Origin of the sequence: Micromonospora sp. CPCC 206061 (assembly GCF_036906915.1) — a bacterium.
GTDB lineage: Bacteria > Actinomycetota > Actinomycetes > Mycobacteriales > Micromonosporaceae > Phytohabitans.
In genome coordinates this window covers 110,251-211,877 of record NZ_JBAKHX010000002.1, presented here as the reverse complement: position 1 = coordinate 211,877, position 101,627 = coordinate 110,251, and the positions used below count along the sequence as shown (strand labels likewise).

Below are 101,627 nucleotides of genomic sequence, written 5' to 3'. Positions count from 1 at the left end.
CGGCCCGGACCCGGTCCTGCACCTCGGGAAACGCGTCCAGGCAAAGGACGGTGTTGCCGAGCATCATGAAGGTATTGAGGTGTCCGGCAATCAACAGGGCAGATGCGAAGTTGACCGCCTGATCGTCGGTCAGTGGCGATTCGACCAGCGCGGTAAGCAGATCCTCGCGCGGCCTCTTGCGGCGCTCTGCAGCATGTTCAGCGACATAGGCCCGGAATTGCAGCAAGCTGTCCGCGTGCTTTTCGACCTCCTGCTCCCGCTCCGCACTTTGTTCGAGTTGCGAGGGCTCATGGTCACGCTCGAACATCCCAGCGCCCCACTTCTGGAACAGATCGCGGTCCTCCCTGGGGATGCCGAGCATGTCACAGACCACGATGGACGGCAGCGGGAATGCCAAGACCTCGACAAAATCCATCCAGTCCGTGTCGACCTGATCGAGCAGTTCGTTGGTAAGAGCCGCGATCTGGGGTTCAAGACCGGCCACGACCTTAGGGGCGAACGCACCACTAATCAACTTCCGTAGTTTGGTGTGCTCGGGAGGGTCCATCAGGGTGATCATCCCGTCCATGGACACGTCCTTGCCCTCGATCCTGGGCCGGCGATGTTCGGGAGTGATCCGCAGAACATCGGAGGAGAACGTTCCGGGATCAGCCAGGATCGCCTGCACCTCCGGATAGCCGTAGACATGCCAGAGGCCCGCCGACTCGTCAAAACGGACCGGCTTCTCAGGCCGCTCTCCGCGCAGCCAAAACTGCGTCTTGTGACTCTTCCACATAGGACTCTCCTCCCTCAGCTTTCCAGTTCCAGGATGGTCCAGTCGCCCACCACGAGGAGTGACTCCAACGACAGGCCGACGTCCGCCGCCACATCACGGACATGTGCAGCGGTGCGCTCCCTGCCACCGAAGTAGACCAACATGCGAAGGTCACTTTCCGTTGCCACGGCGACATCGGCAACCAACTCGTCGATGACTATGACTTTCCCGCCAGCCCCCGACGCCTCGGCGCACCGGCTCAGGATGGTCCGCAGGTCCGCATCGCTCCAGTTGCTTTGAATCCGTGACAGGACGTATCCGCCGGCGCCGCGCGGCAGCGGTTCGAAGAAGCTCCCGGCGACCACGTTCGCTCGTTCGCTCAGTCCGGCTTCCTGGAGGGTGCGCTTCGCGGGTTCGGGTGAACGATCCACCACTGTGCCCCGTAGCGCGGGGTGCGCTCGCAGCAAAGCCACGAGAAGTGTTCCGTCGCCGCCACCGATGTCGACCACCTCGCCGAGCGCCGCCCAGTCATATGCCTGCGCGACTTCACGCGCCCTTCGCTCCATTCCACGGGCCAACGCGGCATCGAACTGGGCACTCCACGATGGATTCCCGTCGAGATCCTCCCAGAAGGTCCTGCCGTACTGAGCGGTGTAAGCGACTTCGCCGGTCATCACCGTTTCAAGAAGCCGGGTGAACGACATTTCGGCCCGCCCCAGCGCGCTACCCAGGTCCAACCATGGCGGCGTGGCACCGGGGCCACTCTCGACGAGCATCTGTTCGCCCAGCGGCGTCAAACTGAATGCACCGAGATCATCTCGGTGGAACAGCCCGACAGATACCAGGTGGAGAAGCACTCGCTCCAACAGGTCGGCCTTGGCGTCCACATCATCGGCCAGTTCCTTGATCAACCGCCGCCCCGCCGCTATCCGGTGGGCGATGCGCAGAGTGACGGCAACTCTGACGGCCATCGGTGTTGCTAAATCGGCCAGGTCCTTCAACGTGATATCGGAATTGGACATTCGGCCCCTTTGAAGCGTCACCGTACGACTGGCCATCGAGTGATACGAGCGGGCATCCACCACAAGAGTTCATTGATTCGGTGAACCAGGCCTGCCTGGATGAACGCCTCGATCTCCGCCGTTCCGAAGTCCGAACGGGTGGCGCCTCTGAGCAGCGAAGCCAACTTCTCCTCCTGCGTTTTACGCATGAGGATGCGTCGTTGCGTTCCGCGCCGCGAGTCGACGATTTCGATGAACCCCGCGCCACGCCGGTAGCCGCATTTGTTCATGTGCCAGGAGCGGCGCCACTGATCGAGAATGGCAGCACCGTCGTCTCCGGCCAGGGAACGCGGAGGATACAGATGACTGAACAGCTGCCATTGCCCGGCTTCGGGGCCGAGATCCAACTCCCAGTCGACCGAGATCCCGCGACCGGTGAACTCCCTCACATGCGTAAGCATGCGGACGTTCTCGCGTTCGCGGGTCTGGTCCGCCTGGCCGATGACGACCGGACCGGGCAGAGCGACATGGAGCGCACCTTTTGCGAACAGGTCCGACGCGATCTGGACGGGATCATCCGCATACCGCACCTCGCCTAGATACATGTCGTCGTCCGCCAGGGCCCCGTCGTCCCGCCCCCGCCAGCACCGCAGCGTCGTCCGTACGTCGGTCTCGGGTGCTCGTCCCGTGCGCTGGAGTAGGGCGGGCACCAAGGCCGGGGCGTCGTCGCCGACCACGCAACGCATCAGGTCCTGGTTGGCGTCGTGCGGCACGACATGAACGACCTGATCGGCGTCCTCGAAAAGCAGGCCCAACATGCGCCACTCGTGAAGGAGTGTCGACACCTCGGCTGCGGTGACGCGATGGACCCCGGCGAGAAGCTTGCTCGTCAGCGCCGCTCGCGTATGTGGTTGGTCCAGCAGCCGAAAAGCCGCAATCTCCCAGGGCTCGTCGATCCGCAAGGTACGCCAGGCGAAACCGGGCCGAGTATTGCTCAGAACGATGGAGCCACCCAGGTCACATTGGGTCAACCGGCCTTGAGCGAACTCGTGTTGCCAGGTATCCACCGCCTTCTCCAGTCGTTTTCCATGCTCGACTGATATGCCCCGGTGCGCGGTGTCGAAGACATAGGCCAGGTCGCGCAGCTCTGCCTCCGGAAGATCGTAGATCACCGCGTAATGAGCCGCGGGTCGCAAGTTGTCGAAGCCGAGATCCGGACGGTTGAAGTAAGGGCTGAAGCGTTCGATGGCTATGCGGGTGGCCGCGTCCGGCGGCTGGAGGTGTTGAAGAGCTGGAAACTGACCTATCGCTTCGTCGTAATCCTGTTCTGTCTCGCCCGGAAAACCGTAGAGGTAGTTCCAGGCGACGCTGAGGCCGACTGATTCGGCATCTCGCAACATGCGGACGTTGTGGCAGCCCGATACGCCTTTGTCCATGAGCCGCAGAACATGGCTGCTGAGATTTTCGATGCCGGGTTGCACGTAGTAAATGCCGGCGGCGACGAGAGCTGCCAGCTGTTCCCGGCGCATGTTTGATTTGATCTCGTAGCTGATCCGGAAGTCGTATCCGGTCGCCGCCAGCTTTGGTACGGCCGACCGCAGATAACTCATATCCATGATGTTGTCGGCAACTGCGACATTGAGCACCTGGTGCCGTTCGGCCATCGCGCAGATTTCGGTGACGAACTCGTCCGGGCCTTTGCTGCGGAATTCCATGAAGGAGCCGTTGAGTCCGCAGAAGGTGCAATGGTGCTTCTGCCCCCACCAGCAGCCGCGCGAGCTCTCGGCCACCAGGTGGGGTTCGGCCCAGGAGCCCGCGCGGGACTTCGCGTGTTGCTCGAAGTAGTCGGTGTAGTCGGGCGTCACCAGGGCTGAAGCCGGCAGGGGCGCCGCCAGCATGGCGTTGGCATGTGATGTTCCCGCTGCGTCGCGCCAGCAGAGACCGGGAATGTCGATGGGCTCCGACTTGTCGGCGAGGCAGGTGAGGAGCCGGGTGAAGGACACCTCACCTTCGCCACGGTTGACATAGTCGACGAACGGGAAGCAGCGGTGAAGCGCGGCGCCCTGCGGGCCATCGCAATTGCCTCCGCCGAGCACCGTTACGACCTCCGGTGCCATCTGCTTGATGAGCTTGGCGGCGGCGAGCACGGCACTGTTCTGCGCGAACGTCGTAGAGAATCCGACGACGTCGGGCCGGTCGTGGAGGATGCGGCCGACAAGTTCGGCGACATACTCGGGAGCCAGGGCATGCAACTGTCGCCCCAATGCGAGCATTTCCTCGCTGACCGACCCGGCGACGAGATCGGCGAACTCTTCGTTTCGCCATTGCTGATCCCCGTACAGTGCCGAGGAGAAGATCCATTCGCTGAAGCCGGTGAAGTAGGAGGTCCAGCAGAAATTGTGCTGCTCCGGCGTCACGCCAACCCGTTCCGTAATCCAGTCCAGAAAGTCCAGATTGGCGTGCACGGTCTCGATCCGACTGGCCGGGAACTCGTCAGTGACGCGTTGCCTCAGGATCCCCAGAGCCAAGGACGGGAATTGAATGGAGGCCCAAGGCATATTGATCAATTTTACGTACACCAAGCGACTCCTTCACACTGAAGACCGACGTTCGGAATTTGTTCGTCCGCCACGACGCCGAGGTCCGCAGCAAGAAGTTGACCGAGCAGCGACCTGCCCGGCTCGGTGTTGGCAATCAGAACTCCGCCCCGCTCGACGGCCTGCGACACATGCCGTTTCGGCAGCTGATATACCTTCTCCCGGATCGGATCTGCCACCAGGAGGACCGTGGCGTCCGGACTCAGTCGATTCGGCGCGGATCGGATCCAAGGGTGCGGACGCAGCGCAGCGAGGGGTTCCGCAGCGGATTCGGCCGGCGCGCCGATGATGGTGGAGATGCGACTCACCGTGGCCTTCACCCGTTGCAGGGCGTCGGTACGTCGAAGTCCGCCAATCACCGCGTGGCGTACCCCGACCCGGCCGCTCAGATAATTAAGCTCCCGGTTATCGGCAAAGCGCGCGGAGGCGTCCAGAACCACCCCGAAGTCTCGCGGATCGGCGCTGAGTCGGGTGCCGGGCTCGGCTATCAGCAGTTCGACCACGTCGACGCCGAAACGGCCGCGGTTCCGTTCAAGAAAACGGACGGACGCTTCATGCTCGTCCTCAGTCTCGTCCAAGAGCCCGCCCATTATGGAAAAATTGATGCGAATATTCACCGCCGCAAGGTTGTCCATAATCGTCTGGAAGTCAGCAGCCTCGACACCTTTGTCCAGCTTGTCGAGCAGTCGCTGCGAAACCCCTTCGTAGCCGATCGCCATTCCGTCGCAACCCAGTTCGGCCAGTTCCTTGCAGAAGTTCGGGTCGAGCAGCACCGGTTCCAGCCGGTTCCGGGTGTTGAAGTGAACCTCCAGGCCTCTTCCCCGCACCAGTCGCATGGCCTTGACGACCAGTCGCAGATTCGAATTCTCGTCGACGATGGTGACGAATCTGATTCCGGTACTTCGGACGGTTTCGCAGATCGCGTCCGCGAGTTGCCCCGGGGAGGCCTGTTGATATGCGCCGTGGTCAAGTGACCGGTTGCCATAGGAGCAGAAGATGCAGCGGCCCCAGTAACACCCGACGCAGGAGACCACGGACACGGCTGCGCTCTCCGTCAGGTAGGACAGCACCTTCAGTCCGTCGTAGTCGGGCGCACCCAGGTCCTTGAAATGCAGAGTGGGCGCTCGGCCGGGGGCGGTCGCCCCTCCGGTGCTCACCCACCTCATTCCCGGCACGTCATGCCGTACTGCCGTTCCCGTGAGATGAGCGAGCCAGCGTTCGAGCGGTTCTTCGCCCGCCGTGATGCACAGGGCATCCACCGCGGTGCGGACCGAAGCCATCCCCGCCAGGTCGTCATGTCGCAGCATGACCTGTTGTCCGCCGAGGCAGATGCGCACGCCGGGGCTCAGCCGACGGACCCACAGCGCAATCAGCAGTGCGGGCAGCAACTGGCTGAAGAAGGGGACGGAAATGCCGACGGCCCGCGGAACAGACTGGTCAAGTGCATCCGTCAGCAGGTCGCGCAGTGTTCGAGTGGCGACATCGAGCGATCCGACCTCGGCTTCGGACAGCCGCAGCGCCTCCTCGTCAAGCGCATCAAAGGCGTCCCACACGCGTGACAGCGCCGAGCGTTGCAGGATGAGCCGGGTCGACCGCCGGGCCAACTCCACCGCCCGCGTGGCGCCGAGGGTATGGGCCGGGTGCTTCCTGAGGACGAAGTCACGAAGCTCCCCGCGAAACTGAAGCGCGGCGTCGGCAACGGCCGCCTGATACCAGCTGTGCACGTCGTGCGCCTCATCAAGGCCGCGCACCTCGTGCGTGAGAGCCGGACCGTCGAGCAGCCGATGAATCATCTCGATGCCCAGGTCGACCTGGTGCGCGCTGTAGCCGGACCGGCGAACATGACCGGCGAGGTACGGCAGGCTGAGATACGGAAAGAAGGTCGCTTCCGACATTGGCGGGAGTAGCAGCAGAAGATCCACGCCATCCGTCCAGGTCTGGGTCGTATCCCTATTCCCGCGCTCCGGCGCCTCCGTTCTTTCTTGGCGGCGCCGGAGCTTACGGCTGGATTCTGAGTTCTCGCCGGCTGGTTAATCAGCGAGAGCCGGGGGCAGCCTCCCGGGCAGCGGAGCGCTCCGCACTGCGAACTTCACCAATTGCATTGTCCGCGTTCTGGGTGAGGTAGTTGTACTTGACCGCAGTGGCGCCGTTGACCTGCGATTCACCCATCTCCGTTACGTGCAGTTCGCCGAGCGTGTCGTTGTTTTTCATGAGACCTCCTTGCGATAGGTTACCCGAAGTCCGACGTGGACTCGAGATTGCTGCAAATGGCAGGAAGGATCCGACGAAATATCAAACTCTCATTGATCACGTTGACGGATAGGGTGACCGGCAAGCCGCAATCGGCGCTGTCAGTAGTCGCTTCATACGGACTCGTTCCCTGACGCCTACCGGATAGTCAAGACCACCGTCGGTCAGAAGAACAGGAGATTGACCGGCAACTAACCTGCAACTCACTGGCAGTTTGATCGGCAACTTCAGCAGCACGTCCTCCTCCCGCCGGCCCGGATGCGCGGCGAACCACCACATGAGGGGCCAGGTCCGCATGGCACAGTTGCCTCGGTCGACTTCGTCGACACCCATAGCCGCCCGCGACCTGCGTTGCCGGCACTCGACGGCGAACATCCACGCCGCCCGCATCCGTACCTGTTCCCGCTTGACCCGCCCGGCTGCGGACAGACCACCACTACCGGCGTGCCTCATACCGCCGGCACTGAACCACCCTCATCGACGCTCACGCCGACACGCCGCATGTGACCAGCCAGACCCGGACCCAGCCCTTCAACCGCTGTACGACGGGGCGCTCCGCGGCGCCAGTCCGACGGTAGTGCGCGTTTGCCCAGTCAACCCGCGAGCAGTAGTGCCTCGTCGAAGTCCGGGACGTCGATCGTCCAGACGCCGTCGCAGAGCGCGAGTCGGCGCGGTGTGATCACGATCAGCGCGCACATACCGATCGCCGGAAGGATCGGCCGAAGGCAGGCGCCGTCCGCGACGTTGTCCAGCACCAGCAGGGCGCGATGGGTGTGCAGGGCGTAGCGTAGTCGGCTAGTCCAGTCGCGAGCTGTCTCAGCACCGGCGGGGGTCGCGTTGTTGATCGAACAGGTCGCCCTGGTCTCAGCGGTGATACCGAGTACCCGCGCCAACCGCAGCAGGAAGCTGGTGGGGTCGTTCGAACAGGCATCGACGTAGAACTGTCCGTCGGGGAAGTGCTGCCGCAGCAGGGAAGCGACATGCACGGCGACGGCCGTCGTGCCACTTCCTGGCGCACCGACCAGTTCGACGACCCGGGATGGGCGGCGAGTGGGCCCGGCCGCCTGTTCCAGCCTGGCCGGCTCCTCAACGAAGATCTGTGCCATCACCTCGCCCAACCGCTCCAACACGTGTTGTGACGGTGGGGCCGATGGCGGCGGGGCCAGCGACCGCACGCCGCCGCCGGATGGGACGACTCGTAGCGGCTCGGTGCGGACCCGGCGCCTCGCCAACCGGCGGAACCTCTCCAGCTGGTCGCCCTCGATCCGCAGCGCCTCGGCCAGCAGCGCGACCGAGCGGTGACGCGGTCGTTTGGTCCGGCCACGTTCGAGGTCGGAAATCGCCCGGATGCTCACGTCAGAGCGCTCCGCCAACTGCTCCTGGGTCAAGCAGGCCCGTTCCCGCAGCGACCGCAGCAGCTGTGCGAATCCGGCCTCCTCCGTGACGTCTCCGACGCCGAAATCACCCGGCCCGAAACCTGTCGTATTCAAGTTTCCCCCCGTGAAAGTTCGAGGTATCCGCCGATGTCACCACGAGGGCATCCGGCCGGCAGATCCAGCCGCGACCGGTAGCCCCGCGATATCGCTAGGAAGCCGCGCCGGAACGCACAGACCCCGCCCACCTCCCCCGGCAAGCCCATCCCCGACGCCTGATGGTCGAACCGGGCCTAGCCCACCTGTCGGCGATGCTCAGCGTGGTGTCGTCGTTGCCGAGGTCAGCAACGACCTCGGACTCGTCGATAGGTGGCTCAACCTCGGCGCGAAGGTAGGCCAACCGCTCGAACGCCCGGTCTAGCTGGCCGGTTCTGTCCTTCTGATTCATGGCGATGTGTCCCCGCGAGTGCTCCACGCCACCGTCAATGTGACGTGTCCGTATTTTCGGCGGACTAATCACGAAAAAGCAACCTCGTCGGATGGTCAGTTTGTCCCCGGGTCGTCTAGACCGTGCCCGCCCGGCGAATGCACGCGGAAGCGTGGCTTCCCGGCGTGCCGCACTCGGCCAACGGCCAACTGGATTCCGCAGCTAATGGGGGTTCTGGGCGACGGATCAGGGCGAACCTGCTGGTCGGCGGTGTGGAACCTGGTGGGATCGGTGTCTCGCCTAACACGCTTGCGAACAAGCTCCTTTGCCTGCCTGGGCAGGTCACTGCGTTCTCGGGTAGTCGCTGGTCACGGCGGTGATGAGGTCGTGCGGCGGCGGTTGGCGCGTCGGGTGGCGCGGGCGATGTTGTGTCGCCGTTGGTTCGGTAGATGTGCACATTTTGGCTGATCGACAGGTTCGCGGATTTTGAAGTTAGCGATGAAAGCCGCCGAGTAAGCCGGATCAGTGACGATCAGGGGCATGGCGTCTCGCTGACCGAGCTTATCGATCAGGCTGACGGCGAAATGAAGCTGCGAACCACCTCCGGTATCCCTCATGCCGGTGGCGCTAAGCCCCACCCGCCGTCGTATGGGCGACCAGCTCCGGTAGCCGTAGCCGTTTCAGCACCACGCGGACAAGTCCGAGGCAACGTCACATTGGCATCTTCGTATTGAAGCTGATGGTACCTGCCGACGCTTTCGCATCGCTCACGCGACACTTACGGATACTGACTGCCTCGCCGGCGCGGCGCGGCCATTGCCTGTTCAAGCTGTGTGCCGGTGAGCCCCGGCGACGACCCGAACGCGCGGGCTCGTCCACAGTGGATGGCACATCGAATGTGGTGCGGGCCACCGTCACCAGATGTCAAGGGTGGACGAGCCCATCCCTCGGGTTCCGCGTAATTCTGGGGTGGGATAGAGCACGGATCAGGGTCTGAGGGTCGCGGCACCTGTTCATCACCGGGGGTGGAAGGTTTCGTCACGGGGATGGGGTCACGGAACTGTTGAAGGCGAAGGCCTAGCTCGGCGGGCCTGTTACGACGACTCATGGCGCCCACCGTCGGTCATGGGATGTAGCCGGACGACAGGGATGTCGCGGGCCGTACGCTGCTGATATTGATCCCACTGGCCGAACACCTCGACCAGGTACGGCCATACCCGCGCCTTCTCTTCCGGCGACAGCGCCTCCGCCCGGGCCGGGAAACGTGCCGTCCCCACGCGGAGCCGTACGTCCGGATCCGCCACGATGCTGTGGTACCACAGCGGATGTTTGTCTGCGCCGCCGTTGGACCCAACGATCAGATATGACCCGGCGTCCCGCGCGTAGATCAGGACGGTACGGTGCCAGCCGCCGCTTCGGCGGCCGCGATAGTCCAGCAGCAGGCACGGCGCACCGCTTGCGATGGTCCCTTCCGTCCCTCCGGACTCCTCGTACAGCCGGGCCTGCTCGGCCACCCACCCGACCGGGCTGATCCTCACCATCTCGTCGGACGCCTTCGACCCGCCCATGTTCCCCCACTTCAACGATCGACGCCGATGCCTCCTGGAGATCGACAGTAGTCCGACTCGCCGATATCGCAAGTCTTGTTCGCATTCGCATGGCGGCCGGGGTGTTGTTCTTCGTACTCCCAGCGCCGCCGTGGGACGGTGGGTTGATGCTCCTGTCGACGGTGGAACGTTGAGCGAGGAGCAGATCGCCCGGGTCGAGGGCGCCGACGGCACCGCGCGGATCGCGTCGGGCCCTGTCCAATGTGGACGGCGTGGTGCGCGCGGCGCGGGCCGCAGCGAAGGCGCGGGCCGGCGCTGGGACGATCGAGCTGCCGCCCGGCCGGTACGAGGTGGTGATGGAGCCGGCCGCCGTGGTCGACGTGCTACAGAACCTGTCGCTCTACGGATTCAACGGCAAGGCGTGCCTCGGGATGACCCGCTGGCCCGACGGTGGTTGACTTAGCCTCGTGACGGACGACGCGCCCACCCCCGCGCCCGCTTCCGAGCCCACAACCGGCGCGGACCGCCGGCGACGGCGGTTCCTAATCATCGCGGGCTCGGTGCTGGCCGTGCTCGTCGTCGCGGTCTGCGTGGGCGGCATCGCGTTCGTCAACGCGATCAGCCGGGTCGCCGACCGGATCGACGAGAGCGAACGGGGCGTGGAGCGCACCGACGCGGCATGCCTGGAACTGGAGCGGCGGCTCAACCGGCTGAGCCCGCCCGGAGCAGCCGCCGACTCGCGGCAGCGCGCCGCGGCCGTACGGGGGGAGAACGCCGCGATCCGCCCGTTCCTGACCGAGCTGGAGCAGATCCGCGAAGACCGGGACGCGCACTGGCGTGACTGGATCGAGTCATGGCGCCAGCTCGTCGATGCCCGGGTCACCTACGCCGACGCGCTCGACCGGGAGGCTGGCGGCGGCGAGCCGGCGTTCTTCGTAGCGCCGCAGGGCCGGCACGGCACACCGGTCGTCGAGCGCCTCACAGACGACTCGCCGGACTCGTGCGGTGGCGCGATCCGGCGTCTGGCCGGCCCCGACCTGTGACCGGACGGCAGTAGGTAGGACTCCCTTGCAGGCCACCCGCACGGCCCGGCGTAACGTGTAGCCGAAAATCGACGCGGTTGCGCCGTTAGGGAGACGTAAAGGATGACCACTACGGCAACGAGGCCGGGAGGGGCGCGCGCTCGCGCCGCTATTGCGGCGAAGACGTTGCGCACCGACAACTGGCGGTTGGCCCCGTTAATCACGGTGGTCGGGCTCGGCGGGTGGGTCGCGTACGCCACCGTCCGGGTCTTCATGCACAAGTGGTACTGGGTCGACGAGTACCACTACCTGACGCCGTTCTACTCGCCCTGCATCACCGACCGGTGCGTGCCCGAGGCGGCGCATTTCGGCACCTACCTGCCCGGCTGGTGGGTGGTGCCAGAGGCGGCGTTCAGCCTGCCGTTCCTGCTGCTGTTCCGGCTGACCTGCTACTACTACCGGAAGGCCTACTACCGGTCCTTCTGGGCGTCGCCGCCGGCCTGTGCGGTGCCGGACGGCCACAAGACCTACAGCGGCGAGACGCGTTTCCCGCTAATCTTCCAGAACGCCCACCGCTATGCGTTCTACGCCGCCGGCATCATCTCGGTGATCAACACGTACGACGCGATCCTGGCGTTCCACAGCCCTGAGGGCTTCGGCTTCGGGCTCGGCAACGTGATCCTCGTCCTCAACGTGGTGATGCTGTGGGCATACACGCTGTCGTGCCACTCCTGCCGCCACATCGCCGGCGGGCGGCTCAAGCACTTCTCCAGGCACCCGGTGCGCTACCGGTTCTGGACGTTCGTGTCGAAGCTGAACGTCCGGCACATGCAGCTCGCCTGGATCACGCTGGGCACGCTCGCGCTGACCGACTTCTACATCATGGCACTCGCCGCCGGCTGGTTCGGCGACCTGCGGTTCATCAACTGAGGGCACTGATATGGCTACCCGAATTGAACGACACCACTACGACGTCGTCGTCATCGGCGCCGGCGGTGCCGGCCTGCGCGCCGCGATCGAAGCTCGGCTCGCCGGCAAGAAGACCGCGATCATCTCCAAGTCGCTGTTCGGCAAGGCGCACACCGTCATGGCCGAGGGCGGCGCGGCTGCCGCGATGGGCAACGTCAACAGCAAAGACAACTGGATGGTGCACTTCCGCGACACCATGCGTGGAGGGAAGTTCCTCAACAACTTCCGGATGGCCGAGCTGCACGCCAAGGAGTCGCCCAGCCGGATCTGGGAGCTGGAGACCTACGGCGCGCTGTTCGACCGCACCAATGACGGCAAGATCTCGCAGCGCAACTTCGGCGGCCACGAGTACCCGCGGCTGGCGCACGTCGGCGACCGCACGGGCCTGGAGCTGATCCGCACGCTGCAGCAGAAGATCGTCTCGCTGCAGCAGGAGGACAAGCGCGAGTTCGGCGACTACGACGCCCGCATCCGGGTCTTCGCCGAGACCACGATCACCGAGCTGCTGCTGGACGGCAACAAGGTCGCCGGCGCGTTCGGGTACTACCGGGAGTCCGGCGAGTTCGTGCTCTTCGAGGCGCCGGCGATCGTGCTCGCCACCGGCGGCGTCGGCAAGTCGTACAAGGTGACCTCGAACTCCTGGGAGTACACCGGCGACGGGCACGCGCTCGCGCTGCGGTCCGGCGCCACGCTCATCAACATGGAGTTCCTCCAGTTCCACCCGACCGGCATGGTGTGGCCGCCCTCGGTCAAGGGCATCCTGGTCACCGAGTCGGTGCGCGGTGACGGTGGCGTGCTGAAGAACTCGGACGGCAAGCGGTTCATGTTCGACTACGTCCCCGACGTCTTCCGCAAGCAGTACGCGGAGACCGAGGAGGAGGCGGACCGCTGGTACACCGATCCGGACAACAACCGGCGCCCACCGGAGCTGCTGCCTCGCGACGAGGTGGCCCGAGCCATCAACTCCGAGGTCAAGGCGGGCCGCGGCTCCCCCGCCGGCGGCGTCTTCCTCGACGTCTCCACCCGCATGCCCGCCGAGGTCATCCGCAAGCGGCTGCCGTCGATGTACCACCAGTTCAAGGAACTGGCCGACGTCGACATCACGAAGCAGGCGATGGAGGTCGGGCCGACCTGCCACTACGTGATGGGCGGTGTCGAAGTCGACCCCGACACGGCCGCCGCGGCGGGCACCGTGCAAGGCCTGTTCGCGGCCGGCGAGGTGTCCGGCGGTATGCACGGCTCCAACCGGCTGGGCGGCAACTCGCTGAGTGACCTGCTGGTGTTCGGCAAGCGGGCGGGCGAGCACGCGTCGGCGTACGCCGACGCGCTGACCGCACGGCCGAAGGTGTCGACGCACGACCTCGAGACCGCCGTGGAGACCGCCCTGGCCCCGCTGGAGCGCGACGGCGGGGAAAACCCGTACACGCTCCAGCAGGACCTGCAGGCGGTCATGGGCGACCTGGTGGGCATCATCCGCCGCAAGGCCGAGCTCGAAGACTCGCTGGTCCGTCTCGCCGAGCTGCGCGACCGCGTGGCAAAGGTGAGCGCGGCGGGCGGCCGCAAGTACAACCCGGGCTGGCACCTGGCGCTCGACCTGCGCAACATGCTCGTGGTGTCGGAGTGCACGGCCAAGGCGGCGCTGGAGCGCGAGGAGTCGCGCGGCGGCCACACCCGCGAAGACTTCCCCTCGATGCGCCCCGACTGGCGCCGGGTAAACCTGGTCTGCTCGCTCGACGGCGAGAAGGTGCGGCTGGAGCACAAGCCGGTGCCGCGGATGCGTGCCGAGCTGATCCAGCTCTTCGACCGGGCTGAGCTGGCCAAGTACCTGACCGACGAAGAGCTCGCCGAGTTCGACGCGCTGGCTGAGGAGGCTAAGTAGATGGGCGCGAAGCGTCACTTCCGGGTCTGGCGGGGCGACGAGACCGGCGGGGACCTGCAGGACTACCAGGTGGAGGTCAACGAGGGCGAGGTCGTCCTCGACATCATCCACCGGCTCCAGGCCACGCAGACGCCCGACCTCGCCTGCCGGTGGAACTGCAAGGCGGGCAAGTGCGGCTCCTGCTCGATGGAGATCAACGGCATGCCGCGGCTGGGTTGCATGACGCGGATGTCCACGTTCGAGGAGAACGAGACGGTCACCGTCACGCCGCTGCGCACGTTCCCGGTCATCCGTGACCTGGTCACCGACGTGACCTTCAACTACCAGAAGGCGCGCGAGACGCCCGCGTTCGTACCGCCGGAAGGCGTCGCCCCGGGCGAATACCGGATGCAGCAGGTCGACGTGGAGCGCTCGCAGGAATTCCGCAAGTGCATCGAGTGCTTCCTGTGCCAGAACGTGTGCCACGTGGTCCGTGACCACGAGGAGAACAAGAGGGCGTTCTCCGGTCCGCGGTACTTCATCCGCGCCGCCGAGCTCGACATGCACCCGCTGGACGCCAACGCCGACCGCAAGGAGTACGCGCAGGCGTCCATGGGCCTCGGGTACTGCAACATCACCAAGTGCTGCACCGAGGTCTGCCCCGAGCACATCACGATCACAGACAACGCGATCATCCCCATGAAGGAGCGCGTCGTCGACCGCCGGTACGATCCGATCGTGTGGTTGGGACGCAAGATCTTCCGTCGTGATCAGCTGGACGAGACGGGCGCCGTGCCGGCGACCGTGCGTGGCGAGCTGGGTGAGAGTGGTCTGCCGCCGCGCGGCGACCACAGCGACGCGGCGGAGGTGAAGCGCGGCGTCAACTGGCACCGCGAGATCCCACATCCGCAAACCGCGCCGGTGGGCGAGGACGGCAAGCTGCCGATCTCCGAAATCGCGTTCGACCGTGCGGGTGGCCCGTCGCCGTTCGGTGAGGACGTGACGTTCCCGTTGCCGCCCGGCAGCCTGAACTACGCCCACCCCGACCGGGACAAGTAACCACGTATTCGCAGCGCGCGCCCCCTACCAGGGGGCGCGCGTTTATTTTATCGACGCGTATCATCGCCCGGGAGCCGATTCCGGGCGGGTCGCCGAGTGGCAGCGCACCCGCGTCCCGGTGCGTCGCCGCATGCGTCGCACCCGCGCTAGGGAGCTTCGCCAATGAAGCGCGCTCGTCTGCTCACGTTCCTCAGCGTGCTCGTCGCACTCGGCGGGCTCGCTGCCACGTACGGCGTCACCGCCGCCCCTTCCGACACCGCCGAGTCCACACAGCTGTGCCAGGGCACGGTGCGGGCCGACGACAACCGGTACGTCGTGATGTCGAACGTCTGGGGCGCCGAGTCCACGCAGTGCCTTCACGTCGACCCGGGCACCGGGGCGTTCCAGGTGGTCCGCTCGGACCACGACAACGGTGAGAACGTCGCGGCGTACCCAGCCGTCTACTCCGGCTGCCACTGGGGCGACTGCACCGCCAAGAGCGAGCTGCCGGCGCAGGTGTCCAACCTGCGCACCGCGACCAGCAGCTGGAGCTTCAGCCGCAACAACGCGCCCGGCGAGTGGAACGCGGCGTACGACCTCTGGTTCCACACCACCGAAGACGCCAACCGCAGCCCGGACGGCGCCGAGCTGATGATCTGGCTGGACCACACGGCAGGCGCCCGCCCGAAGGGCACGGTGGTCGCACGCGACGTGCCGATCGCCGGCGCAACCTGGGACGTCTCCTACGCCAACTGGGACTGGAACCACGTCGTGTACGTGCGCACCAGCCCCACCACGTGGGTGCGCGACCTCGACCTGCGGGCGTTCACCAGCGACGCGGTGAGCCGCGGGTACATCCGGGACTGGTGGTATCTGAGTGGCGTGGAGGCTGGCTTCGAGCTGTGGCGGGACGGCGACGGGCTGGCCTCACACGGCTTCTCGACGAGGATCCAGTCGGTTTCAGGCCGAGCGTGACAGGTCAAGCAACATAGGGTGCAGTGCTTTGACGATCGGCGCGTCGGCCGGCAGCCAGGCCACGGAGTCCAGCTCGTCCGGGCCGAGCCAGCGCAACTCGGCGTGTTCGAGTGCCTGTGGCTGGGCGTCGCCGAGCAGCCGCGCGGCGTACACACGCAGCACGGCTCGACCGTGCGCGAGGAGAACGTCTTGGCCGACCCGCTCGCCGACGGCGACGAGAATGCCGAGTTCTTCCTCACATTCACGTACGAGCGCCTCGATGTCCGACTCGCCGGGCTCGACCTTGCCGCCTGGAAACTCCCACATTCCGGCTACTTCGGGCGGATCGGAGCGAGCACAGCCCAGTACGCGGCCATTTACGATGATCGCGGCGCCGACGATGATCCTTTGGTTCGCCCGTTCGGTGTGCACGGCCGACCAGCCTTCCAGATCAAATCGAAATTTGGGTACCGGAGCCGTCCTGTAGGACACCAGAAGACGGAATTGTGGGCGTGGACACACCAGCCGGTTAGCGGCAAGACTGGTGGACACCGAACGATGACGAGATGGCGACGATTTGGCCACAAGCCGGCAACGACGCCTGGGAGGTGTGGCGTATGCGTGCTCTGTGGGGCAGCAGGGCGGACCGCGACTATCTCAGCGACGCTCTGACCCTACTGGGCGGCTGGGCTCGCGAGGGTTGCCAGATCAAGCGCACCTTGGTCCTCGATGACGCCCAACACGCTGCGCTCACCGAGCGTATCAAGGTCGTCGCTGATGCGTTGCACATCCGTCCGGAGATCCGGCGCCTCGACGGGCGCACCCAGATCCGGGTGAGCGCCTGCGAGGGCGATGTGATCACCGAGGGCGAGGTCACGCTCGCCGCACGCATCGAAGACGCCTATCGCAAGGTCACCGGCACCGAGTAGCCAGCCCGTCAGACGTTGAAGCGGAACTCCACTACATCGCCGTCCTTCATGACGTAGTCCTTGCCCTCCATGCGCACCTTGCCGGCCGCCTTCGCCGCGGCCATCGAGCCCGCCGCGATCAGGTCGTCGTACGAAACGGTCTCGGCCTTGATGAAGCCGCGCTGGAAGTCCGAGTGGATGACCCCGGCAGCCTCGGGTGCCGTCGCGCCGACCGGGATCGTCCAGGCCCGCGCCTCCTTCGGGCCAGCCGTCAGGTACGTCTGGAGCCCCAGGGTGCGGAAGCCGACGCGGATGAGCTGGTGCAGGCCCGGCTCCGGCTGGCCGATCGACTCCAGCAGCTCGCGGGCCTCCTCCTCGGGCAGGTCGATCAGCTCCGACTCGATTTTGGCGTCCATGAAGACCGCCTCGGCCGGGGCGACCAGGGCCCGCATCTCGTCGAGGAATTCGGCGTTGGCCAGCTCTTCCTCGTCGACGTTGAAGACGTAGAGGAACGGCTTCCCGGTCAGCAGGTGCAGCTCGCGCAGCTCCTCGACGTCAATGCCGGCGGCGGCCGCGCCCGCGTACAGCGTCGTGCCCCCATTGAGCAGGTTGGCGGCAGCGGATGCCGCGGCGACGATCCCGGCCCGGTCCTTGCGGGCGCGCGCCTCCTTTTCGAGGCGGGGCAGCGCCTTGTCCAGCGTCTGGAGGTCGGCCAGGATCAGCTCGGTGTTGATCGTCTCGATGTCGTCGGCCGGCGAGACCTTGCCGTCGACGTGCACCACGTTGGGGTCGGAGAACGCGCGCACGACCTGGCAGATCGCCGACGCGTCGCGGATGTTGGCCAGGAAGGCGTTGCCCCGGCCCTGCCCCTTGGAAGCGCCGCGCACCAGGCCCGCGATGTCGACGAACGACACCGGGGCCGGGATCACCTTCTGCGATTCGAAGATCTCGGCGAGCTTTTCCAGCCGCGCATCGGGCAGCCCGACGACGCCGACGTTCGGCTCGATCGTGGCGAACGGGTAGTTCGCCGCCAGCACGTCGTTTTTTGTCAGGGCGTTGAAGAGCGTGCTCTTGCCGACGTTCGGCAGGCCGACGATCCCGATGGTGAGACTCACGGACCGCGAGTCTACGCGCCTGAGTCCGATGCCCTCGCTCCGCTCGGGTGGCTCGCGCGCTCGCCATCACGGCCACGTCCGAAATCCGCCAGCCATACCCCTCGTCCTGGGGCAGGATCGATGGCGTGGAACTCGATTTCGAGCGGTGCTACCGGGCCGTCGACAGCCGCGACCAGCGGTTCGACGGGTGGTTCTACACCGCGGTGACCTCGACGGGGATTTATTGCAAACCGTCCTGCCCGGCGGTGACGCCGAAGCGGCCGAACGTCCAGTTCTACCCGTCGGCCGCGGCGGCGCAGCGCGCGGGCTTCCGGGCGTGTCGCAGGTGCCGCCCGGACGCGGCACCGGGCTCGCCGGAGTGGGACGCGCGGGCCGACCTGGTCGGGCGCGCGATGCGGCTGATCGGCGACGGCGTGGTCGACCGGGACGGCGTGCCGGGGCTGGCGAGCCGGCTCGGGTACACCGAGCGGCACCTGCACCGGATGCTGACGGCCGAGTTGGGCGCCGGCCCGCTGGCGCTGGCCCGGGCGCAACGGGCGCAGACGGCCCGCATCCTGATAGAGACGACCGACCTGGGGCTGGCCGAGATCGCGTTCGCGGCCGGGTTCGGCAGCGTGCGGCAGTTCAACGAGACGATCCGGGAGGTGTACGGCGCCGCACCTTCACAGCTGCGCAAGCCCGGTGCCCGCCGGGCCGTCGAGGCGGGCACCGTCGCGCTCCGGCTGGCGTACCGGCCGCCGCTGCACGCCGCGTCGCTGCTGGAGTTCCTCGCGTTGCGGGCGATCCCGGGCGTCGAGGAGGTCGACGCGACCACGTACCAGCGGGCGCTGCGGCTGCCGCACGGCACCGCCACGGTCACGCTCACGCCGCAGCCGGAGTACGTCGCCGCGCGGCTGCGCCTGACGGACGTGCGCGACCTGGCGCCCGCGGTGGCGCGCTGCCGCCGGCTCCTCGACCTGGACGCCGACCCCGTCGCCGTGGACGCGACGCTCGCGGCGGACGAGGCGCTGGCGCCGGCTATCGCGAAGGAGCCGGGCGTTCGCGTGCCGCGGTCAGTGGACGGCTGGGAGATGGCGGTCCGGGCCGTCGTCGGCCAGCAGATTTCGGTACCGGCCGCGCGCCGCATCCTGACCAGCCTGGTGCCCACCAGACCTGATGAGCTCACGCCGTTCCCGTCGCCCGAGCAGGTGCTGGAGTTGCCGGACGAGGCGTTCCGGATGCCGGCGGCCAGGCGAGCGACGATCCGCGCGCTCGCCGAGGCGGTGGCGGGCGGCCTGCACCTGGACCCGGGGGCCGACCGGGAGTCGGCGGTCGCCGGGCTTACCGCCCTACCCGGCATCGGAGCGTGGACCGCCGGCTACGTGGCCATGCGCGGCATCGGCGACCCGGACACATTCCTCCCGACCGACCTGGGGATCCGCCGGGGCGCGGAGGCGCTCGGCATCCCCGACGACCCGAAGGCGCTCGACGCGTACGCGACCCGCTGGCGGCCGTGGCGCTCGTACGCCCTGATCAGACTGTGGAGGTCATGAAATATGGAGAAGAAAATGCACATGACGACCGCAGATACACCTGCCGGCCCATTCACGATCCTGGCGAGCGACGACAACGCGGTCCGCGCGGCGGGCTTCACCACCGACGTGCCGGAGCTGCTCCGGCTGGTACATCCGAGCCTTCGCGCACAGCCACGCGCCCGCCCGCACCTGGGACCGGTGACCGTTGCTCTCAGGTCCTATCTAGACGGTGACGTGGCGGCGATCGACGAGGTGCGAGTGGAGCAGCACACCGGTGGGGCGTTCCTCGGGCATTCCTGGGCCACGCTACGGACCGTCAAGCCGGGGCAGCCGGTGACGTACACCGAGCTCGCCGAGCTGGCGGGCCGGCCGGGTGCGATCCGGGCAGCCGCGAGCGCCTGCGCCCGCAACGCCATCGCGCTGTTCGTGCCGTGCCACCGGGTCGTCGGCACCGACGGCACCCTGCGCGGGTACCGGTGGGGCCTCGACGTGAAGAAGTGGCTTCTGGCACACGAGACCACAACTAACTCGTAAACGTCAGACGTAACAGATAACGTCACTCTGTGCACTACCACGGTGACAGACGACACCCGGTGCACAATCTGTGGCGAATCCGTCGTTATGTCCGCCCTTATCTGGGCCAGATGGTGTGGCTGGTGCTCGCCGCGTTCGCCGCGACGGGCGCCAGCATCGCCGTCCCGCTGGTCGTCGCGCAGGTCGTCGACGGCCCGATCGCCCACCGCGACCCGGTCGGCCTGTGGCAGCTCGGCGCGCTCGCGGCGGTCTTCGGCCTCATCGAGGCCGGCCTCATCTTCATCCGGCGATGGACCCAGGCGGCGTCCGCGCTCGGCATGGAGACCGCGATCCGCAACGAGCTCTACGCCCACCTCCAGCGGCTGCAGATCTCGTTCCACGACCAGTGGCAGACCGGACAGCTCCTCTCGCGCATCACCGCCGACCTGTCGGTGATCCGGCGGTTCCTGTCGTTCGGGCTGGTGTTCCTGATCGTCAACACCGCCACGTACGTCACTGTCGTGGCGCTGCTGATCCACCTGCGCTGGCCGCTCGGGCTGCTGGTGGCCGCCAGCGGCGTGCCGCTCTTCCTGCTCAGCAGGCACTTCTCCCGGCACTACATCGCGGCTTCCCGACGGATGCAGGACGAGCTCGGCGACGTCGCCACGCTCGTCGAGGAGTCGGCGCAGGGCCTACGCACGATCAAGTCGTTCGGTCGTCGACCGCACATGGCCAACCGGTTCGGTCGCGAGGCGCGCCGCCTGCACGACACCGCGATCGGTAAGGGCCGGCTGCTGGCGCTCAGCTCGGCGCGGTTCGACCTGGTGCCCAACCTGACGCTTGCGATCGTGCTGGTCGCGGGCTCGGTCTCGGTCGCACGCGGCGCGATGACGCTCGGCGAGCTGGTCGCGTTCGTGTCGCTCCAGCTCATGCTGATCTGGCCGATCGAGTCGCTGGGCTGGATCATCGCGAACGCGCAGGAGGCGATGACCGCCGCCGACCGCATCCACGACGTGCTCGACACCGCACCGTCCATCGTGGATCGGCCGGGTGCGGTCGCGGTCCAGGAGGCCGAGGGGCACCTGAGGTTCGAGGGCGTGTCGTTCACGTACCCGGGCACCAGCGCGCCCGTGCTGCGCCGCATCGACCTCGACGTGCGGCCGGGCGAGACGCTCGCCATCGTCGGCGCCACCGGCTCGGGCAAGACCAGCCTGGTATCGCTCGCGCCCCGCCTGTACGACGTCAGTGGCGGTCGCATCACGCTCGACGGCCGCGACATCCGCGACATCAAGCTCACCTCGCTGCGCCGGCTGGTCGGCATGGCCTTCGAGGAGCCGACGCTCTTCTCCATGTCGGTGCGGGAAAACCTCACGCTCGGGCGCCACGAGGCCGCCGACGACGAGATCGCCGAGGCGCTCGCGGTGGCGCAGGCGGGCTTCGTGTACGACCTGCCGTGGGGGCTCGACACCCGGATCGGCGAGCAGGGCCTGTCGCTGTCCGGCGGCCAGCGCCAGCGGCTCGCGCTCGCCCGGGCGGTGGTCAGCCGGCCCCGGGTACTCGTGCTCGACGACCCGCTCTCGGCGCTCGACGTGCACACCGAGGCGCTGGTCGAAGACGCGCTCGCCCGGGTGCTCCACGGCACCACCGCGCTCCTGGTGGTGCACCGGCCGTCCACCGTGGCGCTCGCCGACCGGGTCGCACTGCTGGCCGGTGGCGAGATCGTCGCGATCGGCACCCACTCCGAGCTGCTCAGCGACGTTCCCGCGTACCGCGCGGCGCTCTCCGCCTCCGCCGAGGTCGACGATGTCGTCAGCCGATAGCTGGCGGGGCATCGCGCCCGACCAGGTAGCCGAGCAGACGGTTGCGGAGACCGGTTCGGTGGTCCGCCTGCGCGCCCGCAGCCGGACGCTGCTCGCCTCACTGATCCGGCCACACCGCAGGCTGCTCACGGTCGCCGTCGGGCTGCTGCTGTTGCAGAACGCCGCCGGCATGGCCGGCCCGTACCTGGTCATGCTCGGCATCGACAGCGCCATCCCGCCGCTGCGCGACGACGGCAACGCCGCCCCGCTCATCGCGATCGCGTCCGCGTTCCTCGCCGCGACCATCGCCGAGTACATCGGCAAGCGGGGTTTCCTGGTGCTCTCCGCGCGTATCGGCCAGGCCGTCCTGCTCGACCTGCGCCAGCGGGTGTACGACCACTTCCAGCACCTATCGATCAGCTTCCACGAGCGATACACGTCGGGCCGCGTCGTGGCGCGGCTCACGAGCGACATGGACTCGATTGCCGAACTGGCCGACGGCGGCATCGACGACCTCGTGCTCGCCGGGCTGTCGGTGCTGTCGGTGGCCGGCATCCTGCTGTGGCTCGACGCGCCACTCGCGGCGGTCACGCTGCTGGCGTTCCCGTTCCTGCTGTGGCTCTCGCGATGGTTCGCCCGCGCCTCGGCCCGCGCCTACCGCCGCACCCGCGAGGCGGTCGCCCTGGTGATCGTCCACTTCGTCGAGTCGCTCGGCGGCATCCGGGCCGTCCAGGCGTTCCGCCGCGAGCCGCGCAACCAGCAGATCTTCGAGAAGGTCAACGACGACTACCGCCGGGCCAACCTGCGCGCGTTCCGCCTCATCGCCACGTACTCGCCGGGCATCAAGGTGATCGGCAACATCACGATCGCGGTCATCCTCACGTACGGCGGCTGGCTGGTCATGCACGGCCGCACCGAGATCGGCGTGCTGGCAGCCTTCCTGCTGTACCTGCGGCGGTTCTTCGAGCCGATGCAGGAGCTGAGCCAGTTCTACAACTCGCTCCAGTCGGCCACCGCCGCCCTGGAGAAGCTCTCGGGAGTACTCGACGAGAAGCCGGCGGTGCCGGAGCCCGCGCGGCCCGTGGCGCTGCCGCCCGGCGGAGGCGGCGCCCTGGAGTTCCGGGCGGTGACCTTTCACTACCGGCCCGACCAGCCGATCCTGCCCACCCTCGACCTGCACATCCCCGCGGGCCAGACGGTGGCGCTCGTCGGCGCGACCGGCGCCGGCAAGTCCACGATCGCCAAGCTGGTGGCCCGGTTCTACGACCCGGTGACGGGATCGGTCGCGCTCGACGGCGTCGACCTGCGCGACGTGGCCGACGCCGACCTGCGCCGCGCGGTCGTGATGGTCACCCAGGAAAACCACCTCTTCTCCGGGAGCATCGCCGACAACATCCGGTTCGGGCGACCGACCGCCACCGACGACGAGGTTGCCGCCGCGGCGCGGGCGATCGGCGCGCACGGCTTCATCGCGGCGCTACCCGACGGGTACGACACCGACGTGCACCGCCGCGGCGGGCGGCTCTCGGCGGGGCAGCGGCAGCTCGTGGCTTTCGCGCGGGCGTTCCTCGCCGACCCGACCGTGCTGATCCTCGACGAGGCCACATCGTCACTCGACGTGCCCAGCGAGCGGTTGGTGCAGCGCGCGCTGCGCACGATCCTGAGCGAGCGCACGGCGATCGTCATCGCGCACCGGCTGTCTACTGTGGAGATCGCCGACCGGGTGCTGGTGCTCGACGCCGGTCGGATCGTCGAGGACGGCCCACCCGAGGAGCTGATCGCGACCGGCGGCCGCTACGCCCTCCTACACACTCAGTGGCGCGACAGCCTCGTATAACGACGTGCCGCCGGGGGTGATCTCTCCGTAGCATCGACGCATGATTGGGCTACCCGAGCGCCCCACCCTCGACGGAGTCGAGGAGAAGTGGGCACAGCGTTGGCAAGAGGAGGGCACGTACACATTTCCGCGCGACAAGTCCCGCGGCGATGTGTTTTCGATCGACACTCCGCCGCCGACGGTATCGGGCGAGCTGCACGTCGGGCACGTTTTCTCATATACGCACACCGATACCGTCGCGCGCTTCCAGCGGATGCGCGGCAAGGCGGTCTTCTACCCGATGGGCTGGGACGACAACGGCCTGCCCACCGAGCGGCGGGTGCAGAACGTGTACGGGGTCCGCTGCGACCCGTCGCTGCCGTACGACCCGTCGTGGGAGCCCACGCGCGGGTCTGGGGCGCAGCCCATCTCGCGGCGCAACTTCGTCGAGCTGTGCGAGCGGCTGACCGCCGAAGACGAGCGCGCCTTTGAAGCGCTCTGGCGGCGGCTGGGCCTGTCGGTGGACTGGTCCATGACGTACACGACCATCGGCGCGCGTGCGCGGGCCGCGTCGCAGCGGGCGTTCCTGCGCAACCTGGCGCGCGGCGAGGCGTACACGGCTGAGGCGCCGACGCTGTGGGATGTCGGGTTTCGCACCGCCGTGGCGCAGGCGGAGCTGGAAGACCGGGAGCGCCCGGGCGCCTACCACCGGCTGCGGTTCCACGGCCCGTCCGGCGACGTGCACATCGAGACCACCCGGCCCGAGCTGCTGCCCGCGTGCGTGGCGCTGGTGTGTCACCCGTCCGACGAGCGGTACGCCGATCTCGTCGGACGCACGGCCCGCACGCCTGTCTTCGGCGTCGAGGTGCCGGTGCACGCCCACCCGCTCGCTGACCCGGACAAGGGCACCGGCATCGCGATGGTGTGTACGTTCGGCGACCTCGCCGACGTGACGTGGTGGCGGGAGCTGCGGCTCGACACCCGCGTGGTGATCGGGCGCGACGGGCGGCTGGTGGCCGAGGCGCCCGCTGGCGTGCCGCCCGCCGCGTACGCGCCGCTGGCCGGCCTGACGGCCAATCAGGCCAGGCGAGCGATCGTCGAAGTTCTCGGCGACGACCTGGTCGGCGAGCCCCGCCCGGTGACCCATCCGGTGAAGTTCTACGAGCGCGGCGACCAGCCGCTGGAGATCGTAGCCTCGCGGCAGTGGTACATCGGGAACGGCGGCCGCGACCTCGACCTGCGGGAGGCGCTACTGGCCCGCGGGCGGGAGCTGCGGTGGGTGCCGGAGCACATGCGCCACCGGTACGAGCATTGGGTGGGCGGCCTCACCGGCGACTGGCTGATCAGCCGGCAGCGTTTCTTCGGGGTGCCGATCCCGGTCTGGTACCGGCTCGACGACGCTGGCGAGCCGGACCACTCCCACCCTCTCACACCCGATGAGTCACGGCTACCAATCGACCCATCTTCGGACATACCGGATGGATTTACCGAGCCCGACCGTGGACGTCCGGGCGGGTTCATCGGCGACCCCGACGTCATGGACACCTGGGCCACCTCGTCACTCACCCCGCAGATCGTGAGCGGGTGGGAGGCCGATCCGGACCTGTTCGAGCGGGTCTTCCCGATGGACCTGCGGCCACAGGGGCAGGAAATCATCCGCACCTGGCTCTTCTCGTCCGTGGTGCGGGCGCACCTGGAGCACGCCACACTGCCGTGGCGCGACGCCGTGCTGTCGGGCTGGATCCTCGACCCCGACCGCAAGAAGATGTCGAAGTCCAAGGGCAACGTCGTCACCCCGATGGGCCTGCTGGAACAGCACGGCTCGGACGCGGTCCGGTACTGGGCGGCCAGCGGGCGCCCGGGCACCGACCTGGCCTACGACCCGGGCCAGATCAAGGTCGGCCGGCGGCTCGCGACCAAGCTGCTCAACGCGTCCCGCTTCGCGCTGGGCCTGGGCGCCGCCGACGCGCTGCGGGCACCCGTCACCGAACCACTCGACCAGTCGATGCTCGCGGTCCTGTCCAGCGTCGTCACAAGCGCCACCGCCGCATTCGACGGGTACGACCACACGGGCGCCCTGCAGGCGACGGAGTCGTTCTTCTGGACGTTCTGCGACGACTACATCGAGCTGGTGAAGGAGCGCGCGTACGGCACCGGCGCCGCCGCCGACTCCGCCCGTGCGGCGCTCGCCACCGCGCTCTCGGTGCAGTTGCGGCTGTTCGCACCGGTCCTGCCGTACGTGACCGAGGAGGTGTGGTCGTGGTGGCGGTACGGGTCGGTGCACCGCTCGCCGTGGCCGTCGGTGTACGAGGTGCCCAGCGGCGGTGACCCGGAGCTGCTTCGGGTGGCCGGCGAGGCGCTGACCCAGGTGCGGCGGGCCAAGTCCGAGCGCCGGCTCTCGATGCGCGCGGACGTGCCGCTCGCCGAGGCGCTGGGGCCGGCCGAGCTGCTCGACAAGCTGGCGCTGGTCGCGGGCGACTTCCGCTCGGCGGGCCGGATCGGCAAGCTCGACATGCTCCCCGACCGCACGCCGACCCTGGTCGTCGCCTGCGCGTTCTAGCCCGTGGTCAAGGCGTCGCTCAAGTTGCGGGAGCGACTTGGACGACGCCTTGATCGCGGTTAGTAGGGCCAGTCGCCCCTTGCCATGCGCAGGCCCAAGAGGAAGACGAATGCCGCCGGGCCGATGGCGAGAGTCACGGCCTGTAGGCGGTACTCGATCCGGTGCCGCAGAAGTTCCAGGCCGTTCAGGGCCACCAGCACCGCCCCGAGCATCATGAACCAGCCCCACCAGTCGCCTTCAAGGTCGATCGCGTCGGCGTTCATCAGCAGGAACGTGGCACCGAGCACGGCGCCGGCAACTGCCAGCGAGGCGATCATGCGGTGGAAGGCGCGTACCAGCGGGTGCTCCGGGCGCCACGCGTACGTGCCGGCGACCGCCAGCGCCGGCAGGCTGATCATCAACGGCCAGCCGTCGCTCATCTTGCCGACCATCAGCAGCGCCCCGACGGTGAAGACGAGCGCACCGACGCAGGCGGTCACGTACCCGAGCAGGCCCTTGCCGGTGCCTCGCCCCTGCGCGAGCAGCACCGCGCCGGACGCCGCGATCAGCGCCCCCGGCACCACGATGAAGTTGGCCCACCAGTGGAAGTGCCCGGCGGCCTGGGCGGTGCTGGTCAACCCCGCGACGCCGACCGCCGCACCCACCGCGCCGGCGAGCCATGCCCGCCCCGGTCGCCTTATCGTCATCGCCTCGGTCTCAACGCTCACGCTGACGAATATGCCGCCGCGGCGGGCGCGCGGCCATCCGGTTAGCCCTACTCTTCCTACGCCGGCAGGCTAGAAGTCGCCGCCACCGAAGTCGCCGCCGCCGTAATCGGCGCCGCCCATGTCGCCGCCGTAATCGCCGCCGTCGCCCTGGGCCGCGCCATCCTGGAAGCCCTCCGAGTACCCGGCGTCGAACCCATACCCCGGGTCGGCGAACGCGGGCGAGAACAGCGCGTCGAAGATCAAGAGACCACCGACCACACCCACGGCACCGGCCAGCGCCGGCTTCCACAGAGGCTGCGAATACCAGCCCGCGGGCACGGGCCGGCCCTGCACCCGGCCGCCCGGGTAGTAGTACGGCGTGTCGGAGCCCGGCTGCGGGCCCGCCTTGTAGTGCTGGCCCTGCACGGCGACCTCGCGCTCCTTGGTGAGGTGGCCGACGCCCTGCGCCGCGGCGAGCGGCGGCAGGTCGGGTCCAGGGTCGATGCCCAGGGCGATCCGGGCGGCGCGGGCATAGGCGAGCCCCTCCAGCGCCGTCTCCCGTGCCAGCGCGTACTGCCGCACGGTGCGCGCCTGCTCGAGCTGACTGCCGGCGGCCGTGTACCGCTCACCCGCGTCGACGAGCGCCTGCCGCACCGCCGGCTCGCTGCCCTGGAGGTTCATCACCTGCCCACCGAGCCGCTCGTACCACCGCTGGGCCTCGGCGCGAGCGTCTGCCAGGTCGCGCTCCCGGCGCGCCGCGCTCATCCGGCTCCACCACAGGCCCCCGCCGATGACCAGGACAATCAGGAGAACCAGCAGGATCAGTTCCATGACTCCGACGGTACCCGCGGCTGTCTGTCGTAATTGTTTGGCAAGCTACCTGACGTGGACCTTTCGACGCTGGCCGTGGTGATTGTCTGCCTTCTCGCCGGTGGGGCGGTGGGTTGGCTCGCCGCCCGCGCCCGGTCCGGTGCCGAGTTGGCCCGGCTCGACGCGACGCTCCGCGCCACCCGCGAGGGTGAGGGGCGGCTGGAGCAGTCGATGCGCGCCCTGTCGTACGAGTCCACCGCGCAGTCGCAGGAGGCGGTCGCGCGGGCGATCGCACCGCTGCACGAGACGCTGCGGCGATACGAGCAGCGGGTCGCCGAGCTGGAACGGGAACGCGTCGACGCGTACGCGGAACTGCGCGAGCAGGTGCGCTCGATGTCGGTGGTCTCCGGTGAGCTGCGCACCGAGACCAAGCAGCTCGTGGCGGCTCTGCGCGCGCCGCAGGTACGGGGGCGGTGGGGCGAGCACCAGCTCCGGCGGATCGTCGAGGCGGCGGGGATGCTGGAGCACTGCGACTTCGGCGAGCAGGTGACCGCCTCGACCGACCACCAGGTGGTGCGCCCGGACCTGGTGGTGCGGCTGCACGGCGGGCGGTCCGTCGTGGTGGACGCCAAGGCGCCGTTCGAGGCGTACCTGGCCGCGATGGAGGCGCGCGACGAGCGCGGGCGCGACACGCACCTCGACGCCCACGCCCGGCACCTGCGCGGGCACGTCGACGCGCTGGCCGCGAAGTCCTACTGGACCGCGTTCGACCAGTCCCCAGAGTTCGTGGTCCTCTTCGTGCCGGCCGACCCGTTCCTCGACGCGGCACTACAGCGCGATCCGGCGCTGCTGGAGCACGCGTTCGCCCGCAACGTGGTGCTGGCGACCCCGGCAACGCTGATAGCGCTGCTGCGCACGGTCGCGTACGCGTGGCGGCAGGAGGCGCTGGCCCGCAACGCGCTGGCGGTGCACACGCTGGCACGCGAGCTGTATGGGCGACTGTCCACACTGGGCGATCACGTGTCGAAGCTCGGCAGCTCGCTGGGCGGGGCGGTAACGGCGTACAACAAGGCGGTCGGCTCGCTGGAGGCACGGGTGCTGGTCAGCGCCCGCAAGCTCGCCGAGCTGGGCGTGTCCGGCGACGAGCTGGTCACACCACCGCAGCTCGAGGTGGCGCCCCGCCAGCCGCAGGCGCCCGAGCTAGTCGACTGACGCGCGCAGCGCCGCGTTCTTCTCCTCCACCAGACGCACCAGGCTCAGCTGAAATTCGTCGATCTTGGCGCGCAGCCCCTCGTCGGACGCCGCGAGGATGCGCACGGCGAGCAGGCCGGCGTTGCGAGCACCGCCGATCGACACCGTGGCGACCGGCACGCCGGCCGGCATCTGCACGATCGACAGCAGCGAGTCCATGCCGTCGAGGTACTTGAGCGGCACCGGCACGCCGATCACCGGCAGCGAGGTGACCGAGGCGACCATCCCCGGCAGGTGAGCCGCTCCCCCGGCGCCCGCGATGATCACCTTGAGGCCCCGCGCGGCGGCTTCCTGGCCGTACTCGATCATCGCGACCGGGGTCCGGTGGGCCGAGACCACCTTGGCCTCATAGGGCACCCCGAACTCGTCGAGCGCCTCGGCGGCCGCCTTCATCGTCGACCAGTCCGAGTCGCTTCCCATGATCACACCGACAGTCATGCGCAGCCCACTAGCATGGTCACTGACCCTCCTGAAGCCAACGGGCGGCCCGCCGGGCGCGGGCGCGTACCTCGTCCAGATCGTCGCCGAGCGCCGTCACGTGCCCGATCTTCCGGCCGGGGCGCACCTGCTTGCCGTACATGTGCACCTTGACGCCCGGGTCGGCGGCGAAGAGATGGTGCAGCCGCTCGTCGATGCCGATGCCGCCCGGCTCGCCGCCGAGCACGTTGGCCATCACGACAGCCGGTGCGGTGAGCGTGGTGTCGCCCATCGGGTAGTCGAGGACCGCGCGCAGATGCTGCTCGAACTGCGACGTGCGGGCGCCCTCGATCGTCCAGTGGCCCGAGTTGTGCGGGCGCATCGCGAGCTCGTTGACGACCAGACCACCGTCGACCTCGAAGAGCTCCACGGCGAGCATGCCCACCACACCGAGCGCCGTCGCGATGTCGATCGCAAGCTGCTGGGCGGCCACGGCCAGCTCCTCGGGCAGCCCAGGCGCCGGCGCCAGCACCTCGACGCAGATACCGTCCTGCTGCACCGTCTCGACCACCGGATACGCGGCGACCTGGCCGAACGGCGAGCGAGCCACCTGTACCGCCAGCTCGCGGCGCAGCGGCACGCGCTCTTCGAGGATCAGCTCGACCCCATCAGGCGGAGGCGCGCCGGCGTCGAGCATCCACACGCCTCGGCCGTCGTACCCGCCGCGTACCGCCTTCGCGACGACCGGCCAGCCGACCTCGTCGCCAAAGGAGGCAAGGTCGGTGGCGTCGGGACGCCAGCGCGGCACCGGGGCACCGAGCGCGCTCAGCCGCTCCCGCATCGCCCGCTTGTCCTGCGCGTACAGCAGCGCGTCGGCGCCCGGGTACAGCGTGACGCCCTCGGCGGCGAGCGCCCGGATATGGGCGGTGGGGACGTGCTCGTGGTCGAACGTGACGACGTCGCAGCCCTTCGCGAACGTGCGCAGCGCCGCCAGGTCGGTGTGGTCGCCGAACTGCACGTCGGCGGCCACCAGGGCGGCACCGTCGTCTGGCGCGGCGGCGAGGAGGCGCAGGGACTGGCCAAGGGCGATCGCGGCCTGGTGCGTCATCCGGGCAAGCTGCCCGGCGCCCACCATGCCGACAACAGGCAGACCGGTACGGGTATCCATTTCGGCCGCCAGCCTAGTCTGCGTCTGCCCTGGCTCCGCTCGGGAGGCTCGCGCACTGAAAGCCACCCGCGCGCTCACTTTTTGCCCCTCGTACGAGGACGGCCTCCCTTTCGCGCTGGTGGGGCGCTGAACGCCAGGACGATCGGCCCGCCCACGGGGAACGGATCGTCCGCGCACAGCGCCTCGGCGGTCTCGCGGTCGAGGTCGCCCGCGACGGCCAGCACGCCGGCCGAACCCGCGATCGCGCAACCCGCCAGGGTGGCGTACGCCTCCTCGGGCAGCGTCGTGCGCAGAGCCGCCAGGATGTCGGCGGCCACCCGATCGGGGTACTCGGGAGGCAGTATCACCGCCACGGCGTCGACGGCGGGTCCGCGTACGCCATGCGAAGCGGCTGGACCGAACGCGGCCCGCAGCGGGCCGACCTGCTCAACCGCCACCTGCGCCGTCCATGGGCTGTCGAGCCCGGCCGACGGCCGGGCGAAGCGGTGCAGCGCCCGCGCCAGAGGGCCGGGCCGGATGTCCCAGACCGGGCGCGCACGACCCTGCACGACCGCGACCGGCCGGGCCGCGACCAGCACGCACCACTTTTCCCGGTACGCCTTGCGGCCCGCCTCGGCCAGCCGCTCGCCGACGTACCAGGCGATCTTCTCGGGCAGCTTGTCGCCGCTGGCGAAAGCCTCCGTGGTCACCGCCGAACGGGTCCAGGTCGCGCCACCGGCACGCTTCTCGGCCTTGGGCGCGGGACGGGGCGGCTCGGTGGGCGCGACCGAACGAAGCCAGCGCTCCACCATGTACCGGCGAAAGAGCGCGCCGGTGTCGACCTGGCCGTCAGCGAAGAGCGCGGCGAGCGCGGTCCGGGCGGCGCGCTGCGAGGCCGGCAGGCGCGGATGGAGCACCGCGGCGGCCAGTTCGGCGCGCATGCGCAGGAGCAGGTCACGCATCGGCGGTTGGAGGCTGTGCGCGGCGTTGCCGGTGGCGAACCGTGCCGCCGCGGTCGGGAGCGTGCCCTCGACGATCGCCGCGAGTTCGGCGCGCAGGACCGGGCCGGTCGAGGCGAGCGCGCGCAGCGGGAAGCGCACGGTGACGCCGTAGCGGCTCTCCAAGCGGTCCGCGATACGGGCCAGGTGCGCGCCGCCGCCGGCTGTGTCGATCAGCGTGTCGACCTCGCCAGCGGTCGCGCGGGCGGTCGCCCAGATGAGGTAACTGTCGAGGTCGGGGACCGGTTCGCCCAGGTCGGCGAGGAGCGCGTCGAGGTCCAGCTCGTCGGCGAAGAACGGCTGGGCGCGGTGCCGCGCGCCGCTGATCGCGACCGGTCCGAGGACCGCCGCGGCGTAGTCGGCCGCCGCCGTCGTGAGCCCGGGGAACGTCGCTGAGTAGATCGTCAGCTGCCGGGGTATGCCCGCGCCGGCGAGCGCCGCGCCCACGGTGGCCGCGCCAGCAAGGCCGTGCCCGAAGCGCACGCCGATCCGGCCACGGCCGAGCGCCGCGTCCAGCACGGGCCGCGCGAAGCGTCCGCCGCCGTCGCGCGCCGTCGCTGTCTTTCGGGTACGCACACCGCCGGTGATCTCGACGATCTCCCCGGGGAGCACCCGCCGGATGCCCGCGTAGAACGTGGCGGCGGTGTCGTCGCAGGCGCCCGTGGCGATGAACCGCGACACCACGCCCTCGTCCGGCTCGGCGGCCACCCCGGCGGCCAGCAGCCCCGCCGGCTCCGACGCGGCGAACACCCCGGTCGCGGTCTCCGCGTAGTAGAGCGGCGGACCCTCCCCGTTGCGCGCCAGCACCAGCCCGCCGCGGGCCGGGTCGGCGAGGATCAGCGCGTACGGCTCGGCGCCGCCCAGCAGCGCGGCCGGGCCTCGCGCGGTGTACCCGGCGGCGAGGGCGCTGACCTCGGCGATCCCGTCGACCACGACGGCGATGCCGTCCTGCTCGTGCACCGCCGGCATGGCGGCGCGCACCAGCAGCCGGGCGCCACCGGCGTGCCAGGTCGCCGCGTCGGGCCCGCGGCGGGCGAGCGCGGCGGAGAGTGCTTTCAGAGGACTTTCGGGCGTACCAAAGGTGCCAGCAATTCCGGCCATTGGCCGATATTAGGCGTATATGTCCATTATTTACTGAAGCTGTGCGACGAGTTCCCCGCTAGTGGTGACCGGGCGGTCGCAAACGAACCCCCGGCAGACGTACGCCGTCGGGCGGCCGGCGAGCAGCGGGCGGCCGGCGAGCAGCGGCACACCGGGCTGGTCGGGCGCCCCGACCACCACGACCGCGCCGGGCGGTGCGTGCTTGTACGCGGCACGGGCCAGCTCGTCAGCCACCGGCTCGCCGGTCACCACCGCGATCTCGTACGGGCCGGACAGCAGCGCCTCGCCGACCGCCGCCGCGTACCCAGTGAACCGCGCGTGCCGGGCCGCGATCGGCGCAACGGTTGCCAGGGCGGACTCGGCCGCCTCCCGATAGCGCGGCTCCCCCCGCAGCGCCGAGTACGCCGTCAACGCCGCCGCCATCGCCGACAGCCCCGAAGGAGTCGCGTTGTCGGTCGGATCGGCCGGACGGGTCACCAGCTGCTCGGCATCGTCGGCCGTGTCGTAGAAACCGCCGTTGTCCGCCGCGAACCGCGCCAACGCCGTGTCGAGCAGCTCCCCCGCCAGGTCCAGCCAACGCCCGTCACCGGTCAACTGGTGCACCGCGCAGAAGCCCTCGGCAACCGCGCCATAGTCCTCCAGCACGCCCGCCGGCTCACCCACGACGCCGTCGCGCGACACCCGCCGCAACCGCCCGTCGACGATGTGCCGCTCGGCCAGCACCTCGGCGATCTTCGTCGCGGCGGCGGCCGTCACCTCGTCGCCGGTGACCATGGCGTGCTCCGCGAGCGCGGTCACGGCCAGCCCATTCCACGCGGCGACCACCTTGTCATCGCGGCTCGGCTGGGGACGCTCGTCGCGTGCCGCACGCAGCCGCGCCCGCACCCGCTCCCAGCGCTCCACGATCGCCGGGTCGGCGTCATCGATGTCGCGCGCCAAGCGCAGGACGCTCGTGCCGTGCTCGAAGCTGCCCTTGGCGGTCACCGCGAACAGGTCGGCCGCCCACGCGCCGTCCTCGTCTCCGAGCTGTTCTCGTAGTTGGGCCGGCGTCCAGGCGTACGTGGCGCCCTCGACACCGTCCGTGTCCGCGTCCAGCGCCGACGCCAAGCCGCCCTCCGGCGTGCCCAGCCCGTCCAGCAGGAACGCGGCCGTCTCGGCGGCCACCCGCGCGGCCAGCACGTCGCCGGTCAGCCGCCACAGGTGCGTGTACACCCGCAGCAGCAGCGCGTTGTCGTACAGCATCTTCTCGAAGTGCGGCACCGTCCAGGTGGCGTCGACCGAGTACCGCGCGAACCCGCCCGCGAGCTGGTCGTAGATGCCGCCCCGAGCCATCGCCTCGGCGGTGTGCCGCACGGTCTCCAAGCTATTTGGGGACTTGGTGCGCTGATGGTGCCTCAGGAGGAACAGCAGGTTCATGTGCGGCGGAAACTTCGGCGCCCCGCCGAAACCGCCGTACGACTCGTCCTGCTCCTTCGCCAGCTGGTCGGCGGCGCCGTCCAGGATCTCCGCCGTCAACGGCGTCGTCGGCCCGCCCACCGCCTGCGCCCCGCCGACCGCCTCCACCACGGCGGCGCCCTGCCTCAGGACGCCTTCCCGCTGGTCACGCCACGCCGTGGTGACGCTCTCCAGGAGGCGGACGAAGTTGGCCTTCGGAAAGTAGGTGCCGCAGAAGAACGGCTCGCCGTCCGGGGTGGCGAATACCGTCATCGGCCAGCCGCCCTGGCCGGTCATCGCCTGCGTGGCCGTCATGTAGACCGCGTCGACGTCGGGGCGCTCCTCACGATCCACCTTGATCGACACGAAGTTCTCGTTCATGAGCCGGCCGACGGCTTCGTCTTCAAACGACTCGTGCGCCATGACATGGCACCAGTGGCAGGCCGCATACCCCACTGAGATCAGCACCGGCACGTCCCGCCGTTTGGCCTCCGCGAAGGCCTCGGCACTCCACTGCCACCAGTCCACCGGATTGTCGGCGTGCTGCAGCAGGTAGGGGCTCGTCGCGTCAGCCAGTCTGTTGCCCATACCGCGAAGCTATCCCGCCCACCCCCCTCGAGCACCACACCCTCCACCCCGCGATTCCCCCGCCGGCACCCACCGCCTCCCCACCACGCCCGTCCGCGCTGGTGCCCGCCCCGCGCCCGCCCGGCGCTGTACCGCGCCCGCCCCGCGCCCGCCCCGCGCTCGTGCCGCGCTCGTGCCGCGCCCGCCCCCGGGCCGCGCGCCAGCGCGGCCCCGCCCCGTCGATCAAGGGCAAATGCACGTGGTTGGATCTCTTTTCCACGTGCGTTTGCCCTTGATCCATGCGGATCTCCTTGATCGACGACGCGGGGCCGGGCGGGCGAACGCACGGCACGGCGCCCAACGGACGCCACGGAGGCACGCGGCACGGAGCCCGACGGACGCCACGGAGGCACGCGACACGGACGCATGCGCAACAACGGGAAAGCGCGGCCTCAACGCGCGCTCGATGCCGCACTTTCGGGATGTCGCCCGACCCTCCGGCGACCCGACCAGGCCGATGGTCCTGCCGCCGGGCGCGCGCGCAGCGTGCGCCGGCCCCCGCAGCGCGTACGCCGGGCGAACCGGGGCCATCCGCCACGTCGATCAGGGAGATCCGCATGGATCAAGGGCAAACGCACGTGGAAAAGAGATCCAATCACGTGCATTTGCCCTTGATCGGCGGGATCGGGGTGGCGGTGCTAGGACGCGCCGTCTGCGCGGAGCGGGAAGACCTGGGCCTGCGCGGAGTCGAGCAGCGAGCGCAGCACCGCCACGATCTTGTCGGCCGGCATCGGCTTGAAGAAGTGGTATCCCTGGGCGGCGCTGCACCCGAGTGCGGCCAAGGCGGCGCGCTGGTCGGCGGTCTCGACGCCCTCGGCGACCACGCGGAGGCCGAGCTCGCGCCCGAGTCCGACGGTGGTGCGGACGATCGCGGCGGCTTCTGGCGAGTCGGCCATCTTGCGCACGAACGACCGGTCGACCTTGAGCTCGTCCACCGGGATCCGGGTCAGGAATGTCAGCGACGAGAACCCGGTGCCGAAGTCGTCGACCGAGATCTGCACGCCCAGGTCGCGCAGGGCGCCGAGCACCTCGTCGATGATCTCCAGCTCGCTGAGCACCACCGTCTCGGTGATCTCCAGTACCAGCCGGTGTGCCGGCACGCGGTGCCGGCGCAGCAGTTCGGCGATGTCGGCGGGCAGGCGGGGGTCGAGGAGGCTGCGGGCGGACAGGTTGACCGAGATCGGCACGTCCATGCCGTGCTCGGCCCACTCGGCGGCCACGGCGAGCGCCTTGTCGACGACGTACCGGGTGAACGGCCCCAGCAGATCGCTGCCTTCGATCACCCGGACGAAGTCGACCGGGCTGAGCGCGCCCCGGCGCGGGTGCCGCCAGCGGATCAGCGCCTCGACGCCGGTGGGCGCGCCGGTGCTCAGGTTGACGGCGGGCTGGAGCGCGAGGACGAGCTGGTCGTCGAACTCGAGCGCCTCGCGCAGCTCTGCCAGCAGCGCCAGCCTGTCGGTGCTCGCCTCGTCCTTGGCGCTGTCGTACCAGGCGACGCTGTCGCCGCCGGTCTTGGCCTGGTACATGGCGTTTTCGGCGCGGCGTACCAGCTCAGCCATGTCGGCGGTGCCCGCAGCGGCCACGACCACGCCGACCGACACCTCGACCGACATCGTCACGCCGGCGACCTCGGTGGGCGCGGCCAGCTCCTCGACGATCCTGCGGGCCCGGCGCAGCGCCTGCGGCATCGACGACTCGCTGTCGTCCAGCCCAGTCACTAGCAGGGCGAACTCGTCACCGTCGAGACGGGCGAGCAGCTCGCCGGAGTGGGTCAGGGCGCCCAGCCGCGCGGCGGTGGCGCGTAGCAGGTCGTCACCGGCGGCGTGCCCCAGCGTGTCGTTGACCTCTTTGAAGTGGTCGAGGTCGAGCAGGAGCAGGGCGACCGGCGTGTCGCGGTCGAGCCGCCGCAGCGCCGCGTCGCCCTTCAAGAGCAGGGCCGCGCGGTTGGCCAGCTTGGTGAGCTGGTCATGCACGGCCTCGTACCGTGCCCGGTCGGTCAGGACCTGGAGCTGGCGGTGCGTCGCGGCGTCGTGCAGCGCGGACGCCAGCGCGTCGCTGAACGCGGACAGCGCCATCTGGTCACGTGCGTCCGGCTCGATCGGTCGGGTGAAGCGGACCCGCAGGTCGCCGACCGGCACGCCGCCGACGGCGAGTGGCCGCACCTCGACCTCGTCACCCTCTTCGACGTCGCCGGAGCCGGCGCCCTGCCGGTCGGCGCTCGCTTCGCTCGCGCGGGCGGCGGTGCGGGCCGGCAGGTCGGTCTCTTCGAGGGCTGAGACGCCGTCGCCCCGGTATCGGCGGCGGCCACCGTCGGGCCGCAGCACCTCGACGACGACCCGCTCGGCACCGAAGAGGGTCAACGCGCCGGCCACGCCCGCGGTCGCGACGGCCCGCTCGTCGAGCTGGTTGAGCTCCCTGGTGGCGCCGGCGAACGCCTGCCAGAGGCGGCGCTCCTCTTCGGCGCGGAGCCGGTGGCCGTACATCTGCTGGAGCAGCCACAGCGCGGGTGGCAGGAGCAGGAGCCACCGCGGGTCGCGGTCGAGCATCGCGATCACGACGAGACCGACGAGCACGTTGCCGACGAACATCAGCAGCTTGCCGCGCAGCGCGCGGAGCAGCAGCGGCCCGATCGGGCGGCCGTGCCGCAGTGACAGCGTCAGCGCGGCCAGCCAGCCGGTGACCAGCAGGTATGTCAGCGCACCGAGTGCCAGGGCACCGGCGAGCGCGGGGCTGAGCGGCTGCCTGAACGGATCGCCGAACGCTGTGGTGATCGTGGTGGCCAGCGCGACCGCGACGGTCAGCGAGGCGGTCACGTGGACGATCTCGATGGGCGTGCGGCGGTCGGAGAAGAACGAGAGCAGCAGCCAGGCGAGCCCAGCGCCCACGAAGGTGGCGGCCGGAAGCCAGCCGGCGGGCGCGAGGTATAGGCCGATGATGAGCGCGGCCTCGCCCCACGTGACGCTGACCAGGCCCGAAGCCACCCGGAGGCGCAGCCGGCCTAGTTGGGCGAGCGCCATCACGCCGGCTGCGATGCCGAGGCGGCTAAGCGGCGAAAGCGGACCGGCCGGCGGGGCGTCCGCCGGGGTGACCAGGCCGACCACGGCGGCGGAGAGTGCCGCGACGAGCACGATCAGGGTGAGCACGAAGGTACGGCCCGCTCCGGCCGTTCCCTCGCGGGCGGCCGTCACGAGTCGCTCCGAACCGCCGGTCCCCAACCGGCGTTCCTCCGCGCGCGTTTCCGGACAGAAGGAGGGAATCCGCGACGAATCATCTTCGGCGTCCCCTCCCAACCCGCAGCTCCGGGGACAATGCCCCCGGCGGAAGGCTAAGCCAAACGGGATTGGCGCAACAGGGGTCGCCGGGTCGGTTTACCAAGAAGGTCGCCGATCCGGGCGCTGGGAGCGCTCTATCCCCTAGAACACGGTCAGGTGCTGGACTCGCGATCTGTCGGATCAAGGACAGTGCCCGTGGATTCGGCCGCCCGCTTCTCTTGATCTTGCTGCTGCGGAAACTGGCCGGGGAGCCGCCGCAGGCGACCGTTCATGTTCCGGATCAACAGCACGGTCGCGATCGCCAGCAGCACGATGATGAACAACCCCATGGGCCCCGCCAGGCCACCGGAGCGCGTGTCGCCGAAGTTGTTCTCCGCGAGCACTTGTGCAGCCGTCAGCATCACTCCACGGTACGCGCAGGCGGGCGCAACCCCGCAAACAGGTCGGTCTCCGGCACCGCGTTGTCGACATGCGACTTGACCAACTCGAAGTCTTCGGTCGGCCAGAGCCGCTGCTGGACGTCCAGTGGCGCCCGGAAGAAGAACCCGTCCGGGTCGACCTGGGTCGCGTGCGCACGCAGGGCGTCGTCGCGCAGATGGAAGTAGGCCCCGCACTCGACACGGGTGGTGATCCGGTCGCTCTTGTCGCGCCCGTCGTCCTCCCAGCCCTCCAGCATCTCGGCGTAGGGCGATTCGAGCCCGGCCTCGATCATGCCCTCGTGCAGCGCGACGAACTTCGCCCGCGTGAACGTGTGCTGGTAGTACAGCTTGGCCGGCTGCCACGCCTCACCCATCTCGGGGAACTGCTCGACGTCACCTGCGGCGTCGAACGCCACCATGCTGATCTTGTGGCACATGATGTGGTCGGGGTGCGGGTAGCCACCCTCCTCGTCGTACGTCAGGACCACGTGCGGGCGGAACTCGCGCATCAACCGCACCAGCGGTGCAGCCGCGGCCTGCACGTCCTGGAGCGCGAAGCAGCCGTCGGGCAGCGGCGGCAGCGGGTCGCCCTCGGGCAGGCCGGAGTCGACGAAGCCGAGCCACGCCTGGTCGACACCCAGGATCGCGCGGGCGGCGTCCATCTCCGCGCGGCGGATCTCCGCGATGTTTTCCCACACGTCGGGCCGATCCATCTTCGGGTTGAGCACACTGCCCCGCTCGCCCCCCGTACACGTCACGACCAGCACGGACACGCCCTCGGCGACGTATTTCGCCATAGTGGCGGCACCCTTGCTGGACTCGTCGTCCGGATGTGCGTGCACAGCCATCAGACGCAGTTGCTCAGACAACGAAAAACTCCCTCACGACCTGCCGGATCCCCCTCGATCACGTGCTGTCACTATGGAACAGCAGCGCACCTCCGCCATTCTGGCCGATGCCTCCGACAACAATCGCAGGAGATCCACCCCGGTGACCAAGACGCAGGCAACAACTACCTCCGGTGCCCCGGTGTTCCCGCCCGGCCGGTACGGCCGCCGGCGGGAGCCGCGCAAGCAGCGCCGGTGGGTGGTCGCGTTGCTGGTCGCGGCGGTGGTCGCGGCGGGCGTCGGGCTCGCGGTCAAGCTGTACCAGCAGTACGGCGACCCGTCTTACAACGCCCAGGTGACCAGCTACTCCGGAGTCACCGACACCGGGATCGATGTCGAGTTCCGGGTCAACGTGCCGGATGGCGGCAAGGCGATCTGCGTGTTGAGAGCCCGGTCGCGCGACGGCGCCGAGGTCGGCAAGGCGGAGGTAGCGGTGGCCGCGGCACCCGGTGAAACCCGTCCACTGACCCGATACCGGCTTGTGACCAGCGCACGTCCCGTGATCGGCGAAGTGGTGCGCTGCCGGGCAGCCGAGTAGCGAATTGACCGGCACGACTGACCCGGTTCAGCCGCCGAAGAAAAACGCGTAATTACGGTGGTGTCAGTCGCTGGTAAGTTGGTAGTTCTGATTTGTTTGCCCGTTAGCCCACCCGAGGAGATCGTCTGTGTCCACCACCGACCCCCAGGCGCAGGCCACCTGGCTGTCCCAGGACGCGCACGACCGTCTGAAGGCCGAGCTCGACGAGCTGATCGCGGCCCGTCCGGCGATGGCCGCTGAGATCAACGCGCGACGCGAGGAAGGCGACCTGCGCGAGAACGGCGGTTACCACGCTGCCAGGGAAGAGCAGGGCAAGGCCGAGATGCGGATCCGCCAGCTGCAGGAGCTGTTGCGCACCGCTCGCGTCGGCGACGCCCCCAAGGCCGACAAGGTCGCGCCCGGCACCGTCGTGACCATCCATTTCGACGACGACACCGACGATACCGAGACATTCCTGCTCGGGTCCCGGGAGATCGCGGCCACGACTGATCTGACCGTGTACAGCCCGGAATCCGCCCTAGGACAGGCCATTCTCGGCGCTCGGCCCGGCCAGACCGTGACCTACACCGCACCGAGCGGCGCAGACATCAAGGTCACGGTCGTCGAGTTCAAGCCGTTCGGCGGCTAGGACGTTCGACGGATAGCGCGACACACCCTTCCCTTGCGAGGATCGCCGTCGGCTCACGAAAAGTGAGCCTTCCTTCATGGGGAGGTAACTCGAATGGCAGAGTCCGAAAAGTCCACCGTGGACCGCCGCCGGCTCCTGCGCCGCGCCGGCACGGTCGCGGCGGGCGTCGCGGGTGCCGGCGTTGCGGGTGCGGTGGCCGCAACGCCCGCCCAGGCTGCCCCGGGCCAGCCGGTCCTCCAGGGCCAGAACAACAACGTCGGCACCAATGTCCCGAGCACGGGTATCCAGGCGAGCAGCCCGGAGCTCCCGACCCTGGCGCTGTACAACCCGAACGAGACGCCCGTCGAGGGTGGCACGGCGGCCGGCCCGGCGCTCCAGCTCGTACCGCACGGCGACTGGCTGAACGACGACGCTCCGGCCGGCTCGCTCGCCGCCGACGGACTGGGCCTGCCGTGGGTGTCGGTGCAGTACCCCGGCTTCACGTTCTCGCACGCGGTGCACTCGACGTTCAACTCGAACACCACGGTGCCCGTGACGCCGACCCGGGCGATTGACACCCGCAACACCGCTGGACGCGCGCGCATCCTCAACGCGGCGGGCAACCTCGACAGCGCCGGTCGCCTGATCGCGGGCCGGTCGGTCAACATCGACCTGAGCGACCTGGCGTTCTTCCCGAACGCCGTGCTGCTCAACGCGACCGTCACCGGGCAGGGGGCCGCTGGCTTCCTGACCGTGTGGGCCTACAACACGACCCGGCCGGGCGTCTCCAGCGTCAACTACTCGCCGGGCCAGAACCTGTCCAACTTCGTATTCAGCGCGTCCGGCTGGGACGACACCTCGGTCGCCTCCGGCCTGTCCGTCTTCACCAGCCAGACCACGCACTTCCTCCTCGACATCGTGGCGTTCGTGGTCAGCGACGGAGCGGTCAACCCCAACATCACGTCGGCCGACGCGACCGCCGGCCTGCGGGGGGCCGCGAGCAGCGCGGCCGCGACTCGGGCCCAGGCTGTCAAGAAGTCGAAGCCGAGCTGGCAGTAAGACCCGTACGAGCACATTGGTGCCCGTCGCCTTCTGGCGGCGGGCACCGCCGTATCAAGAGGCTACGCGGAGCGGAACGTCACCTCGTATCCGCTGGCGCGCAGCAGACCGATGAGCTTTTCGGCGTGTTCGGGGCCGCGCGTCTCGACGGAAAGCGCCACCTCGACCTCGCCCAGCCGCAGCCGCGGGCTCACCCGCTGATGCTGCACGTCCACCACGTTGGCCCGGTGCTCGGCGATCAGGGCGAGCAGAGAAGCCAACTGTCCCGGCTGGTCTCCACAATGCACGGTGAACCGCAGGTGCCGGCCGGCCGCCGTCAGCCCGTGCTCGATCACTCGCAGCAGCAGGAGCGGGTCGATGTTGCCGCCCGACAACACCGCCACCGCGGGCGTCTCGACGGTCACCGCGCCGGCCATCATGGCCGCCACGCCCACGGCGCCCGCCGGCTCGACAACCAGTTTGCCGCGCTCCAGCAGCATCAGCAGCGCCCGGGAAATATCCTCCTCGGTCACCGTCACGACCTCGTCGACGAGCTTGCTGACGTGCGCGAACGTGTGCTCGCCCGGGCAACCCACCGCGATGCCGTCGGCGATCGTGTCCAATGTTGCCAGCCGGACGGGCGTGCCGGCCCGCAGTGACGGCGGGTACGCGGCAGCGCCTTCGGCCTGCACACCGATCACCCGTACGTCCGGGCGGAGCGCCTTGGCGGCGACCGCGATGCCGGAGAGCAGCCCGCCACCGCCCAACCCGGCAACGATTGTCTTGACGTCCGGGCACTGTTCGAGGATCTCCAGCGCCACCGTGCCCTGCCCGGCGATCACGTCCGGGTGGTCGAACGGGTGGATCAGCACCGCCCCCGTACGTTCGGCGAACTCGCGGGCGGCCACCAGGGCGTCGTCGACTGTGGTGCCCGCGTACTCGATCCGGGCCCCGTACCCCTTGGTGGCCAACACCTTCGGGATGGGCGCGCCCACCGGCATGAAGACCGTGGAGACGGCGCCGAGCAGCCCGGCGGCGAGCGCCACGCCCTGGGCGTGGTTACCGGCGCTGGCGGCGACCACGCCACGGGCCCGCTCCTCCGGCGACAGCCGGGAGATGCGCACGTACGCGCCACGCACCTTGTACGAGCCGGCACGCTGCAGGTTTTCACACTTGAGCCAGGCCGGACCGCCGATGGCCGCGGACAGCGGGCGGGACGGTTCAAGTGGCGTAGTCCGGACGACCCCGCTCAGCAGGTCTCGGGCGGCCTCGACGTCGCCCAAGGTCAGGAGCTCCCTCATGACCGTCCTCGCTTCGCCGCGGGCGGCCATGAGGCTCCAAGCGCACTGAGCCCAATGATCCGCTCGCTTCGCTCGCTCATTGCCCGATCGTCGCACCACCGGCTGACCTGCCCACACGCGGCCAGGTCGACGCGTGCCGCTGCCACGGCGCGATCATCTCGAACTGGCCCGCCACCGCCAGCAGCGACAGCTCCGAACCGGGCGGTCCGACGATCTGCACGGCCACGGGCAACCCGTCGGGCCGCATGCCGACGGGCACGACCAGGGCGGGCAGCCCGGCGATGTTCCAGGGTGCGGCGTAGGGCGCGTACCGGATGTTGGCGACCATGTTGGCCCGCCATGACCGCCGTGACCAGCCATCGGCGGCGATGGGCGCACCGGCCAGCGCGGGCGTGATCATCAGGTCGACGCCGTGGTCGGAGAAGAAGCCGATCGACCGGTCGCGCCAGCCCGCGCGGTCCGACTCTCGGACGTACCCCTTGCGTAGTGCCCACGCGCCGAGCGCGACGTGCCGGCGGGTCCGTGGCTGGAGGGTCTTGCGGTCGAGCCCGGCCGACTCGGCGTCGCGGCACGCGGCGCCGAACCAGGTCGCGATGCCGCGTAGGCCAAGCGACGTCGGATATACCGGGTCGGCGGTGACCGCGTCGTGCCCGGCGGCGACCAGCAGGCGGGTCGCCTCGGCGACCGCGTCGCGGTTGGGCTTGTCCGGTCGTACCCCGCGGACCGGCGAACGCAGCGACACGGCGACCTTGAGCCGCTGCGGCTCGACCAGCTTCTCCGGGCGGCGGCCGGCGAGCACCGCAAACCCGACCGCCGCGTCGGCGACGGTCGTGGCGAGGATGCCGTGCTCGGTGAGGCCGTACCAGTCGTCGGCGCCCAGGTTGCACGGCACCACGCCGCGACCCGGCTTGAGCCCGATCAGGCCGCAGCAGGCGGCGGGGATCCGGATCGAGCCGAGCCCGTCGTTGCCGTGCGCGAAAGGCACCAGGCCGGCCGCGACCGCGGCCGCCGCACCGCCCGACGAGCCGCCGGGGGTGCGGTCGGTGCGCCACGGGTTGCGGGTCGTGCCCGTCTCGTCGTCCGTCGTCGCCCACAGGCCCAGCTCGGGCATCCGGGTCACACCGACCACGACCGCGCCCGCACCCCGCAGCCTGCGAACCACCTCGTGGTCGTCCTCGGCCACCGGCCCGCGCGCCGCCGCCGAGCCATTCCACGTGGGCAGGCCCGCGACGGCGGTGTTCTCCTTGACCGCTACCGGCACCCCGGCCAGCGGCAGGTTGGCGAGGTCGTCCTGCTCGTCGACCTTTTCCGCCTCGACGATCGCCTCACCGCCCCGCACCACCCGAAACGCGGACAGCACCGGATCGGCGGTCGCGATGTGATCGAGATGGTCGGCGACCACTTGCGTCGCGGAAGCGTCGCCGCGCCGCACCGCACGGGCGATCTGCTTCGCAGTCGCGCCGACCCACGTCTCCTGCACGGCCCCTCCCCTTGGGCTAGCCGAGTGCCTGCTCCAGATCCGCGAGTAGATCGTCGGCGGTCTCGATGCCGACCGACAGTCGCACGAGATCCGAGGGAACTTCAAGCGGCGAGCCGGCAGCGCTCGCGTGTGTCATCTTGCCGGGGTGCTCGATGAGGGATTCGACCCCGCCGAGCGACTCCGCGAGCACGAAGAGCTTCGTCCGGTTGCAGACCTCGACCGCCTGCGCCTCACCGCCCGCCACGCGGAAGGAGATCATCCCGCCGAAGCGGCGCATCTGCTTCGCCGCGGTCTCGTGGCCGGGGTGGGTGGGCAGGCCCGGGTACAGAACCTGGGCGATCTTCGGGTGCCGCTGGAGGTACGCCGCGACGCGCTCGGCGTTGTCGCAGTGCCGGTCCATGCGTACCCCGAGCGTCTTCACACCGCGGAGGGTCAGCCATGCGTCGAAGGGGCCGTTGATGCCGCCCATCGCGTTCTGGTGGTACGCCAACTCGTCGCCCAACCCGGGGTCGGCCACGACGAGCGCACCACCGATCACGTCAGAGTGGCCGCCGATGTACTTCGTCGTCGAGTGCACGACGATGTCGGCCCCATGCGCGATGGGCTGCTGGAGGTACGGCGACGCGAACGTGTTGTCGACGACCAGGAGCGCGTCGTTTTCGTGCGCGACGCCCGCGAGCCCCGCGATGTCGGCGATGCCGAGCAGCGGATTGGTGGGGGTCTCGACCCAGATGACCTTCGTCTTGTCGGTGACAGCCGCCCGCACCTGGTCGATGTCGGAAATACGCGCGGCCGTCCAGGCCAGCCCCCAACGCTCGGCGACCTTGGCGAACAGCCGGTAGGTGCCGCCGTACGCGTCGTCCGGGATCACCACGTGGTCGCCAGGCCGGCACACGGTGCGCAGGAGTGTGTCTTCCGCGGCCAGCCCCGACGCGAACGTCAGGCCACGCCGGCCGCCCTCCAGCGCGGCCAGGCACTCCTGCAACGCGTCGCGGGTCGGGTTGCCCGACCGCGCGTACTCGTAGCCGAGGCGGGGCTCACCCACCGCGTCCTGCGCGAACGTGCTGGTCTGGAAGATCGGCGGCACCACCGCGCCGGTGCGGGCCTCCGGCTCCTGGCCGGCGTGGATGGCGAGCGTGTCGAACCCGTACGTCATTGGGCCGAGGCTAGTCCTTCCCCGGTCCCGCCCTCACGCACGCCGCGCCTTACTCTTCCCGGATGGCCGAATGCTTGTTCTGTGGCATCGTCGCGGGCTCCGTACCGGCGTTCGTGGTGGCCGACGAGCCCGCCGGATTCGCGTTCCTCGACACCAGGCCCGTCTTCAAAGGCCACATCCTGGTCGTGCCGCGCACGCACGTCGCCGTCCTCGGCGACCTGCCCACCGGCGACCTGGCGCCCTACTTCGGCCTGGTGCGACGCCTGTCCCTCGCCGTCGAGGCCGGCCTCGGAGCCGGCGGGACCTTCGTCGCCATGAACAACAAGGTGTCGCAGTCCGTGCCGCACCTCCACACCCACGTGGTACCGCGGACGAAAGGCGACGGCCTACGCGGTTTCTTCTGGCCGCGGACGCGGTACACGTCTGACGACGAGGCCAGCCTGTACGCCGAGAAGATCGCCGCAGCGCTCGGGTAAGGCTCGGGCGGCCCTTGGCGTTATCCCTGTCGGAGGTGTCAACCCGTGTTCCTAAGACGCGTGAAAATCGACCTACCCACCCCCGACCAGGCCCTGCCCGGCCGCGCCACCGAAATGCCGGTCGCCGCGCGCCACACCGTCCTCGGCACCCCGCTGCGCGGCCCCTGGCCCGCCGGCGCCGAGGTGGCAGTGTTCGGGATGGGCTGCTTCTGGGGCGCCGAGCGACTCTTCTGGCGCCTGCCCGGCGTGATCTCCACGTCGGTGGGCTACGCCGGCGGCAGCACCCCGAACCCGACCTACGAGGAAGTCTGCTCCGGCCTCACCGGCCACGCCGAGGTGGTCCAGGTGGTCTACGACCCGGCGAAAATCGGGTACGAGCGGCTGCTCAAGGTCTTCTGGGAAAACCACGACCCGACCCAGGGCATGCGCCAGGGCAACGACGTGGGCACCCAGTACCGCTCCACCATCTACACCACGTCGGATGCGCAGGCGAAGGTGGCACAGGCGTCCCGGGAGGCGTTCGCGCCGGTGGTGCGAGCGGCCGGGCACGAGGAGATCACAACCGAGATCGAGCCCTTACGCGAGTACTACTACGCCGAGGACTACCACCAGCAGTACCTTTCAAGTGACAAAAACCCCAACGGGTACTGCAACCACGGCCCCAATGGGATGACCTGCCCCATCGGGGTCGCCAAGACCGACGCCTGATTGGGGTCGGTGAACCAGCGCCAGGCGTGACAGACTCGCGGCGAAGGGTGGTGAGCGAATGACGAGTGGAGCCGAGCCTCTGAACGACCCGTGCCGGATCGCCCGTCGCCGCGAGTCGCTGGACGAGCAGGTCCGTCGTCGGGGCCTTAAGCCCATCGAGTCGGTCGATGATCTCAAGTGCGACGGCGTGTTCGAGAGCGACGAGGAGCTAGACGCCTTCCTCGCGCACGTGTACGCCGAGCGTCACGCCAACCTCGCGTAGCCGCTCGTGGACTACGTCGTCCTCGACACCGACGTGGCCTCCCTCAGCTTTCGAGGGCGGCTGCCCGCCGGCTTCAACAGGCCGTTGGCCGGCAAGCTGACATGCGTCTCGTTCGTGACGATCGCCGAGATGACCAAGTGGGCCGAGCTTCGCGACTGGGGACCGCGCAACCGGGATCGGCTGGAGCTGTGGTTGTCTCGCCAGACGCATCTCGAATACGACATCGCGGTGGCGCAGACCTGGGGTCGGCTGGCCGCAGCAGCGCAGAGACGCGGTCGTGTCGCCCCGATCAACGACACCTGGATCGCCGCTACGTGCCTGGCGGAAGGGCTGCCGTTGGCGACCCTCAACGTGAAGGACTACGAGGGCTTCGCCGAACACCACGGTCTGGTCCTCGTGACGCCACCGCGCACATAAGGTGCCAGATGCATCGATCCCACCAGCAGTACTTGTCGGATTCGAAGAATCCGAACGGCTACTGCAACCACGGCCCGAATGGGATGTCCTGCCCCATCGGGGTGGCGAAGACCGACGCCTGATTGGGGTCTTCCGACCAGCGCTACGCGTGACAGACTCGCGGCGAAGGGTGGTGAGCGAATGACGAGTGGAGCCGAGCCTCTGAACGACCGTGCCGGAACGCCCGTCGCCGCGAGTCGCTGGACGAGCAGGTCCGTCGTCGCGGCCTAAGCCCATCGAGTCGATCGATGATCTCAAGCGCGACGGCGTGTTCGAGAGCGACGAGGAGCTAGACGCCTTCCTGGCGCACGTGTAAGCCACCACGTCCCGCAACGACGCCTGATTCCACGCCCAGGACCTGGCGACGGCCTGGATTGGGGCGGTGTTGCGGACACCGCCCCAGCCAGTTGGTGTCGGTCAGAATGCAATGAAGATGCCGCTGGTGGGGCTGAAGATGCCGAGGAAGTCAACGAAGAAGTCATCGTCGTGACCGTTGTCGTGACCGTTGCCGTTGCCGTGACCGTTGCCGTGACCGTTGCCGTGACCGTTGCCGTGACCGTTGCCCCCGGCGGCCTCGGTGACGGACGTGGCCGGGCTGGCCGACGCAGCAGTTCCGAATCCGGCCATCAGACCGGTGGTCATCGCCGCGGACGCGGCGAGCACAGCGGCGCGAGTGAGCATGGATCGGCGCATTAGATCCCCCTTAGATGGTAACCGCCCCTGTTCGGGCGACTTGGGCGTTTAGCCCGTGATGTCGACTATAGGTATCCTGGGTTACCCATGTCGCCAAAAGTGGCAATCTCACGGGCAATCTCTTGTCGGGCGCCGGAAGGGACCACCCGGGGGCGAGGGCCGGTGTTGACTACGGGGTTCGGGCTTGTAGGACGGCGACTCGGCAGCTGCCGAGGTCGTCCTTGACGTACGTCGACAGCCCTGGACCGCCTCGATGGGGATACGCCACAGCTTCGGGTAGATCTCAATGCGCTTGAGGATCACCTCACGCAGCTGACTCTGTTCGAGCTGCTGGCGCGCCGACTCGACCTGATGGCGGGCGGATGCCGTGCTGGCGAGGTACGACAGGGCGGCGCCGACGAGGGAGACGAGGCTGGCCACGATGGCGGCGGTGACGGCCGGGTTGAGGTCGACCGGGTCATCTTGCTCCGCAGGGGCACGGCTCGCGTGCGGCGTCCAGCCCCGCCGATCAAGGCCATTCGCATCGATCAAGGGCAAACGCACGTGGAAATGAGATCCAACCACGTGCGTTTGCCCTTGATCGACGGAGAGAGGCGGCAGGAAAGGGGCGAAACGGGTGCGCGAAATAGGCGTTGCCGATCACCGCGCGGAGTGGATAGCGTGGCTGTACACGGGAAGGGAGGTGGTCCAGCTTTGTGTAGCTATAGGACTCGTGAGGTGGCTGTCCGCTAGCCGCTGTCCTTGACACAGCACGTCGTCGAGACCGTGTGACAGCGGTGCGGCGAAACCAAGTCAGACACCCGACCCCCGGGGTTCCGGCCTAGTCCAGCCGGTCCGCGCACGAGCGCGGAAGCCCCGGGGGTTGTCTAATATCGGGCGTGCGTGAGCTGATCATCCTCGGCACGGCGAGCCAGGTGCCGACCCGGCACCGAAACCACAACGGGTACTTTCTGCGCTGGGACGACCAGGGCATCCTGTTCGACCCGGGCGAGGGTACGCAGCGGCAGATGCTGCGGGCGGGCGTCGCCGCCACCGACATCACCCGGATCTGCGTGACGCACTTTCACGGCGATCACAGCCTGGGGCTGCCTGGAGTCATCCAGCGGCTGTCACTCGACCGGGTGCCCCATCCGGTCGTCGCGCATTTTCCCGCCAGCGGCACCGAATACTTCCGCAGGATGCGGCACGCGACCAGCTTCTACGAGACCGCTGACGTCCGCGAGGCAGCCGTTGAACGCGAAGGCCCGATTCCTGGGACGATCCTCGAAGCGCGGCGGCTGCGGCATCCGATCGAGACCTACGGGTACCGGATGATCGAGCCCGATGGGCGCCGCATGCTGCCCGACAAGCTTGCCGCCCACGGCATCGCTGGTCCTGCGGTGGGTGAGCTCATCCGTGCCGGGCACCTGCGGGGGGTCACGCTCGACGACGTCAGTGTGCCGCGGCCCGGGCAGCGCTTCGCGTTCGTCATGGACACCGGCCTCTGCGACAACGTCTACGCCCTCGCCGAAGGCGCCGACCTGTTGGTGATCGAGGCGACCTTCCGGTCGCGGGATGCCGCGATGGCCGCGCAGGTCGGCCACCTGACCGCGGCGCAAGCCGCGCGGGTGGCGGCGGAAGCGAAGGTACGCCGGCTGGTGCTCACGCACTTCAGCCAGCGGTACGACGATCCGGCCGGCTTCGCCGTCGAGGCGCGCGAGCACTTCGACGGCGAGCTGATCATCGCCGAGGATCTGATGCGGGTACCGGTGCCGGCGCGGCTACCCTCGACAGCGTGACCGTCGTGATCCGGGCCGGGGCCGAAGACGACCTGACGGCGGTCGGTGAGCTGCATTTCCGGTCGAGGCTGGCGGCGTACTCGCGATTCGTCCCGCACGACGCCCTCACCGCGATGCCGCCGAGCGCGATGGTCGACTACTGGGTCGAGCGCTGGCGGTACGAGCGAGGCGATCATCAGCTCACGGTGGCCGAGGCGGACGGGGCGGTTGTCGGGTTCACCTATCTGGGGCCCGACGAGGAACCCGATACGGGCATCCTCAACGCCATCCATGTCGACCCGGATCTGGTGGGCAGCGGCGTGGGGCGGGTGCTGATGCGCGACGCGCTGGCGAAGCTCAGCGCGGGTGGCTGGCGTCGGGCGGTGCTGTGGGTGCTCACCGCCAACACGCGGGCCCGGCGCTTCTACGAGCGGGGAGGCTGGGCGCCGGACGGCGTCGAGCGCGAGGATCACATCGGCACGGCACCCGTGCGCCATATGCGGTACGTGCTGCCTCTGCCCGGAGACTGGCCGGGCGAGAGTACGTGATCGATGCATGCGGGGGAACCGGCGATCACGTACTCTCGCCCGCCATACCCACCCAAACCGGGGGAACGCCTGGCCGGAGGCGTCGGACCAGCGGAGGCATGCTGGTCACCGGACTGCTGGGTGGGTGTTTCGCGGGTCGCCACGGTGCTGGCGGGGCACCGCGACGTCACCGCCGAATTTGGGTCATAGTTGGTCGAAGGAGCCACGGTTTGTCGGGGCACGCCGTTCCCGCCATCGGCCTCCGCCGGGTCTCTCGCGCCAGCTAGGTAGCGCGCGGAGCCCATTGAGGTCGTGCCGGGCCGTCCATGCCTCGCGCCAAGGCCGGCGGGATGCCGTCTCGGCGCGCTCGGCGAGTCTCCTGGGTGGGCACGGCCATGCCGAGCCGCACCAGACACACTCACCGACCTGGTTGGGTTGTGTGTGCCGCCCGAGCATGTATTGCGCGTCCCGCCACAACAGGCGGTCCACCACGTCGGCCGGCTCTGTATGGTCCACGCTGACCATCCGTTCCCCCTTTCGGGAGCTACGACTAGTCAACCGGCCGGCGCCTGACCGCAACCGGACAGGATGTGCGACTCCCCGAAATTTCCACTTTTGAGGGGGGCGATAATGAGTCATGGGCGACACGCCGTTGTTGCGCCGCGTTCGCGAAGCGGTCATCGGTGACGACCAGGTGATGTGGGGGCCGTACGGTCCGCGCCGCGTGACGTACGCCGATTACACCGCGTCCGGACGTGCCCTCACCTTCATCGAAGACTTTATCCGCGACGAGGTGCTGCCACGATATGCCAATACGCACACCGAATCGTCCGGCACCGGGCTCCAGACCACCCGCCTGCGCGAGGATGCCCGAACGACGATCCGCGAGTGCGTGGGCGGTGACCAGGACACCGTCGTCATCTTCGCCGGATCGGGCGCCACCGGCGCCATCGACAAGCTCATCTCGGTACTCGGCCTGCGGCTGCCGGCGTCGCTCGACGACGCTTATGGCTTTCGCGACCAGATCCCGATCCGCGAACGTCCAGTGGTCTTTATCGGACCGTACGAACATCACTCGAACGATCTGCCGTGGCGCGAGTCCATCGCGGACCTCGTGCTGATTCCCGAAGATCATGATGGCCATGTCGACCAGGACGCGTTGGAGGCAGCACTCGTCAAATACGCGGATCGGCCGCTGAAGATCGGGTCGTTCTCGGCCGCCTCGAACGTCACCGGCATCCTCACCGACACCGAGGTGATCGCCGCGCTGCTGCACCGGCACGGCGCGCTGTCGTTCTGGGACTACGCGGCCGCCGGGCCGTACGTCGACATCCGCATCGACGGCAAGGATGCGATCTTCCTGTCGCCGCACAAGTTCGTCGGTGGGCCGGGCACTCCGGGCGTGCTGGTGGTGCGGCGCGAACTGCTGCGCAACCGGGTGCCGACCGTGCCGGGCGGGGGCACGGTCGACTACGTCAACGCGTATGAGCACCGCTACCTCACCGACCCGGCGCACCGGGAGGAGGGCGGCACGCCGGCGATCGTCGAGTCGATCCGCGCGGGGCTCGTGTTTCAGCTCAAGCGGGCCGTGGGGACGGACGTGATCCGGGAGCAGGAGGAGCAGTTCCTGCACCGCGCGGTCACGTCCTGGAGCGCGAATCCCGCCATTCAGATCCTCGGCAACCTCACCGCCGACCGGCTCTCGATCCTCTCGTTCGTGGTACGCCGGCCGAATGGTCGCGGCTTGCACCACAACTTCGTCGTGGCGCTGCTCAACGACCTCTTCGGGATCCAGTCGCGCGGCGGCTGCTCGTGCGCGGGACCGTACGGCCACCGGCTGCTGGGCGTAGACCTGGAGCTGTCGCACCGGTACGAGGCGGAGATCGTCGCGGGCTGCGAGGGGATCAAGCCCGGATGGGTGCGAGTCAGCTTCAACTACTTCCTGACCGACGTGGTCTGCAGGTACCTGATCGACGCCGTGGACCTCGTCGCCACCCATGGGTGGAAGTTGCTGCCGGAGTACCGGTTCGACCCGCACACGGCGCTCTGGCGGCACCGCGCGGGCCTTGTCGAGCCGCCGCTGCGGTTGGGCCAGCTCTGGTACGACGAGGAAGGGCAGCTGTCCTGGCCGGCCCACCACGAGCGGGCCGACGAGGAAGCGCTCGACGGTTACCTGGCGTACGCCCGTGAGCTGCTGCTCGACCTGCCGGAGCCGGACCTCGACGGCCACCCGGGCGACGCGGTGTCACCGCACTTCGAGGAGCTGCGCTGGTTCGAGCTGCCGGCGTGTTCGCTCACAGCGGATCCGGGCATTGACCGGCGTCCCGCCGCGTTCCGCACGTCATGAGTACCGAACAGGACGTCTTCGACGCGTACTCCCAGGTGGTCACCACCGTCGCCGAAAAGGTCCTGCCCAGCGTGGCCGCCCTGGCGGTGCGCGCGGCCCGCGGCGCCGGCGCCGGATCGGCCGTGACCTTCACCGACGACGGGTTCCTACTCACCAGCGCACACGTGGTCGCCGGCGCCACGAGTGGCACGGCGACATTCGGCGACGGCCTGGAGACCCGGTTCGACGTGGTCGGCGCGGACTCGCTCTCCGACCTCGCGGTCCTTCGGGTACGCGCCACCGGCGCCCCGCCCGCCGAGCTGGGCGACGCCGACCGGCTGCGGATCGGGCAGCTCGTGGTGGCGGTCGGCAACCCGATGGGCCTGGCCGGCTCGGTGACCGCCGGCGTCGTGTCCGGCCTCGGCCGGTCCATCCCGGCCCGCGACGGCCGCAGGGTCCGGCTCATCGACGACGTGATCCAGACCGACGCCGCCCTCAACCCGGGCAACTCCGGCGGCGCGCTCGCCAACTCCAATGGCTGGGTGATCGGTGTCAACACTGCGGTAGCCGGGTACGGGCTCGGGCTCGCCGTGCCGATCAATCCGAACACCCGGCAGATCATCGGCGAGCTGGTGTCGACCGGGCGGGTGCGCCGCGCCTGGCTGGGTGTGGCGGGCGCGCCCGTGCCGCTGCCGCCGCCGGTCGCCGAGCGGCTGGATCAGAAGATGGGGCTGCGCGTGGTGGAGGTCGTTCCTGGCAGCCCGGCCGGCGTGGCCGGGATCTACCTGGGCGACGTGATCGTCTCGGCGGGAGGGCGTCCGGTGTCGAACGTGCAGGCGCTCCAGCGCCTGATGCTCGGCCCCGCGATCGGCACCCGCATGCCCGTGACGGTCCTTCGCCGCGGCGCCTTCGTGGACGTGGTGACCGTCCCCGCCGAACTCGACTGAAAAAAGGGCGCCGCGCCCACCGGCGCGGCGCCCCATTCGAAAAGGGTCAGGCGAGCTTCTTGGACAGGTTCTGGTCCAGAGCGTTCATGAACTCGTCTGTGGTGAGCCACGGGGCGTCGCGGGAGATGAGCAGCGCCAGGTCCTTCGTCATCTGGCCGCCCTCGACGGTCTCGACGCAGACCTGCTCCAGCTTCTCCGCGAACTCCGTCACCGCCGGCGTGCCGTCCACCTTGCCGCGGTGGGCCAGGCCCCGCGTCCACGCGAAGATCGAGGCGATCGGGTTGGTGGAGGTCTTCTCGCCCTTCTGCCACTGCCGGTAGTGCCGGGTGACCGTGCCGTGCGCCGCCTCCGCCTCGACGGTCTTGCCGTCCGGGGTCATCAGCACCGAGGTCATCAGGCCGAGCGAGCCGAAGCCCTGCGCCACCGTGTCGGACTGCACGTCGCCGTCGTAGTTCTTGCAGGCCCAGACGAAGCCGCCCTCCCACTTGAGCGCGGCGGCCACCATGTCGTCGATCAGCCGGTGCTCGTAGGTGATGCCGGCTTCCGCGAACAGCGAGGCGAACTCGTTCTCGAAGACCTCGGCGAACAGGTCCTTGAAGCGCCCGTCGTACGCCTTGAGGATGGTGTTCTTCGTCGACAGGTAGACGGGGTACTTGCGGTCCAGCCCGTACCGGAACGAGGCGCGCGCGAAGTCGCGGATCGACTCGTCGAAGTTGTACATGCCCATGGCCACGCCGCCACCGGGGAAGTTGGCGACCTCGAACTCGATCGGCGCCGAGCCGTCAGCGGGCGTGAAGGCAAGCGTGAGCGTGCCGGGGCCGGGCACCACGAAGTCGGTCGCCTTGTACTGGTCGCCGTGCGCGTGACGGCCGATGATGATCGGCTTGGTCCAGCCGGGCACCAGCCGGGGCACGTTCGCCATGATGATCGGCTCACGGAAGACCACGCCGCCGAGGATGTTGCGGATGGTGCCGTTGGGCGAACGCCACATCTTCTTGAGGCCGAACTCCTCGACCCGCGCCTCGTCCGGCGTGATGGTGGCGCACTTCACGCCGACGCCGTGCCGCTTGATGGCGTTGGCGGCATCGACGGTGACCTGGTCGTCGGTCTCGTCGCGGTGCTGGATCGAGAGGTCGTAGTACTCCAGCTCGACGTCGAGGTAGGGCAGGATCAGCTGCTCCCGGATCTGCTTCCAGATGATCCGGGTCATCTCGTCGCCGTCGAGCTCGACGACTGGGTTGTTCACCTTGATCTTCGCCATCGCGCCGGCGCTCCTCTCGCGGGGATTCATTAAGCAGTACGAGCGTACTGCACAGCCTAGACTCCTTCGCATGCCGCTCACCCACACCCTTGGCGACGTCACAGTCATCGCACTGACAGACGGCGAAGGCCCGTTCTTCTTGCCCCGAAATGAGGCATTTCCGCAGGCCACCGGCGAGCATTGGCGGCTCACCGACGAGCGCTATCCGGGCGCGGTGACCCCTGACGGGCAGTGGCTGCTGCGGTTTCGCTGTTTCGCGATCCGGCACGACGACGGCGGCGTCATTCTCGTCGACGCGGGCATCGGTCCGGCCGGGTCGCCGGCCGCGAGCTGGGCGCCGGTGCCAGGGCAGTTGCCCGCCGAGCTGGAGGCCGCCGGCATTGAGCCCACCGACGTGCGCACCGTCGTCCTCACGCACCTGCACACCGACCACGTCGGCTGGGCGGTTGTCGACACGCCCTACTTCCCCAACGCCGAGTACCTGCTGCAACGCGCCGACGCCGACGCGGTCGACGAGCTGAACCCGCCGCTGCGCGAACTGCTCCTCGCCCCGCTGGCCGCCGCCGGCCAGTTGCGACTCGTCGAGGGCGATACCCACATACGAGACGGCGTCAAGGCCGTCCACACACCCGGCCACACGCCGGGCCACCAGGCCGTTTTGATCGAGTACGCCGACGAGCCGACCCTCGTCACCGGTGATCTCTTGGTGCACGCCGTCCAGATCGTGGCGCCCGAGGTGGTGTACACCTTCGAGATGGACCCGGGCGCGGCGCGCGAGTCGCGCGCGAAGCTGCTGGTCCCCGGCGTCGTGCTGGCCACCGCCCACCTGCCGGAGCCGTTCGTGAAGCTGTAGCGGCGCGCTTGCGCGAGCGCGCCGCTACGGCCACCACGAAGTCAGAGGTTGGCTACGTCGGCCTGCTTGCTGCGGACGGCCTCGGCGGCCTCCTTGAGGGCTGCCAGCTCAGACTCGGTCAGGTCGGTCTCGACGACCCGGTTGACGCCGTCGGCGCCGATCGCCGCCTCGACGCCCAGGTAGACGCCCGAGATGCCGTACTCGCCGTCGACCCACGCGCACACGGGCAGGACGGCGCCGGAGTCCTCGGCGACCGCGCGCGCCATGCGTGCCGCGGCGGCGGAGGGGGCGTAGTACGCCGAACCGGTCTTCAGCAGCCCGACCACCTCGGCGCCGCCGTTGCGGGTGCGGACGACCAGCTCCTCGATCTTCTCGGCGGGCAGCAGCTCCGACAGCGGCTTGCCGTTGACGGTGCACTGCGAGGGCACCGGCACCATCGTGTCGCCGTGCGAGCCGAGAGTCAGCGTGCGTACCGACGCCACCGGCACGGCCAGCGTCTCGGCGACGAAGTGGCTGAACCGGGCGGTGTCGAGCATGCCGGCCTGGCCGAGCACCCGCTGCTTCGGGAACTGGGTCGCGATCTGGGCGAGGGCGGTCATCTCGTCGAGCGGGTTGGACACGACGATGACGACGGCGTTCGGCGCGTACTTGGCGACGTTCTCCGCCACCTGCCGGACGATCTTGGCGTTCACGCCGAGGAGGTCCATGCGGCTCATGCCCGGCTTGCGCGGCAGGCCGGCCGTGATGACGACGATGTCCGAGCCCTCGATCGCCTCGTAGCCCTCGCCGTTCGGGCCAGTGGTCTGGCCGACGACCTTGGTCTCGAAGCCCTCGATCGGCCGGGACTGGTTCATGTCCAGCGCCAGTCCCTCTGGCTTGCCGTCCACGATGTCCGTGAGCACGACCGTGTCGAAGATGTCGTACTCGGCCAGGCGCTGCGCGGTCGTCGAGCCGTAGAAGCCGGCGCCGACGACGGTGACCTTCTTGCCCATGGTCGTCTCACTCTCTGATACCGGTCGAGGTTCTTTTTCCGGACCGTATCAGCCGTGTTTGGTACAGAAGCCGTTGACCGGGTCACCTGTGCCGGTCCACACGTAGACGTCACTGACCCAGCTGCCGTCGGAGAGCTTGTTCCACAGGTCGCTGGTGTATCCGTCACGACCGGTGTGAACGGTGCCGCGCGCCGAGCAGGCGATCGTCACGGTGCCGCCGTCGGACACGGTGCCCACCACGGCGTGCCCCACGCCTGGCCCGGCGCGGCGGTTGAGCGTGCTGCCGCCGTCGGTGTCGACGATGCCCTGGGTGAGGCCGAGGGCACCGTGGTTGCGGAGGCTGCCGCCCACGGCTACCCGCTGCGAGCCGTGCCGGGCGGCCCCGCTGTACGACCGTCCGGTATCGATGATCACCCACTTGCCGAACGCGTGCCGGTCGATCTCGACGTACCGGCCGTCGCGGCGCAGCGAGAAGTGCACGTGCTTGCCGCTCGAACGCCCGCCGCACGAGACGTCGTTGCCGATATGGCCCAGGAACGCGCCCTCGACCACCCGGGTGCCGTCCGGCCGGATGTTGCGTTCGAGGTGGTAGTAGTCGGTGGCGAGGCCCCGGTCGTGCACCACCCGCACCCAGCCCTTGCCAGACTTGCACATCGTGTACGCGAGACCGCCGCGCGCCGCGAGCACCCGGCCGTCGCCGCCGGCGAGGTCGATCGAGCTGCGGGCGTCGCCGCTCATCGGGTGCGGGCCGCCCGTGTACCGCCAGGTCTGGCCGACCGCGAACGGCAGTCGCATGCCGGTGCGCCGGTCGGTGCTCTCGGTCCTGTCTCCCAGGGTGCGCCGCTCGTCTCCACTGAGGATGGTCGCGTTCCGGCTCAACGTGGCGAAGAGCGGCTCGCCTTCGAGAGCCACCCGCCAGCGGCCCTTCTCGCGGTGGGCGACGAAGAGCCAGCCGTCCGGGTACTCCTCACCGGTCACCATGCGGACAGCGGTGCCGAAGCCCCACTCGATCGTGGTGCGTGGCGCCACAGCGACTTCGGCACCCGGCACGCGGGCGCGGACGGCGACGACGAGGTCTGGGGCCGGACCGGCTAGCGGCGCGGCGGGCCCGGCTGACATTCCGAGTGCGAGGACCGCGGCGACGAGTCGCATACCTCGATCATGAACAAATACGGCGAATCGGTCACGCCGCCGCGCCGTCGGTCAGACCTTTTCTGCCCGCTCGACGACGTTGGTCAGGAGCATCGCCCTCGTCATGGGGCCGATGCCTCCCGGTACTGGAGCCAGGGCACCCGCCACCTCGGCCACCCCCGGGGCCACGTCGCCCGTGTACACGCCCTTGCCATCAGGGCCGACGACCCGGGTGATGCCGACGTCGATCACCACCGCGCCGGGCCGGATCATGTCGGCGGTCAGCACGCCTGGCACGCCCGCGGCGGCCACGACGATGTCAGCGCTCCGAGTGTGCGCGGCCAGGTCGCGGGTGCCGGTGTGGCACAGGGTCACGGTCGCGTTCTCACTGCGCCGGGTCAGCAGCAGCCCGAGCGGCCGGCCCACCGTCGTGCCCCGCCCGATCACGGTGACGTTCGCGCCCCGCAACGGCACGTCGTACCGGCGCAGCAGCTCGACGATGCCGCGCGGCGTGCACGGCAGCGGCCCGTCGTATCCGAGCACCAGCCGGCCCAGGTTGATCGGGTGCAGCCCGTCGGCGTCCTTGTCGGGGTGGACGGCCTCCAGCACCCGCTGGGTGTCGATCTGCTGAGGCAGCGGAAGCTGCACGATGTAGCCGTGACAGGCGGGGTCGGCGTTGAGCTCGGCGACGACCTCGTCGACCTGCTCCTGGGTGGCGTCGGCCGGCAGGTCGCGGCGGATCGAGGCGATGCCGACCTCTGCGCAGTCGCGGTGCTTGCCGTCGACGTATGCCCGCGAGCCCGGGTCGAGGCCTACCAGCACGGTGCCCAGCCCCGGGACACGACCACGATTGGCGAGAGCCTTGACCCTCGCCCGCAGGTCTTCGCGGATCGCCGCCGCCGTTGCTTTACCGTCCAGGACTGTGGCCGTCACGCCGCAAATGGTCTCATAGTGAGCCGACGACGAAAGCCGAGGGACTGATGCAGGTACGCGGGCTTATCGCCATCCCGCTCGCCGTGACGGCGGCCCTGGCCGCCGGGTGCGATCCGCTCGGGGGTGACGCCGCCAGCGAGGCGGCGCCGGGCACGGTACGGATCGGGATCACCGAGCCGCGCCACCTCGTACCGTCGAACACCAACGACACCGACGGCTCCGAGGTGCTCGCCGCGCTCTTCACGCCGCTCGTCGGGTACGACGGGGACCACCGCGCGCAGCCGCTCGCCGCTGAGTCGATCAAGTCGACCGACCGCAAGGTCTGGACGATCACACTCAAGGACGGGTACACGTTCCACAATGGCGAACCGGTGACCGCCGACAGCTACGTCGACGCGTGGAACTACGCCGCGTACGCCCCGAACAACCAGGCCAACAGCTACTTCTTCGCGCGGGTCGCCGGGTACGCGGACACCCAGCCGGTGGACCCGGACGGCGGCGGGCCCGAGCCGGCCGCCGAGCCGAAGTCGCGGACGCTCTCCGGCCTCAAGAAGGTCGACGACCGCACCTTCCGGGTGACGCTCTCCACACCGTTCACCGAGCTGCCTGCGATGCTGGGCGACACCGCCTTCTACCCGCTGCCGCGGGCGGCGTGGCAGTCGCCGGGCGTGCTCAACCCAGAGTTCGAGGACACGGTCATCGGGCAGGGACCGTTCAAGCTCAAGGGCACCTGGCGGCGCGGGGCGGCGATCGACCTGGAGCGGTACGAGGCGTACCCGGGCGACAAGCCGAAGGTGCCGGCCGTGCGGTTCCAGCCGTACGACCAGCTCACCGCCGCGTACGGCGACCTGCTCGTGGGCGACCTCGACGTGCTGCGCACGGTGCCGGCGGAGAAGGTGACCAGCGCGCCGGAGGATCTCGGCGACCGGTACGGCCGCCAGGTCGACTCGACGCTCCAGTTCCTCGCGTTCCCGACGTACCAGCAGGAGTTCTCCGACCCGGACGTCCGGACGGCGATCTCCATGGCGATCGACCGGAACGCGGTCTTCCCGGATGGGCGGCCGGCGCGCGCCTTCGTCCCGCCGGTCGTGGCCGGGTACCGGGAGGACAGCTGCGGGGCGGCGTGCCAGTTCGACGCGGCGGCGGCCAAGCGCCTGTACACCGAGGCCGGCGGCCCAGCGAAGCTCCAGATCACGTACAACGAGGACGGCGGCCACGGTTCCTGGGTCGAGGCCACCTGTGCGCAGCTGCGCACCAACCTGGGCGTCGAGTGCGCGGGCGCGGCCGTGCCGCGCTTCGTGGACCTGCTGGACAAAGTGGCGGCCCGCCAGCCAGTAGGCCTGTTCCGGATGGGCTGGCCGATGGACTACCCGTCTATGGAGAGCTACCTTGCGCCGCTGTACTCGACGACCGGCTCGTCAAATTACTCCGGCTACAGCAACACGCGCTTCGACTCGCTGGTCAGCGAGGCCACGCAGGCCGCCACCGAAGCCGACATGATCAAGAAGTACCAGCAGGCCGAAGACGTTCTCGCGCAGGACATGCCGGTGGTCCCACTGCGCTTCGGGCAGACCAACTATGGCTGGTCTGCCCGGGTGCGCGAAGTCCAACTCGACGAGTTCGGACGGCTGAACTTGGTCGCCCTGGAATCCACGGGGTAGGCCCGCGAGGGCCTACCCGCGGGGGTCGTACGGCAACGGCTGCAGCTACCCGAACGCGGTGAGCACCTCTCCCGACGGGCGCTACCTGGCGACCGGTCGGCACAACGCCGACGACGACCTGCTGATCTGGAAGGTCGACGGCACCAGCCCGCTGCGCACCGTCGACCTCACCGAAGACGGCGTGCTCGTGCCCCGCGGGCTGGCCTGGTCGGGTGACGGCAGGCAGATCTTCGCCGTGACCCAGGGTCCAGCTGGCGGCCCGCCGTCACTCCATACCGTCTCCGCGCCCTGATCAGTGGAAGAAGTGCCGGGTCCCGGTGAGGTACATCGTGATCCCGGCCGCCTTGGCCGCCGCGATGACCTCGTCGTCGCGCACCGAACCGCCAGGCTGCACGACCGCGCGCACGCCCGCGTCGATCAGCACCTGGAGCCCGTCCGCGAACGGAAAGAACGCGTCGGACGCGGCCACCGAGCCGGAGGCTCTGTCGCCAGCCCGAGACACCGCCAAGCGGGCCGAGTCGACCCGGTTGACCTGGCCCATGCCCACGCCCACGGTGGCGCCACCCGACGCGAGCAGGATGGCGTTGCTCTTCACCGACCGCACTGTCCGCCACGCGAACGTCAGGTCGTCCAGGTCTCCCGGCTCGCCCGACACCAGTTGCCATGTGGCCGGGTCGTCGCCCGACGCGTCGACCCGGTCGATCAGCTGCACCAGCACGCCGCCGCCCACCTGGCGCCACTCCGCCGGCAGCGGATTCCACTCCGGAGCGACGAGGAGCCGCACGTTCTTCTTGCCTGACAGCACCTCCAGCGCACCCTCCTCATAGGAGGGTGCCACCACGACCTCGGTGAAGATCTCCGCGACCTGCTCGGCCATCGCCACGCTGACCGGCCGGTTGACGGCGATCACGCCGCCGTACGCGGACACCGGGTCGCAGGCGTGCGCCTTGCGGTGCGCCTCGGCCACGTCGGCGCCGACCGCGATGCCGCACGGGTTGGCGTGCTTGATGATCGCGACGCACGGTGCACTGTGGTCGTTCGCCGACCGCCAGGCCGCCTCGGCGTCGACGTAGTTGTTGTACGACATCTCCTTGCCGTGCAACTGCTCGGCCTGCGCGAGCCCGGGCGGCGCGTCCGGGTTGACGTACAGCGCCGCCTCCTGGTGCGGATTCTCCCCGTACCGCAGCACATTCGCCCGGCGCAGCGCCAGCCCCGCGAACGCCGGCCAGCCGTCCTCGTCCGGGTTGAGAGTCGACGCACACCACTGCGCCACCGCCAGGTCGTACTCGGCGATCATCGCGAAGGCCCGGGCTGCGAGCGCGCGGCGCTGGGCGAGCGTGAGACCGCCGTCGAGGGCGGCCACGATGTCCGGATACGCCGACGGCGAGGTCACCACGGCTACCGAGGGGAAGTTCTTGGCGGCCGCCCGCACCATGGCCGGCCCGCCGATGTCGATCTGCTCGACGCACTCGTCGACGCTCGCGCCCGTCGCGACCGTCTCCTGGAACGGGTACAGATTGGACACCAGCAGGTCGAACGGCTCGACGCCCAGCTCCTCCAGCTGCGCGGCGTGCGCGGGCAGGCGCAGGTCGGCTAGCAGCCCGGCGTGCACCTTGGGGTGCAGCGTCTTCACCCGACCGTCCAGGCACTCCGGAAAGCCGGTCAGCTCCTCGACCCGGGTCACCGGCGCACCCGCTGCCTCGATGGCCGCCGCCGTCGAGCCGGTCGAGACGATCTGCACGCCGGCGCCGTCCAGCGCCCGCGCCAGGTCGGCGAGACCGCTCTTGTCGTACACACTGACCAGAGCCCGCCGGATCGGACGGCGACCTTCGTCAGTCACGCCAGCTAGCTCGTCGGTCATGCGCCGCCGCCCGCAGCCGGCCCGGAGTCGAGGGAGTGAAGCGACCGAGCGCAGGGTCGGCTACAGGGCGGCCCCAAAGGCGCCTGCCCCGCGCGAGCGCGGCGAGCGCCAGCTAGCTCTGTCATGGGATGGTGACCTTTCTTTCGTTGATGGTCCAGCCCTCGCGGACCAGGCGGCCGACCGCGTCGACGAGCTGGCGCCGCTCCGCTTCCTTGATGCGCTCGGTAAGCGTCTCTTCGCTGTCGTCACCCAGCACCGGCACCGCCACCTGGGCGATGATCGGCCCCGTGTCGACCCCAGCGTCCACAAAGAACAGCGTCGCCCCGGCGACCTTGACGCCGTAGGCGAGGGCGTCGCGCGGGCCGTGCATCCCCGGGAAGGCGGGCAGCAGCGAGTTGTGCGTGTTTATGTACCGGTCGCCGAAGGCCGCCAGGAACCGCTCACCGACGAGCTTCAGGAAGCCCGCCGAGATCACCAGGTCGGGCTCGTACTCGGCGACGTGCGCGGTCAGCGCCCGGTCCCAGTCGTCCCGCGTCGGGTATGCCTTGACGACGTCGACGAACGTGGGCACACCCGAGGCAGCGGCGCGGGCGAGACCGGCTATGCCGTCCCGATCAGCGCCGACGGCGACCACGCGGGCGCCGTATCCGGGATCGGCGCACGCATCGAGCAGGGCCTGCAAATTGCTGCCCGAGCCGGATACCAGGACCACAAGACGAGCCGGTTCGCGCACGTCAGCACCCTACCGGCACCCCCGACATTAGCGGTGACCAGGTACGCTGCCGAACGCTTGCCCATTGACGACGAGGAGCACCGAAGATGCAGCCCGGCTATCCCGGCCAGGATCCGTACGGCCAACAGCCGAACGACCCGGCGGCGCAACCGCCGCAGTACGGGCAGCCGCCGCAGCAGCCCCCGCAGTACGGGCAGCCGCCGCAGCAGCCCCCGCAGTACGGGCAGCCGCAATACCAGGACCCGTACGCCGCACCGCCGCAGTCCGATCCGTACGGCCAGCAGCCCACGTCCGGCCAGCCTTACGCCCAACCGACCTCGGGGCAGCCTTACGGCCAGCCCACCTCGGGCCAGCCCTACGGGCAGTACCCGTCCGCACCGGTCTACCCGGGCGGCGGCTACCAGGCACCGGGTCCGCAGGGCCAGAACAACACCCTGGGTCTGATCTCCATGATCCTGGGCATCATCTCGATCCCGATGGGCATCTGCTGCAGCCTGTTCGGCGTCGCCCTCGGCATCGGGGCCATCGTGACGGGCCACCTCGGTAAGCAGAAGGCCCAGCAGGGTCTGGCCAACAACCTGGGTCAGGCGAAGGCCGGGTTCATCTGCGGCATAGTCGGCGCCGGACTCGGCCTCGTCATGTTCATCGTGGGCATGGTGGCCGAGATCGGCTACTTCTGACCACGGTCTTGACGAAGAACTGATCAAACGCGAGCATCGTCACGCCACAATGAACAAATAGGGGAGGAACAGAAACTTGACCACGCCTTATCCGCCGCCTGCCGCGCAGCCGGCCAACGACAAGACCACGCTCTTCGGCGTGCTGGGCATCGTCTTCGCCGTGTGCTGCCCGATCGTGGGCATCATCTTCTCGGTGCTTTCCCTCAACGCCGCCAAGAAGGCAGGAAAGCCGCAGACGCTCGCGATCATCGGTTTCGTCGTCGCGGCGCTCTCCATCATCGTCGGCATCATTTACCAGGTCTCCGCGCGTAGCTGAGTCCAGGCTCTCCACGATCGAGGCGCCCCCTTCGAGGTAGGGCGCCTCGATTGTCTCTACGGGTGGGCGAAGATGCGTGTGGCGGCCGCACCGACCACCGTGCCCACCGCAACCACCAGGGTTGCCACCACCGCCACGTGCCAGGCGACCGGGCCGATCTGCGCCAGCCTGCCGTCGCCCAGCGGCCCACCGGAGATCACCGCCGCCGCGCCGAGCAGCAGGCCCGCGACCGGACCGGCCAGCGCCGCCGCACCGAGCACGACAGACCAGCGAGCCGCTTGAGCGGGCCGGTCCGCGCGCAGCTTGCGGCGGGTGAGCAGCCAGCCAGCGACCATGCCGGCCACCACCGGCACGGCCAGCAACGCTGCTCCGTACCCGCCGATCGGCCCCTCCGGCAGGCCGGCGAATATGGGAACAGCGGGGAGCGCGCCGACCGATACCTCGGTGGTCCGCACAGCCGTGTCGGTGCCGACCGCGAACCCCGGGCCGAGCAGGTACGCGGCCGCCCAGGCGGCGGCGTTCGGGGCGTACGCGATGCTGATCAGTGTGATGCCGGTCTGCCCGGCCACCCCGGTGCGATACGCACCGATCATGTCGCTGGCGCTGCCCCCGCCGAACGCCACGGACAGGCCGGCCACGCCGGCGCCCGCCGCGAGCACAAGGACGGCGGCGACCACACCGGTGCGGATCGCGTCGCGCAGGACCGGTGAGATCCGCCGGGCCACGACCCGGAGCGCCCCACTGGCCCGGAGCGCGCCGACCAGCGCCGCCAGGGCCCCGAACAGCGCGAACGTGAACCCGGCGCGGGCCGGTGACGCGGACAGACCGCCGCCGTCCAGGATGAGCGCCGCGATCGCGCCGAGCACCCCGTACCCGATGCCGACCGTGCCCGCGACGGCGAGTGCCTGTGCCGGTGAGCCGCGGTGCCGAGCCCCGATCGCCCGCGTGACGTGCACGCCGGCGCGGGCGACCCGCCACGCGGCGAGTACCGCCAGTGCGAGCGGCGCGAGCCCGAGGGTGCCGGCGGCGGTGTCGAGTGGCACACCGTGCCCTAGCAGCCAGCCGGCGAGGCCGAGCCGGGCCGCGCCGCCTATGGAGGCGGTGCCCTCGGTGAACTGGGCCAGCCCCATGACGACGGCGACCGGCAGGTACGAGACGACGGCGGCCCAGGCAGTGGCGGCCGCGGCGGCGACCACCAGCGGCGCCCGGCGCTTGCCACCGCGCTTGCCACCGGACCGCTGCCGGGGCAGACGAACGGTCTCCCGATCGGCCATCGGGTCTCGCACGGTGATGCGCACCGTCTCCCTGGTGTCCGGGGCGCCCGGCTGGGGCTGGTCAGGGGTGGTTGCTGGCATCAGCCCCTACTTTGGCACGACAGCCGGCCAGGGAGATGACGACACCACCGTCGATCATGGTGTTCGTTGCCCGATATACGGACATTTCAGGGCGATTCTCGCTGGCCTCTGCCCAAGGACCTACACCCAGGCCGCACGCCGGGGGCCAGTCCCGTTGATCAAGGGCCCTTGCATAGATCAAGGGCAAACGCACGCGGATCGGAGATCGAACCACGTGCGTTTGCCCTTGATCGACGAAGTGGCCGCGCCCGCGCGGGCCGGACGGCCGTAGCGGGCCGGACGGCCGTAGCGGGCCGGACGGCCGTAGCGGGCCGGACGGCCGTTAGAACAGAGCGCGCATCAGGCGGGCGGTCTCGGACGGGGTCTTGCCGACCTTGACACCTGCGGCCTCCAGCGCGGCCTTCTTGGCGTCAGCCGTACCGGAGGAGCCGGAGATGATCGCGCCCGCGTGGCCCATGGTCTTGCCGGGTGGGGCGGTGAAGCCGGCGATGTAGCCGACCACCGGCTTCGTCACGTTGGCCTTGATGAACTCGGCGGCCCGCTCCTCGGCGTCGCCACCGATCTCACCGATCATGACGATCGCGTCGGTCTCCGGGTCGTCCTGGAACGCGGCCAGCGCGTCGATGTGCGTCGTGCCGATGACCGGGTCACCGCCGATGCCGACGCAGGTGGAGAACCCGATGTCGCGCAGCTCGTACATCAGCTGGTAGGTCAGCGTGCCGCTCTTGCTGACCAGACCGATCCGGCCGGCACCGGTGATGTCGGCCGGGATGATGCCGGCGTTCGAGGCGCCGGGCGAGGCGATGCCCGGGCAGTTCGGCCCGATGATCCGAGTCTTGCCGCCCTTCGCCTGGCTGTATGCCCAGAAGGCCGCTGTGTCGTGCACCGGGATACCCTCGGTGATCACGACGGCGAGCGGGATCCCGGCGTCGACCGCCTCGATCACCGCGGCTTTGGAGAACGCCGGCGGCACGAAGATGACGGTGACGTCCGCGCCGGTCTCCCGGATCGCGTCGGCCACACCGCCGAAGACCGGCAGCGCCGTACCGTCGAAGTCGACCGTCTGGCCCGCCTTGCGCGGGTTGACGCCGCCCACGACGTGGGTGCCGGCGGCGAGCATCCGCCGGGTGTGCTTGGAGCCCTCGGAACCGGTCATCCCTTGCACGATGACCTTCGAGTCCTTGGTCAGCCAGATTGCCATGATCAGACCCCCACGGCCGCGAGCTCGGCGGCGCGCTTGGCCGCTCCATCCATTGTGTCCACCCGCTGCACGAGCGGGTTGGCGGCGCCGTCGAGGATGGCACGGCCGGCCTCGGCGTTGTTGCCGTCGAGCCGCACCACGAGCGGCTTGGTGACCTGCTCGCCGCGCTGCTCCAGCAGGCTCAGCGCCTGCACGATGCCGTTGGCGACCTCGTCGCACGCCGTGATGCCGCCGAAGACGTTGACGAAGACGCTCCGCACTGCCGGGTCGGAAAGCACGATTTCCAGCCCGTTGGCCATCACGGCCGCGCTGGCGCCGCCGCCGATGTCGAGGAAGTTCGCCGGCTTGACGCCGCCGAATTCCTCACCGGCGTACGCGACCACGTCGAGCGTGGACATGACCAGACCCGCGCCGTTGCCGATGATGCCGACCTCGCCGTCGAGCTTGACGTAGTTGAGGTCTTTTTCCTTGGCGCGCTGCTCCAGCGGGTCGACGGCCGCCTGGTCGACCAGCGCCTCGTGGTCGGGGTGGCGGAAGTCGGCGTTCGCGTCGAGCGTCACCTTGGCGTCGAGGCAGAGCACCTGACCCTCCGGCGTACGGGCCAGCGGGTTCACCTCGACGAGCGTGGCGTCTTCGGCGACGAACGCCTGCCACAGCTTGACCGCGATCGCGGTGACCTGGTCGGCGACCTCGGCCGGGAAGCCAGCCGCCGTCACGATCTCGCGGGCCTTTGCCTCGTCGACACCGTCGTTCGCGTCGATGGCGACCTTGGCGACCTTGTCCGGCGCCTCGGCCGCGACCTGCTCGATGTCCATGCCGCCCGCGACGCTCGCGATGCACAGGAACGTGCGGTTGGCGCGGTCCAGCAGGTACGAGAAGTAGTACTCCTCGGCGATGTCGGCGGTCACGGTGAGCATCACCTTGTGGACCGTGTGGCCCTTGATGTCCATGCCCAGGATGTTGGTGGCGTGGGCCACCGCCTCCTCGGCATTCTCGGCGAGCTTCACGCCACCCGCCTTGCCGCGCCCCCCGACCTTCACCTGAGCCTTGACGACCACGCGTCCGCCAAGCCGCTCGGCGATCGCGCGGGCCTCCTCCGGGGTCGTGGCGACGCCGCCGGACAGCACGGGCAGGCCATGCCGCTCGAACAGCTCACGCCCCTGGTACTCGTACAGATCCACGTAGCACCTTCAGGGTGAGAAAATAGGTTGATTGCCGGCAGCCTAGCGACCAAAGTACCGCCGGCAACCGAGCGGGTGCACGGTGTGCGCTACTGCACAGAGTGCTCGCTAGTTGATCGGGACCCGTCCGGCTGCGAAGTGGGCGATCGCACCCATGATCTCTGCCTCGGAGCGGTCGGCGAAGTTGAGCGTCGCGGTAAAGCCGGTGCCGAAGAAGAGCTGCTGCATGCTCGCGTCGACTGCGGTGAACGCGCCGAGGTTGGTGCCGGTGCGCGGGTCGTGTGGCTTGACGCAGACCATCTTCTCCAGTGCCCAGCGCCGCCGATAGACCTGGGCGATCGCTTCCCAGGGCAGCCAGATCGCCTGGCCGCGGGTGGGGCGCGTCTTGATCCACAGGCCGGCCGGCCCGACGGCGAGTACCGGCCCGCCGGAGGTCATCAGCCACACCTGGAGGCCGAAGATCAGGCCGAAGAAGACCAGTGCGCACCCGATGATGGCGAGGCCCACGAGCACCTCACCGCTGCCGACGGCGGGCACGCAGCCGATCAGGAGGGCGAAGCCCAGGCTGATGCCGCCGAAGAGCAGGACCCGCTTCTGGACGCTCGGGCGAACGATGAACGGCTGGTCTTCCGGGATTCGCTTCGTGACCGGTAGCTGCTGCTGTGGCGGGAACGGCGGCTGCTGCCACCCCTGCGGAGGCGGCTGCCAGCCCGGCGGCGGCTGCAGAGGCGGTTGCTGGGGTGGGTGCCAGCCGGGCGGCGGCTGCTGGGGTGGGTGCGTCACGGGAGCAGAGCGTACGACACCAGGGAATCTTTTTCCGCAGGCCGCGTAACCCCCCGTGAAGGGCATCGTTGAGTCAGATGTCTGAGCGGTACGGCAGACAGCAAAGCGGCCGATGCCCTGTCGGTCGAGGGGTGGCGGCGGGGCATCGTGCATAGAGAGGCCGGACGTGTGAGGGGTGCGTCCGGCCTCTCCCTTTATTCGCAACCGTCAGTAGCGATTACGCTACGGGTTGCGTTACGTTCGCCCGGACCCATTCCACGATGGCTTGTGTCGTGGCACCCGGAGTGAATATCTGCGCCACGCCCATCTCCCGCAATTCTGGGATGTCGGCGTCCGGAATAATGCCGCCGCCGAACACGACGATGTCGCTCGCGCCGCGCTCTCCGAGCAGGTCGAGCACGCGACGGAAGAGCGTCATGTGCGCGCCGGAGAGCACGGAGAGGCCGACCGCGTCGGCGTCTTCCTGGATGGCGGTCTCCACGATCTGCTCGGGCGTCTGGTGCAGCCCGGTGTAGATGACCTCCATGCCGGCGTCCCGTAGCGCCCGCGCCACCACCTTGGCGCCGCGGTCGTGCCCGTCGAGGCCGGGCTTCGCGACGACGACCCGTATCCGAGAGCTCATGAGCACACACCTTCCGTGCGGTCGGCACCACGCCTGAACGAACGGTAACTCGCCGGCCGCGCTCCGGAATATCGGGGCTGGAAACTGGTCTCATAGAAGCGACTCGGAAGGGCAAGCATTTAACGCTGTCGGATGGATCACATGACCATCCGTAGCTGTAGATATGACGGAACGCTACTAACGAGACCCCTCACAAATGGTAACGAAATCCGGCATTCCACAACGGACGGTGCGCCGTTCTGTAGCCAATTTTGCCGTCCGGCTTGTGACACGCCCGGGGTTTAGTTACCGTGACCCACGGTTGTCATCCCGGTCCCCGCCGGATGGCGACGCGGCTAGACAGCGTTCACCCCCATTTAGACGCTGCATCAGCCGCCTATGACCGACAACGGAGGGTGTGCGTGCGTCAGCGCCTGTCGTCTGAGCCGGACCGATATCGCGGTCGTCGCCGCGTTCCCACACCTCCGCGCAGCCGTTATGCCGCGGTCGTCACCACCGCGTTCGTCGGAGCGGGGTTCGTCGCCCTCGGCGCCGCCGCCCTGCCGGACGCCAAGACGGTCGACCCGAGCGCGCTGGCCGATCTCGACCGCGCGTCGGCATCTCAAGATCTCGCGGACCGAGCCGAAGACGCCGCCCGCGCCTCCCGTGACGACCGCTCCGCCACCACCGCCGACCAGGCGGCATCGGACGCGTGGCTGCTGCCGCTGCAGGAATACCAGTTCACTTCGCCTTACGGCATGCGCTGGGGCCAGTTGCACGCCGGCGTCGACCTGGCCGCAGCGGAGGGCACGCCCTACAAGGCGGTGGCCGACGGCACCGTGAAGCTCGCCCAGTACTACGGCGGCTACGGATACGCCGTCATCGTCGACCACGGCAACGGTGTCGAGACCATCTACGGCCACTCCCAGAAGGTCCTCGTCAAAGCCGGGCAGACGGTGAAGGCCGGCGACACGCTCGGCCTGGTGGGCAACACCGGTCACTCGTACGGAAGTCACCTGCATCTCGAGGTGCATGTCAACGGCGAGCCCCGCGACCCGATCCCGTGGTTCCGGGATCGCCAAGCGGACATCAAGCTACAGGTCGACTCAATTTTTGCTGGCGTAGCGCCTTCCTGACTCTCTGTAGCGCCCTCTCACCGCCCATGCCATACGGCATGGGCGGTTTTTGCACCTCAGAGACGGCACAAAGTTTCTCCCGTCACAGCCATAGATGTGACCTAGGCCACATCTGACTACGGACTGTTACTAGAACAAACCGGCACAAAACAGGGCTCGACCCTGGGTGTGCCGGCCCACCCTTGGCTTCCCCCTTACCCGTGGTTACGGAGCGGCACACCAACATTTCCCGGTCCGTGTCGCACAACCACGGAGGTCCCCCCTCGTGCAGCAAAGCAAGTTCCCCGATATCCGATCGCGCGCCGACGTCGCCCGGCACCGGATCCGCAGCCGCCTAGCCGGTCGGGCCCGCCTCGTCGCGCCCGCGACGGTGCTCGCGGTCGGCGCCGCCCTGGCCGGCATCTCAGCCGCTGTCGCCGACGGCCCGGCGGAAACGCCGCTGACGGCCGCCGTCACCGCGGACCAGCAGGCCCGCGCCGATGCCGCGCAGCGGGCCGACCGTGCCGAGCGGGCGACCGCCCAGACCGCCCCCGCCCAGACCACCCCCCAGGCCGCGCCCGCCCAGCCTGCGCCCACCACGGCCGCGCCGAAGGCCGCCCCCGCGACCGCTGCGGCACCCAAGGCCGCCACAGCGGCCCCGAAGAAGGCCGCTCCCGCCTGGGTCAGCCCGATGCCAGGTGCGGCCATCACGTCGTGCTTCGGGCAGCGCTGGGGCGTGCTCCACGCCGGAATCGACCTGGCAGCCCCCTCCGGCACCCCGATCCACGCGGTCGGCGCTGGTACCGTTGTCGCCGCCGGTTGGGCATACAGCGGTTATGGCATCTCGGTGGTCATCGACCACGGCAACGGGTACATGACCCACTACGCGCACCAGTCCAAGGTCGCGGTGAGGATCGGTCAGAAGGTCGCGGCCAGCCAGGTAATCGGGTACGAGGGGTCGACCGGTGACTCCACGGGCCCCCACCTGCACTTCGAGGTGCACAAGGGCGCCCTGTGGAACCAGATCAACCCGGCGCCGTGGCTGAAGGCGCGCGGCATCGCGGTCTCCTGCTGAACCCCCGGCTCGTCCCTCCCCGCCCGACAGCGGGGAGGGACGGGTCAGAGCTTTTCGATCGGCGCGTGCCGGAGCACGATCCACATCACCTGGTCGCCGAAGTCGACCTTCGCCTGGGTGCGCGCGCCGTACCCCTCGACCTCCAGCACCCGGCCCAGGCCGTACCGCTGGTGGTTGATCCTGTCGCCGGCCGCCACGCTCGGCACCTGCGGCAGGTCGCCGGCCGTCGCAAGCTTGCTGCCGTCGATGCCCAGCCGCTCGGCGAGCCGGGTCGCCTTGGCAGTGCCGCCCGTGAACTGCTGCCTGTCCGAGCGACCACCGATCCCCCCGCCGGTGCCTGACCACGACGTATATGCCGACTCGGTGCGCTCCCAGTGCACCAGCTCCGTGGGCAACTCCTCGACGAACCGGGACACCGGGTTGTACTGCGGCTGCCCCCACGCCGACCGGGTCATCGCCCGGGAAAGGTAGAGCCGCTGCCGGGCCCGCGTGATGCCCACGTACGCCAGGCGCCGCTCCTCTTCCAGCTCACGGTTGTCGCCCAGCGAGCGCAGGTGCGGGAACACGCCGTCTTCGAGCCCGGTCAGGAACACCACCGGGAACTCCAGGCCCTTCGCGGTGTGCAGGGTCATCAGCGTGACCACGCCCTGGTGGTTGGGGTCGTCGGTGGGCACCTGGTCGGCGTCGGCCACCAACGCCACCTGCTCCAGGAACCCCACGAGCGTGGCGGTCTCGTCCTGCGACTCGATCCGCTCGGTGTACTCACGGGCCACGCTCACGAGCTCCTGCAGGTTTTCCACCCGGCCGGCGTCTTGCGGGTCGAGGCTCTCCTCCAGCTCCGCCAGGTAACCCGAGCGCTGGAGCACCGCCTCCAGTACCTCTTCGGGTGGAGCGGTCGCGGCCAGCTCGCCCACCCCATCCATCAGCGCGACGAAGTCGGCGATGCCGTTGGCCGCGCGGGACGAGATGCCCGGCGCCTCGGCGGCGCGGCGCAGCGCCGCGCCGAATGAGACGCGGTCACGAGTGGACAGCGCCTCGACGCACGCCTCGGCCCGATCTCCGATGCCGCGCCGCGGCGTGTTGAGGATGCGCCGGATGCTCACCGTGTCGTCGTCGTTGATCACGGCCCGCAGGTACGCGAGCGCGTCGCGCACCTCCTTGCGCTCGTAGAACCGGACCCCGCCGACGACCTTGTACGGCAGGCCGACCCGGATGAACACCTCTTCGAATACGCGGGACTGTGCGTTGGTGCGGTAGAACACCGCGACGTCGCCGGGGCGCGCCTCGCTCGCGTCGCATAGCCGGTCGATCTCGCGGGCCACCCAGTCGGCCTCGGCGTGCTCGGTGTCGGCGACGTACCCGACGATCTGCTCCCCCATCCCCTCCTCGCTCCACAGCCGCTTGGGCTTGCGCGAGGTGTTGCGGTCGATGACCGCGTTGGCGGCGTTGAGGATCGTTTGCGTGGAGCGGTAATTCTGCTCCAGCAGGATCGTGCGGGCATTGGGGAAGTCGCGCTCGAACTCCAAGATGTTGCGGATCGTGGCGCCGCGGAACGCGTAGATGGACTGGTCGGCGTCGCCCACGACGCACAGCTCGCCCGGCTCCAGCTCCGGCGTGCCGCCCACCAGCTCCTTGATGAGCACGTACTGGGCGTGGTTGGTGTCCTGGTACTCGTCGACGAGCACGTGCCGGAACCGCCGCCGGTAGGCCTCAGCGACGTGCGGGTGCGCCTGGAACAGGTGCACGGTGGTCATGATGAGGTCGTCGAAGTCGAGCGCGTGCGCCTCGCCCAGCCGCCGCTGGTAGAGCGTGTAGGCCTCGGCGAGCGCCCGCTCGTTGGGACCCTTCGCTCGACCGGCGAACTCCTCCGGGTCGATCAGCTCGTTTTTCAGGTTGGACACCTGGGCGGCGAGCCCGCGTGCCGGATACCGCTTCGGGTCGAGGTCGAGCTCGCGCGCCACCATCTGCATCAGGCGGCGCGAGTCGTCGGCGTCGTAGATGGAGAAGCTGGACTTCAGCCCGGCGTGCTCGTGCTCGGCCCGCAGGATGCGCACGCACGCCGAGTGGAACGTAGACACCCACATCAGCCGCGCCCGGCCGCCCACCAGCGCGGCCACCCGCTCCTTCATCTCGCCGGCAGCCTTGTTGGTGAAGGTGATCGCGATGATCTGGCCGGGGTGCACGTCACGCGCGCCGAGCAGGTAGGCGATGCGGTTGGTGAGCACACGGGTCTTGCCGGAGCCCGCACCTGCCACGATCAGCAGCGGGGAACCGGCGTGCGCAACCGCCTCGCGCTGCGGACCGTTGAGGCCCTCCAGCAGCTTTTCCGGGTCGGGCTTGCGGCTGCGCCGCGCCTTGGAGTCGGCGTCGGCGGGCTCCGCCTGGGTCGGGGTGTCAAAGAGAGCATGCATCGCAGAGCGAGTCTAAGCCCGACCACCGACACGGCTACCAATTCGTCACCTGGTGGGTCTGGCGTGATCTTTGTCCAGCGAGAACGATGACCGATGTTGTCCTGCGCATATTAGGAGAGACACATGACCCGTGCGCGCTCACGCGCCTGGGCGGTGCTGCGTCACCTCGCGGTGCCCGCGCTCGCGTTGGCCGTCGTCGCCACCATTCCGATCAGTCGCGGCGAAGACTCGTCCACCAAGACCTCCACGTGGACACCGATGACGCCCGTCTCGGTGTCGTACGGCCATGACCTCAAGAGCGGTGCCGCCAGGGGCAACCTCCTGGGCTTCAACGACTTCCACGGCGCCGTCGACCCGCCCACCGGCAGTGGTGGCCTCGTCAACGGCAACCCGGCCGGTGGCGTCGAATACCTGACCACCTGGGTCAAGAGGCTTCGCGCCGAGGCCACGGCGGAGAAGCGCACGTCGATCACCGTCGGGGCCGGCGACCTCGTGGGCGCCACGCCGCTGGTCAGCGCGGCGTTCCACGACGAGCCCTCGATCGAGCTGCTGAACAACGCAGGGCTGCAGATCAGCTCGGTGGGCAACCACGAGTTCGATGAGGGTACGACCGAGCTCGCGCGCCTGGCGCGGGGCGGCTGCCACCCGACCGACGGCTGCCAGGACGGCGACGGGTTCAAGGGCGCCAAGTTCAAGTACCTGGCGGCCAACGTGGTCAACAAGAAGACCGGGCTGCCGATCCTGCTGCCGGTCGACATCAAGCTCATCGACGGCGTACCGGTCGGCTTCGTCGGCATGACGCTGCGCGGCACCCCGTCGATCGTCAACCCGGCGGGCATCGCCACGGTCGAATTCCGCGACGAGATCGAAACCGCCAACAGGTGGGCGTCGCTGCTCCGGCTCACCGGCGTCAAGTCGATGGTGCTGCTGATCCACGAGGGCGGCGCCCAAGCGTCACCCCCGCCGGTCCTGCCGGTCGACGGCTGCAACAACTTCGCCGGGCCGATCACCAACATCGTGGCGGGGTTGCGGCCGGAGTTCGGCATCGTGGTCTCCGGGCACACTCACCGGTTCTACTCGTGCCAGCTGCCCAACTCATCGGGCGCGCCCACGGTCGTGACCAGCGCCGGCTCCAACGGCGTCCTCGTCACCGACATCGACTTCACGCTCGACAAGCGCAGCGGGAAGTTCGCCGACATCACGGCGCGCAACGTGATCGTCGAGAACGGCATCCGGAAAGCGGACGGCTCCTGGCAGACCGACGCCTCCGGCGCGTTCGTCCGGAACCCGGCGCTGGTCGACAAGAGCGCCGAGGTCATCGCCGACAAGTACCGCGCGGCGGTCGCCCCGATCGCGAACCGGGTCGTCGGCTCGATCAGCGCCGACCTGAGCACGGCCGCGAACGCGGCCGGGGAGAGCTCGCTGGGCGACGTGATCGCCGACGCGCAGCTCGCCTACACCGCGTCGGCGGCGGGTGCACAGCTGGCCCTGATGAACCCCGGCGGCATCCGGGCACCGTTGACGTTCGGCAACTCGCCCGGCGGTGAGGCGCCCGGCCAGGTGACGTACGGCGAGTGCTTCACCGTGCAGCCGTTCAACAACCTCGTGGTGACCCAGACGTTCACCGGTGCCCAGCTCAAGGAGGTGCTTGAGCAGCAGTTCGTAGGCTTCGGAGGGCAGACCGTCCAGCGGATCCTCCAGGTGTCGGCGGGCTTCGCGTACACGTACACGGCGTCGGCGGCGGCTGGCTCGAAGGTCAGCGGCATCACCTTGAACGGCGTACCGGTCGATCCGGCGGCCACCTACCGGGTGACGACGAACGACTTCCTCGCCAACGGCGGTGACGGGTTCACCAGGCTGACCGCGGGCACCGACCGGGCCACCGCACCGGGCTTCGACGTGGACGCCCTGGTCGCGTACCTCGGCGGCCCGACGGCCCCGATCGGCCCCGGTCCCCAAAACCGCATCACCCGCCTCTAACCCTGGCGGCGCCGCGCGACGCATTCCGCGCGCTAGCGCGGCGCCGCTCGCTGATCAAGGGCGAATGCACGTGGAAAAGAGATCAAACCACGTGCATTCGCCCTTGATCAGCGGAAAGGACCTTGATCGGTGGTCTCAGGGTCTTGGTGGCGGTGCTGCGCCGATCGATCCGTGCGGTGATTTGTCCTGATCGTGAGATGGGGTTGCGGCTGGGCTTGACGCGCCGGCATACTTGCGCCGTGATCCACCACGCGCGGTTCTACTTTTACGGCTCCGGGAGTCCGGCAGCCGTAGGTCGCGCCTGATCACAAAGACCTACCAAAGCCCCGGGCTCCTGGAGTCCGGGGCTTTCGCGCTTCCGGACGCCAGGACACCGGGACCGAGACCCAGGGGAGCACCCGATGGCCACCGACGTGGCAGAGCAGCAGCCGGGCGGTCCGGCGGCCAGCGCCGAGACCGGCACCGACGCCCAGGACGCGTCCGACCGCATCACCGCGATGCGGCAGCGCATCGACGAGATCGACAACGCGCTCATCCAGCTCTGGCAGGAACGCGCCGCGCTCTCCCAGCAGGTCGGCGCCACGCGGCTGGCCTCCGGGGGTACCCGGCTGGTGCTCTCCCGGGAGCGGGAGATCCTGGACCGCTTCCGCGCCGCGCTCGGGGCCGACGGCACGCAGCTCGCGCTGCTCGTCCTCCGCGCCGGCCGCGGTCCCCTCTAGGCCCGCCGCGCCGCAGCCGGCGCTCGCCGATCAAGGGCCTTTCCCACGATCAAGGGCAAATGCACGTGGATCGGAGATCAAACCACGTGCATTTGCCCTTGATCGACGGACGTCGCGGCCGCACCCGACGGACGGCGCGGCCGCACCCGACGGGCGAGCGCGGCCGCACCCGACGGGCGAGCGCGGGTGCGGCCGGCGGGCGAGCGCGCGGGGTGCGGCTCGCCGCGTCGCTACAGCGTGCGGGTCGGGAGGTCGGTCAGCCCGCTTGCCTCGTGGGTCGCCACGATCTCGCGCTTCTCCGCGAAGTGGCAGGCGCTCGGGTGGTCGGAGCCGCTGCGCACCACGAGCTCCGGCACCTCCTTGGCGCAGACGTCCTGCGCCTTCCAGCAGCGGGTGCGGAACCGGCAGCCCGAGGGCGGGTTGGCGGGGCTCGGCACGTCGCCGGTGAGCCGGATGATCGCCTTGGTCTCGCGACTACTCGGGTCGGGCACCGGCACCGCCGACAGCAACGCCTGGGTGTACGGGTGCGTCGGCCGTTCGTAGATCTCGTCTTCGGTGCCGATCTCGACCATCTTGCCCAGGTACATCACGGCGACCCGGTCGGAGAGGTGGCGCACCACCGACAGGTCGTGTGCGATGAAGATGTACGACAGGCCGAACTCGTCCTGGAGCTTCTCCAGCAGGTTCATCACCTGGGCCTGGATCGACACGTCCAGCGCGCTGACCGGCTCGTCACAGACGATGATCTCCGGACGCAGGGCCAGAGCACGGGCGATGCCGATGCGCTGCCGCTGCCCGCCGGAGAACTGGTGCGGGTACCGGTTGATGTGCTCCGGGTTGAGCCCCACGACCTCGAGCAGATCCTGGACCTTCTGCCGCCGGCTGCTCTTTGGCGCCACGTCCGGGTGGATCTCGAAGGGCTCGCCGATCAGGTCACCGACCGTCATGCGCGGGTTCAGTGACGTGTACGGGTCCTGCATGACGAGCTGGATGTTGCGCCGCAGCCGCCGCAGCCCCGAGCCGCTCAACCCGTAGATGTCCTGGCCGTTGAACTTCACGCTGCCGGCGGTGGGCTTCTCCAGGCGCATGAGCACCCGGGCGAGCGTCGACTTGCCGCAGCCGGACTCGCCCACCACGCCGAGCGTCTCGCCCTTGCGCAGGTTGAACGAGACCCCGTCGACCGCCTGAACGTGGCCGATCGTCTTCTTGAACACCACGCCGCGGGTGACCGGGTAGTACTTGACCAGGTCTCTGACCTCAAGGACGCTTTCAGTCACGGCTCACCAGATCCTGAGCGAAGTGGCAGGCACTGGCCCGGGTGGGGCCGAGCTGCAGCAACGGCGGCACCTTCTCCGCGCAGACAGGCTGCGCCATGGGGCACCGTGGGTGGAATGGGCAGCCGGACGGGATGCGCAGCAGGCTCGGCGGAAGCCCCTTGATCGTCCGGAGCTGCTGGCCCTTTTCGTTGATGCGCGGGATCGACTCGATCAGTCCCAGCGTGTATGGGTGCGCGGGCTTGGCGTACAGCTCGACGACGTCCGCGTCCTCGACGATCCGGCCGGCGTACATGACCGCGATCCGGTCGGCGACGTCGGCCACCACGCCCAGGTCGTGCGTGATGAGGATGAGCCCCATCTGCCGTTCCTGCTGGAGCTCGGCGAGCAGGTCCATGATCTGCGCCTGCACCGTCACATCGAGCGCGGTGGTCGGCTCGTCGGCGATCAGCACCTCTGGGTCCAGCGCGAGCGACATCGCGATCATGACGCGCTGCCGCATGCCGCCCGAGAACTGGTGCGGGTACTCGTTGATCCGCTGTTTGGCGTTGGGGATCTGGACTTGATCGAGCATCTCGGCGGCGCGCTTCTTAGCGTCGCCCCGGCTCATGCCCCGCCGGATGCGGAACTGCTCGGCGATCTGGAACCCGACGGTGAAGACCGGGTTGAGCGCCGACAGCGCGTCCTGGAACACCATCGCGATGCCCTCGCCGCGGATGCGGCGCCGCTCCTCGGCCGACATCTTGAGCATGTCGCGGCCGTGGAACCGGATCTCGCCGCCGGTGACGAAGCCGGGCGGGGTGTCCAGGATGCCCATGATGGTCTGGGCGGTCACGCTCTTGCCGGAGCCCGACTCACCCAGCACGGCCAGCGTCTCACCGGCGTCGACGTGATACGTGACGCCGTTGATGACCTTGGCCACGCCGTCCCGGGTGCGGAACTCCACGCGCAGGTCTTCGACCTCGAGCAGCCGGCCGCTGGGGTGCCCGGCGGCCGCCGCTTCGGGCTGTTCGGATACGAACACGTTGGACAAGTGAGGTCTCCTACCGGAGCTTCGGGTCAAGGGCCTCGCGTACCGCCTCGCCGAGCATCACGAAGCTCAGCACGGCGGTGACAAGGAACGCGGCCGGGAACAGCAGCCAGTACGGCGCGACCCGGAGGTAGTTCTGGGACTCGTTGATGATCACGCCCCAGGAGACCACCGGGGACTGGAGGCCAACGCCCAGGAACGAGAGCGTCGCCTCCGCGCCGATGAACGCGCCGACCAGGATCGTGGCGTAGACCAGCACGGGCGCGAGACAGTTCGGGATCAGGTGTTTGAAGATGATCCGGCTGTTGCTCGCGCCGAGCGCCCTGGCCGCCAGGATGTAATCCGCTTGCTTGGTGGCCAGCACGGAGGATCGCATGATCCGCATGGACACCGGCCAGACCAGGGTGATCAGCGCGATGATCACGAGCATCATGATCTTGAACTCGCCACGGCGGCCCCCTGGCGTGTTGAAGGTGAAGAGGATCACGATCGCGCCGAGCACGAACGGAATGCCGAAGAACACGTCCGCGAGCCGCGAGAGGAGCGCGTCGAGCCAGCCGCCCCAGTAGCCTGCGATCACACCTACCAGGCTGCCCAAAAACACGGTGCCAAGCGTCGCGGTCACAGCCACCACGATCGACGCTCGGGCACCGTGGATGGTGCGGGCATAGATGTCCTGCCCTTGGATGTCGTATCCGAACCAACCCTGCCCGGCCGGGCCCTCCAGGCTGCGACCCAGGTCGCTGTCGGTCGGGTCGACCGATGTGAAGAGCTGCGGGACGATGGCCATCAGCAGGAAGAGCACGATGAAACTGGCAGAGATCCAGAAAAGGGGCTTGCGCCGCAGGTCGTACCAGGCGTCGCCGAGCAGGCCGCGCGGCTTGTCACGCTGCGGAGCCGGTGCCTCAGGCGCGGGTGCGGCGTCGGCCACCAAGCCGGGCTGCTCGTTCGGCGAGGTCGTGAGGGAGCCGGACGTGGGATCACTCATAGCGAATCCTCGGGTCGAGAGCGGCGTAGAGCAGGTCGACCAGAAGGTTCATCAGCAGGTAGACCATCACCAGGACGACCACGATGCCGACGACGGTCGCGCCTTCTTTGGTAACGATAGCCCTGTACACCTCACGGCCGATCCCGTTGATGCCGAAGATCCCCTCCGTCACGATCGCACCGCCCATGAGCGAGCCGAGGTCGGTGCCTAGGAAGGTGATCACCGGGATCAGCGAGTTGCGCAGCAGATGCACTCCCACCACACGACGCCGGGGCAGGCCCTTGGCCACCGCCGTGCGCACGTAGTCGGCGCGCTGGTTCTCCGCGATGCTGGTGCGGGTGAGGCGGGCGACGTACGCCATCGAGATGCTGCCGAGCACGAAGCCGGGCACGATCAACTGCGAGATCGGCGCGTCGCTGGACACCGTCGGGGTGATGATCTTCCACTGGACACCCAGCAGGAACTGGAGCACGAAGCCGGTGACGAACGTGGGGATGGCGACCAGGAAGAGCGTGGAGACCAGCACCAGGTTGTCGAGGAACCCGTTGCGACGCAGGCCGGACAGCACACCGGCGGTGAGGCCGATAGCGGCCTCGATCGTGAGGGCCACGAGCGCGAGCTTGAGGGTGTTCGGGTACGCCGCGGCGATGATCTCGCCGATCTCGCGGCCGCCGAAGGTCTGGCCGAAGTCGCCGGTGAGCAGGTTCGCCATGTAGTGGAAGTACTGCACCGGGAGCGGATCGTCCAAGTGGTACTTATCAGTCATGAACTGGACGTACGAGTCCGGGCAGGCACGTTCACCGCATTTCCCGGCGAACGGGTCGCCCGGAACAGACCAGACCAGCCAGTAGATCAGGATCGTGGTCCCGAAGAACACCGGGATCAGTTGGAGTAGCCGTCTCAACACGTAACGGCCCATGGGGTCCTCCAGACAGCGGCGTCGTGGGTTGACGCCCGGACACGGGGAGCGCGGCGGCGTATCAGGGGGTGCGATACGCCACGAATGTACGGGCCCGGGTCCGGCCTACCTGATGGTAGGCCGGACCCGGGGTGGAACCTGTATGGGCTAGGCCAGCGAAACGGTCGACAGGTCGATGGACCCGACGTTGTTCGCCTTCACGCCGGTCACCTTGCTCGACGTGCCGGACTGCTGCACCACCGACACGATCGGGATCGACGGCACCTCCTGGTCGACGATCTTCATCGCCTCAGCGAACTTGGCGTACGCCGCGTCCTCTGTCGGCGACGCCGCGCCCTCCTTGTAGAGCCGGTCGACCTCGGGGTTGCTGTACAGACCGTCGTTCGACGAGCCGCCGGTGACGTACAGCGGACCGAACCAGTTCTCCGCGCTGGGGAAGTCCTCCTGCCAGCCGGCACGGTACGGGCCGGTCATCTTGCGCCCGTTGATGTTCTGGCGGAAGACCGCGAAGGTGGGGACACCCTCGGCACGGACGTTGATGCCCAGCGTCGACTTGATGCTGTTGGCGGCCGCCTCCATCCACTCCTTGTGGCTGGCGTCGGCGTTGTAGTACAGCACCAGCTCACCGGTGAAGCCACCGGCCTGCTGGAGGAGCTGCTTGGCCTCGTCCGGCTTGTACTCGCACACGGTGCAGGTGAAGCCCTCGCCACCCGGTGCACCCGGACGCGCCCAGCTCGTCGCCGGCTTGCGGGTGTTGAAGAAGATCTTCTCCGCGATCTCCTGCCGGTTGATCGCGAGCGAGATCGCCTTACGCAGGTCGGCGTTCTTGAACTTCGGGTCGTAGATCGGGAACGCGATGAGCTGCATCACCGGGATGTCGACCTCCAGGGCACGGTCGCCCAGGTCGCTCTTCCACTTGTCACCAGCGAGGGCCGAGACCGGGATCTGCTGCATGTAGTCAAGGTTGCCCGCCAGCAGGTCGGCGTAGGCCGCCGTGTCCTCCTGGTAGAGCTTGACGGTCACGTCCTTGATCTTGACCTTGTCCTCGAGCGTGTAGTCGTCGAAGCGGGTCAGTTTGATCTCGACGTTGTCGGTCCACGACACGAACTTGACCGGGCCGTTGCCGATCGGGTTCTTGCCAAAGGCCTCCATGCCCTGCGTGAAGAACACGTCGGGCATCGGGTAGTAGGCGCTGTAGCCGAGCTTGGTCGGGAAGATCGAGAACGGCGCGGCCAGCTTCACCGTGAAGGTGTGGTCGTCGACGATCGCGAGGCCCGACATCTTGTCGGTCTTCGGCTGCGGCGCCTTCTGCGGGCCGTCGCCGTCCGGGTCCTCGGTGTGCACGTCGGCGAAGCCCTCGATGTCGCTGAAGAAGCTGCCGTTCTGCACGCCGTTGGGCGAGTACGCCGCGAAGTTCCAGGCGTCGACGAAGTTCTTCGACTTCACCTCGGTGCCGTCGTGGAACTTCGTGCCCTTCTTGAGCTTGATGGTGTAGTTCTGCGAGTCGGTCGTCTCGATCGACTCCGCGAGCGCGTTCTTGGGGTCGCCGCCACCAGCCGGGTACACGACCAAGCCGGTCCAGAGGAAGTCGAGGATGTCGCCGCCGCCGGTCTCGGTGGTGTTCGCCGGGACGAGGCCAACCTCCGGCTGAGTGCCGTCGATGGTGATGGCGCCGGTCGCGGTCTTGTCGTCGTCGCCGCCGGTGTCGTCGTCTCCGCCACCGCAGCCTGCCACGACGAGCGCGACAGCCGCGGTTAGCGCGACGACGCTCGCACGCTTCGAGCCTCTCATTTGTTCAGGGCCTCCCTTGATGTTCTTGCTGGGTCTTCCTCGTGTGAATCGCTCAGCTACGGTTCGGTGCCGGCCAGCAGCCGCGACCCGCCATCCGGTCAGGACGCTACAACCGCGCTTCTGGCCGAGTCCTGGCAGGTCGGTAATCGCTCAAACAGGCCATTACCACCGCCGACGCGCAGGACGCCAGGGGGCTCCTTTGTCACGAACAGCCTTGAGTGCGGCGTACGCGAGCATGACCATGCCTCCTGGGCGCTGGTGCGGGGCGGGTGAGGTGCTGACACTGTGACACCACCTGCCCAGCATCGTGAAGGAGCGTTATCAACCCGATATTCGCCCGGGACGCGCCTGATACTGAGTAAAGATCGCGTTTCGATGTGATCAAAAACCTCTGACCTGCGATTTTGTCGTGCACTCGATCGGCACTGATGCGACGTACCATCGGTTGTCGTGACGTTTCCCCCCTCCGCGCCAGTACTCTCCGACGTCCACCGGGTACTTGCCGTATTTGCCCATCCCGACGATGTGGACTTCGGATCGGCCGGCACGGTGGCCGCCTGGATCAAGGCAGGCATCGAGGTCACATACCTGATCGCGACCCGCGGCGACGCCGGCGGCTTCGATGACACACCGCGCGACCAGATGCCGCTGCTCAGGGAAAAGGAGCAGCGCGCGGCGGCAGCCGTCGTCGGCGTAGAGCACGTCGAGTTCCTCGACGGGTACGCCGACGGCACGGTCACGCCGTCGCTGGCCCTGCGCCGCGACATCACGGCCGCGATCCGACGGTGGCGGCCGGATCGCGTGCTGACCAGCTCGCCGCTGCGCCGCTGGGAGCGCATCGCCGGGCCGAGCCACCCCGACCACCTCGCCGTCGGCGAGGCCACCACCTGCGCCATATACCCCGACGCACGCAACCCCTTCGCGCATCCCGAGCTGATGCGCGAAGGCCTGCAGCCGTGGGTGGTCCGGGAGATCTGGTACTCCGGAGGGCCGGATCCAGACCACGTCGTCGACGTCACGCAGGAGTACCCGCGCAAGCTGGCTGCCCTGCGCGAGCATGTTTCCCAGACCGCGCACCTGGACCTCGACGGAGTCTTGCGCGCCCGGATGGCTGCCACGGCCGAGGCCGGCGGCTTGCCGCCCGGCCGCCTGGCGGAGGCCTACACCGTTTTGTCAACTTCATGATCAGGGCGTCCTTCTAGTAACCCGAACCGGAATTCGGGTCATTCGCGGTCGTTGGTCGCCACGGCTCCTAGCTGGAGCCGAAGGCGGCCCTTATGACTTGAAGGACGCTCTGATCTTGGGAAATGGATGCTAGACCAAGCGCCGATCTGCGGCCCAGCGTGAAAGCTCGTACCGGTTCGACATCTGGAGCTTGCGCAGGACGTTGGACACGTGCGTCTCCACCGTCTTGATGGAGATGAACAGCTCCTTGGCGATCTCCTTGTACGCGTACCCGCGGGCGAGCAGCCGCAGCACCTCGCGCTCGCGATTGGTGAGCTGGTCGAGCTCCGGGTCCGCCACCGGCGTGTCCGGCCGCGCGGCGAACGCGTCCAGCACGAACCCTGCCAGCCGAGGGCTGAACACCGCGTCACCGTCGGCCACCCGCCGCACCGCGTTGGCCAGCTCGTCCGGGGAGATCGTCTTGGTGACGTAGCCGCGGGCGCCGGCGCGGATCAGGCCGATCACATCTTCGGCCGCGTCGGAGACCGAAAGCGCGAGGAAGCGCACCTGCGGATGGGTACGCCGCACCGAGTCGAGCACCGCCCGGCCGCCCCCATCCGGCATGTGCACGTCGAGGAGCACCACGTCGGGCTCGAGCGCGCCGATCCGGGTCACCGCCTCGCCCACCGTGCTCGCCTCACCCACGACGTCGACGTGCACCCCCAGCTCGGCGCGGACGCCGGCCCGGAACATCGCGTGGTCGTCGACGAGGAACACGCGCAAGCGTCCCCGTGCCTCCGTGTCCGTCATTGCGCATCCTTCCCCACGGCGAGGCTGTCCTTCGCTGTTGGCAAGAACAGCCGCACCTCCGTCCCGCTGCCGGGCTCGCTGATGATGGTCGCGCGGCCGCCGTGGCGCTGCATCCGCCCGATGATGGAACCACGAACGCCGTGCCGGTGGTCCTCCACGGTGGACGGATCGAATCCGGCACCCCGGTCGCGCACGAACACGCTCAACTGATCGGGTTCCACCTCGGCGTACAGCGAGACGCTCTGCACCTTGGCGTGCCGGGCCGCGTTGACCAGCGCCTCGCGGGCCGCGGCCACCAAGGCGCCGACCCTCTCGTCGGTCTCCCGGTCGCCCACCACGACCGTCTCCACCGTGATCGCGTACGTGTCTTCGACCTCGGCCGCCGCCTGCTCCAGCGCGGCGGCCAACCGCTCGGTCGGCGAGGCCACCGGCTTGTACAGCCAGCTGCGCAGGCTGCGCTCCTGCCCTCGGGCCAGCCGCTGCACGACCTTGACGTCGGCGGCGTTGCGCTGGATGAGCGCCAGCGTATGCAGCACCTGGTCGTGCACCATCGCGGCCAGTTCGGCGCGCTCCTGCTCGCGGATGCGTCCCTCGCGCTCGGCGCGGAGCTGGTTGTAGGTGCGCCACAGCACCGGCCCGGCCACGACGGCCACACCCGCTAGCCCGACGAGCGCGAACATGATGCCGTTGATCACCGCGTCGAAGTTCTCCGCCGGGGAGTACACGGCGACCACGCCGATGATGCCGACGGAGACCAGCACGCCACCGCCGATGAACCGGAGCAGGAACGCCCGGCGGTCGCTCTCCGCCACCACGGCGCCCAGCCACGGCACCTGCGGCATCGTCTCGCTCCACTGCCGGCGACGCTCGGGGTCGGCCTCGTGCCAGATGATGCCCGCGCCCACCGCGATGATCGCGACCAGCCAGCCGGCGGTGCCGCTCACGCCCAGCGACCCGAAGACCAGGCTCTGGAGCATGATCAGCCCCATCCCGATCGCCACGAACGGCAGCAGGTGCATGAGGTTGCGGCGCTGCGGCTCGGCCGTGCGCGGCTGAAGCGGCAGAACCGCCCAGAACGCCGAGTAGAGGAGCAGGCCCAGGCCGCTGAACGGCAGCAGCACCACGAAGGCGATGCGCACCCGCAGCACCGGAATCCCCAGGTGCCGGGCGATGCCCGACGCCACGCCGGCGACGACACGCTGGTCGCGAGCGCGGAGGAGGCGGGGCTGTTCCGCCTGGACGGTGGTGATGGCGTACTCCCTGGTCGTGGTTTCGTGGTGGCTGGCTTCGATCGTCACACGGTTTGCGCTCGCCTGACCACGGGGACGCCCCGGACATTCCACCGGAAGATCTCAGGGTGGGGTCAGGGTTGGCGCCTGAGGTTGTTCAGGCGCAGGAGCGACCAGTATTTACAGCATGACCTCCGAGCCCTCGTCCGCGCCGTTCTCCGCCGCCCAGTCCGCGGCCGGCTCGCCGCCGCCCGGCTCACCCCCAGGCCCTCCACCCGGTACGCCCGGCGGGCCTCCACCGGGGCCCCCGCCCGGGGGGTGGGAGACCGGCGAGTCCGCCGGTTTCACCACCCGGTACGGGCTCGTGCGACCGCGCCAGGGCCGATACGTGGCTGGTGTCTGCGCGGCCATCGGCCGCGCCACCAACACCGATCCGGTGCTGTGGCGCGTGCTGCTCGCGGTGCTCGGCTTCTTCGGAGGTATCGGAATCCTCGTGTACCTGGCCGCCTGGCTGGTCATCCCCGCCGACGGCGACACCGCGTCACCGGTCGAGTCGATGCTCGGCCGCGGCCGCTCCAGCATGTCGCCGTTCACCGTCATCGTTCTCGGGGTGCTCGCGGCGGTCATGTTCGGCCTGATCGTGACCGACGGGTTCCGGGCGGCGGTGCTCGGTGCGGCGGCGCTGATCGGGGTCGCACTCCTACTCAACCGCAAGCCGGGCGCCACTGCCGGCGCCGGAGGTCCGGGCGCGCCAGCCGGTCCGGACGGTCCCGGTGGGCCTGGGCCTGGTGGGCCTGTTGGCGGCCCGGCGGGCGGTCCTTCCCCAGCTGGCGCCACCGCGCAGGAGCCGGCCGCGGCAGCGGGGCCGACCGTTCCGGCGGCGAGCGCCGAGCCTCCCACCGTCACGTTCCCCATGCCCCCGGCATCGCATGCGCCGGTGCCACCAGTGCCTCCGATGCCGCCGATCCCCGTCATTCCCGCCGGGCCGTACGCCCAGCCGGCGTACACCCCGGCACCGCCGCCCCCGCCGCCTGGCGGCTACCGCCAGCCGTTCGCGCCGCACGGGCCGTACGCCGGATCTGGCCCCTACCCGCCGCAGTACGGGCCGCCGCAGTACGGGCCGCCGCCACGGCCGCCGAAACCACCCAAGCCGCCGAAGCAGCGGTCACCGCTCGGCGCAGCCACGTTCTCGCTGATCTTCGTGGCGATCGGCACGGTCGCCGCGCTGGACCTGTCCAACGTGCTCAGCGTGTCTCCGTCCGCGTACTTCGCGGCGATCCTCGTCACGGTCGCGCTCGGGCTGCTCGTCGGCGCCTGGTTCGGCCGAGCCCGCTGGCTCATCGCGCTCGGCGTCCTCGCCGCCGCCGCATTGGGCATCTCGACGATCGCCGAATCGCAGGTCAACCACTACGGCGGCACGTCCGGCAGCGACATGTACTGGAAGCCGACCACCGTGCAGGCGGTCGCCGACCGGTACGAGCACAGCCTGGGCACGGCGACGCTAGACCTGTCGCAGGTCGACTTCACCGGCCAGGAGCAGGACATCTACGTCGAACTCAACCTGGGCGAGCTGGAGGTCATCCTGCCGCCGAAGGTCGACGTAACGATCAACTCCGAGGTGAGCGCAGGCGACGCGGACGTCCTGGGCAACACGTCGAGCGGTTTCCACATCGTGCCGGCCGAGGTCGTCGACAACGGCGCCGACGGGCCGGGCGGCGGCAAGATCACCATGACGCTGAAGGTCAACGGCGGGTCGCTGGAGGTACACCGATGAAACCGCACCGCACCGACGGCGTTTCGCTGACGTTCGCGCTGATCTTCATGGCGCTGGTTGTCTGGTGGCTGCTCGCGCAGCTTTTCGAGCTGCCGCTGCCGGCCGTCGGCTGGTTCGTGGCCGGTGCGCTGATCTTCATCGGCGCGCTGGGCCTGCTCGGAGCGTTGCGTTCCGGGCGCGGCGAGCAGGCGGCACCGCCGCCACCGGCAGAGGAGCCGGTCGCGGTACCAGTCAGCGGCGTGCCCGCCGAGCTGCACGCCGACATCGTGCGCGAGCTGCTCACCGGCCCTCAGCTGCCCTACCTGCCCCCGGAGCCTTCGGTGGAGCGCACCGCCGTCCTGGAAGCGGAGCGGCCAGGGCCGGCAGAGGACGCCGTCGATCCGGCACCGCCCACTACCGCGGAGCGCGGCGAGCCCCGTGACTGAGGCACACCCTATGCTTGGCCTGTGACCCAGGTATCCGCTGCTGGTGGTGCTCGGCGCCCGCGCGCCGGCGACCGCGCCGCCCGCGCCCTCATCGCCGAACTCGCCCGGCACAACGGCCCCAAGACCGGCCTTCTCGTCGGGGTCGACGCCGGCTCCGCCGCGCTCGCCCAGATGAGCAAGGCGTTGCTGCCCGGAGACACCCTCACCGTCGTGCCGGCGGAGGCCAGCGCCGTGCGGGCGCTGCGCGACCACGTCGAAGCGCAGGGCCGGTGGGTCGCCGAGCGGGTCCGGGTCGTCGAGACCCTGGCCGAGGCCGACGCGGCCGACGTCGTGGTGATCGGTGAGCCGCTCACCGGCACCGCCGAAGAGGCCCGCGCCACGGTCGAAGGGCTGGCGAAGTACCTCGCTGAGGGCGGAGTGCTCTGCGTGGCGGCCGGCCTCACCGGTGGCGCAGCGGCCGAGCTCGACCGGCAGGGTGCCCTCTTCGGCGTCGGCACCGACGTCGTGGTGCGCAACGTGCCGCCGCTGCGGGTGCATCGGCTGCGGTTCACCCCGGCCGACGCCGCACAGGCGACCCGCGTCGCTCCCGCATACCGGCCATCTAGCGTGCCGGTGACCCGAGGCATGCACATCGACTCCAACGGCGTCGCGGCGGCCGGCATCGCGCTCAGCATCGCCGCTCTCGCCCGCGTCGCCCGCCCCAAGTCGCGGCTGTGGCTGGTGCCGGCGCTCGCAGCGGTCCCGGTCGCGGCATTCTTCCGCGACCCCGAGCGCGACGTGCCCGAAGACGAGTCCGCGGTGGTCGCGGCCAGCGACGGCAAGGTGCTGTCGGTCGAACGGCTGCGCGACGACCGGCTGGGCCCCGACGAGTTCGTGCGGATCGCGGTCTTCCTGTCGGTGCTCGACGTGCACGTCAACAGGGCACCTGTGGCAGGCAAGGTGGTCGACTACTTCGTCACCGACGGTGGGTTCGCGGCGGCGATGAAGCCGGACGCGGAGCACAACGTGGCCGCGTACACGCTGCTGGACACCGCCCACGGCCGGGTCGCGGTCGCGCAGCGCACCGGCCTCATCGCCCGCCGGATCGTGCAGCGCGCACCGGTAGGTGCGCTGCTCGCGAAGGGCGAGCGGTTCGGGCTGATCCGCTTCGGCTCCCGCACCGACGTGTACCTCCCCGCCGACGCCGCCGAACCCCTGGTAGCCCCCGGCGACCGCGTCCTGGGCGCCGCCACGGTAATCGCCCGCTGGCGCTAGCGCCCGCTCCCTTTCCGCCGATCAAGGGCAAATGCACGTGGTTTGATCTCTTTTCCACGTGCGTTTGCCCTTGATCGATGCGGATCTCCTTGATCGACGCGGCGGCGATCCAACTGGCTGGCGGGCGCGCCGGCCCGCTGCCTCCGGCAGCGGCGCTCGCGGCGTCGCGCGCCGCCGTAGTCGTGCTCCTGCTTCCGTGCGACTGCGCCGCGACCGTACTGGCCTCCGCCAGGGCAGCCAGTCGACACGGTCGCGGTTGCCCCAGCCAGGCGCTGCAACTTCCCCGGACTTGCGGCCTCCGCGAGGCCACGATGCAACAGCTTCCCCGAGCTTGTAATGATCAAGCGCCGCGCCCAGAAAGGCGCGAGCGCCGGCCTGCGCCTGCGGCCGCGGGCCTGCGGGTCCAGACCGGCGGGTCCAGGCCGAGGGGTCCGGACCGCGATCAAGGAAGGTCTCATCGGTCAAGGGCAAATGCACGCGGATCGGAGATCAAACCACGTGCGTTCGCCCTTGATCGGCGGCAGGAGCCGGCGGGCAGAGCGGCCCGGAGCGGCGGGCAGAGCGGCCCGGGGCGGGGCGGGAACGGGCGGTGGGTGGGTGGGTGGGTGGCTATGGGCGGCGGTGGCGGAGCCAGAGGACTGGGCCGCTTACCAGGTAGCCGCCCACGACCACGGCGAACGTCAACCGCGGGTCGACCAGCACGCCGACCACCGGCAGCAGCCACAGCCACGGCGGCAGCTTGAGGAGGCGGGCCACCTTGGCGTACGGGAAGCTGGACACCATCGCGAACGCCAGCAGCGCCACGCCGACGAGCTGCGCGGCACCCGACATCGGCAGCTCGATCAGCACACCGACGGCGAGCACGGCGGCTGCCATGGTCGTCGGTACGCCGCAGAAGAACCGCCCGTCCTTGGGCGACACGTTGAAGCGGGCCAGCCGGATGGCGGCGCAGCCGGCCACCAGTACGCAGGCCATGGCGGCCGCGGCGGTGGGCACCGTGCCGGCTAGTGAGGCGTACACGACGACCGGTGCGGCAAGGCCGAACGAGCACATGTCGGCGAGCGAATCCATCTGAGCGCCGAACGGGCTGGCGACGCCGAACCGGCGCGCGAGCAGGCCGTCAGCGCCGTCGAAGACGACGCACGCGATCAGGCAGATCGCGCCGGCGCGCACGTCACCGCGCATGGCCAGCATGATCGCCAGTAGGCCGAGCGCCAGGCTGCCGAGCGTGCAGGCGTTGACCACGGCGAACTTGAAGCGCCGGGCGGCGGTGTGCTCGCCGGGCAACAGTGGGATGGCCAGGCTGGGGGCGGGCTCGTCTGTCGCCGCTGGCGTGAGAAGCGACTCGATCTCGTCGTCGGTCAGCGGGGCGAGCTCGGGGTGAGCGGGCACGACGACTGTGGTGCCGCTGCCGGTCTCGGAGCGGCGCCGGCGGATCCCCTGGACAAACAGAACATCCCGGGCGAACGTGCCACTACGCCGTAGGCGGCCTGCCCACCGGCGCCCGGCTGGGCGCGGGCTGTCAGTCGCACGACGCCGACGCCAAGGGGCTCTCGGCACTAGTCCTCCATAACCGGCTCGGTCTGTCCGCCGCCACGGCGGCCGCCCGGTCGTAGGCGGCCTCCACCATCGCACACCACGGTCCGGCTTGGCGATAGCCGCGGACATAACTACGCAAGTCGTTCTCGACCCACCAGTCTAACCGGCCGCATCAATATCGCTCATCAATCGCGCGAGCGCCGCAGTCGCCACATCGGTCAGATCGAGCCGAGCCGCCTCTGCCGGATCGAACCAGGCCGCCCGCGCGGTCGAGCCGCCAGCCGCCTCGGTCACCACGGGTTCGGTGGGCACGTCAACGGCCACGCGGTACAGGGCTCGCACAGCGTGCCAGTCGATAGCGTACCCCTCGGGCCCGCGCGCCGCCGGGTTGCGGTGGTGGCTCACGTCGAGCAGGTCGGTGACCCGCCCCACCTGCCCGGACTCCTCTGCCAGCTCGCGCAGCAAGGCCGCCGCCGGCTGCTCGCCGTAGTCGGTGCCGCCTCCGGGCAGATGCCACCGGTCGGCGCCCGGGTACCCCGGCGCGATCAGCGTGAGCAGGATCCGGCCGGCCGGGTCGGTCGCCAGCCCGTACGCGGCGAAACGCTGGCCGCGGGTGACCCGGGACGCGGGCGGTGCGGGTGCGGTGTGTGTCGCTCCGGGCAGCGGGTCGACCGGCAGCCCGAACAGCTCGGCGGTGAACGGCATGAGCGGGAGCGCCCGCATCTCGTCCGGCGTGATCCAGGCGGCCAGGTCGGTGGTGCCGTCCGGCTCGTCGCGCAGGCTGCCCCCGGTCACGCGGACGTCGTAGACGATCCGGTCGGTGTGCTCGGCGATCCCCACGCCGGGAAGCGCCAGCACGTCGGACACCGCCGCGCGCACGCCGACCACCTCGACCGCCAGTCCGGTCTCCTCGGCGAACTCACGGACCACGCCGTCGGCCGGGTGCTCGCCGTGATCGATGCCGCCGCCGGGGACCTGCCATATCCCCGGGAACGCGGACAGGTCCGAACTGCGGGCCAGCAGGACCCGGTCACCCTCGCCGTAACAGACCCCGTACGCCGCGATCCTGCGCTTTTGCCTCACCCAGTAAGCCTAGAAACCGACAGCCCGCATGGCCTCGGCGGTGACCTCGGTGAACTCGTGCTGCCGCAACCCGGTCAGCTCGCCGCGGCTGAACCACCGCGCCTCGGACGTCGAGCCGCCCACGTCGCCCACCGTCGGCGGCAGCGGCGCGTCGACCGCCACGCGATAGAAGGCTCGGACGCCGTGCCAGTCGATCGGGTACCCCTCGGGACCGAGCGACGCCGCGTCGCGGTGGCTCGCGACGCCCAGCAGCTCGACGAGCCGCCCGCTCTGCCCGGTCTCTTCGAGCAGTTCGCGGATCAGGGCGGTGCCGGGCTGCTCGCCGTAGTCGGTGCCGCCGCCGGGCAGGTGCCAGCAGCCAGCGCCCGGGTAGCCGTCGGCGATCCGGGTCAGCAGCATCCTGCCGTCCGGGTCGGTGGCCACCGCGTACGCCGCGAAGCGCTGGGCGCGATGCAGCCCGTCAGGGCCGGGCACCGCGTAGAACGACGGGAAGTCGGGCGCCTCTTCGGGCCGCAGGTCGATCGGGCCGGCGGGCAGGCCGAGCGCGCCCGCGGTGAACGGTCGAAGCGGCAGTCCCTGGGCGGTTTCGAGGGTGTGCCAGCGGGCCAGGTCGGTCGGCTGCCCGATGCGGTCGCAGAGCGTGCCGCCCCGCACCGACACCTCGTAGATCAGGCGGTCGGTGTGGATCGTGATGCCCCGGTGTGGCAGCGCCCGCATGTCGGCGAGCACGTCGCGCAGCCCCACCACCGTCACGGAGAGCCCGGTCTCGGCGGCGGTCTCGCGCACGACGGTGTGGTTGGGGTCTTCGCCGTGATCCACTGCCCCGCCGGGAAGCGACCACACGCCCGGTGTGCCCGATTTGGGTGATGCCCGGACGAGCAGCACCTGCCCCTCGGGGCTGGTCACGACTGCGTACGCCGCGATCCGGCGAAGTGGTTCAAGGGCGGGTGTCACAGGGGGGCATTCTTCCCGAATGAGATGACAAGTCTGCGAGCACAGTCAGATTCCTGACAGATGGTCGCCCATCAGGGGGCGCTCAGGGTAAGGATCCGGGCGCTCACCGAGGTCAGTCAAGCCCTTGGAAGCGGACCGTTGAGTCATGAACGCAACGCCCCCGTACAAGGAACTCCGACGCCCGATCACCGACCGGATCATCGCAGGCGTGTGCAGCGGTCTCGGCCGCTACTTCAACGTCGACCCGGTGCTCGTCCGCGTGCTCTTCGCCTTCGCCGCAGTCGTCACCGCGGGCCTGGCCGTCATCGCGTACCCGATCATGTGGTTCCTGATGCCAGAAGAGGCGGTCGACGCCCCCGCGTGGCCGGGGTCTCCCAACTAGCTCACCTTTGGATCGCGGTTGGAGCCGTGGTCGCACACGACGGCGCTCGACCCGGATTCCGGTTCAGGTCTATTCCCACTCGATGGTGCCCGGCGGCTTGCTGGTGACGTCGAGCACCACCCGGTTGACCTCGGGCACCTCGTTGGTGATGCGGGTCGAGATCCGCGCGATCACGTCGTATGGCAGGCGCGACCAGTCGGCGGTCATGGCGTCTTCGCTGGAGACCGGCCGGAGCACGATCGGGTGGCCGTAGGTGCGGCCGTCGCCCTGCACGCCCACCGACCGCACGTCGGCGAGCAGCACCACCGGGAACTGCCACACCGACCGGTCGAGGCCCGCGGCGGTCAGCTCTTCGCGAGCGATCAGGTCGGCAGCGCGCAGCAGTTCCAGCCGGTCGCGACGGACCGCACCGATGATCCGGATGGCGAGGCCTGGCCCCGGGAACGGGTGCCGCCACACCATCGCCTCCGGCAGCCCCAGCGAAAGGCCGAGCTGGCGTACCTCGTCCTTGAAGAGGGTGCGCAGCGGCTCGACCAGGGAGAAGCGAAGGTCGTCCGGCAGGCCGCCGACGTTGTGGTGAGACTTGATGTTGGCGGTGCCGGTGCCGCCGCCGGACTCGACGACGTCGGGATACAGCGTTCCCTGTACGAGAAACTCGACGTCGCCGGCGGCGGCGACCTCACGGGCGGCGGCCTCGAAGACCCTGATGAACTCCCGCCCGATGATCTTGCGCTTTTCCTCGGGGTCGGTGACGCCCGCGAGCGCGCCAAGGAACCGGTCGGCCGCGTCGACGACCTTGAGCTTGATGCCCGTCGCGGCGACGTAGTCCTGCTCGACCTGCTCGGCCTCACCCGCGCGCAGCAGCCCATGGTCGACGAAAACGCAGGTCAGCTGGTCGCCCACCGCCTTGTGGACGAGCGCGGCGGCCACCGCCGAGTCGACGCCGCCGGAGAGCGCGCAGATGACCTCCTTGTCGCCCACCTGCTCGCGGATCGCGGCCACCTGGTCGTCGATGATGTTGCCCATCGTCCAGGTCGGCTCGATGCCGGCGATGTCGTACAGGAAGCGAGTCAGCATCTCCTGCCCGTGCGCGGTGTGCGCCACCTCGGGGTGGAACTGCACGCCGGCACGCCGGCCGGCGACGTCTTCGAACGCGGCCACCGGCACGACAGCCGTGCCGGCGGTCACCGCGAACCCGGGCGGCGCCTCGGTGACGCAGTCGCCGTGGCTCATCCACACCGGCAGCTCGGCGGGCAGGTCACGCAGCAGCACGCCGGCCTCGGGGCGCGCGGCGAGCACCGTGCCGCCGTACTCGCGGTCGCCGGTGTGGGCCACCGTGCCGCCGAGCGCCCGCGCCATCGCCTGGAAGCCGTAGCAGATGCCGAAGACCGGCACGCCCGCGTCGAAGAGCTTGGCGTCGACCTGCGGCGCGCCCGGCGCGTACACGCTCGCCGGACCGCCGGAGAGGATGATCGCTGCGGGGTCCTTCGCCAGCATCTCGGCTATCGGCATCGAGTGCGGGACGATCTCGGAGTAGACCTTCGCCTCACGCACCCGGCGGGCGATCAGCTGTGCGTACTGGGCGCCAAAATCAACAACCAGTACCGGGCGCGGTGTGCTCATGTGTGTGCAGCCTACAGGCGCAGTTCGGCGGGGGCGCCGCGTGGCACGGCCGGTGCGACGGGTGCCACGGGGGCGATCCGGCGGTACGGCTCGCCCTGCGGCGGCCGGGGATCCCGCGAGCCCTTGTTGGGCCAGAACGACATCGCCCGCTCGGCCTGCGCGGTGATGGTCAGCGAGGGATTCACCCCCAGGTTCGCGGTGACGGCAGCGCCGTCCACCACGTGCAGTCCCGGGTACCCGAAGACCCGGTGGTACGGGTCGACGACGCCCTCTGCGGCGGTGGCGCCGATCGCCGAACCGCCGAGGATGTGCGCGGTCAACGGCACGTTGAACGCCTCGGTGATCGCGCCGCCCGGCACCCCGCCGATCTCGTCGGCGAGCAGCCGCACCGCGTCGTTGCCGGCCGGGATCCAGGCCGGGTTGGGCGCGCCGTGTCCCTGCGTCGTGCGCAGCTTGCCGCGCCGGTAGTGGGTGGTGAGCGAGTTGTCGAGCGACTGCATGACCAGCGCGATCACGGTGCGCTGGGACCAGTCGCGCACCGAGAGCAGCCGCAGGTAGGTCAGTGGCCGGGCGGCCATGGTGGCGAGCCAGCGCAGCGGGCGGCGCGGCCCGCCGTCGACCAGCGCCGACTGGAGGAAGCCCATCACGTTCGAGCCCCGCCCGTACCGGACCGGCTCGATGTGGGTGTGCTCGTCGGGGTGGAACGAGCTGGTGATCGCCACGCCCTCGGTGAAGTCGACCCCGCGTCGCTTGGCGTCCGGGCGCAGCAGCGCGGCGCCGAGGATCGCCTCCGAGTTGGTACGCGTGAGCGCGCCGACCCGGGCCGACAGGTCAGGCAGGGCACCGGACTGCCGCGCCTCGTGCAGCAGCCGTTGGGTGCCGAGCGCACCGGCTGCGAAGATCACCTGGTCGGCCTCGAAGCTCCGCCTCTTCTTACGGAGCCACGCGCCCGTGCGCACGGTCTCGATCCGGTAGCCGCCGCCGGAGGGGCGGACCGCGATCGCTGTCGTGAGCGGGTGCACCTCGACGCCGATCCGCTCGGCCAGCCACAGGTAGTTCTTGACCAGCGTGTTCTTCGCGCCGTGCCGGCAGCCGGTCATGCAGGAGCCGCAGTGCAGGCAGCCGGTGCGCTCGGGCCCGGCCCCACCGAAGTAGGGATCCGCCGCGCGCTCGCCGGGACGCCCGATGTGCACGCCGACCGGTGTCGCGTGGAAGGTGTGCCCGACCCCCATCCGGTCGGCCACCGCGCGCATAGCGCGGTCCGCCGCCGTCTGGTTTGGGTACGTCGTGACGCCCAGCATCCTTTTCGCCTGGTCGTAGTAGGGGGCGAGCTCGGCGCGCCAGTCGGTGATGCCGCGCCACTGGGTGTCTTCGTAGAACGCGGGCAGCGGCTCGTAGAGCGTGTTGGCGTAGACGAGCGAACCACCGCCCACGCCCGCCCCGGAGAGCACCAGGACCCCGGCGCCCGGCTCTCCCTTGGCCGATCGCAGCATTGTGATCCGCTGGATGCCGTAGCAGCCGAGCTTCGGCGCCCACAGGAAGCGCCGGGTGCGCCAGGAGGTCTCCGGAAACTCGTCGTCGGCGAACCGGCGTCCCGCCTCCAGCACGGCGACCGAGTATCCCTTCTCGGCCAGCCGCAACGCGGCCACGCTGCCACCGAATCCGGACCCGATGACGACCACGTCATACCGCATAGGGCTCATCATTACTCACGGGTAGCTAGCACACCAGACCGCCAACGGGCACGATGCCACTCTATGACTCGACGTCGGCTGATCCTTATCGGCGCGGCGGTGCTCGCGGCCGTGGTGCTGCTCGGCGGTGGCACGGTCGCCGCCAGCTACGCGCTTCGCGACCGGTACGACGTGCCGACCGCCGACCTCTTCGGATCACCGTCGCCTTCGGAGTCCGCCAGCCCCTCCCCCACACCGAGCCCGACACCCGAGCCGGGCGCCGACATCACCGGCCCGCTCACCGTGCTGATCGTCGGCGTCGACACCCGCGAGAGCGTGCCCGGCTGGGAGCCGCACGCGGACGCCGTGACGATCCTGCACATCCCGCGCGGGCTCACGAAGGGATACCTCTTCTCCCTGCCCCGCGACCTGGTGGTCGACGTCCCGGCGTTCCCCAAGTCCGGCTACCGCGGCGGCCGCACGAAGCTCACCCACGCGATGAGCTACGGCAGCCGGCGGGGCAAGGCCAAGCCGAGCGCTGCGCAAGGGTTCCAGCTGCTCGCGCAGACGGTCAGCCGGTACACCGGCATCAAGCGCTTCGACGCCGGTGTGGTGCTCAACTTCCGCGGGTTCCGCAAGCTGGTCGACGCGGTGGGCGGCATTGACATGTACGTCGACCAGAAGGTCACCTCGATCCACCTAAACAAGAACGGCCGCGGCCTGTCGAACGGCGGCCCGCCGATGGTCTACGACGTGGGCAACCGGCACCTCAACGGCTGGCAGGCGCTGGACTACTCGCGACAGCGGTACCTGCCCGGCGGCGACTACACCCGGCAGCGCCACATCCAGCAGCTCGTCCGGGCGGTGCTGGCGAAGGTTGGGTCTCTCAACCTGGCGAAGAACCCCGTCGAGGTCGACCGTGTGCTGCGCGCTCTCGGCGACACACTCGTCTTCGACGGGCGCGGGCGGAAGCCCATCGACTTCGCGTACGCCCTCAGTGGCCTGCGCCCGCAGTCGCTGACCCTCGTCGGGCTGCCCGGCAGCGGCGTCGGCAGGGGCAGCGCGTACCGCGGCGAGCAGCTGACCGCGGAGGGCAGGAAGTTCATCTCCGAGCTGCGGGCGGGTCGCGCCGACACGTACCTGGCGGCCCACCCGAAGCTCCTCATCAGGCGCTAGCTCGGGATCTTCGGCGGGGTGGGCGACGTCAGCCACTCGTCGAAGAGGGCGCGCAGCGACTCGCCGCTCACCCGCTCGGCGACGGTGACGAAGTCGGCGGTCTGTGCGGTGCCGTTGCGCTTCTCGGCCGTCCACGTCTTGAGGATCTTGAAAAAGTCGTCGTCGCCCACGGCCAGCCGCAACGCGTGCACGGTCAGCCCGCCGCGCTTGTAGACGGCCCGGCTGAAGATCTCCGAGCGGCCCGGGTCAAGGGTCGGTTTCGACCAGTCGTCGGTCGCGTCGTACTCGGTCTGGAAGCTCTCCCGCACCGACTCGCGCCCCTGCTCCTCCGCCCACAGCCACTCGGCGTACGTGGCGAAACCCTCGTTGAGCCAGATGTCCTCCCAGCGCGCGATCGACACGCTGTCGCCGAACCACTGGTGCGCCAGCTCGTGCGCCACCACGTCGGTGTTGACGCGCTCCTTGAACCACACGTTCCCGTACACCGGCCGGGACTGCGTCTCCAGCGCGTACCCGATCCTTTCGTCGTCGACCACCACGCCGCCGTACGCGTCGAACGGGTACGGCCCGAACTGGGTCTCCAGGAAGTCGGCGATCTCGCTCGTGAACCGCATCGCCGCCTCTGCCCGGCCGTTGCGGGGCAGCGACTCGGGCACCGCCGTGACGATCGGCTTGCCGTTGTGCGTGCCGCTCACCACCCGGTACTGGCCGATCACGAGGGTCGCCAGGTAGCTCGCCATGGGCGCCTTCTCCGACCACTTCCACGTGGTCCAGCCACCGTCCTGCGTGGACCCGCCCGGTACGCCGTTGCTGAGCGCCTCCACGCCCTCCGGCACGGTGATCTCGATGTCGTACGTGGCCTTGTCGCTCGGATGGTCGTTGACCGGGAACCACGTGCTCGCCGACTCCGGCTGGCCGAGCGCGATGGCGCCGTCATCGGTGTGGATGAAGCCGCCCTCACCCAGGTCGGCGCTCTTGACCGGCTCCGGCACCCCGCCGTACCCGATCTCCACAGTGAAGTCGGCGCCCTTCGCCAGGCCCTCGCTCGGCGTGATCACCAGCTCGGTGCCATCGCGGCTGTCCTGCGCCGGCTTGCCGTCGACCGACAGCGCGGTGACCGCCAGCCCCGACAGGTCGAGGTTGAAGCGGGACAGGTCGGCCGTGGCGGTCGCCGTGATCGTGGCTGTGCCGGTCAGCTCGTCCTTCGCCGGGTCGTACCGCAGCTTGAGCGCGTACCCCCGCACGTCGTACCCGCCGTTGCCGTACTTGGGAAAGTAGGTGTCGCCAGCGCCGTCGGCGCCGGGCTGGAAGTCACGCCCGGCCGAGGACGCGGGCGCGGGGTCGCGCCCGGTACACCCAGCGAGCGTGACTAGAAGGACGGCGGCAGCGATCGGCCCACGATTCACCCAATCGAGGGTACTTACCGATCGAGCACGAGCCCGACCCGCTGAAACTCCTTCAGGTCGCGGTAACCGCACTTGGCCATCGCCCGCTTGAGCCCGCCGAACAGGTTGAGCTGCCCGTCCGGCTCGTCGGCCGGACCGTACAGCACCCTTTCCATCGACCCCAACGGGTCGCTGGACACACCGAACCCGCCGCGCGGCAGCTTCGGGTGGCTGGCCGCCGAGTGCCACCAGGCACCCGCCGCCGGCGCATCGGCTGCCAGCGACAGCGGCTCGCCCAGCATCACCGCGTCGGCGCCGCAACCGAGCGCCTTGGCGATGTCGCCCGAGGTGGAGATGTCACCGTCGGCGATCAGGTGCACGTAACGCCCGCCGGTCTCGTCGAGGTAGTCCCGCCGGGCAGCCGCCGCGTCGGCGATCGCGGTGGCCATCGGCACCCGGATGCCCAGCACCGTGTCGGTGGTCGACCACTGGTCGCCGCCGATGCCGACGATCACCCCGGCCGCGCCGGTGCGCATCAGGTGCAGCGCCGTCTTGTAGTCGGTGCAGCCACCGGCGATCACCGGCAGGTCGAGGTCGGCGATGAACTCCTTGAGGTTGAGCGGCTCGTCGTTCGTCGAGACGTGCTCGGCCGATACCAGCGTGCCCTGGATGACCAGGATGTCGACGCCGGCGTCGAGGATCACCGGGGCCAGCGCCAGCGTGTGCTGCGGCGACACGCGCACGGCGACCGTGATGCCGCCCTCGCGCATCTGGCGCACCCGCTCGGCGATCAGCTCGGGGCGGATCGGCTCGGCGTACGCCTCCTGCAGCCGCCGCGTCGTGGGCGCGTCGTCCTCGAGCGATGCCAGCTCGTCGAGCACCTTGACCGGGTCTTCGTAGCGGGTCCACAGGCCCTCGACGTTGAGCACGCCGAGGCCGCCCAACTGCCCGAGCGTCACGGCCGTCGCCGGGCTCATGGTCGCGTCGGACGGGTGCGCGACGCAGGGGATCTGAAACTGGTACGCGTCGAGCTGCCAGGCCGTGGACACGTCGTCCACGTCTCGGGTGCGCCGGCTCGGCACGATTGCTATGTCGTCAAGGTGGTAGCCGCGCTGCGCGGTCTTACCCAACCCGATCTCGACCACGTCTCGCACGCACGTACTCCTATCGAGTGTGGTAGTTGGGCGCCTCGACGGTCATCTGGATGTCGTGGGGGTGGCTCTCCTTGAGCCCCGCCGCGGTGATCCGGATGAGCTGACCGCGGCGGTGCAACTCGGGAATGCTCTCCGCACCGACGTACCCCATGGCGGCGCGGAGGCCGCCGATGAGCTGGTGGGCGACCTGAGAGAGCGGCCCCCGGTACGGCACCTGCCCCTCGACGCCCTCCGGCACGAGCTTGTCTTCGCTCAGCACGTCGTCCTGGAAGTAGCGGTCCTTGGAGTAGGAACGGGCCTGGCCGCGCGACTGCATGGCGCCGAGCGAGCCCATCCCCCGGTACGACTTGAACTGCTTGCCGTTGATGAAGAGCAGGTCGCCGGGGCTCTCCTCACAACCCGCGAGCAGGCTGCCCAGCATGACCGTGCTCGCGCCGGCCACCAGAGCCTTCGCGATGTCCCCGCTGTACTGGATGCCACCGTCGCCGATGACCGGCACGCCCGCCGGCCGGCACGCCCGCGTGGCCTCCATGATCGCCGTGATCTGGGGGACGCCCACGCCCGCGACCACGCGCGTGGTGCAGATCGCGCCCGGACCCACGCCGACCTTGACCGCGTCGGCACCCGCGTCGACGAGCGCCTTGGCGCCCGCGTACGTCGCCACGTTGCCGCCCACCACGTCGACCGAGGTGTCTTTCTTCAGGAGGGCGACCATCTCCAGCACGTTGCGGCTGTGGCCGTGCGCGCTGTCGACGACGAGCACGTCGACGCCGGCGTCGATGAGCGCCCGGGCCCGCTTGTAGGCGTCGTCGCCGACACCAATCGCGGCGGCGACCCGCAGCCGGCCGGCGTCGTCTTTGGTGGCGTTGGGGAATTGCTCGCTCTTGGCGAAGTCTTTGACCGTGATCAGGCCACGCAGCCGCCCCGCGTTGTCGACGATCGGCAGCTTCTCGATCTTGTGCTGGCGCAGCAGGGCCAGCGCGTCTTCCTTGGAGACCCCCACCGGCCCGGTGACCAGCGGCATCTGCGTCATGATCTCGCGCACAGGGGTGGCACCGTCGGTCACGAACCGCATGTCACGGTTGGTGACGATGCCTACCAGCGTGCCGCTGGCGTCGGTGACCGGCGCACCGGAGATCCGGTATCGCGCGCAGAGCGCGTCGACGTCGCGCAGGGTGTCGTCGGGGCTACAGGTGATCGGGTTGGTCACCATGCCGGCCTCGGACCGCTTGACCAGGTCGACCTGGAGTGCCTGATCCTCGATCGAGAGGTTGCGGTGGAGCACGCCGATGCCGCCCTGCCGGGCCATCGCGATAGCCATCCGCCCCTCGGTGACGGTATCCATCGCGCTCGACAGCAAGGGGATCGTGAGAGTGATGTTGCGGCTCATCCTCGTCGCCGTGGCGACCTTGCTGGGCACCACGTCAGACTCGGCTGGCTGGAGCAGCACGTCGTCGAACGTCAGCCCGATCGGCACGGTCTCGAAGCTGGGCGCATTCTCCACAGTTGATCTCCTTGGTGACGCGATGGTTCATCCTACCGGGACGCCAGTTCAGGTCGGGTTCAGGTCGGCGCGGAGAGCGGGGATACGACTACGGTGGAAGGGTGCAAGACGAGCCGATCGACCCGTTCAGCGGAGACCCCGCTGACCCGTCCGCCGGACTGGACGACCTTGGTGAGGATGGCCAGCTCGACCCGCTGTCCGACACCGAGCGGCAGGACGTGCTGGAGGATCTGGCCGACCTCGAGATCTACCAGGCGCTACTGAGCCCCATCGGGGTGCGTGGCCTGGTGATCGAGTGCGAAGACTGTCACGAGCCGC

The 101,627-nt window shown here is 69.5% G+C and carries 90 protein-coding genes and 2 pseudogenes (1 of these 92 running past the window's edge); 41 read left to right on the top strand and 51 right to left on the bottom strand.

Annotation, left to right across the window (positions count from 1 at the left end; translation table 11 throughout):
- The 8 genes from V6V89_RS03300 to V6V89_RS03265 form a co-directional block, all read right to left on the bottom strand.
- Positions 1–775: cytochrome P450 (locus V6V89_RS03300; RefSeq protein WP_334617404.1), on the bottom strand; the 775-nt coding region annotated here is incomplete at its 3' end.
- A 14-nt stretch (positions 776–789) separates the two neighbouring features.
- A complete protein-coding gene (locus tag V6V89_RS03295; protein ID WP_334617403.1) occupies positions 790–1,776 on the bottom strand; it encodes a methyltransferase in 987 nt (328 codons plus the stop codon).
- Between the two features lie 17 nt (positions 1,777–1,793).
- On the bottom strand, positions 1,794–4,334 hold the full coding sequence (locus tag V6V89_RS03290) for a RiPP maturation radical SAM C-methyltransferase (RefSeq protein ID WP_334617402.1): 2,541 nt from the start codon (positions 4,332–4,334) through the stop codon (positions 1,794–1,796).
- A complete protein-coding gene (locus tag V6V89_RS03285; protein WP_334617401.1) occupies positions 4,325–6,274 on the bottom strand; it encodes a B12-binding domain-containing radical SAM protein in 1,950 nt (649 codons plus the stop codon). The genes V6V89_RS03290 and V6V89_RS03285 overlap by 10 nt, the downstream gene beginning before the upstream one ends.
- 112 nt (positions 6,275–6,386) lie before the next feature.
- Positions 6,387–6,563 (bottom strand): hypothetical protein, encoded by a 177-nt coding sequence (locus V6V89_RS03280; protein WP_334617400.1) that lies wholly within the window; start codon positions 6,561–6,563, stop codon positions 6,387–6,389.
- 632 nt (positions 6,564–7,195) lie between these two features.
- A complete protein-coding gene (locus V6V89_RS03275) occupies positions 7,196–8,092 on the bottom strand; it encodes a helix-turn-helix domain-containing protein (protein ID WP_334617399.1) in 897 nt (298 codons plus the stop codon).
- Positions 8,093–8,770: 678 nt separating this feature from the next.
- Positions 8,771–9,019, bottom strand: a complete 249-nt coding sequence (locus V6V89_RS03270; RefSeq protein ID WP_334617398.1) for a hypothetical protein — start codon at positions 9,017–9,019, stop codon at positions 8,771–8,773.
- A 477-nt stretch (positions 9,020–9,496) separates the two neighbouring features.
- On the bottom strand, positions 9,497–9,970 hold the full coding sequence (locus tag V6V89_RS03265; protein ID WP_334617397.1) for a nitroreductase family deazaflavin-dependent oxidoreductase: 474 nt from the start codon (positions 9,968–9,970) through the stop codon (positions 9,497–9,499).
- A 251-nt stretch (positions 9,971–10,221) separates the two neighbouring features.
- Here V6V89_RS03265 and V6V89_RS03260 point away from each other — a divergent pair, with 251 nt between their 5' ends.
- The 6 genes from V6V89_RS03260 (at position 10,222) to V6V89_RS03235 (ending at position 15,811) form a co-directional block, all read left to right on the top strand.
- A complete protein-coding gene (locus V6V89_RS03260) occupies positions 10,222–10,407 on the top strand; it encodes a hypothetical protein (RefSeq protein ID WP_442935055.1) in 186 nt (61 codons plus the stop codon).
- A 9-nt stretch (positions 10,408–10,416) separates the two neighbouring features.
- Positions 10,417–10,992, top strand: coding sequence for a hypothetical protein (locus V6V89_RS03255; protein WP_334617396.1), 576 nt, complete (start codon positions 10,417–10,419; stop codon positions 10,990–10,992).
- Between the two features lie 102 nt (positions 10,993–11,094).
- Positions 11,095–11,901 (top strand): hypothetical protein, encoded by an 807-nt coding sequence (locus tag V6V89_RS03250; protein WP_334617395.1) that lies wholly within the window; start codon positions 11,095–11,097, stop codon positions 11,899–11,901.
- Positions 11,902–11,911: 10 nt separating this feature from the next.
- Complete coding sequence (locus V6V89_RS03245) at positions 11,912–13,819, top strand: fumarate reductase/succinate dehydrogenase flavoprotein subunit (RefSeq protein WP_334617394.1); 1,908 nt, start codon at positions 11,912–11,914, stop codon at positions 13,817–13,819.
- A complete protein-coding gene (locus V6V89_RS03240; RefSeq protein ID WP_334617393.1) occupies positions 13,820–14,857 on the top strand; it encodes a succinate dehydrogenase/fumarate reductase iron-sulfur subunit in 1,038 nt (345 codons plus the stop codon). It abuts the gene before it with no gap.
- Positions 14,858–15,019: 162 nt separating this feature from the next.
- On the top strand, positions 15,020–15,811 hold the full coding sequence (locus V6V89_RS03235) for a GH12 family glycosyl hydrolase domain-containing protein (RefSeq protein WP_334617392.1): 792 nt from the start codon (positions 15,020–15,022) through the stop codon (positions 15,809–15,811).
- Here the strand turns inward: V6V89_RS03235 and V6V89_RS03230 are convergent.
- The gene (locus V6V89_RS03230) at positions 15,797–16,195 is read right to left on the bottom strand and encodes a (deoxy)nucleoside triphosphate pyrophosphohydrolase (RefSeq protein WP_334617416.1); all 399 of its coding nucleotides are present in this window, start codon (positions 16,193–16,195) and stop codon (positions 15,797–15,799) included. The two genes, V6V89_RS03235 and V6V89_RS03230, sit on opposite strands and share 15 nt — an antisense overlap.
- A 212-nt stretch (positions 16,196–16,407) precedes the next feature.
- Here V6V89_RS03230 and V6V89_RS03225 point away from each other — a divergent pair, with 212 nt between their 5' ends.
- On the top strand, positions 16,408–16,719 hold the full coding sequence (locus V6V89_RS03225) for a 4a-hydroxytetrahydrobiopterin dehydratase (RefSeq protein WP_334617415.1): 312 nt from the start codon (positions 16,408–16,410) through the stop codon (positions 16,717–16,719).
- An 8-nt stretch (positions 16,720–16,727) separates the two neighbouring features.
- Here the strand turns inward: V6V89_RS03225 and ychF are convergent, their stop codons facing one another.
- Positions 16,728–17,813, bottom strand: coding sequence for a redox-regulated ATPase YchF (gene ychF, locus V6V89_RS03220; RefSeq protein WP_334617391.1), 1,086 nt, complete (start codon positions 17,811–17,813; stop codon positions 16,728–16,730).
- Between the two features lie 125 nt (positions 17,814–17,938).
- On the opposite strand from ychF, the gene V6V89_RS03215 reads away from it, so the two are divergent.
- From V6V89_RS03215 to valS, 5 genes are all read left to right on the top strand, one after another.
- Positions 17,939–19,345, top strand: coding sequence for an AlkA N-terminal domain-containing protein (locus V6V89_RS03215; RefSeq protein WP_334617390.1), 1,407 nt, complete (start codon positions 17,939–17,941; stop codon positions 19,343–19,345).
- A 15-nt stretch (positions 19,346–19,360) separates the two neighbouring features.
- Positions 19,361–19,861 carry a methylated-DNA--[protein]-cysteine S-methyltransferase gene (locus V6V89_RS03210; protein ID WP_334617389.1) on the top strand — a complete coding sequence of 167 codons (501 nt, stop codon included), beginning with the start codon at positions 19,361–19,363 and terminating at the stop codon, positions 19,859–19,861.
- A 110-nt stretch (positions 19,862–19,971) separates the two neighbouring features.
- Positions 19,972–21,660: an ABC transporter ATP-binding protein gene (locus V6V89_RS03205; protein ID WP_334617388.1), complete on the top strand. Its 1,689-nt coding sequence runs from the start codon at positions 19,972–19,974 to the stop codon at positions 21,658–21,660.
- On the top strand, positions 21,644–23,476 hold the full coding sequence (locus tag V6V89_RS03200) for an ABC transporter ATP-binding protein (protein WP_334617387.1): 1,833 nt from the start codon (positions 21,644–21,646) through the stop codon (positions 23,474–23,476). Before V6V89_RS03205 ends, V6V89_RS03200 begins: the two co-directional genes overlap by 17 nt.
- A 40-nt stretch (positions 23,477–23,516) precedes the next feature.
- The gene (valS, locus tag V6V89_RS03195; protein WP_334617386.1) at positions 23,517–26,015 is read left to right on the top strand and encodes a valine--tRNA ligase; all 2,499 of its coding nucleotides are present in this window, start codon (positions 23,517–23,519) and stop codon (positions 26,013–26,015) included.
- A gap of 59 nt (positions 26,016–26,074) precedes the next feature.
- On the opposite strand, the gene V6V89_RS03190 is transcribed toward valS, so the two are convergent.
- Both V6V89_RS03190 and V6V89_RS03185 read right to left on the bottom strand, forming a co-directional pair.
- Complete coding sequence (locus V6V89_RS03190; protein WP_334617385.1) at positions 26,075–26,722, bottom strand: hypothetical protein; 648 nt, start codon at positions 26,720–26,722, stop codon at positions 26,075–26,077.
- A 69-nt stretch (positions 26,723–26,791) separates the two neighbouring features.
- Complete coding sequence (locus V6V89_RS03185) at positions 26,792–27,532, bottom strand: hypothetical protein (RefSeq protein ID WP_334617384.1); 741 nt, start codon at positions 27,530–27,532, stop codon at positions 26,792–26,794.
- Positions 27,533–27,586: 54 nt separating this feature from the next.
- Between V6V89_RS03185 and rmuC the strand changes: the two genes are divergently transcribed.
- Positions 27,587–28,723, top strand: a complete 1,137-nt coding sequence (gene rmuC, locus V6V89_RS03180) for a DNA recombination protein RmuC (protein ID WP_334617383.1) — start codon at positions 27,587–27,589, stop codon at positions 28,721–28,723.
- On the opposite strand, the gene purE is transcribed toward rmuC, so the two are convergent.
- The 7 genes from purE to mca all read right to left on the bottom strand — a co-directional run bounded on the left by purE (position 28,712) and on the right by mca (position 39,025).
- The gene (purE, locus tag V6V89_RS03175) at positions 28,712–29,200 is read right to left on the bottom strand and encodes a 5-(carboxyamino)imidazole ribonucleotide mutase (protein ID WP_334617382.1); all 489 of its coding nucleotides are present in this window, start codon (positions 29,198–29,200) and stop codon (positions 28,712–28,714) included. The genes rmuC and purE overlap by 12 nt on opposite strands.
- A gap of 19 nt (positions 29,201–29,219) precedes the next feature.
- On the bottom strand, positions 29,220–30,347 hold the full coding sequence (locus tag V6V89_RS03170; RefSeq protein WP_334617381.1) for a 5-(carboxyamino)imidazole ribonucleotide synthase: 1,128 nt from the start codon (positions 30,345–30,347) through the stop codon (positions 29,220–29,222).
- Between the two features lie 74 nt (positions 30,348–30,421).
- Positions 30,422–32,425 (bottom strand): hypothetical protein, encoded by a 2,004-nt coding sequence (locus V6V89_RS03165; RefSeq protein ID WP_334617380.1) that lies wholly within the window; start codon positions 32,423–32,425, stop codon positions 30,422–30,424.
- A gap of 30 nt (positions 32,426–32,455) precedes the next feature.
- A complete protein-coding gene (locus tag V6V89_RS03160) occupies positions 32,456–34,447 on the bottom strand; it encodes a thioredoxin domain-containing protein (protein WP_334617379.1) in 1,992 nt (663 codons plus the stop codon).
- Between the two features lie 677 nt (positions 34,448–35,124).
- Positions 35,125–37,674 carry an EAL domain-containing protein gene (locus V6V89_RS03155; RefSeq protein WP_334617378.1) on the bottom strand — a complete coding sequence of 850 codons (2,550 nt, stop codon included), beginning with the start codon at positions 37,672–37,674 and terminating at the stop codon, positions 35,125–35,127.
- Between the two features lie 236 nt (positions 37,675–37,910).
- Positions 37,911–38,159 (bottom strand): hypothetical protein, encoded by a 249-nt coding sequence (locus tag V6V89_RS03150; RefSeq protein ID WP_334617377.1) that lies wholly within the window; start codon positions 38,157–38,159, stop codon positions 37,911–37,913.
- Positions 38,159–39,025, bottom strand: coding sequence for a mycothiol conjugate amidase Mca (gene mca, locus V6V89_RS03145; RefSeq protein ID WP_334617414.1), 867 nt, complete (start codon positions 39,023–39,025; stop codon positions 38,159–38,161). The genes V6V89_RS03150 and mca overlap by 1 nt, the downstream gene beginning before the upstream one ends.
- A gap of 142 nt (positions 39,026–39,167) precedes the next feature.
- On the opposite strand from mca, the gene V6V89_RS03140 reads away from it, so the two are divergent.
- From V6V89_RS03140 to V6V89_RS03130, 3 genes are all read left to right on the top strand, one after another.
- Positions 39,168–39,602: a DUF4307 domain-containing protein gene (locus V6V89_RS03140; RefSeq protein ID WP_334617376.1), complete on the top strand. Its 435-nt coding sequence runs from the start codon at positions 39,168–39,170 to the stop codon at positions 39,600–39,602.
- A 127-nt stretch (positions 39,603–39,729) separates the two neighbouring features.
- Positions 39,730–40,230 carry a transcription elongation factor GreA gene (greA, locus tag V6V89_RS03135; RefSeq protein WP_334617375.1) on the top strand — a complete coding sequence of 167 codons (501 nt, stop codon included), beginning with the start codon at positions 39,730–39,732 and terminating at the stop codon, positions 40,228–40,230.
- Between the two features lie 93 nt (positions 40,231–40,323).
- Complete coding sequence (locus V6V89_RS03130; protein ID WP_334617374.1) at positions 40,324–41,268, top strand: hypothetical protein; 945 nt, start codon at positions 40,324–40,326, stop codon at positions 41,266–41,268.
- 62 nt (positions 41,269–41,330) lie between these two features.
- Here the strand turns inward: V6V89_RS03130 and ilvA are convergent, their stop codons facing one another.
- From ilvA to V6V89_RS03115, 3 genes are all read right to left on the bottom strand, one after another.
- The gene (gene ilvA / locus V6V89_RS03125; RefSeq protein WP_334617373.1) at positions 41,331–42,548 is read right to left on the bottom strand and encodes a threonine ammonia-lyase; all 1,218 of its coding nucleotides are present in this window, start codon (positions 42,546–42,548) and stop codon (positions 41,331–41,333) included.
- Between the two features lie 76 nt (positions 42,549–42,624).
- Positions 42,625–44,028 (bottom strand): amidase, encoded by a 1,404-nt coding sequence (locus tag V6V89_RS03120; protein ID WP_334617372.1) that lies wholly within the window; start codon positions 44,026–44,028, stop codon positions 42,625–42,627.
- 16 nt (positions 44,029–44,044) lie between these two features.
- A complete protein-coding gene (locus V6V89_RS03115; protein ID WP_334617371.1) occupies positions 44,045–45,184 on the bottom strand; it encodes a cystathionine gamma-synthase in 1,140 nt (379 codons plus the stop codon).
- A gap of 62 nt (positions 45,185–45,246) precedes the next feature.
- On the opposite strand from V6V89_RS03115, the gene V6V89_RS03110 reads away from it, so the two are divergent.
- From V6V89_RS03110 to V6V89_RS03090, 5 genes and pseudogenes are all read left to right on the top strand, one after another.
- Positions 45,247–45,660 (top strand): HIT family protein, encoded by a 414-nt coding sequence (locus V6V89_RS03110; protein ID WP_334617370.1) that lies wholly within the window; start codon positions 45,247–45,249, stop codon positions 45,658–45,660.
- A gap of 45 nt (positions 45,661–45,705) precedes the next feature.
- Positions 45,706–46,368 carry a peptide-methionine (S)-S-oxide reductase MsrA gene (msrA, locus tag V6V89_RS03105; RefSeq protein WP_334617369.1) on the top strand — a complete coding sequence of 221 codons (663 nt, stop codon included), beginning with the start codon at positions 45,706–45,708 and terminating at the stop codon, positions 46,366–46,368.
- Positions 46,369–46,426: 58 nt separating this feature from the next.
- Positions 46,427–46,630: a hypothetical protein gene (locus V6V89_RS03100; protein WP_334617368.1), complete on the top strand. Its 204-nt coding sequence runs from the start codon at positions 46,427–46,429 to the stop codon at positions 46,628–46,630.
- Positions 46,631–46,636: 6 nt separating this feature from the next.
- Entirely contained in the window at positions 46,637–47,047 is a 411-nt protein-coding gene (locus V6V89_RS03095; RefSeq protein ID WP_334617367.1) for a type II toxin-antitoxin system VapC family toxin, read from the top strand.
- Positions 47,048–47,067: 20 nt separating this feature from the next.
- A pseudogene (locus tag V6V89_RS03090) lies at positions 47,068–47,169 on the top strand (peptide-methionine (S)-S-oxide reductase MsrA); the annotation flags it as partial.
- 334 nt (positions 47,170–47,503) lie between these two features.
- Here V6V89_RS03090 and V6V89_RS03085 read toward each other — a convergent pair.
- Both V6V89_RS03085 and V6V89_RS03080 read right to left on the bottom strand, forming a co-directional pair.
- Positions 47,504–47,728 (bottom strand): hypothetical protein, encoded by a 225-nt coding sequence (locus V6V89_RS03085; RefSeq protein ID WP_334617366.1) that lies wholly within the window; start codon positions 47,726–47,728, stop codon positions 47,504–47,506.
- A 159-nt stretch (positions 47,729–47,887) separates the two neighbouring features.
- Positions 47,888–48,322, bottom strand: a complete 435-nt coding sequence (locus V6V89_RS03080; RefSeq protein ID WP_334617365.1) for a hypothetical protein — start codon at positions 48,320–48,322, stop codon at positions 47,888–47,890.
- A 335-nt stretch (positions 48,323–48,657) separates the two neighbouring features.
- On the opposite strand from V6V89_RS03080, the gene V6V89_RS03075 reads away from it, so the two are divergent.
- The 4 genes from V6V89_RS03075 to V6V89_RS03060 all read left to right on the top strand — a co-directional run bounded on the left by V6V89_RS03075 (position 48,658) and on the right by V6V89_RS03060 (position 53,336).
- The gene (locus tag V6V89_RS03075) at positions 48,658–49,557 is read left to right on the top strand and encodes a ribonuclease Z (RefSeq protein ID WP_334617364.1); all 900 of its coding nucleotides are present in this window, start codon (positions 48,658–48,660) and stop codon (positions 49,555–49,557) included.
- Entirely contained in the window at positions 49,554–50,084 is a 531-nt protein-coding gene (locus tag V6V89_RS03070; RefSeq protein ID WP_334617363.1) for a GNAT family N-acetyltransferase, read from the top strand. The genes V6V89_RS03075 and V6V89_RS03070 overlap by 4 nt, the downstream gene beginning before the upstream one ends.
- 616 nt (positions 50,085–50,700) lie before the next feature.
- Positions 50,701–52,410, top strand: coding sequence for an aminotransferase class V-fold PLP-dependent enzyme (locus V6V89_RS03065; protein ID WP_334617362.1), 1,710 nt, complete (start codon positions 50,701–50,703; stop codon positions 52,408–52,410).
- Positions 52,407–53,336, top strand: a complete 930-nt coding sequence (locus V6V89_RS03060) for a S1C family serine protease (RefSeq protein ID WP_334617361.1) — start codon at positions 52,407–52,409, stop codon at positions 53,334–53,336. Before V6V89_RS03065 ends, V6V89_RS03060 begins: the two co-directional genes overlap by 4 nt.
- Before the next feature lie 46 nt (positions 53,337–53,382).
- Here V6V89_RS03060 and V6V89_RS03055 read toward each other — a convergent pair whose 3' ends face one another.
- Positions 53,383–54,597 (bottom strand): NADP-dependent isocitrate dehydrogenase, encoded by a 1,215-nt coding sequence (locus V6V89_RS03055; protein ID WP_334617360.1) that lies wholly within the window; start codon positions 54,595–54,597, stop codon positions 53,383–53,385.
- Positions 54,598–54,667: 70 nt separating this feature from the next.
- On the opposite strand from V6V89_RS03055, the gene V6V89_RS03050 reads away from it, so the two are divergent.
- Positions 54,668–55,450: an MBL fold metallo-hydrolase gene (locus V6V89_RS03050; RefSeq protein WP_334617359.1), complete on the top strand. Its 783-nt coding sequence runs from the start codon at positions 54,668–54,670 to the stop codon at positions 55,448–55,450.
- Between the two features lie 41 nt (positions 55,451–55,491).
- Here the strand turns inward: V6V89_RS03050 and mdh are convergent, their stop codons facing one another.
- The 3 genes from mdh to V6V89_RS03035 are packed head-to-tail and all read right to left on the bottom strand — an operon-like array spanning position 55,492 to position 58,506.
- Positions 55,492–56,442, bottom strand: a complete 951-nt coding sequence (gene mdh / locus V6V89_RS03045; protein ID WP_334617358.1) for a malate dehydrogenase — start codon at positions 56,440–56,442, stop codon at positions 55,492–55,494.
- Positions 56,443–56,490: 48 nt separating this feature from the next.
- Positions 56,491–57,594 carry a M23 family metallopeptidase gene (locus tag V6V89_RS03040; RefSeq protein ID WP_334617357.1) on the bottom strand — a complete coding sequence of 368 codons (1,104 nt, stop codon included), beginning with the start codon at positions 57,592–57,594 and terminating at the stop codon, positions 56,491–56,493.
- A 51-nt stretch (positions 57,595–57,645) separates the two neighbouring features.
- Complete coding sequence (locus V6V89_RS03035) at positions 57,646–58,506, bottom strand: bifunctional methylenetetrahydrofolate dehydrogenase/methenyltetrahydrofolate cyclohydrolase (RefSeq protein WP_334617356.1); 861 nt, start codon at positions 58,504–58,506, stop codon at positions 57,646–57,648.
- 47 nt (positions 58,507–58,553) lie between these two features.
- Between V6V89_RS03035 and V6V89_RS03030 the strand changes: the two genes are divergently transcribed.
- Positions 58,554–60,167, top strand: coding sequence for a peptide ABC transporter substrate-binding protein (locus tag V6V89_RS03030; protein WP_334617355.1), 1,614 nt, complete (start codon positions 58,554–58,556; stop codon positions 60,165–60,167).
- Between the two features lie 58 nt (positions 60,168–60,225).
- The gene (locus V6V89_RS03025) at positions 60,226–60,459 is read left to right on the top strand and encodes a hypothetical protein (protein WP_442935054.1); all 234 of its coding nucleotides are present in this window, start codon (positions 60,226–60,228) and stop codon (positions 60,457–60,459) included.
- Here V6V89_RS03025 and purH read toward each other — a convergent pair whose 3' ends face one another.
- Both purH and purN read right to left on the bottom strand, forming a co-directional pair.
- Positions 60,460–62,028: a bifunctional phosphoribosylaminoimidazolecarboxamide formyltransferase/IMP cyclohydrolase gene (gene purH / locus V6V89_RS03020; protein WP_334617354.1), complete on the bottom strand. Its 1,569-nt coding sequence runs from the start codon at positions 62,026–62,028 to the stop codon at positions 60,460–60,462.
- Positions 62,029–62,149: 121 nt separating this feature from the next.
- Positions 62,150–62,761, bottom strand: a complete 612-nt coding sequence (gene purN, locus V6V89_RS03015; RefSeq protein WP_334617353.1) for a phosphoribosylglycinamide formyltransferase — start codon at positions 62,759–62,761, stop codon at positions 62,150–62,152.
- An 86-nt stretch (positions 62,762–62,847) separates the two neighbouring features.
- Between purN and V6V89_RS03010 the strand changes: the two genes are divergently transcribed.
- Together V6V89_RS03010 and V6V89_RS03005 are read left to right on the top strand one after the other, a co-directional pair.
- Positions 62,848–63,441 (top strand): hypothetical protein, encoded by a 594-nt coding sequence (locus V6V89_RS03010; protein WP_334617352.1) that lies wholly within the window; start codon positions 62,848–62,850, stop codon positions 63,439–63,441.
- Positions 63,442–63,517: 76 nt separating this feature from the next.
- The gene (locus tag V6V89_RS03005; RefSeq protein WP_334617351.1) at positions 63,518–63,757 is read left to right on the top strand and encodes a hypothetical protein; all 240 of its coding nucleotides are present in this window, start codon (positions 63,518–63,520) and stop codon (positions 63,755–63,757) included.
- Between the two features lie 56 nt (positions 63,758–63,813).
- Here V6V89_RS03005 and V6V89_RS03000 read toward each other — a convergent pair whose 3' ends face one another.
- The 5 genes from V6V89_RS03000 to V6V89_RS02980 form a co-directional block, all read right to left on the bottom strand.
- A complete protein-coding gene (locus V6V89_RS03000) occupies positions 63,814–65,112 on the bottom strand; it encodes a cell division protein PerM (RefSeq protein ID WP_334617350.1) in 1,299 nt (432 codons plus the stop codon).
- A gap of 322 nt (positions 65,113–65,434) precedes the next feature.
- Complete coding sequence (gene sucD, locus V6V89_RS02995) at positions 65,435–66,313, bottom strand: succinate--CoA ligase subunit alpha (RefSeq protein WP_334617349.1); 879 nt, start codon at positions 66,311–66,313, stop codon at positions 65,435–65,437.
- 2 nt (positions 66,314–66,315) lie between these two features.
- Positions 66,316–67,494: an ADP-forming succinate--CoA ligase subunit beta gene (gene sucC / locus V6V89_RS02990; RefSeq protein WP_334617348.1), complete on the bottom strand. Its 1,179-nt coding sequence runs from the start codon at positions 67,492–67,494 to the stop codon at positions 66,316–66,318.
- 108 nt (positions 67,495–67,602) lie between these two features.
- Positions 67,603–68,277 carry a hypothetical protein gene (locus V6V89_RS02985; RefSeq protein ID WP_334617347.1) on the bottom strand — a complete coding sequence of 225 codons (675 nt, stop codon included), beginning with the start codon at positions 68,275–68,277 and terminating at the stop codon, positions 67,603–67,605.
- 217 nt (positions 68,278–68,494) lie between these two features.
- On the bottom strand, positions 68,495–68,899 hold the full coding sequence (locus V6V89_RS02980) for a cobalamin B12-binding domain-containing protein (protein WP_334617346.1): 405 nt from the start codon (positions 68,897–68,899) through the stop codon (positions 68,495–68,497).
- Between the two features lie 401 nt (positions 68,900–69,300).
- Between V6V89_RS02980 and V6V89_RS02975 the strand changes: the two genes are divergently transcribed.
- Positions 69,301–70,014, top strand: coding sequence for a M23 family metallopeptidase (locus tag V6V89_RS02975; RefSeq protein WP_334617345.1), 714 nt, complete (start codon positions 69,301–69,303; stop codon positions 70,012–70,014).
- A gap of 265 nt (positions 70,015–70,279) precedes the next feature.
- Positions 70,280–71,068: a M23 family metallopeptidase gene (locus V6V89_RS02970; RefSeq protein WP_334617344.1), complete on the top strand. Its 789-nt coding sequence runs from the start codon at positions 70,280–70,282 to the stop codon at positions 71,066–71,068.
- A 44-nt stretch (positions 71,069–71,112) separates the two neighbouring features.
- Here the strand turns inward: V6V89_RS02970 and pcrA are convergent, their stop codons facing one another.
- Complete coding sequence (gene pcrA, locus V6V89_RS02965) at positions 71,113–73,479, bottom strand: DNA helicase PcrA (protein ID WP_334617343.1); 2,367 nt, start codon at positions 73,477–73,479, stop codon at positions 71,113–71,115.
- 123 nt (positions 73,480–73,602) lie between these two features.
- Between pcrA and V6V89_RS02960 the strand changes: the two genes are divergently transcribed.
- Together V6V89_RS02960 and V6V89_RS02955 are read left to right on the top strand one after the other, a co-directional pair.
- Positions 73,603–75,459: a bifunctional metallophosphatase/5'-nucleotidase gene (locus V6V89_RS02960; protein ID WP_334617342.1), complete on the top strand. Its 1,857-nt coding sequence runs from the start codon at positions 73,603–73,605 to the stop codon at positions 75,457–75,459.
- Between the two features lie 401 nt (positions 75,460–75,860).
- Positions 75,861–76,178, top strand: coding sequence for a chorismate mutase (locus tag V6V89_RS02955; RefSeq protein ID WP_334617341.1), 318 nt, complete (start codon positions 75,861–75,863; stop codon positions 76,176–76,178).
- Between the two features lie 230 nt (positions 76,179–76,408).
- On the opposite strand, the gene V6V89_RS02950 is transcribed toward V6V89_RS02955, so the two are convergent.
- The 5 genes from V6V89_RS02950 to V6V89_RS02930 form a co-directional block, all read right to left on the bottom strand.
- Positions 76,409–77,455, bottom strand: coding sequence for an ABC transporter ATP-binding protein (locus V6V89_RS02950; protein ID WP_334617340.1), 1,047 nt, complete (start codon positions 77,453–77,455; stop codon positions 76,409–76,411).
- Positions 77,448–78,485: an ABC transporter ATP-binding protein gene (locus V6V89_RS02945; RefSeq protein WP_442935053.1), complete on the bottom strand. Its 1,038-nt coding sequence runs from the start codon at positions 78,483–78,485 to the stop codon at positions 77,448–77,450. Before V6V89_RS02945 ends, V6V89_RS02950 begins: the two co-directional genes overlap by 8 nt.
- A 10-nt stretch (positions 78,486–78,495) precedes the next feature.
- On the bottom strand, positions 78,496–79,470 hold the full coding sequence (locus V6V89_RS02940; RefSeq protein ID WP_334617339.1) for an ABC transporter permease: 975 nt from the start codon (positions 79,468–79,470) through the stop codon (positions 78,496–78,498).
- Positions 79,463–80,389, bottom strand: coding sequence for an ABC transporter permease (locus tag V6V89_RS02935; RefSeq protein WP_334617338.1), 927 nt, complete (start codon positions 80,387–80,389; stop codon positions 79,463–79,465). Before V6V89_RS02935 ends, V6V89_RS02940 begins: the two co-directional genes overlap by 8 nt.
- A 147-nt stretch (positions 80,390–80,536) precedes the next feature.
- Positions 80,537–82,180 (bottom strand): peptide ABC transporter substrate-binding protein, encoded by a 1,644-nt coding sequence (locus V6V89_RS02930; RefSeq protein WP_334617337.1) that lies wholly within the window; start codon positions 82,178–82,180, stop codon positions 80,537–80,539.
- Between the two features lie 450 nt (positions 82,181–82,630).
- Between V6V89_RS02930 and V6V89_RS02925 the strand changes: the two genes are divergently transcribed.
- On the top strand, positions 82,631–83,365 hold the full coding sequence (locus tag V6V89_RS02925; RefSeq protein WP_334617336.1) for a PIG-L deacetylase family protein: 735 nt from the start codon (positions 82,631–82,633) through the stop codon (positions 83,363–83,365).
- 129 nt (positions 83,366–83,494) lie between these two features.
- On the opposite strand, the gene V6V89_RS02920 is transcribed toward V6V89_RS02925, so the two are convergent.
- Both V6V89_RS02920 and V6V89_RS02915 read right to left on the bottom strand, forming a co-directional pair.
- The gene (locus V6V89_RS02920) at positions 83,495–84,154 is read right to left on the bottom strand and encodes a response regulator transcription factor (protein ID WP_334617335.1); all 660 of its coding nucleotides are present in this window, start codon (positions 84,152–84,154) and stop codon (positions 83,495–83,497) included.
- On the bottom strand, positions 84,151–85,404 hold the full coding sequence (locus V6V89_RS02915) for an ATP-binding protein (protein ID WP_334617412.1): 1,254 nt from the start codon (positions 85,402–85,404) through the stop codon (positions 84,151–84,153). Before V6V89_RS02915 ends, V6V89_RS02920 begins: the two co-directional genes overlap by 4 nt.
- A 166-nt stretch (positions 85,405–85,570) precedes the next feature.
- On the opposite strand from V6V89_RS02915, the gene V6V89_RS02910 reads away from it, so the two are divergent.
- From V6V89_RS02910 to V6V89_RS02900, 3 genes are read left to right on the top strand one after another with little or no spacing between them, the layout of a single operon-like run.
- Entirely contained in the window at positions 85,571–87,157 is a 1,587-nt protein-coding gene (locus V6V89_RS02910) for a PspC domain-containing protein (RefSeq protein ID WP_334617334.1), read from the top strand.
- Positions 87,154–87,582, top strand: a complete 429-nt coding sequence (locus V6V89_RS02905) for a hypothetical protein (protein WP_334617333.1) — start codon at positions 87,154–87,156, stop codon at positions 87,580–87,582. The genes V6V89_RS02910 and V6V89_RS02905 overlap by 4 nt, the downstream gene beginning before the upstream one ends.
- A gap of 21 nt (positions 87,583–87,603) precedes the next feature.
- The gene (locus tag V6V89_RS02900) at positions 87,604–88,836 is read left to right on the top strand and encodes a phosphatidylserine decarboxylase (RefSeq protein WP_334617332.1); all 1,233 of its coding nucleotides are present in this window, start codon (positions 87,604–87,606) and stop codon (positions 88,834–88,836) included.
- Between the two features lie 609 nt (positions 88,837–89,445).
- Here V6V89_RS02900 and V6V89_RS02895 read toward each other — a convergent pair.
- The 3 genes from V6V89_RS02895 to V6V89_RS02885 form a co-directional block, all read right to left on the bottom strand.
- Entirely contained in the window at positions 89,446–90,288 is an 843-nt protein-coding gene (locus V6V89_RS02895; protein WP_334617411.1) for a CDP-alcohol phosphatidyltransferase family protein, read from the bottom strand.
- Positions 90,289–90,534: 246 nt separating this feature from the next.
- On the bottom strand, positions 90,535–91,458 hold the full coding sequence (locus tag V6V89_RS02890) for an NUDIX hydrolase (protein WP_334617331.1): 924 nt from the start codon (positions 91,456–91,458) through the stop codon (positions 90,535–90,537).
- Between the two features lie 9 nt (positions 91,459–91,467).
- Positions 91,468–92,412: an NUDIX hydrolase gene (locus V6V89_RS02885; protein WP_334617330.1), complete on the bottom strand. Its 945-nt coding sequence runs from the start codon at positions 92,410–92,412 to the stop codon at positions 91,468–91,470.
- Positions 92,413–92,557: 145 nt separating this feature from the next.
- On the opposite strand from V6V89_RS02885, the pseudogene V6V89_RS02880 reads away from it, so the two are divergent.
- A pseudogene (locus V6V89_RS02880) lies at positions 92,558–92,779 on the top strand (PspC domain-containing protein); the annotation flags it as partial.
- Positions 92,780–92,863: 84 nt separating this feature from the next.
- Here the strand turns inward: V6V89_RS02880 and guaA are convergent.
- On the bottom strand, positions 92,864–94,417 hold the full coding sequence (guaA, locus tag V6V89_RS02875) for a glutamine-hydrolyzing GMP synthase (RefSeq protein ID WP_334617329.1): 1,554 nt from the start codon (positions 94,415–94,417) through the stop codon (positions 92,864–92,866).
- A gap of 11 nt (positions 94,418–94,428) precedes the next feature.
- A complete protein-coding gene (locus V6V89_RS02870) occupies positions 94,429–96,111 on the bottom strand; it encodes a GMC family oxidoreductase (RefSeq protein ID WP_334617328.1) in 1,683 nt (560 codons plus the stop codon).
- A gap of 63 nt (positions 96,112–96,174) precedes the next feature.
- Here V6V89_RS02870 and V6V89_RS02865 point away from each other — a divergent pair, with 63 nt between their 5' ends.
- Positions 96,175–97,266: an LCP family protein gene (locus V6V89_RS02865; RefSeq protein WP_334617327.1), complete on the top strand. Its 1,092-nt coding sequence runs from the start codon at positions 96,175–96,177 to the stop codon at positions 97,264–97,266.
- Here the strand turns inward: V6V89_RS02865 and V6V89_RS02860 are convergent.
- The 3 genes from V6V89_RS02860 to guaB are packed head-to-tail and all read right to left on the bottom strand — an operon-like array spanning position 97,263 to position 101,309.
- Positions 97,263–98,672: a M1 family metallopeptidase gene (locus V6V89_RS02860; protein WP_334617326.1), complete on the bottom strand. Its 1,410-nt coding sequence runs from the start codon at positions 98,670–98,672 to the stop codon at positions 97,263–97,265. The genes V6V89_RS02865 and V6V89_RS02860 overlap by 4 nt on opposite strands.
- A gap of 14 nt (positions 98,673–98,686) precedes the next feature.
- Positions 98,687–99,805 (bottom strand): GuaB3 family IMP dehydrogenase-related protein, encoded by a 1,119-nt coding sequence (locus V6V89_RS02855; RefSeq protein ID WP_334617325.1) that lies wholly within the window; start codon positions 99,803–99,805, stop codon positions 98,687–98,689.
- 10 nt (positions 99,806–99,815) lie between these two features.
- Complete coding sequence (gene guaB, locus V6V89_RS02850) at positions 99,816–101,309, bottom strand: IMP dehydrogenase (protein ID WP_334617324.1); 1,494 nt, start codon at positions 101,307–101,309, stop codon at positions 99,816–99,818.
- Positions 101,310–101,410: 101 nt separating this feature from the next.
- On the opposite strand from guaB, the gene V6V89_RS02845 reads away from it, so the two are divergent.
- Positions 101,411–101,627, top strand: partial view of a DUF5319 domain-containing protein gene (locus V6V89_RS02845; RefSeq protein ID WP_265250803.1) — the 5' portion only. The gene runs 179 nt beyond the window's last position; 217 of the gene's 396 nt are visible here — the first part of the coding sequence; its start codon is at positions 101,411–101,413; its stop codon lies beyond the right edge, outside the window.

Excerpts from the sequence above, each read along its gene's own strand:
- V6V89_RS03040 (WP_334617357.1), bottom strand. The coding sequence starts at position 57,594 with ATGCGACTCGTCGCCGCGGTCCTCGCACTCGGAATGTCAGCCGGGCCC.
- V6V89_RS03225 (WP_334617415.1), top strand. The coding sequence starts at position 16,408 with ATGCGTGCTCTGTGGGGCAGCAGGGCGGACCGCGACTATCTCAGCGAC.
- V6V89_RS02870 (WP_334617328.1), bottom strand. The coding sequence starts at position 96,111 with ATGCGGTATGACGTGGTCGTCATCGGGTCCGGATTCGGTGGCAGCGTG.
- V6V89_RS03130 (WP_334617374.1), top strand. The coding sequence starts at position 40,324 with ATGGCAGAGTCCGAAAAGTCCACCGTGGACCGCCGCCGGCTCCTGCGC.
- V6V89_RS03265 (WP_334617397.1), bottom strand. The coding sequence starts at position 9,970 with ATGGGCGGGTCGAAGGCGTCCGACGAGATGGTGAGGATCAGCCCGGTC.
- V6V89_RS03085 (WP_334617366.1), bottom strand. The coding sequence starts at position 47,728 with ATGACCACCGGTCTGATGGCCGGATTCGGAACTGCTGCGTCGGCCAGC.
- V6V89_RS03240 (WP_334617393.1), top strand. The coding sequence starts at position 13,820 with ATGGGCGCGAAGCGTCACTTCCGGGTCTGGCGGGGCGACGAGACCGGC.
- pcrA (WP_334617343.1), bottom strand. The coding sequence starts at position 73,479 with ATGCATGCTCTCTTTGACACCCCGACCCAGGCGGAGCCCGCCGACGCC.
- V6V89_RS03200 (WP_334617387.1), top strand. The coding sequence starts at position 21,644 with ATGTCGTCAGCCGATAGCTGGCGGGGCATCGCGCCCGACCAGGTAGCC.
- mca (WP_334617414.1), bottom strand. The coding sequence starts at position 39,025 with ATGGCTGTGCACGCACATCCGGACGACGAGTCCAGCAAGGGTGCCGCC.
- V6V89_RS03150 (WP_334617377.1), bottom strand. The coding sequence starts at position 38,159 with ATGCTGACGGCTGCACAAGTGCTCGCGGAGAACAACTTCGGCGACACG.
- V6V89_RS03010 (WP_334617352.1), top strand. The coding sequence starts at position 62,848 with ATGCAGCCCGGCTATCCCGGCCAGGATCCGTACGGCCAACAGCCGAAC.
- V6V89_RS03205 (WP_334617388.1), top strand. The coding sequence starts at position 19,972 with ATGGTGTGGCTGGTGCTCGCCGCGTTCGCCGCGACGGGCGCCAGCATC.
- V6V89_RS03270 (WP_334617398.1), bottom strand. The coding sequence starts at position 9,019 with ATGAGGGATACCGGAGGTGGTTCGCAGCTTCATTTCGCCGTCAGCCTG.
- V6V89_RS02960 (WP_334617342.1), top strand. The coding sequence starts at position 73,603 with ATGACCCGTGCGCGCTCACGCGCCTGGGCGGTGCTGCGTCACCTCGCG.
- V6V89_RS02930 (WP_334617337.1), bottom strand. The coding sequence starts at position 82,180 with ATGAGAGGCTCGAAGCGTGCGAGCGTCGTCGCGCTAACCGCGGCTGTC.
- mdh (WP_334617358.1), bottom strand. The coding sequence starts at position 56,442 with ATGGGCAAGAAGGTCACCGTCGTCGGCGCCGGCTTCTACGGCTCGACG.
- purH (WP_334617354.1), bottom strand. The coding sequence starts at position 62,028 with ATGACCGACGAGCTAGCTGGCGTGACTGACGAAGGTCGCCGTCCGATC.
- V6V89_RS03245 (WP_334617394.1), top strand. The coding sequence starts at position 11,912 with ATGGCTACCCGAATTGAACGACACCACTACGACGTCGTCGTCATCGGC.
- V6V89_RS03065 (WP_334617362.1), top strand. The coding sequence starts at position 50,701 with ATGGGCGACACGCCGTTGTTGCGCCGCGTTCGCGAAGCGGTCATCGGT.
- V6V89_RS03115 (WP_334617371.1), bottom strand. The coding sequence starts at position 45,184 with ATGACGTACGGGTTCGACACGCTCGCCATCCACGCCGGCCAGGAGCCG.
- V6V89_RS02920 (WP_334617335.1), bottom strand. The coding sequence starts at position 84,154 with ATGACGGACACGGAGGCACGGGGACGCTTGCGCGTGTTCCTCGTCGAC.
- sucD (WP_334617349.1), bottom strand. The coding sequence starts at position 66,313 with ATGGCAATCTGGCTGACCAAGGACTCGAAGGTCATCGTGCAAGGGATG.
- V6V89_RS03160 (WP_334617379.1), bottom strand. The coding sequence starts at position 34,447 with ATGGGCAACAGACTGGCTGACGCGACGAGCCCCTACCTGCTGCAGCAC.
- purE (WP_334617382.1), bottom strand. The coding sequence starts at position 29,200 with ATGACTGTCGGTGTGATCATGGGAAGCGACTCGGACTGGTCGACGATG.
- guaA (WP_334617329.1), bottom strand. The coding sequence starts at position 94,417 with ATGAGCACACCGCGCCCGGTACTGGTTGTTGATTTTGGCGCCCAGTAC.
- V6V89_RS03000 (WP_334617350.1), bottom strand. The coding sequence starts at position 65,112 with ATGCCAGCAACCACCCCTGACCAGCCCCAGCCGGGCGCCCCGGACACC.
- V6V89_RS03250 (WP_334617395.1), top strand. The coding sequence starts at position 11,095 with ATGACCACTACGGCAACGAGGCCGGGAGGGGCGCGCGCTCGCGCCGCT.
- V6V89_RS03185 (WP_334617384.1), bottom strand. The coding sequence starts at position 27,532 with ATGGAACTGATCCTGCTGGTTCTCCTGATTGTCCTGGTCATCGGCGGG.
- V6V89_RS02935 (WP_334617338.1), bottom strand. The coding sequence starts at position 80,389 with ATGGGCCGTTACGTGTTGAGACGGCTACTCCAACTGATCCCGGTGTTC.
- V6V89_RS02865 (WP_334617327.1), top strand. The coding sequence starts at position 96,175 with ATGACTCGACGTCGGCTGATCCTTATCGGCGCGGCGGTGCTCGCGGCC.
- V6V89_RS03210 (WP_334617389.1), top strand. The coding sequence starts at position 19,361 with ATGCACATGACGACCGCAGATACACCTGCCGGCCCATTCACGATCCTG.
- V6V89_RS02955 (WP_334617341.1), top strand. The coding sequence starts at position 75,861 with ATGGCCACCGACGTGGCAGAGCAGCAGCCGGGCGGTCCGGCGGCCAGC.
- V6V89_RS02905 (WP_334617333.1), top strand. The coding sequence starts at position 87,154 with ATGAAACCGCACCGCACCGACGGCGTTTCGCTGACGTTCGCGCTGATC.
- V6V89_RS03060 (WP_334617361.1), top strand. The coding sequence starts at position 52,407 with ATGAGTACCGAACAGGACGTCTTCGACGCGTACTCCCAGGTGGTCACC.
- ilvA (WP_334617373.1), bottom strand. The coding sequence starts at position 42,548 with ATGAGGGAGCTCCTGACCTTGGGCGACGTCGAGGCCGCCCGAGACCTG.
- V6V89_RS03030 (WP_334617355.1), top strand. The coding sequence starts at position 58,554 with ATGCAGGTACGCGGGCTTATCGCCATCCCGCTCGCCGTGACGGCGGCC.
- V6V89_RS03280 (WP_334617400.1), bottom strand. The coding sequence starts at position 6,563 with ATGAAAAACAACGACACGCTCGGCGAACTGCACGTAACGGAGATGGGT.
- V6V89_RS02940 (WP_334617339.1), bottom strand. The coding sequence starts at position 79,470 with ATGAGTGATCCCACGTCCGGCTCCCTCACGACCTCGCCGAACGAGCAG.
- V6V89_RS03295 (WP_334617403.1), bottom strand. The coding sequence starts at position 1,776 with ATGTCCAATTCCGATATCACGTTGAAGGACCTGGCCGATTTAGCAACA.
- V6V89_RS03110 (WP_334617370.1), top strand. The coding sequence starts at position 45,247 with ATGGCCGAATGCTTGTTCTGTGGCATCGTCGCGGGCTCCGTACCGGCG.
- V6V89_RS02910 (WP_334617334.1), top strand. The coding sequence starts at position 85,571 with ATGACCTCCGAGCCCTCGTCCGCGCCGTTCTCCGCCGCCCAGTCCGCG.
- V6V89_RS03165 (WP_334617380.1), bottom strand. The coding sequence starts at position 32,425 with ATGGCCGGAATTGCTGGCACCTTTGGTACGCCCGAAAGTCCTCTGAAA.
- V6V89_RS03170 (WP_334617381.1), bottom strand. The coding sequence starts at position 30,347 with ATGGATACCCGTACCGGTCTGCCTGTTGTCGGCATGGTGGGCGCCGGG.
- V6V89_RS03235 (WP_334617392.1), top strand. The coding sequence starts at position 15,020 with ATGAAGCGCGCTCGTCTGCTCACGTTCCTCAGCGTGCTCGTCGCACTC.
- V6V89_RS02980 (WP_334617346.1), bottom strand. The coding sequence starts at position 68,899 with ATGAGCTCTCGGATACGGGTCGTCGTCGCGAAGCCCGGCCTCGACGGG.
- V6V89_RS03050 (WP_334617359.1), top strand. The coding sequence starts at position 54,668 with ATGCCGCTCACCCACACCCTTGGCGACGTCACAGTCATCGCACTGACA.
- V6V89_RS03100 (WP_334617368.1), top strand. The coding sequence starts at position 46,427 with ATGACGAGTGGAGCCGAGCCTCTGAACGACCCGTGCCGGATCGCCCGT.
- V6V89_RS03055 (WP_334617360.1), bottom strand. The coding sequence starts at position 54,597 with ATGGCGAAGATCAAGGTGAACAACCCAGTCGTCGAGCTCGACGGCGAC.
- valS (WP_334617386.1), top strand. The coding sequence starts at position 23,517 with ATGATTGGGCTACCCGAGCGCCCCACCCTCGACGGAGTCGAGGAGAAG.